The following is a 115,343-nucleotide window of genomic DNA, read 5'->3' on the forward strand; positions in this document are numbered from 1 at the left end:
GAAGTTAAAATGGCAGATTCAAAACAGTCAATATTTTCAGACAGTTACAGTAAGTATGGTGGAGTGAAACAGAAACGTAAAGATGCAAGAGTCAAGTTAGATGTGCCTTGCACTGTAGAACTAGTTAAATCAAAAAATACACCTGTCAGTGGACATCTTTCTGATTTAGGAACTGGTGGTTTGGCCTTCCAAACAACAGCAATCTTTTATGAAGGCGATCAAGTAAAAATTCAATTCTCTCTTCACCAAAATCCGTTAGAGATTGTGGGAACTGTTCATAGAACGGCTGGTAAAACGACTTCGGTTATCTTCCAACCATTAGCAGCAGCGGAACACAAAATCGTTCAAGAATTCATCCACAAACATTACTTCGACCCTAAAACAAAAAAGTAAATTGTTCTGAAGGCAAAAAAAAGCCTCCCAAGGAGGAGGCTTTTTTGAAACGTTAAGTTAAGACAGTCAGATTACTGAGCTGCAGTTGCTTTTGCTTCAAGAGCTTTTTGTCCACCTGCATAACGCAAGTATCCAACACACTGACATTCTTCCCAAGTTTCAGGTTCGCCAACATTTGCGCAAATTCCTGTTTCATTGTTAAGTGAGCAGCAGTCATAAACCCCAACACCTTTGATGATTCCCTTAGATTCAGAAACGATCACGGAACCTGTGGATTGACCATCAGATACACCGGATGCTTGTTCTAAGTATTCACCCAAGATTTTTTTCAAACCATCACCAGCAACTTGGAGACGAGCTGCTTCACGGCAAGTGGATTGTTTCATTGCAACTGAGTTAGCTTTGATTGCTTTGTCAGAAGCACGTGCAGAAAATTTCATGTAAAGATAATCGTATTCTTTCTCTTTTCCTTTGCAATACTCAGCAGGGCTTTCACCACGTTTTGCAGCAGCGGCATCAGGTGCACAAGCCCAACCTTCAAAAATCCAACCATTTTTACCTACGGTCGTAGCGTCTCTTCTGCCTCCATCATTGGATCCGCAAGATACAACAAATGCGATTATAGAGGCACATACGATAAGCGATTTCTTCATAAAGAATCTACTCCTTTTCCGAAGAATTTGATCCTATAAAAAGACCTTGTCAATCTTTTCTCAAAGAAAACGAATGATGGTCGTAGGATAAAGATTTACATTTTCCCTCAATAGACCGATTCTAATTTTATGTCTCGCCGACCCCTCCGAATTCCCTATGCATTGCTTCTGCTATTTATTGCGTTCTTTCCCGAATTTATTATAGGGAAAGAAATTTCTATCTTACCTGCTTACATTTCCGGTGAGGTTCCCCCAGTTCTTGGAACCAGACGTGAGGCAGGATTCGAATTGTCACGGCTTTCACGACATTATTTAAAACGAAATTTTTTTACAGAAATTACAGACCCAAAATTGGTGGAAAATTATTTAACTGAGACGGAATGGAATGAGGACGCTGAACTAAAGGACCAAGACCTTTATTCTTATTGTAATGAATGGGACTCTCATTTTGTAGTTCAGGACCAAATTGACTTTGGAAATCCTATTCTTGTTAAAACTGTGATTTATAATTGTAGAAATCAAACCAGACAAACCATTCAATCCAAACTTGTCTCCAATTTTGTTTTAGCTTATGAAAAACATAACGATAAAAGTTTTCGCTTTTTACCGCCTCGATTCTACGAGAAGAAAAATAAAATTGCCCCTAATTATGAAATCTCACTTTTTATCGACATTCACTCTTCCTATGCTTATTACAAAAAAGATGTTCTGAAGAGTTTATCTTCGCTTTATGATCAGGATGGATTGTACTTAGGTGTTACTCTTGTAAAAAAAGATAAAACGGTAAACATTCCGCCAACAAAAGAACATACTGAGATTAAAAAACTTATGGAAGAAACCGGATGGCAAGGGAATAATCAAACCGAATCGGTTGTTTCCGCATTACAAGCATTAAAATCAAAAGTAGCTTCCGGCAAAAAAGAATCGAGAAAACTATTTTTACTACTTTCCTCAAGTGTTAAAGACAAATCTGGATCCATCATTATGGCGCTGAATGATTTGCGCCATATGGAAATTGAACCCGTAATACTGATTCCTAATCATTCTGATCTTAGTAGCATTAGAGAGTTGCAAAGGATAGGTAAGGCAAGTAATAGTCGCATCGTAGGAATCACGGAATACCAAAAAATTGGCACTTCCGAAGGATATGAATATTTGTATTTAAACCAGTTTAATGTATATTCTTCTGTGGAAGAATTACAAATGCCCTTTAATTGGAACCAAAACCAAATTAAAAAATACGATGCCTCATTGGTTCGTGCAGCAGTGGATGTAATTACTCCTTACAATTTATATCTGGCGTATGAAAAAATTGCCGACAAACGAATTTTAGAAAAAGAAGAAATCAAAACAGATTTGGAATACATAATTCGCACAGAATCTAATACGGACCAATCAGAAAAGGATAGATTTCAAACGGTTCTCTTAGAATCAAAAGGTGAGGCCATCTGGATTCAATTGCCTTATGATGTGACTGTTGGCAAAGGAAAAGAATATTTAGTGCAGACTACCTTTGTTCTTGATCCTTTATCAACTTGGGGTGTGAAAAATGCTCCTGCAGAAACAAATCTACTAAAAGTAAATTCAACTTATCCTAAAACATTGATGGTGAAACCTTCTCAGGCTAAAAAGTTTTTAGATACAAATAAAATCAGAGAATTTAATGGCTACCTACAAGGGATAGTGAGTGTCATCAAAAAAAAGTAAATCTAATACAGAATGGATTTGTAGCGGATCAGACATACAAAAGATTCGCAACCAATGGATCGAAACGTCCAACTCTAATTTGCCAATGTTAATCATTGGAGAAAAGGGAGTGGGTAAAAGTTTTTGGATTCGTAGGAGTTTAGAACAAAGGAACATTCCGGAAAATGCGATCATCAACTTGGATTTTGAATATCCGTTTTCTTTTTCAGACAAGTTAGAGAAAATTAAATCTTCTAAACAAATAATCACAATTTACATTGATCAAATCACAAAGGCAAAACCAGAAGAAGTTCTTCAATTACAACAGTGGTGGAAATCAGAAAAATATGAAGAGAAGTCGAAGGTATATTTGTATTGGGAAATCCATTCTGATGAACTCGAAATTTTAAATCAAAAGAATGTTTATGCTGAATTTTATGACCAATTAAAATCCTTTCGTTTTGAACTTCCCAATTTAAAAAAAAGAATCTCCGAACTGCCACAGTTTGTTTCACAATTTTTAGCGGAAGCTAATGAATCTTTAAATAAAAAAATCACAGGTGTTGAAGAAGAGTTTTTTGTATTTTTCAAAAACAAAGCCTTCACTTCAAATATCTCTGAACTCAAGGATATGATATTTGCACTAGTGGGATTTTCCTCTGGGAAACAATTACACTGGAAACAAATTCCTTCTCATTTTTTTGAAAACCAATTATCCGAATTGGAAGTAAAACCGGGAATTAGTTTGGAAGTTTACGAAAAAGAAATTATCAAAGCCAATTTAATTTATACAAAAGGAAATAGAGAAAAAGCAGCTAAGTTACTTGGAATTTCAGAAAGAAATCTATATCGCAAACTTCATGAATATCAATTAGAAGATCTTTCCTGAAGTAAAGAAAACAAGTGCATTATTTTTTGTAAAAAATAGTTTTTGCCTTCTTCGTCCCGAAGACCTGATTTAAATTTAATATTCATCTCAATCACTTGGTCATAGAACTGATCTAAAATTTTATCTGTAAATAGAGCAGAATCAGAAACCAATTGTCTTCTGACAAAGTTTTTTCTAGCATCTGAATAACTTCCTGTTTTTAAAAGTTCATCCATAAGTGGAATGGGAACTTCACCGTTATGCCTTGAGCGAATGACTTTGATTTTACGAATTTCATCCAATTTGTAAGTGAGCCTTGTTAAAAAACTAAGTATCTCTGAGTTTTGATCACTAAATTTCGTGAACTCTTTGAAAAAATCCACCTTTCGTTTTTGAATTAAAGATTCAACAAGGGTGTTGGTATTGAGTTCATTTTGGCTAAATAGAACTGCATTTACATCTTCGATTGTAAATTTAGAACGGTGCAGGTACTGTTTTAATTTTTTAACACTCTTTAGATAAGCTCCCACGTTTGCAGGAATTCTATGTATAAATTCATCGGAAGCATTGGGTTCAAAATGCACTTGCTCTTGGTCACAAACTTCTTTGAATACTTTTGGATAGTCACTTGGATATAAAAATTTTGTTTTATAAAAGTTTAGAGTGCTTTGAAAGAGTTGGATCAAACTCTGCGGAATGTCTTTACTATCATAATGGACCAATAGAAAAATCTCATCGGATACAGAAGTAATATTCTTACGAAATCCAGAAGCAAAGTCTTTCCATTCCTGGGCAGACTTTGTATCAAGAATCGGTTTAAAAAGTGCCGTTGCTTGTTTGACTATGATCAGTTTGCGTGGATAAAACATATCCGGTGTGAATAGTTCAGCGAAAAGTTTTGCCTGTTCTCCCGATTCAGAAACAATCAGAATGATTTCGTAAGTTCCAGCGGTTTTGGAAAGGGTTTCTTTGTAATGGTCAATGATGAGCTCAAATTCATAGGAGTCCTCTCCCGAGTAGGCAAAAAACTGAGGTAAATTCGAGGTTTGGGTTTTGAAGAGTTGGAAAAGAGAGGTAAATTCCCTTGCTTGCGATTTTTTTGTTTCCATTTTCTGTAAACCGGTCTAATCTTTCGTTAGGATCAGGGCGATATTCATACTATGGAAATCTCAAGTAATGTGGCAAGAGTTTCAGGACTAGGCGAACCGTATATGTATGTGTCCCCCACATACGATACCCAAGCTGTCGAACAAGTAGAAGCGATTCAATCTCGTTCCTACCAACCAAAATATGCTTCCGGTGAAACAGAAAAAAAAGCAGCAGAGATTCAAACGAGTCCCGATGCGAAAGCTTCTTACAAACCAGGAAATTTAGTCAACCTCTACGCCTAAGACTTTTCCCAGATAGGCAACCACACCGAGGAACGTGAAAAAAAACTTCGGAGTGGGAATCCCATAACATTTGTATAAGACCCTTCTCTTGAATATACCGGCCCTTTCTCATCCTGAATTCCGTAAGAACCTGCTTTATCAAAAGGTTTGCATCGCAAAATATACTCTCTAATTTCCTTTTCCTTCCAATTTTTGAATTCGATGATGGTTTCTTCATAAAAGAAATCCGTAGTTATGTTTGTTCTAATACCAGCTCCCGAAAAGACAGAATGTTTGTTCCCAGAAAGTTTTTTTAAAATGCGAATGGAATCCTCCAAATCAATTGGCTTGTGTAAAATTTCATTTTGAAAGACCACGATGGTGTCAGCAGCTAAATATAGATTATTTTCATTCCCTTGATTACCCAATTTAGAGTGAACCATTCGTTCTAAATAAACTAAAGGGAGCTCTCCTAGGTTTTGGGTCTCATCTACGTTTGCTGGTTCTACCCGAAATTGGAATCCAAGGTCCGTTAGGATTTGGATTCGCCTGGGTGAAGTCGATTTGAGTATAAACAAATTCTTGCTATTCCTTAAGGGATATTGTTTCATTTCATAATGATGAGTCCTCGACTTTTGGCTATTTTTTTATGGGTATTCGTTTTGATTTTTGGATGTAAACGAGGTTACTCGGAAGACATCCAAGATTGTAATCCTGTAGCGGATTATTATGATAAAGGAACGCACTACATAAGAAGAGATTTAGTTCGGGACGATAATACTTTAGATTATAAAAAACTTATGGAAGACACAAAACCTCAAGCTAGCGATTGTTATCCTTCCAATCACGAGGTAAAATGAGTTTGTTTGATGTAAAAGGAAAAACAATTTTAATCACCGGTGCGAGCCGCGGTATAGGAAAAACTTTGGCTTTAGGATTTCGAGATGCCGGTGCTATTGTTTATGGGGCAGGATCTAGGCCTGAATCCATTGAATGGATGGCCAAAGAAGGGATCAATGGGGTAGTCCTCGATGTTCGTAATGAAGGAGCTGCCTTCGAAGTCATCGGTCAAATCAAAACGAAACACGGAAGGCTCGATACGCTCATAAACAATGCGGGGATCGCCACCAACACCCCTGCTTCAGGATTCAAAGAAGACGAATTACAAAATATTGTTCAAACAAACTACGTAGGTGTTTTTCGCAATTGCCAAGCATACTATAAACATCATAAAAAAGAAGGTGGAAACATCATTAATGTGGCTTCTGTTTTGGGTATGGTAGGAAGTAAACTTGCATCTGTATATTCAGGAACTAAAGGAGCTGTGATTACACTTTCCAAAGCATTGGCTATTGAATGGTGCAATAATGGTTACCGAGTGAATGTAATTTGTCCGGGTCTTATCGATACAGAGATGACAGATATGATTAAAGACAAAGAATTTATCATGAAACAAGTGCTTGCTGGAATTCCGATGGGACGACTCGGAAAACCTGAAGAAATTCTCGGGGCAGCGATTTATTTGGCATCCGATTCATCTTCTTATATGACAGGCCAATGCATTGTTCTAGACGGGGGATTGACTGCACAGTAGCAGCAATTCAAATTATGATTTTATACCTTCATCCTGAAAATCCAGAGGTTAGAAAACTAAAACAGATTTCTGAACGATTGAAGGATGGAGCAGTTTACATTTTTCCAACAGACACAGTGTATGCAATTATAGCCGATGCACATTCGAAATTAGGAGTAGAGAAAATATACGCTATTCGTAAATTACCCAAAGACAAACCACTTTCGCTAATGTGTAAAGATATCTCGATGGCTTCTAATTTTATAGAATACCTACCCAATTCAGCTTATAGGCTAATGAAGAGAGTCACTCCTGGACCTTTTACATTTGTCTTAAAGGCAAATAAAAACCTACCCAAACCATCAGTCGCTCATCATAGAGATCGACAAATTGGAATTCGAATTCCAGACCATATCTATCTTTCTGAACTCTTAAAGATTCACGATTCTCCATTAACATCTACATCCGCATTTTGCGATGATGAATTTATTATAGATATAGACGACCTTGAAGCTATATACGGAAACCAAGTAGAGGGAATTATCGATGGCGGCATTGTGAAAACAGAACTATCGACAATTTTACAAATCAATGATGATTCTATCAATTTAATCCGTGAAGGGAAAGGTTATGATTTGATTTCTTCCGAAATTTCTAATACTAAATAAATTAGAATTAATTAAGATATTATCCTCAAAACAAAAATGATCTTATCTAAAAAACTAATCCTGGAATTTTTTTAAGATAAGATTCATATACATACATTCGTTTTTCTGAATGTTTGGGGACTTTCATGGAAATTTCATTTTGTTTGTATTTTTGAATCGGGATAATTTTATAACCATGTGGAAAAATCCAAACCGGTTCTATTGTTACATCTTTGATTCGTTTCCTTTGTTGGGAATCTATCTCTAATTGGAATGTAAGGATGATTCCGCCGTCGGTTGCTTCGCTATTTTGTGCGGATAAAAAGTTTCCGAGAGAATAGGCAACGAGTCTATCTTCAAAATTTTTCTCTTCTTGGAATAGATCCACTCTCTGGACCACATGGGGATGGCCTCCGATAATGATATCGGCACCTGCCGCAAGGCCAATGTTTACCCATTTTGTTTGAGAGTTATCTGGTTTTTCTTCGTATTCTTTTCCATAATGATACCAAAGAATTACGAAATGAACTCCATTTTCTTTGGCAAAACTTACGTCTTCCTGAATCTTGGCTTCATTTAACAATCGGACGATCCTATTGCCTTTTACCGGAATTCCATTGGTTGAATAAGTATAGTTATAAATAGCAATTTTGATTCCATTAATTTCCTGAAAAAAATCTTTTCGTTCCAAGTAATCAGCGTTACCTTTAAAAGTTCCAATAGGAATCATTCCTTTGCTGAAAACGGAATCGATTGTAAAATCAATTCCAAAAGGACCCTTGTCAGCAGAATGGTTGTTTGCTGTAGACAGAATATCAAATCCAGCATTTTGAATTCCTGTCAAAAATCCGATTGGCGAACCAAACCTTGGATAACCAGTGAATTCATTCGGGTCAGTTGCTATTGTTGTTTCTAAATTTCCTAAAGTTAAATCTGCATCTTGTAATAAATTTGAAACGAATTCGAAACTACCAGTGGAATCATAATCTTTTGTTTTTGGTTTATAATAAGTAGAGATTTGTGAGTTGTGACACATAAGATCACCCACCACTTTAATTCGCACTTGCCTCGAAAAGTAAACATCAGGTAAGGTGTAGCAAGATAGGAAGGAAAGAGTGAAAAACCAAAATAGTATAAAACAAAAGTATGGATTGATCATTGGTTTTCTGTTCATTCTTATCAATTGTGGTTGGGAAGAGGATTATAAACGCGCCGCCTTTTTATCGATGCAACCTGATACAGATTTAATCCTAGCTCCCTATCCATTCAATATATTTGATAGAGAGGCAAGAGATGCAATCACTCTTTCTCATTATTCTAAAGAAGAAATTAAAAATATTTTAGAAGATCACGATTTGTCTTGGGAAGAGTTAAAAACACAATGGCAATTAGATGCAGAGGAAGAAAATTTTTCTAAAGAAGTAAATTACACCTCTCATTACACACAATATTTTTATGATACAGAAATTCCCATTTGGATCTATGGCCCCAAATGGATTCGAAATGGTCAATATTCCGATCCCATTAACCAACAACATATCCCTTCTGTTTATGGAAGACTCCTCGATTTCAAATTTTCCAATACACTCAATACTTCCTATTTAGATAAAATATTTCAGAACCAAAAAGAAAAACCAGAAATCATTGTCACAGTTGTCGTGGATCAAGGTGGTAAGCAACTTTATAAAGCTCACAAAGGTTCTTATCCATTTTTAGAAGGTTTGAAAAATAATTCTGCCTATTTTAAAAAAGCAAAAGTAGGCCATTTAGAATCACATACAGCCGTTGGCCATATGGCGATTGGAACAGGAGCTTTTCCTAAAGATTCAAAAATATTCTCAAACGAAATCTATTCTTATGCTGATGGAAAAGTCCTTCATAGACCAGTATACCAAGGAGCAAATAAAGATTGGGATCTTAGTGAATTAGCAGTACCAAGTTTTGCAGACGAATGGGATCTTTCTCACAATAACATACCTGTAATCATTAGCCAATGTTATGCGGCAAGAGCGGCAGTTGGTATGGCCGGACATGGAAAACTTTTTAATCCTCCCTCAAAACAAAAAGACTCGCTTCCTTCCGACTTTGACCATGTCTATTGGCAGGATATTAAAAGCCTTTCTTGGTCCACTTACACGAATGCATTTCTTACACCAAACTCTGCGCAGAAATATAATTTATATAAGTTTTACTTAGAAAATAAAAAACAAATTGCAACACATTTTGAGGCAAAGGATCCAATTGAGCTAATTGCAAAAATCCACTATTTTCAAGGCTCAGAATTTCAAGTCAAAATGGACGGGGCACTTTTTCGAGATACTGTTTCAGAAACCATTCTCAATACTAAAAAAGATAAAGATGGAATCACAGATCTTGCTTATGTGACTCTAAAAGCAACCGACGCGGTGGGTCATTTGTATGGTTGGGAATCAAAAGAAGCTGAACAGGTTTTGAAAGCAACTGACAAAGAAATAGAAACAATCTTTCAATTTCTAAAAAATAATTATGGAGATAACTTTGTTATGGTGGTAACTGCTGATCATGGTGCCGCTCCCATGCCTGAAATCTCCAATGGTCTTTTTTTAAGCCATGAACAATTTTTTGCGACAGTGAATGAATTATTACCTGAATCGGAAAGAAACAAACGTTCTCTGATTAAATGGGTCGCACATTCTCAACTATCATTCGATAGGGAGCTTATGAAAATGTATCATGTAAGTGAAGAAGCGATTATCAATAAAATTCTTTCTATCCAAATGAATGAAAAAAAGTTCTTTCGAAAAGTTTGGAAAAGAGAAGAGATTCCGAATCTATCTTTCTAAAATAGATTCGGAGATTTATTTTACTTCTTTTTGGGAGTAGTGTCGTCTTTTTTGAAGTCTTTTAATTTCAAATAGACTTTGATGTCTTCGAAATCAATTCGATCAAGGCTCACCGAAACCGGATCACCAATAAAGAATATCTTCGAATATTTTTTAGAATAGAAGGAGAAGTCATTTTTAATCACAACTTCAAACTCATCGGTAAATTCCGCTTTATCCAAAACTCCTTCCAAATTAGAAATATCCAACTCGACAAAAATTTGAGAAGGGCGGATTCCCACAATAAAACCTTTGAATTCTTTAATCCCCGTGGATTCCAAATACCGAAAGGATTTGATTTTAACTATATCACGCTCCGCATCGGCAGCTCTTCGTTCTTCTTCAGAACAATGTAATCCCATGACAGCAATTTCATTTTCAGAATAGGTCCTTTCTGTTTCTAGAAGTGTGGCTTGTAAAACCCTATGAACAATTAAATCGGGATAACGTCTGATCGGGGATGTGAAATGACAATAGTCTTTAAAACCAAGTCCCCAGTGGCCCAGTGGATCTGCTCCGTAGTAGGCTTGCATAAAACTTCTCAAAAGTAGATAATTGAAAATTTTTCCAACAGAGTTGTCTTCAATTTCTTTCACAGCTTTCATAATTTCTGCATAACTTGTATCTTTGATTTGGATGTTGTAACCGTTCAGTTGCAGAAAATGATTTAATGTTTCTAATTTCTCTTCATCCATTGGTTCATGAATTCGATGGAGTGAAGGTGCTTTCCTTTTTCGCAAAAATTCATCCACTTTCAAGTTGGCAGATAACATAAGTTCTTCGATCAGAATATGACTTGTCAAACGTTCACGATTTTCAATCCCAATTGGTTCTTTTCTTTCGTTCCAAGTGATGGTTGTTTCTTTTAAATTTAAATCGATTCTACCTGCGGCCATCCTACGTTTACGTAAGGCTTCGGTAAACTGGGATAATTGAAACATCCAATTGTTCGGATCTTTTGCTTGGATCTCTTCCTCGGCCATTTCGTAGGTATAACGTGTTTTGACTTTGATTACCGATTTATAAAATTTTGCATTGTAAATGTCACCAGTTTTACTTGCTTCCATTTCTACTGTAAAGGCAAGCCGATTGGTATTGGCTACCAAACTACATAGGTCTTCGGAAAGGATTGGTGGTAACATCGGAACTACACGATTTGCTAAATAAACGGATGTAGCTCTTTCGTAAGCTTCTTTATCTAGTGGTGAATCTTTTTCTACATAGTAGGAAACATCCGCGATATGAATCCAAATTCTAAGCCTATTCCCTTCATCGACAAAACTGATCGCATCATCGAAATCTTTAGCAGTAATTCCATCGATGGTTACAGCATATAACTCACGTAAGTCAGTTCGTTGATTCCAATCGGAAACAGTTTTTTCAGAAACTTCTTCCGGAAAATCCAAAGGTATAAAATCTGGATGAACCGGATCATAGTTGTATTTCATTAAAATCCGTTGTAAGTCACTATCCTCTTTCGTGTCCGATTCAAAACGGATAAAACTTACATCATACATGTTCTCTTGAGGAGGAGACCCTTCTTTGAATTTTACGATGAGAATGTCGTTAACATTAATTGAATCAAAAGTATCTTTTAATATGGATTTAACGTGAAGAACACCTTCTTTGTTATCTCCCAACATATCCAAAAAGTTTCCAAAAACAAATTTGTTTGTTTTTTCTCTGACTCGCATTCTATAGAGAACTCGACCACGTTTGACAATATTGGTTACTTCTGCTTCGAGTTTGTTTTTCTTCCCCACTCCTAGCGGAATGACTTCAACTTTGTCACCTGTGATGGCAGAATTGGTCATTGGCCCTGGAACAAAGATATCATTTTTAGAAGGTAGAGCTATAAAACCATCACCTCTTCTGGAGATGGAGATTCTTCCTGTTAGGCGGAAAGGGTTGGCAACTGTTAAATACTTTTTATTAGGTATTAATAATCCCTCTGCTTCGAGCAGGTCGATGAGTTGGTCGATAAGGGATTCGATTTCTTTTCTAGGAACTTTTTCTTTTCTTTTGAAGGATTTTACCTTCTTTGTTTTTGGGTCGGGTCGTTTGAATTCACTTGATTCGGTAAATTTTTTTTTGATCTCTTGTCTTGTGATGTCCTTCCCAGACCGTTGGTCCAGAAATTCTATTATTTTTCTTTGTATTTTATAGGTATCCATAAATTCATTTGTGATCTACATAGGTCCCGCGAATGTAATTGGGCAGGAGAGATAAATAGTCGTTTTTATTTAGTTCAGATTTGTTGTATTGTTTCAAACTATACTCTAGTATAGACGAAAGATTCAACTTTGTCGCTTCAATTTTTGTCGCTGATTCTGGGTAAAACTTAGGCAAATTTCCAGTATAGTACCAATTGTTAGGTGTCCATTCGGTATTTTTAATCTTTAGTTCGATCAATTCTGGAGTAAGGTCAAGAGAATCAGAAAGCTCTATTCCGGTTGAATACTTAGTGTAATATTTTCCCTGTTTACCATCTAAACAAAGCAGGGCTGTTTTCTCCTCAGACCCTTGTCTTTGTAAACCTACCAAATAAGCTTCCAAACTATCAATTCCAAATACCGGGATCTTCCATAACTGTGATAGGTCTCTTGCTGTAGTTACTGTTATGCGAATCCCAGTAAATGATCCAGGCCCAGTAGTGACAATTATGAGCTCGGGTTTGTTTACTTTTGCCTCTTCGAGAGAAATCCGAATCATCTCTACTAATTTGTAAGAGGATTCTTTTGGAGTAGTTTCAGTTAGTTTTGATATAATTTGGAGGGAGGACTCAGGCTGATACGATCCAACAAGAACCTGGATCCAATCCTGTGTGGTGTCGAAATACAGAATATTCATAGAATCTCAATCTCTGACCATTCTAAAGTATAAGAGCGAAACTCAATGGAATCCGACTCGATAGAAAGTAAAATTCGATTTGTTTTTGGTAAGTATGGTTCTGCAATTTGCCACCATTCAATTGCGGATACTCCCTCCTTTCCCCAAATTTCTTCAAACCCCAATGCATCTAGTTCTTCTGGAAATTTGATTCGGTACAAATCAAAGTGATACAAACGAAAATTAGGCGAATCGTAAATGTTGTACAAAGAAAAGGTAGGGGAGTTAATTGAACTTTCCGTTTCAAATCGACTAAACCATTCCCGAATGAAGGTAGTTTTCCCCGCTCCCATCTCTCCAGTAAGGAGTAGAATTGGAAATTGTTCTTTCTTTAGAAACTGAGTCACTAATTGATCTAAACTTACGAATAGGGGACTCAGTTCCGATTCTCTCAGCGAGAGAAAAGTTGATTTCATTGGTTAAAGAACTTCTCCACATCGAAAGAATCAAATTGATAAGCGGTTCTACAAAACTCACACGTGATTTCGATCTTTCCCATTTCATCAATAATGGAGTCGGCTTCTTGTTTGCCAAGGGAAGCAATGATATCAGCAACCTTATGTCTAGAACAATCGCATAAAAATTCAGGAGATTCGTTACTTAAAATTTCTAAATCGGATCCTATTTCGCTTTGTAAGGATTGAAACATTTCATCCAAACCCATAGCCCAAAAGGATTCTTTCTTAACCAAAGGTTGGATTTTTGAAATTAAAAATAAAAAACTTTCTTCAGGTGCATCGGGGAGGGCTTCAAAAAACAAACCCTTAGCAGAAAAATCATTTCCAGGAAAATCAAAAGGGGAAACTTCCATACCGACAATACCTTTGATTTGTTCAGATTCAGTTAGGTATTTTATGAAATTAACTTCGAAAGTATCTTCTACGAGGTTGGTATAAGACTGATATGTATCAGAATCAAAGTCCCAACGAATCACTTTCATGATTCCTTGTCCTAATATAAATTCGTTTCGGATATCACCCTCTTCCAGGTTTGCCGAATAGGCCACAGATTTCATTTTTCCATAGCGATCACTATAGGCTAATGCTTGTTTATTGGAATCATCCTTCCATTGAATACTAACCTTTTGTTGGTTTTTTGTCATCTCTGCTAGAAACAACGCACCCATCATGGTTTTGGAAAGGAATACGGACATTTCTTTGTTAAGAGAATGTAGAAACATCGCTTCTTTAGCGGTTTCCGTGAGATTCACTAAAGTAAATCGATAGTGGTGGGTGTTGGATATACCTAAAATAACTTTGTCAGACATTATTTGATTGAAAGGGGTGTTTTCTGATTCAGTCTGTGTCACAAGATAGATTCTGCAATCGCAAAAAGGAAAAATATGATCTTTGGAGCCTGTTATTATCCCGAACAATGGAACCCTAAGGACTGGGATGAAGACCTAAAAATAATGAAAGAAATGGGTCTTTCTTCGGTAAGGCTCGCTGAATTCGCATGGGGAATCATGGAACCGAAGGAAGGTAAGTTCGACTTTTCTTTGTTTGATGCAGTTTTAAAAAAAATCCAAGAACACGGAATGACGGCAATCTTAGGAACTCCCACAGCTACCTTTCCGCCCTGGTTGTACAAAAAATTTCCCGAAATTGTTCAGGTTTCTAAAGAGGGAATTGTTCGAGGAATTGGCACAAGACGCCAAGCTTGTTTTTCTTCTCCTGCCTATAAAAAAGCAACAGAACGTATGGTAACAGCGATGGCCAAACATTTTGGAAATCATCCTGCTGTTGTTGGTTGGCAGATTGATAACGAACCTGGACACGAAGGTTCAGATGTAGATTATTCTCCTTTGGCTTTAAAAAATTTTAGAATTTGGCTAAAGAATAAATACAAAACTTTAGATTCGCTTAACAAACGTTGGGGGAATGTATTTTGGGGAGTCATTTATTCTGATTGGAGTGAAATTCCATTACCCGCAGCCCACGTAGCTAGTAATTTCAATCCGGCCATGATTCAAGACTATTACCGGTTTCAGTCGGATGAACTTGTATCCTATATTCACTTCCAAGCGGACATATTGCGAAAGTATAGTAAAAACAAACCTCTCACTACCAATCTTTATCCCTCACCTTTTTTACCAGTAACAGATATGTCGGAATTATTCTCGAAGTTAGATTATGTGTCTTGGGACAATTATCCTGTTTGGGGGAACCAACAAGAACCATACCCACATCCACTCGTCACTGCAACCCAACAGTATTCAAGAGGATTAAAAAACAAACCATACACTGTGATGGAACAGTTCTCTGGCGTACAAGGCCATGATACCTTAGGTTATCTTCCTCCCCCTGGACAAATTGGACTCTGGTTGACACAAGCTATTGTGAATGGGGCCAACCAAATTTATTTCTTTCGTTACCGCACAGCCCGTTTTGGGCAAGAACAGCTTTGTTACGGAATTTTAGATCACGGAAAAAGAAAAACAGCCAAATACTTTGAACTAAAAGAAACCATTGAGGATATCAAAACATTTGCAATGGATGTGGCAGATTCGCCTTACAAGGCAGAGGTGGCAATCCTCCATGATATTGAAAATTCTCGTAATTACAAACACCAACCTTTGAGTGATGGTTTAAAATTTGCTCCTGTTCCTTTCGCACAAGTAGGTTATGATATTGAACTTGCTACCTGGTTTGCGGGAACCAATGTTTTAAATGTAAATTCCCATTCCTTATCCGTTCATGCTGAGAATGATTGGTCTCAGTACAAAGTTCTCACACTTCCCCTTTATACAATGTTTGACCCAATCGTTGTGGATAAACTAAAAGCCTATGTGGCGAATGGCGGTAATTTGGTTCTCGGTTACCGAGCGGGAATTAAGGACAAAGACCATTGGATGGTGGAAGAGCCAGTCCCTGGTGTTTTTTCCGAGATGGCAGGTGTGGAAGTGTTTCAATTTGAGGCACCTGCCACAGACAAGGTGGGAATTCGGATGGGAATCTTACCACTCAAAGGCTCTAAGTTTTGTGAAATCTTAGAGCCTACCACCGCTAAGGTGGTCGCAAAATATAACGATTCCCAAAAGTTTTATTCGGGAAAACCGGCCATCACTGTTAATACTTACGGTAAAGGGAAAGTCTATTATGTAGGAACTTCTTTAACTCCTGAAAGTTTTATCCTTTTGTACCGAAAGATATTAAAAGAAGCCGGTGTTCGATTTGGTTTTCTGGGTGCGAGTATTGAGCGCCACCACCGTGAAGGAAAACAATATAACTATGAAATTACGATGAACCATTCAAACCGTTACAAGTTGGCTGGACTTTCTATTTTGAAACCCTTTGGTTATAAAATCAAAAGAATTCCAAAATAGAAATCTGTTATTTGAAAATAGAAAATGAGAATACAAGATTATAAATCAATCAATCGGATTCTAAATGAAACATCCGCAAAGAATAAACCTGGTGAAATTTTTGTAGATAATCTACATTCACCTTATATTCAGTTTTCAGAAAAATTCGTAATTTCGGGAACTTCAGTCACACAACCGGAGTTTGGTGATATTAAAAATTTTGTCCAAACAGTGCTCAGATATATCCCCGAGGCAATCGAGGGAACCTACTTATTACCAGAACCTAGGCCCAAAAGAGAAACGGGGAAATTGTTTTTTGTAAGACCTATGTTATTTGGTTCGTCTAGGTTTTTGTATGTATTTTCAGTAGATATGTTGTATTTGGGTGGAGCGAAGTCGGAAGAAATTAAAAAACCTGGTTCACAAAATATGACTCCCGCAATTATCACTGACAGGTTGTACTTTCAAACAAAAATTATTCACCTCCATTCTACGAAAGAAGAGGGAGAGGATATTGTTGATTTTGAAGCAAAAAGATTTCAAGGTGGAGTCTTTCGCGTAGAATCAGAAAATGATGATCACAAACCCATTCGTAAATTTTCAGAAATTTTTGATGAAATTGATTTTTCAGAAACTGAATCTAAGATTCGTGAGGAGTTAGGAATCAATTCTGAGGTTTGGAAATTAGGAAGGATTTATAGTCCCATTGGAATTGATTATCTTTCACTTTCTCTAAGATTTTTAATCCCTAGTTTGCCAAAAACTATCCAACAATTCAAAACCTTTTATCCGATTCTAACAGAAACAGAGGAAGGAATTCCTGAAGGTACTCTAAAGAAGTATCATGAATATCTTTCGTTGTTTGAAGTGGAAAGAACTCAGTCGAAGTCTGGTAATATTTTATGGAAAGTCATTCCAAAATCATCCGATAATTAAGTAGCAGGTCATATGGGCATATCTTCACCAACCATCAATTTCCCCGTAGATGAAACCATCAAACGGATCGAATACGTCAAAGCAAATGCTATGGGAATCATCCATGAAGCAAAGAAGATCCAACGTGAAGTTTCGGCTATCCGATCAGAGACTGATGCGGATGAAAAGGAACGAATTGATGCCGCCGATGGTAAGTTAGGCGATATACTCATTCGATTTTTGCAAAAATCATTTCCAAAAGATGGAATCATTTGCGAAGATAAACCAACCATTGACGGTGGCGATTTTAAGTGGATCCTAGATCCCGTGGATGGTTCTATGAATTTTGTTCGTGGACTTCCTTTGTATGCTATTTCCTTTGGTTTAGAACATAGAGAAACACCTGTTGGTGGAGTTGTGATTGTTCCTCCTCAGGAATCTGTTTATTCTGCGGTTATGGGAGAAGGGGCCTATAAAAATGGGGATCCGATTGTAACCTCCCGAATTTCAGAATTGAATCGCGCTATTTTTTCTCCCAACCTTCCGACAAAACGAGCCCATATGATCCAAGAGATTATGGCAGACCTATCAGGTTTTTTAACTTATGCACGTTCCTTTCGCAGGACAGGCTCCTTTGTTTTGGATGCATGTTTTATCGCGGAAGGTGTGATGGATGCCATTTGGGAAAAGACAGTCAAACATTGGGACGTATCCGCCATTTCGGTGATTTTAACGGAAGCTGGTGGGAAATTGACTGATTTAAATGGAGTTCATTATTATACCGGACTTCCTGAATTAGTGGCTTCTAATGGAGTTTTACACTCAGAAATTTTAAATTTATTAAAGACAGTTCGTTCTACAGTCAGTCGAAATTGATAGAGGGAACGGTTAGAACCATTCTACTTTTTTAGTTTACGATTTGCTTTTGCGATCCATACTAGATACAAAATACAAATACACTTGAATCCATCAGGAGACACCCACCATGGAACATAAACTCCCAGAACTTCCTTATGCAAAGGATGCCCTTGCGCCCCATATTTCTGCAGAAACTCTCGAGTTTCACTACGGAAAACACCACCAAACTTACGTTACCAATCTCAATAACCTAATCAAAGGTACTGAGTTTGAAAATGCTAGTCTTGAGGAAATCGTACAAAAATCTTCCGGCGGAATTTTTAATAACGCAGCTCAGATTTGGAACCATACTTTTTACTGGCATTCCCTTTCCCCAAAAGGTGGCGGAGCTCCAACAGGTGCTGTGGCAGATCTTATCACAAAGTCTTTTGGTTCTTTTGATGTTTTCAAAGAAAAGTTTTCGCAATCGGCAATTACTAACTTTGGATCTGGATGGACCTGGCTTGTGAAAAAAGGTGACGGTGTAGAAATCGTCAATACAAGCAATGCAGGAAGCCCTTTGAAAGATGGACTGCAATCTTTGCTTACGATAGACGTTTGGGAACATGCATACTATATCGATTTCCGTAATGCCAGACCAAAATATGTGGAAGCGTTCTGGAATCTAGTAAACTGGGACTTTGCGAACCAAAACTTAAAATAAGAACGGATTCAAAATCACACGTCAAAAGGCAGGTTCCGGTATCCGGCTCCTGCCTTTTTTATTTCATAAAAAGATTCAAAATGAATCTTGGTACCTAATACAGAGTTTTTATGAGCCAAACACTTCCGAAAATCAAGATCCCCAAAAAACCCAATTATACTTCATTACTCTTGCCGGAAGGAATCGAGTTTTGGGAACTCTTTCGGGTAGTTGAAGCAAAATACGAGAATTGTTTTTTATTAGAATCGGCAGGAGACAACCAGTACGACTCTCGTTATTCCGTCATGGGTTTCCAACCTTCTCACCTGCTAGTGGGAGAGATTGGTGTTTTAGAAATTGATGGAAAAAAATACTCTGTCGAAAACCCATATTATGCTCTCAGGGACCTGACTGATTATAATTCACTAAGCATTAGTTATGCGGGTGGATTTGTTGGTTATTTGGGTTATCAAAGTATGCAATTCTTTGAACCTAAATTAAAACTAGAACCACACCCAGATTTTCCTGCGATGATTTTTGGTTTGTATTTGGATGGACTCATTTACGATAAATTTACAGGTGAGTTGATCTATTTTGATAATGGAACCAAGCGTATCGAAGAAGTGAACCAAATCCTGAAACTCGCTGTAAATCAAAAATCTGAGAAACCAGAAGCCAAAGTTTCTCTCTTACAATCAGGTTTATCCAAAGAAGTCCATAAACAAATGGTGGAAGAAGCTTTAGAAGAAGTGAAAGCAGGAAACACCTTCCAATGCCAAATTGGATTCGAAGAAATTTACCAAGTGGATGGAAATCCATTGGCAATTTATGAAACACTGCGAGAAATCAATCCCTCTCCCCATATGTATTATGTAAAATTTGGATCTCGGGCCATTTTGGGTGCGAGTCCAGAATTACTCTTTCGATTGCGGCAAGGGGAAATGGAATCCTTTCCCTTAGCTGGCACCACCAAACGTGGAGTTGATGCTAAAGAGGATACTCTTCTTGCGAGAAAACTTCTCACAGATCCTAAGGAAATTGCAGAACACAATATGCTTATCGATCTTCATCGTAACGATGTGGGACGCGTAGCAAAATTTGGAACGGTTAAGGTTCGTAGGCGTTTTGATGTAAAAAGATTTTCTCACGTGCAACATATCTCGAGCGAAGTGGTAGGAATTCTTTCTTCTAAAGAAGATATGTTCTCAGGACTTGCTTCTTCATTCCCAGCGGGAACACTTTCTGGTGCCCCAAAAATTGAATCAATGAAAATCATTGAACGCATTGAAAAGTCACCACGAGGTCCTTATGGTGGCGCTGTGGGAAGTTTTGGTTTGAATGGAGATTGTACTTTTGCGATTCCGATTCGTAGTTTTTTTGTGAATGGGAACAAAGGATTTGTTCGGGCATCCGGTGGAATTGTTTTTGATTCCAAACCGGAAGATGAATACCAAGAGATCATTAATAAAATGGCCTCTGTTCGCAAAGCTCTCGATTTACATAAAAAATCTTAAACAAAAGCGCCCAAACTAATTGAGAAAAAATAAAAACCGAAGGAAAAACTACAACAATATGAAAGTACTCATCCTTGATAATTACGATTCTTTTACATTCAATCTCTATCAAATTGTTGGCGAAATTTTAGAAGAAAGGGAAGAGCCCTTTCAATTAGATGTGATTCGAAATGACGAAAAATCTTTTGATACAATTAAATCAGCTAACTATGATAAGATTATTATTTCTCCAGGTCCGGGCCATCCCGCAGATCCGGCTTACTTTGGAGTGAGTGCTGACATTCTAAGAGAGTTGGGTAAAACCACTCCGATACTTGGGATTTGCCTCGGAATGCAAGGTATGGCAACAGTTTTTGGAGGCGAAGTGGTTCGTGCCAATGTGGCAATGCATGGAAAACTTTCTCCCATTGAACATGATGGAAAGGGTGTTTTCCAAGGCCTCACACAAGGAATAGAAATTATGCGTTATCATTCATTAGTTGCAAAAGAAACTTCCCTGCCAAAGGATTTGGAAATTACGGCACGAGTTTCCGCAGGTGAGGGGAAGGGGGAAATTATGGGACTAAGGCATAAAACTTTAAAAATCGAAGGTGTACAGTTCCATCCAGAATCGTTTGGATCGGAAGAAGGAAAAGACCTACTAAGAAATTTTATCAATTCCTGACCTATATTTTAAAGATTATTTTAAATCTTGTAACATAGCTTCTTCCCATGCGGCAAAAAAATCAAAATCATTACTGGCTTTTTGAGAATCATCACCACCAAACAAAGAAAATCGTTTTCGTTTGGTTTCATTGTATGTGGTAATGGTATTGATTTGTCCGCGTGGTGTTTTTTTAAATATTGCATGGATTTGAGAGCCTCCTCTTCCTTGGGTTCCTTGAATGAGTAGGGTAAAAAACTCATTAAAGTATTCATCCATGTTGCCTGGGATAAAAAAGTTTACAAAGCCTTGTGGAATGATATAGAAAAAACTTCCGTTAATTTCCTTTTTCCCAATTCGTACAAAGTGTCCGATAAGCGTATCAGTTTGATTTTCAAAACTTGTTTTTAATTTATACTCAAGGTTGTTGATTTTCACTGTGATTCCAAAAGATCTGATTTCAATATCTCCTAAAAAACGAATCTCCTTTGGAGAAAGAAAATAATCTGCAGGTGGATTTATTGGAAAATGAAACTGAATGGTTTTTCCCTGATTTGTAATTTTAAATTTATGAGTTGGATTGAATTTATCCCAAACCTCAATGTTTAGCTTTGTCTTCTCTAAGCGAGATCCTGTGCGTTGGTAGAAGCCTGGAAATCTACTTTTGGTTTCCTCATTGATTGTAAATTCTAAAGTATGCCACTCCGCATTTTCCGTTACATGGCATAACATAGCACTACAAAGAAACTGTAAGTTTTGCGATGTTGATTTTAAGGATTGATAAGCGTTGTGGTCATTGATCGCCAATGCGAAATCATGGAACCATCTGAAAAAATCGCGTGGTTTGTATCCATTTAGTTTGTGAATGGTCTTTTTTTCCACGGCATAAATTTCTCGCTCTTCCCAAAGTTTTGGAACGAATGTAACTTTTGCCAAATAATCATATTTAGGTGGGTCTGGTTCGTTCCAATGTAAATTCCAATTCTGTTGGTTGTCCACGTTACCAGAGAGGGAAAGGAAAGGATATCCTTCCGGAGTTTTTTGTAATTGGGATTCGTTTTCCTCGCTGAGACTACCAGCAAGGGCTGCAAAATAAACTTCGTTTTTAGAAGTGGATTTGATAGAACGTTGTAAATGATCATATCCTTTCCAAAACTGATAGTAGTTTTCATTTTTTTGAAAACAATTAGAAACACTAACGAAGATTAGTGTACATAATAAATAATTTTGTAAGTTATATTTCTTTTTTAAGAATGCCATATATTTCTTGGATGAGATCTTCATCCATTTGTTCCTGATAGGATGAAGAAATCAATTTACCTGATTTATTAAATATTCGTAAGTAGGATTCGCCTTTGGTTAGACCTACGGAAAGGTGGCCTTTTCGATCCAAAAGAATACTTTCATATTGTTTTGTTTTGGATTCTTCTAGGTAATCCTCTACAAGTTTGTTGGTTTCTTGGAAATCTAAATAAAGAAGAAAGTGGACTTTAGAACTATCTTTCCATAATAGATTTTGCATTTTCCAATAAAGTTTTCGGCCTTGTTTGCGGCAAATTTCCAGATCGCGGAGAAAACATCCCATAAGTACAACCGGTTTTCCTTTTACTGAACTATCAGAATACGATTGCCCATATTGGTCCTTCATCTGAAATTGTGGCATGGACTGCGCATTCCATTTTTCACCAGAGATAAAAACAAAGGCTAAAAAAAGTATTACAAACCGAACCACGGTCTTCAGTGTATTCATAAACTTATTAACGGCAAGTTCAAAAAAATCCTTCGTTTTGATTCTTGTTTTTTTTATTTTTGGTTGCTCCAGTTTTGCCAGCAAAATCAAACTCATAGATTCATCCGCATCTTTGGCATTTTTTGAAGTGGGGGAAGAGGAGTGGCGAAAAATTTTTCCAACAGAAATTTCTAAACTTAGTATAGATAAAAAAAACTTTGTCGAGTTACCTCGAGTATTAAAATCAATCCAATACAAACGTGGTGTCCTGGCCTATGAAGACTGGGATATTTTGGTTCCAGAAAGTTATCTTCCTGAAATACAAAAGTTTGCTGAGAAGGTAGCTACAAACAAAGAACCTAAAGTTTATCTGTGTATATTTAAGTTGGATGATATCCTCTCACCAAATGTCAAAATTTTAAAAACAAGTTTTTATATCTTAGGTACAGAAGATGGTTTGGTTTTATTATTTCATGAAATCAATACCAATATAAGTTTTCAAACACAGTATTCGTTTGAAGATTGGGTGATTTTTAATCCATCATTAATCAAACCAATTTACAGACCAGAGCTTTGGTTGCGGGATAAAGAAAAGACCAGTCTATATAAAGATAAGTTTGCAGTCAAAAATGCAATTTATGGAAATGTTGTTGTTTATCAGATTCCAGAACTGATCCCTAATCCCCCTCTCTATCGGTATCCCAAAGAGGAAGAAATCATCGCACCGGTAGAACTATGGAAATCAGTTCCTGAAAAACTAAAAGCATTAGAGGAAATGAGAAAGAACAAACTCATTACTGATGAAGAATACAACAGTAAGAAAACAGAGTTGTTAAAAGAATTTTAAATTCCATCTCCATGAATGAATTCTTGAATGAATCGATCATCTTCTGGAGCATCAATAGAAGATTTTTCTAACAGTTGCTGTTTTTCGTATAGTTTGTTAATGAGTTGCTGCTGGGTTTCAACTTTTTCCAATAGAACAGAAAAAACTTTAGCTATTGGATCTGGCATTTGATTGTGCTCTAACATTTGTTCTACGCTATCAGATGCAGTGTCACCGGCTTTTACAACCTTACCTGGAATTCCTACGACGGTACAACCTGCCGGAACGTTTCGCATAACAACAGATCCAGCACCCACTCGGACATGATCTTCGACAGTTATGTTTCCAAGAACCTTGGCTCCAGCGCCGATCACAACATTTTTGCCAATCGTAGGGTGACGTTTTCCCGATTCTTTTCCTGTTCCCCCAAGGGTCACACCTTGGAAAATCAGGGAGCCGCTGCCTACAATTGCAGTCTCCCCAATCACAACTCCTGAGCCGTGATCGATAAAGACACCAGGAGCAATTTTCGCTCCAGGATGAATGTCAATACCTGTCAAAAAGCGACTAATGTAATTGATTAGTCTCGGAATGATGGGCAGTCGAAGTTTATAGAGTAAATGCGCGAGTTTATGGAGCCATAAGGCATGTAATCCCGGGTAACAAAGAACAATTTCCAAATAGGATTTTGCTGCCGGGTCAAATTTTTTGATAATTTTTATATTTTCAAACATTGATTAATTGGTTTTAAAATTACTGATTAGACTAGTCAACTTTTCCAAGAGTTGGGAAAGATTTAAAAGGGTAAAGACTTAAGGTTCTGTACAAAAAATTCACTTGTTCAATGGAATATAAAGTCCCCATTTGAGGAAGAAAATTTTCACGATCTGGATTTGCAAAAAGGAATCAACTTTGCCAATTTCTAAGGAATTGACACAGATTTACCAAATGATACCGGGCTAAACTTGCATCTGAATTAAGTTCAGATCGGATCGCGCCTTCTAAATTTCTTATAATAAATGGGTTTCTAATTGATTCTATAGTTAGCTTCTATATCCTTTCGAGTAGAAATAAATTTCTAGGTTGTTCCGACTTTGGAATCAAAAAAAACAATACACATTCTTCTATTCATTCTTACGTTCTTTACTCTAACCTATTCTGATATCTTTCTCAATCCTCAAGTGCCTCAAACATTAGAGAATTATAAACTTATGTTTTTTGAGAATTGGCCTTATTCGGTTTCTTTGTTATTCATTTTACTTGCACATGAAATGGGTCACTATCTTCCGGCTAGGTATTATGGGGTGAAAGCAACATTGCCCTATTTCATTCCTTTACCAGTGGGGCCGATTGGGACCATGGGTGCTGTGATTCAAATTAAACAACAAATTCCTGATAAAAAAGTTTTATTCGACATTGGTATTGGTGGACCTACTGCCAGTTTAGTTCTCTCCGTAATTGCTTGGTTAGTGGGTATCAGTTTATCAAAGGTTATCGAAATTCCGCCTGATTTTGATCGTTCTGGATTTCTCTTTTTTGGTGATAGCCTTTTTACCTATTTTACTACTCAGTGGATTCTCGGTCCCATTGATCTTTCTACGATGGATATACAAGCTCACCCGCTCGCTAAAGCTGGATGGGTAGGTCTTTTGATTACAGCTGTGAATTTACTTCCGTTTGGCCAATTGGATGGTGGGCATGTCATTTATTCTATGTTTGGTGAAAGTTATCGGAATTGGATTCACCGTTTGTTTGTTTTTTTTATAATTTTCGCCCTGATCCACTTTACCTGGTTACTTTGGGGTTTTATCATTTATTATGTGGTGAAGGTAGAACATCCGTTTATCCGCGATTCGCTATCCGGCATTGGAAAATTTCGTTTTTATTTTGGAGCGGCAATGTTAGTAACTTTCCTAATCATTTTTGTGCCGAAACCGATAATCTTGGGTTCAGAATTCGAAGATTCCTCTTTACTCATGGATATTTTTCGTCTGATAACACATAACATTGGGCTGGATTCATGATACGCATTTTATTATTATTAACATTTTTTTCCTTTGGATTATTCGCTCAGGAGAGTAAGGAATACAAACTTACAGAAAAGGCTTATGGTATCGCCTGGGATGGAATTAATTTTTGGTACATCGATACCAATCGGCGTGCAATTATTAAAATCAACGAGATCGGCGAGCAAGAAATCTTTAACTTAGGTTTAGCGAACCTTCGCGGAATTAGTTTTGATGCTCGCGAAGGGAAACTACTTGTAGTTGCCCCAAAACAGATTCTAAAACTAGATCCCAATTCCGGTGGGATTACAGATAAAATCCAAATCCCACTTTCTAATGTTGCCGGGATTGCCAGTGTCGGAAATTATTATTACATTTTAGATTTGGATTCTGGAAAAGTACAAATTTATGATCAATCTTCTTCTCTATTGATCGGTGGTTTTTTTACAGACAGAACTAGACCACGTGATATCTGTTATGGGAGAGATTCTTTATGGATTTCAGACTCAGCAGATAATAGTATCTATCGTTATGATACGAAAACAGGAAAAATTACAGGATCTATTAAGACAAACCTTCGTTCTATTCGTGGTGTTTTACTCAGTGGATCCAAACTTTGGGTTGTGGATCGTGAAAATAAAGAAATCAAAAATATTCCTTTCGTAGAAACAGAACGTTTTATTGCATCAGGAGAAGAAGAATATAATTTAGAAGTTACATTAAAATTCAAACTTGATTCTGTTTCTTTATCAAAAGCACAAATTGCTATCCTTCATCCTCCATCGAATGAACAACAAAGAATCCGATCTGTTAAATTTTCAGATCCATCCTACCAACCAAGTTTCATTCAAAGGAATCGGGTCCAACTTAAGAAATTATCTATTGAAGATTTGCCTGGAGAACAAACAGTAAAATATAAGTTTTCTTCAAAAAACCAATTCATTAAATACTATGTTACTGATGAGTATTTGGATAAAGAAACAACATATCCAGGGGATGTGAATGCGTTTTATGAAAAACCAAATGAGGAATTAAAACTTTTACCTAGAGATTATTTAGATGCGATTTATCAAGCGCGCCAAACGAGCATTAGCACCAATGATTTCAAGGAAAAACTGAAAGCCATCGGAGTTCCGATGCAACCGTTTCGAATGATTCGTTTTGAGAAAGGAAAACCTAAATCGATTCAAGATTCCTTATCCATATTTCTTTTGAGTTATGGTTGGATTCCTATTGCGGATTTAGGACTCGGTAGTAACACGGACAAACGATATTTTGAAAAAAAAGAGTCTGATTTGATTTTATTTCAAAGTTTGAATTTCAAATCTTCGAGTTCTCCTGTATACTTCCGTAAAGATGCCAATTCAGAATGGGAAAATTTACCTGCTGAAATTACTTACAAAATTAAGTAACGTATCCCTTCTCTTATTTTTTGCCTGCTCTGGACTAGATCAAAGATTTGCTTCTTTGTTTATGGACAGAGCCATGGAACGAGAGAATAAATTTAAGGAACTTGTAGAAACCACTTGGGTTCAATTTCCGAAATTGGGATTGTATTGTGAAAAAGAAATTTCCTATCACAAAATTTATTGCAAAGTCCAAACAGTTCTTAGCTTTAAAAAACTTTCCGAGTATTTAGGAATTCAGATTTTTGAATCTGGCCCTCACACAAAATTTTATTTAGAATTGAATTCCCCCTCTGAATTTGGGCATTACAATCCAGAATTTCCGGCCAAACTTCGAGAATTTCTTATTCCTGCAAAAACAAATCCATCATTATATAAGATAACTTTACCTATTTATGAAAGTTTGGTTCGGAACACAGCTCGTGAATTTTTTATCGTTTACCAAAAATTGGATTCTAACCCGAAGTTTTATCAAAAAGAAGCAAAACGTTATTTATTGTTAGTGGAAGAAAATAGACTAGATCCCTATTATCTAGATCGATTTATTTTATTTCTTTATCCAGCTTTTACAGACAACGAAGATCCTGAAGAATCTTCTCGTTTTGTCTTTCGGAATGGAGATGAAACTATGGATGCCCAAGTGGTAAAGGAACTCGTTGGATTTTGGATTCGTAGAAAGGCGGATGGGACGGATACTGAATTTGTTTTGGGTTTGGTGGATTTACTGAAGTTGTACGATCCTGAGTTCTACAAAATCCGGACCGCACAACATTCCAACTAATACATATTAAGTTAAAATATCTTTTACGGCATCAATCACATCTTTTTCATCTGATAGTGTCATCCCGGCAAATAGGGGAAGTGAAACCGAGCGATCATACATTTGGCATGCATTTGGGTATTCCTTTCTGTTGTATTGGAATGTCTTTTTATAATAAGGGTGTTCAAAGATAGGAATGAAGTGAAGGCTTGTACCTATATTTCTTTCTTTTAGTTCTTCCACCAAACTGTCGCGACCTGATTTTGCAATTTTAGGATCCACTTCAATACGATAGAGATGCCAACTGTGAATTCCATTCGAATCTTCTTTAGGAAGTTTGATTCCTTTTAGGGATCGAAATTCCTCATTATAATGTTTTGCAATCTCTGTTCTGCGTTCCCAAAAACTATGTGATTCTTTTAATTGTACAACACCTAACGCGGCCGCAATGTCTGTCATATTGTATTTATAACCTGCATCGACTACTTCGTAGTACCAACCAGGTCTGTTAAACGCATCACGGTTAATCCCATGAAGTCGCATTTTGCGAATTCGTTCTGCAGCTTCCTTGTGAGAAGTAGTGACCATTCCCCCTTCTCCTGTGGTAATGCCTTTGGTGGCGTAAAAACTAAATACAGTAAAGTCACCCCAGGTTCCGATCATTTTGTTTTTATGAACTGCGGGGAAAGCATGAGCTGCATCTTCGATTACATATAAATTATATTCTTTTGCAATCGCCATGAGTTCTTCCATATCGCAAGTATAACCGGCCAAATGGACAGGTAGGATGGCTTTGATATGTTTCCCTGTTTTTTTACTTTTGAGTTCTTTGCCGTTCCAAACACATTTGGTTTTGATGGTCTCTCGCAAAGTATCAGGGGTCATCAAATTGTGGATTGGATCTACATCCGTAAGAATGGGTTCGGCTCCAAAATAACAAACCACTTCTGTTGTCGCAGTAAAGGTAACGGCACTGGTTATGGCAGCATCATTTGTCGTGAGCCCGATGGCTTCCAAAGCTAAGTGGAGACCGGCAGTCGCAGAATTCACAGCGATGGTTTCTTTGCTGCCGACAAAGTCTCCAAACTCCATCTCGAACTGTTTGACTTTGGGGCCAGACGTGACCCAGCCAGACCGTAACACTTGGGCTACTTCTTCAATCGCATCCTCAGAAATCGATGGAAGTGCAAACGGTAGGAAGGTTTTGCGAGATGTGAGCATATTCATTTATACGACATAATCGGAAAAAATTTCCAGTCTTTTCCGCTCCCAAACTTCCTATCGACGGGATTTTTAATACCTAAATAGGGATTTTCACCTGGCCTTTAAAAATCTACTTGTAGAGACCCACGAAGATCCCCATTCTTTCCTGGAACATGGAAGTTCCTTTTTCTGAGATTTTAAATCGTATTTCTGTCATTGACCGCGACATTGCAGAGCTCAATCGCTTAAAGAGCCGCCTGCCAGCTGACAGACCGTACTCACCTACCATTCAACTTACATTTGATAAACAAATCAATACTCTGTTAAACGAGAGAGTTTCGTTAATGGAACTCCCGATCCTCCATCCCCCGCTTTGGTTACTTTCCAAAGAAGGATTGGAGCCATCCGCTGAACCATCGGTTCTCAAAGAAAGGAAATCATTACTTGCTGGGGATTTGTCGGTTCCTCATCCCAATGAACAAGATGTCATCAATTTCATACGAGAAATTCCAAAGACAGAAGTGCATCTGCATTTAGAAGCTTGTGTGAACAAAGAAACTTTGAAGTTCCTGTACAAAAAGAACGGAATCGAAGTCACCGACAAAGAGTTTGAAGATAAATACAATTTTAAGGATCTAAATGGTTTCATTCAGGTATTTTTCTTTGTGCAAGGATCTGTGAAAGAAGCATCTGACCTTGGGTATTTTATCGATAGTTTAGCCGATTATTTACGTTCAAATAACATTATCTATTGCGAAGCGTTTTTTGCTCCCTCTAAGTTCATTCAAAATGGTTTGGATTTTGATGAAATGGTAGATGTGATGGTGAATCGGATTCGTCAAATCGAAACCAAGGATGGAATCACCATTCGATTGTTAGTGGATGTTTCTCGATCCTTTGGCCCTGAAAATGCAATGAACAATCTCAAACGAGTTTTGGGATTAAAACAGAAAGAAGTCATTGGAATTGGACTTGGTGGTGCGGAACTTATGGGCCCTGCCAAAGATTATTCCGAAGTGTTTAAAGTCGCACGTGAATCTGGTTTGCGCTGTGTGGCTCACTCTGGCGAAGATGACGGACCATGGGCGATTTGGGATGCGGTAAACCTATGTAAGGCGGAAAGGATTGGGCACGGCACTTCTGCCATCCAAGATCCGGAACTAGTCCGTTATATGAAAGAAAACAAAATCCCTATTGAGATTTGTGTGACTTCGAATGTTTTTACTGGAAAATATGTTCGTAAGGAACAAAACCACCCGGTTCGTTATTATTATGACCAGGGACTGATGTTGTGTATCAATACAGATGATCCAGATATCTTTAATGTAAATTTAACTTACGAATTCTTTAAACTCTATCGCTTTTTGGATTTTTCTATCGATGAAATCATTGATTTGGTGAGACAAGGTGTGCTTTGTACCTTCCATCCAGAAAAAGATTCTTTATGGAAATCTATGGAAGAAAAAATCGATTTAATCAAATTGAAATACAATTTGGTTTCCGAGAAACAAATTGCAGCTGTTTAGGTTTTGTTCGTATTTTTTTAATTATATATAGTTCCTACGATTCATTAGGTACTTTCTTGGCTTAAAACAAAACCTGCATCTCGAGCAGGTGTAATTCCAAAAAAACGTTTGTACTCTCGGCTAAATTGCGAGGGGCTTTCGTATCCAACTCGAAGTGCTGCTGATACCGCATTCATGCCATCATGTGTCATCAGAGCTTTGGCTTTGTGTAATCTCACATTTTTTATGTACTGCAAAGGTGAGGAATTCGTTACGGCCTTAAAACAAGCATGAAAGGTAGAAACACTCATACCGGCATAAATTGCTAAGGTATTTACATTCAGATCCTCTGAAAATGCTTCGTGAATTTTATCCAGTGCCCTAGCGATCATGAAGAAACGCCGATTCTGGTAGGCCATGGCACGTAATGCTTCCCCGTTTTCCCCATAGGTGACCCGATACAGTAATTCTTTTAAGATGATTGGGCCTAGAATGGGAGCATCCTGTGTTGAGGCCATCGCTTGCATCAGCCGCAAGTAAGTATCAGCAATCGGTTCGGTCATTTTTGCGGTATGGATTCCTGAGGGTACATTTTCTGATGCCGTGTTGTCTTCGTCGGGAGACTGGAGAATCTGCGCGATTGTTTCCGGTGTAATGCGTATGGATAGACCCAATGTGGGGGAGGTAGGAGTTGCCAACATCTCACATTCTACAGGTAAGGGCACCGAGATTATCAGATAATGGGAAGGATCCAATACGAAAGACTTGTCTCCGAGAAAAATCCTTTTCTGGCCTTCTGCCAGGAATACCAACATGGCTCCATAAGCTTTGGGTTCTCTTGGTGTTGATAAGGTGGCTCGGTAGATTGAGACAGATTCGCCTAACGGTGATATCAGTGCAGGTTTAGGAACCAATTGATCGTAAAGTTTCCGTATTTCTTGGTTTTTCGCCAGAATCAATTTTGAGTCCATATTTCCTCCGAAAATCAATCTCTCATCACAAATAGAAAAAGCCGCTATTTTTTAGACGCTGCGAGAAACAGGCAATAGTTCCCCAGGAATGTGTATTGTCCAGTTTTTTGAAATGGATTAAGATAATGATCATTAAATCAGAAAAAACGAAAGGGAGATTTACAATGAAAAATATGATTCTAAATACAGGTGCTCCAATACCAATACTAGGTTTCGGAGTCTTTCAGATACCAGAGGCGGCTGAGTGTGAACGTTGCGTTTTGGATGCTTTGGATGTTGGCTACCGGCTGATTGATACAGCATCCGCATATATGAATGAAGAAGCAGTTGGTAAAGCGATCCAAAAAAGTAATATTCCAAGAAAAGATCTGTTTATCACGACGAAACTCTGGATTCAAAGCGATGGTTATGAAGGTACCAAAAAAGCCTTCGAACGATCTTTAAATCGTTTGCAGTTGGACTACTTAGATCTTTACCTTATGCACCAGCCTTATGGGGATGTTTTTGGTGCCTGGCGTGCCATGGAGGAGTTATATAAACAAAGAAAAATTCGATCGATTGGCGTCGCTAACTTTCAAGCAGACCGCTTAATGGATTTAAAAATTCATAATGAAGTGGTCCCTGCCATCAATCAAATTGAAACACATCCTTTTCATCAGCAAATAGAAACACAAAAGTTCCTAATTGAAAACAATGTACAGATCCAATCCTGGGGACCTTTTGCTGAAGGGAAAAATAATATCTTTACGAATGAAAGTTTGGTCGGTATTGGAAAAAACCAAGGGAAATCCGTAGCACAAGTAATTTTACGTTGGTTGGTTCAAAGAGAAATCATAGCCATTCCGAAAACAGTGAACAAAGAACGGATGAAAGAAAACTTTCAGATATTTGATTTTGAACTGAGTCCTTTGGAAATGAATTCAATTTTAGAATTGGATCAAAAGGTAAGTAGCTTTTTTGATCACCGCGATCCAGCCATGGTGAAGTGGTTAGGCGAACGAAAACTCGAAGTTTAAGATAGGGAGAATTCGGATGAAAATGAATCCATTCAAATCCACACTTATGGTAATCATGGCTTTCCTTATGACCGGGAAAGCTGTAGCAGCAGATTTTAAATTAAATCCGTTCACTTTGGCCTACGAAGGGGCAATCACAAAAAACGAACCGGGAAAGGTCAACATCCATCCAGTCACTTACATATTAAATGGATTAGAAATATCGGCAAACGTATACACTCCCGCAAACTTTGATTCCAACCAAAAATATCCTGAAATTGTTGTGGCCCACCCCAATGGTGGGGTCAAGGAACAGGTTGCAGGCCTATTTGCACAAAGATTGGCAGAAGAAGGATATATCACAATCGCAGCCGATGCCGCTTACCAAGGAGCAAGCGGAGGAATTCCGCGCAATGTAGACAAACCTGCAAACCGCGTGGAAGACATTCATGGTATGGCAGACTTTATCACAGGTTATTCGGGAGTTGATAAGTCCCGTTTGGGTTTATTTGGAATCTGTGGTGGAGGTGGTTACTCCTTAAAAGCGGCCCAAACCGATAAACGTTTCCAAAGGATTGCTACATTAAGTATGTTTAACTCCGGTCGAGTTCGTCGGAATGGTTTTGCAGATTCTCAACTGAAAACCATTCAAGTCCGACTGAAACAGGCTTCCGAAGCTCGGGCAAAGGAATTCATTGGCGGAGAAGTGCTATATTCGGGAGATGCGAATCTTACGGATGAGCAAATCGCCAATTTCCCATTTGAAATGTACAGGCAAGGTTATGAATACTATTGGAAAACACATGCACATCCGAACTCGACCTTTAGATACACAACAAGTAGTTTGTTAGACCTTATGAGGTTTGATGTGACAGATCAGATGGACCTTATCGACAAACCTCTGTTAATGCTTGCTGGTAGCAATGCTGACAGCCTATACATGACTGAGGATGCTTTCAAAAAAGCTATTGGAACAAAAGACAAAGAACTATATAAGATCGCGGGTGCCACACATATTGAAACCTATTGGGTTCCCGAATACGTAAACGCCGCTATGGGCAAACTAAAAGTTTTTTTTGTTCGCATGTAATAGGGAGATTTAAATGAAGAAAAGAAAACTCGGAAAAAGTGGACTAACCGTTTCAGAACTTGGCTTAGGTTGTATGGGAATGAGTTTTGGTTATGGTCCCGCTCATAATAAAACTGATATGATTCGATTGATCCAAGTAGCCGTGGAAAGTGGTGTTACATTATTTGATACGGCAGAGGCATACGGGCCCTATACCAATGAAGAACTAATTGGAGAGGCATTGGCACCTTACCGCAAGGACGTAATCATTGCGACAAAGTTTGGATTTAAATTTGGATCTGATGGCGGACAAATTGGACTTGATAGTCGCCCAGAAAATATCAGAGCGGTTGTGGAAGGTGCATTAAAAAGACTTAGGACAGATGTTATCGACATCCTTTACCAACATCGAGTGGATCCAGATGTGCCCATTGAGGATGTGGCTGGAATAGTGAAAACTTTGATTCAGGAAGGGAAAATAAAACATTTTGGTCTTTCGGAAGCTGGTGTCCAAACCATCCGTCGTGCGCATGCTGTCCAACCTGTGACTGCACTTCAAAGTGAATATTCCCTTTGGTGGCGCGAGCCGGAACAAGAAGTTTTGGAAACCTTAGAAGAATTGGGAATTGGTTTTGTAACTTTTAGTCCTCTAGGCAAAGGTTTTTTGACAGGGACAATTGATGGATCAACCAAGTTTGCTGCTAACGATTTTCGTAATATTGTTCCACGCTTTTCGGTGGAAGCAAGAACTGCCAATCAATCACTCATTGAAGTGCTTCAGAAAATTTCCAATACGCATAGAGTAAGCCCAGCACAGATCGCACTCGCTTGGCTTCTCGCACAAAAACCTTGGATTGTTCCTATTCCAGGAACAACAAAACTTGATAGGTTAAAAGAAAATCTGGGATCAACAGAGGTTCAGCTGACTGCTTTAGATTTATCAGAGATTCACGATGTGATCTCAAAGGTAAAAATCCAAGGCACTCGTTATCCAGAACATTTACAAAATCAAGTCGGAAGATAAAAATGAAACAAAGATTAGTCTTGTATCCTTATCTATTAATAGCATTCTTAGTTGCTTTTACTGCAGTTAACGGCAAAAGTGATGCCACAAAAATCACCCTTACGGACCAAGGGAGTTTTGCAGTTGGTGGAACGATTTTAACAAGTCCAGGTATTTTTGATCCATACAACCCAACCGTTGCTGGCCAAACATTCCACGGGGATCATGCTTATGTATTTTATCAAATGCCAGAGAACAGGCGTAAGTTGCCAATTGTATTCTGGCACGGAGCAGGCCAATTCTCAAAAACTTGGGAAACCACTCCTGACGGCAGGGAAGGATTCCAAACTATCTTTCTCAAACGGGGCTTTGGAGTTTATGTAATTGACCAACCTAGGCGTGGCAATGCAGGACGAAGCATTGTAGAGAGTAGCATAAAACCGACTCCAGACGAACAATTTTGGTTTGCTATGTTTCGCATTGGAGTTTGGCCGAACTACTTTCCTGGAGTTCAATTCTCTCGTGATCCGGAGGCGTTAAATCAGTACTTCCGATCTATGACTCCCAACACTGGTCCGTTTGATAACAAAGTTGTTTCCGATGCAGCGACCGCACTTTTTACAAAAATTGGGCCAGCTATATTGGTCACTCATTCTCAAGCAGGTGGGCCGGGATGGATGACTGCCATCAATAGCGAAAATGTTCGAGCCATAGTTTCCTTTGAACCGGGCAGTGGTTTTGTTTTTCCCGAAGGCGAAGTTCCACAAGGCTTACCAAGTGCCGCAGGCATTTTAGAAGGAGTTCCCATTCCGCTCGCTGACTTTAAGAATCTCACTAAAATTCCAATTCTCCTCTACTATGGAGACAACATACCGGATAAACCAACAAAGAGCCCTGGTGAAGACAATTGGCGTGTAAGACTTGTTATGGCTAAAATTTGGCGGGATACTGTAAATCTGCATGGTGGGAAAGTCACATTGATTCATCTCCCTACGATAGGCATTCATGGTAATACACACTTTCCTTTCTCGGATCTGAATAATGTACAAATCGCAGATCATATGTCAGAATATTTGCATAAGGAAGGATTGGATTGAAAAAGTTTGTAGAATGTATAGTTATCGTCTTGTTAGGTGCAATGATTCAGGAAATCAAAGCCGATAACACCGAAAATTCAAATCAGTCATTAACCTTACGCCAGCAGCATATTGTAACTATTGCTGCGTTTACTGCTAAAGGAAAAACTATAGAATTAAATCCAATCCTTCATGAAGGATTGGATTTTGGATTAACCATCAGTGAGGTAAAAGAAATTTTAGTTCATACTTACGCCTATGCAGGTTTTCCTCGCAGTTTGAATGGTCTAAACGTTCTAATGCAAGTGTTGAAGGAACGCGAAAAAAATGGAATTAAAGACAAATTAGGAACGGATGCGCGGCCACTTACAACTAACAAAAGTAAGTTAGAAATAGGCACAGAAATTCAGACCCAATTAATAGGTGCACCGATTCGTGGGGAAGTGTATACCTTCGCGCCCGTGATTGATCAGTTCTTAAAGGAACATCTATTTGCAGATATATTCAGTCGGGATTCTTTAGACTTTCAAAGTCGAGAAATCGCAACTATTTCCATTCTTGCAAGCATTGGAGACGCAGAAGCTCAGCTAAGGTCGCATATGAAAGTTGCTCTTAATGTTGGTCTTACTGAAAGTCAACTCCGGCATTTAGTCTCTATCCTGGAATTAAAAGTTAGCTGGCAGGATGGTCAAGAGGCAAAAAATATTTTGGATCATATCTTGGTTGGGGATTCTAAAATAAGGATAACTTCTCCAGAGGAAGTCTCCGTTAAAAATCAGAACTTTACTGGTAAGGTTTGGGTAGAGATTCTAGTCGGTGACGATCGAACCTGGAACACTCAGATTGGGAATGTTACTTTTTCTCCAAGTTCTCGAACCAATTGGCATTTTCATCCAGGCGGTCAGATATTATTAATAACAAAAGGTAAAGGATACTATCAGGAAAAAGGAAAGTCGGTTCGTATTGTGAAAGCAGGTGATATCATTCAATGTCCACCTAATACACAACATTGGCATGGGGCCACACCCTCGGAAGAATTCAGTCATATAGCCATCGGAACGAACATGCAAGTCGGCCCCGTTACTTGGTTAGAACCTGTGAGTGAAGCGGAATATTCGAGCCAATGAATTTTAATATTTATATAGAAAGTTTATAGTAGATTCAAATGAGATCTGAAATGATTACATATGGCAAAGCTATCGTTTCTCTGAAAATTGAATATAAATCACGGATTTCCACATACCTTGCATAAGTTGTTTTTACATTGTGAAACCCAGCTTTTTTTACAAGAAACTTCGCTCTTGGTAGATGGTAGTATTGGGAAACGATGATTATCGATTCATCAAAATTGGAACCTAAGATGTCCCTTAAGTTATTTGCTGATTTTTCTGTAGTGTATCCTTGGTTGTCAGAAGTGATATGATTAGGATCAATTCCTTGCATGATTAAATAGTCTTTCATCACTTTAGCTTCATCAAAACCTTCTATTGCTATTCCTCCAGAGACAATCATTTTCTGAATCAAATTGGATTGATACAAAGAAACAGTTCTATCCAATCTAGCTTGCAGCCGGTCCGATGGTTTTCCATCTAACTCTACTTTGTTTCCGAGGACTAAGGCTGTATGCGATTTCATTTCTTTTTCTTCGACAAGTCCAGTAGAGATAATATAAGTGAAAGAAATTAGGAAATATGAAAAGGATAATTTGACTAACAAATAAAGTATCTTTTTCATTTGGGTTTGGAAATGAGAGCTCCAAGAAATTCTGAGTTATTCCACTCTTCAATGATTAAACCGTTTTTGAATTTAGAAACTATCATTTCATCCCATTTGATTAATTTACTCGTCTTTAGATTTTTGTTTTTTGAAGGTTTGATTTTTCCTCGTAGAGTTCTTTTCCAAACTATAAACTCTTCTGTTTGAAGTAGGAATTGAATTTTCAAGACTTTTAAATCAGAAAAGAAATTATGTAAATCTTTACTCCATTTTCCGATAATTTTATGTTCACTGTAATCTTTTTTAGATGTATGTACAACATAGTCTTTCGAGAAATACTTTGGAATTTCGGATATGTTATGATTCACTATGAGTTCGTTAAGTATGAATTCAATTTTTTTTTGGTTTTCCATATTTCGTTTCAACCCCAATAGGTCTCTCTCCTCGGTTTGTTTTAATCTATGACTGTTATTTTCATACAAACTGCGGAACTTGGGCAAAGATCCCTAAATTCGGAAGTCATCCTAATTGGTTCTGGAACTATACAGCGGTCCACAGTCACAAATCCTAATCGATGAAAAAAAGCTTCTGCAGTGGTAGTGAGTAAATATAATTCTCTGATTCCCTTAGAATGAGCATAAATTGATAAATCTTTATAAAGTAAAAATCCGATTCCTTTTTTACGAAATGTTTCTTCAACGCATAATGAGCGTAAAAGGCCTATTTCTTCAAATATTTCTAAGCCGATTATTCCAATAATTTTTTCTTTAGTTTTTGCTATAAAGAAATCTTTTAAAATGTTAGGTAGGATATCTTCCGATGGAAGGTTATTCCTTTTGAGTAAAGATTTTATTGTGCCTTCGTGAGTTACGGAAGCTTGGGATAAATAGATTTGATTCATTTGCATTTTAAAAACGCCAAAGAATAATTTATACCAACAGAGTTTAAAACAAATTTATAATTCTCTTATTTCGGTATTTCTTTTACTTCAACTTCCGTTCTAAAATGGCTCCCATAGTGATAGCAAAAAACAGCAAAGATAGATATCGAAATCCAATTTGGATAAAGTATACGTGAATAGGCATTTTGGACATAGGAATTAAAACTAGAATGTCTAAAAGCCAATTGATAGAAATCCAAGAAATGCCAATAATTAATCCTTCTTTTAGGAATCTCGAATCAACTAACAAAAAGTAACGATATAATAAAAAACAAGCACTTAAGGAACCAACCACAATCATAATCGTTTTGAAAAGAAAGAGATCAATTTGAAGTCCGCCATCCTTTGAAAAAAAGAAGATCGAGATAAAAAAAGGAACAAACCAACTTAAAAAACCGTAACCTAAATTCCATTTAATTGCTTTCATATGGACAAACCTCCGTTGTAATTACTAGAGCATTTTCCCTTTTGAGAACAGACGAGGAAAAGAATTTTTTTTTAGTTTTCTAAATTAGGAATAGATTGACAATAAATAGTTTGATATTAAACTATCGTATTAGAGGGATTGGAGCTATTTCAAAACTCCAATAAACCATATGAACCAGCCAGAAACCACCGGGAATTTGAGTGCTTTTGCAACTTCGAACACTATGCCTTCCTATTTTTTGGGACATGGCAGTCCGATGAATGCGATCGAAGAAAATGAATTTGTGGAAGGTCTGCGAGCTCTGGCAAAAACCATTCCGAAACCAAAGGCCATTCTTTGTATTTCAGCTCACTGGGTCACAGAAGGAACCTTTGTGACTGCTATGGAAAACCCTCCCACAATACATGATTTTGGTGGTTTTCCAAAGGCTTTGTTTGATGTAGAATACCCTGCTCCGGGTAGTCCAGAATTAGCAAAACTTGTCCAGTCAGTGATAAAATCGCAAAATGTAAAATTAGATTACGAATGGGGTTTGGATCACGGAGCTTGGAGTGTGATTAAACATATTTACCCTAAGGCAGACATTCCGATCGTTCAGTTGAGTATGGATTACAAAAGCTCTCTAGAACAACATTTTCAATTAGCAAAAGAATTAGCACCGCTACGAAATAAGGGAATCCTTATTATTGCTAGTGGGAATATTGTACATAATTTGCGTATGGTGGCTTGGGATCGACTGAACGAAGTGTACGGTTTCGATTGGGCTTTGGATGTGAATCAAAAGGTAAAAGATTGGATCAAAATAGAGGATTACCAATCGCTAATCCAAATTCGGGATCAGGGTAAAGAATTTGAATGGGCAATACCCACAGCTGAACACTATTTACCATTATTATACACATTAGGAACTAAATTGAATTCGGATGAAATCTCATTTTTTAATGATAAACCTGTTGCCGGCGCATTGACGATGACTTCCGTTAAACTGGATGCGAAGTCATAACAAGGAAAAAGGATACATATGGAAAACCCTTTAGAATATTTAGTTAGAGAGCCCAAGGTTCCAACTGAAAATCCGCCATTGTTACTTTTGTTACATGGAGTTGGTAGTAATGAAGAAGATCTATTCTCCTTAACCAATTATCTTCCTGAATCCTTGTTGGTTGTATCCATCAGAGGTCCGTTGACTTTAGGAAGGGATAGTTATGGATGGTACGAAGTACTATTCACAACAGGACATCCGAAAATTAATTTGGAACAAGAAGGAGAAAGTCGAAAGCTTCTCTTAAATTTTTTAGAGTACCTTAAGTTAAATTACAAATTTGATGAATCCAATGTTTGGATTGGCGGCTTTAGTCAAGGTGCCATCATGTCTTATTCCATCGGCTTGTTGCATCCGGAGAAAGTGAAAGGGATCATTGCTCTCAGTGGGCGATTGCTAGAAGAAAACAAAGCGCAAGTGATTGTTTCAGAGAAAATACTTGATAAAAAAATATTTATCTCTCATGGAATCAATGACCGGGTATTATCAGTGGAATATGCAAGATCTGTAAAAGGATATTTAGAATCGATTGGAGTCCATCCCCATTATCAAGAATACGAAGAAGGTCATAGCATTAATCGAGAGATGTTGAAAGATTTGATTCAATGGTTGGAAGTGGAGTTGGACAATCATAACTAAAAATTAAAATAGAATTTTAATCTAAGTTTCTTTTAGCCGGTGAATTAGGTATCCATTGACATACTAGTTTTGATTTAACATTGTAGTCCCTGATTTATTTATTGGATTATTATAGTGATTCGTTATTTCATCGCATCTTCTTTACTCCATTTGCCAATATATACTAATTCTATTATTTTAAATCTTTGAATTAGATTGGAAATCTGAAAACTATTAAGTAAATCAATTAACTGGCAGCCAAAGGAGGAATAAGCGCAACTCCCCGCGTCTCTAAACCCTATTTTGGCGTTTAATTGCACTACGTTTATTCCCCGAAATGGATGTGATTAACGTGGCCTCTAACGTTTACGCGCTTATGTATAGGGACTATACGCAATGCGTCTATTTCGCAGCAACATCTACTCCAGATAGAATCAATAAAGTTTGAACCCTGAAATCTTAAGGTATGTTTTGCATTGATCCTAATACAAAAAAACCTATGAACCATAGTTGTATGGTCCATAGGTTTTAAGTTAAATTGATTTATGATTTGCTTAACATAAGTTATAGAACTTGTGAATTTAGAAAATCCTAATCAATAATTCCCAATCGTTTGAAGATCAGCGGAATTCGTTCCAGGTAAGGTTTGATTTGAAAAATTTCTTCCAAATCACTATCTTTTAAGATGGAGGAACACCTTGGATCTTGTTTCAAAAGATCACGCAGATTTTTGGATTGGTCTCCCCAGACTGCCATCGCATTTTCTTGTACAATTAGATAAGCATCTTCTCTAGAAATCCCACCTTTTTCAATCAGCCATAACAAAACTTTTTGAGAAAAAATAAGGCCACGAGTTACGTTTAATGTGCGTTCTGTGGCATCTGGATACACATGAAGTCCTTTAAGTACAAAATTCATTTTTTCCAAAATGTAATCTAGGGCAATGGTGGAATCGGGAAGTACAATTCGTTCGGCAGAGGAATGAGAAATATCTCTTTCATGCCAAAGTCCCACGTTCTGTAATCCAACGTTTACGTTAGAACGAATGACTCTGGAGATTCCAGAAATACGCTCACATACAACGGGGTTACGTTTGTGAGGCATAGCCGAAGAACCTTTTTGGCCTTTGGCAAATGGTTCTTCTACTTCGCGTCCTTCTGTTTTTTGTAAGAGGCGAATTTCTGTAGCCATACGATCTAAACTCGCAGCCACTACACCTAGAACCGACATATAGAATGCATGGCGATCCCGCGAGATCACTTGTGTTGCAATGGGGTCTACCTTCAGACCAAGTTTATTTAGAACGTATTCTTCAATTTCTAGGTCAATATTGGAATAGGTTCCCACGGCCCCGGACAATTTACCTACGGCAATTTGTTCTCGTGCATCTTTCATCCGTTCTAAGTTACGTGTCATCTCAGCAAAGAAGAGGGCAAACTTTAATCCTAAGGTCATCGGCTCTGCATGGATTCCATGAGAACGTCCGATACAAGGGAGGTCTTTGTACTCTTTTGCTTTTTCTTTTGTTGTTTGTAAAAGTGTTTCGGTCCTTTGGATGAGAAGATCCATTGCTTGGACCATTTGTACACAAAGTGCTGTGTCCCCTACATCACTGGAAGTCAGTCCGAAGTGAACATGGCGGCCAGCAGGCCCAATATAAGAATTCAGGTTTGTTAAATAGGCAATCACATCATGGTGAACTTTGGATTCGATTTCTAAAATCTCTTCAACGTTGAATTTTGCCTTTTGTTTGATGGTTTCGAGGTCTTCTTTCGGGACTTCTCCGCGGTTGGCACGAGCTTCGCAGGCATAAATTTCAATATCTGTCCAAATCTTAAATTTGTTCTCTAATTCCCAGATGGCGGAAATCTCTGGATGGCTATAACGATCGATCATAAGGGCAGTCTTTCAGTAGAAAGTTCTCTTTCAACTGGGAATTTTACGATTGCCGAACGATGTTCGAGAATCAAGTTTAGAATCTAGTAATAAATCCTAGGGGGGCATATGTCCAAAGAATTCGAAGGAAAAGTAGCACTGGTAACAGGAGCTGCCTCTCCCATTGGTTTGGGAAGAGCTATCGCAAACCGTATCGCATCGCATGGTGCAAGTTTGGTGCTTGTTGACTTGAATCAGGAAAAAATTGAAGAAGCTGCAAGAGAAGTTGAAGCAAAATTTGGTGTGAAGGCAATCGGTGTTGCTTGTAACGTAACAAAACCAGAAGATTGTGACGCTGCTATTAGCAAAACAAAGGAAGCTTTTGGAAAATTAGACTTTCTTGTGAACAACGCGGGAGTTTTGAAAGATAACCTTCTCATTCGTATGTCTGAACAAGAATACGATTTCGTAATGGACGTGAATTGTAAGGGAGTTTTCCTTATGACTAAATCCGCAAGTAAATTGATTCTTAAATCTGACTCTGGTCGGATCGTAAATATCTCCTCGGTTTCTGGACTCACAGGGCAACCGGGACAAGCAAACTATTCTACTTCCAAAGCCGGAGTGATTGCTTTAACTAAAGTTTCTGCTCGTGAATTTTCTGGAAGAAACGTGTTAGTAAATGCAGTTTGCCCTGGATACGTTCAAACAGAAATGACAGGAACTCTTTCAAAAGAAGTCCAAGACAAGTTGACGGATCCTTCTGTGATTCCACTCAAACGTCCAGGAAAACAAGAAGAGATCGCATCTGCTGTTAAGTTTTTCTTAAGCAACGATGCATCTTACATTACTGGAACTTACCTCCGTGTTGACGGTGGCGCAGCTATCGGGATGTAGATTTTTTATCCTTTGCCTTAGGTGCGGATGTGATTGGTTTAATCGCCTTTTGCACCTTAGGCGAAGATGGCTTTGTTTTAGTTTCATTTGTGTTCTTTTTATCTTTAGCAGTTTCTATCTTTAGGTTGTCTAAAGTCGGTTTCTTTTTTTCTTCGATGACTGGTGGTGATTGGATTTCGTATTCATAGCGAACCGTTGAACTCCAGTTTCCTGCAAAATCTCTTACACTCGCAAGCACTGTATGTTTCCCAGGTTCGTATAAAATTTCTGGTTCAAAGATTTCTAAACGTCCGTCTTTGGGAAAAAACTCTGCCTTTCCTGGGATACCGTCTACAGTGATATCAAAACCATCTGGCATAATTCCTGATCCAACATCCACTGCCTTTAGATACAAAGCAAAGTCTTCCCTAGGATAAACCGTTTTATTCATAAATTCATGTAGATAAATATTTGGTGGAGTTTGGTCTGAAAGAACAACAAAGAGGCCTGTTTTACGCAGTCTAACTTTGAAAAACTGACCCCAGGAACTAAAAGAAGATCCATTTATCTTTTTTACATTTCCATTGGCTAAAACTTCATATAAATCGGCCGAATTGATATCTTTGGTTTTGGGAACTTTTACATAGAGATCATAACCTAAATTGAAGTCTTTAAAATCAGGACCAATTTTGTATACACTGGAGAGTTGGTTGAGTCCCTGTGTGTTGATTTGGATTTGTTCTTGGGCTTCAATTTCAAAAAATGCTTTTGAATATACTGCGTTGACAGGAAAAAATAATTCTACCTTTGTATCTTTCGATTTAAAAGTAGTATAACGATCGTAATACACATTGTATTTCCATTCTTTAGTAACTATGTGGCTATAATCACCTTGGTCTTTCAGGATAAAAAAGGAAGCAAAAGACATTTGTCCACCCATTCCCGTAGCCCTTATCGTGATTTCTTTTGGCTCTCCCATTCGCATCTGTTCGCTATCAAGAAGTCCTTGTTCTCTACCATTACTTCTCATTCCCAAGAGATCATTTCCATCACGAGTATGTAGATAATAAGAAAATGGATTTCCGTTTGGTTTACTTACAGAACTATCATACAACAAAACGTTTTTTCTTGTATGTTCTTTTAGAATTTTTGAGAGCTGAAAGCCTTGTAAAACGTTTTCACCAATTAACATATCCAAAGTGAAAATGCCTAAACGATTGCTATTGGATTTTTGATGGATGGCAATTTGGATTCCCACCTTCCCTTGGATAAAAAGAGTGGGAGACTCTGATAATTCAAATCGATTTCCTGCAGCTTCATAAAATGGAATTTCGACAGCTTCATTTCGACCATTGATAAAGGTTCTTGGTGTTTGAGGTGTGATGCGTAGTGCATTGAATACAATGGGTTCTGCCACATTATAACCCAAACCATAATGCATGGGGTTGTAATATACATTATCTTTAAAAAGTTCAAAATGAAGGTGCGGTGGCCCAACGCCCGTATCACCCGAAAAAGCAATGGTTTCGCCCACTTCCACATCCACGGCTTCAGGAAGTGCAATATCGAAATCAGTTCGATCTTTGTATCGTTTTGCTTGTTTCGATTTTAAAATCTGTTTGATGATTTTTTGAGAGAATTTATGCAGATGACCATAACGAGATGTCATTCCATCATCATGCTGCAGAAAAAGCGCATAACCAATGCTAGTCCATCGTCTTTGAACTCTTGTTACTTTTCCTTTGGCGACAGCAAGAATAGGTATTCCAATTTTTCCACCTGTCGAAAAATCCTGACCCATATGGAAGTGACCGGTTCTAAATTCTCCAAAAGCACCGGTAATCGTATCATAACCTTTTACTGGCCAAACATATGGATTTTTTAAAACAAAACCTGGCGGGAAATCAGAGACAGATATTGCAGAGAGAGGATAAAGAGAGAGGATAAGTACTAATACGAAGGAACGCAACATCAGATTTCATTATTATTTTCGGCGCTTATGGTGAAAAGACTTATAAGAATCGAGGGGCGTTTGTATTTTTCCCCTCGATCGCGGAGTTTTTTATTTAAAAACGGGTCTACGTTTTTCCTTTAGTGCTGTCATTGCTTCGAGTAAGTTATCAACAACACCAGGTTGTTCAAAAGATTTAATCGTATCTTTTTTATATTGTTCTAGGTTTGCGAGTAAAGCTCCATTTAATGTATTCTTAGTCGAGCGGTAAGCAGCAGATGGAACTTTAGAAAGTGTTTCTAATTTTTTTAAAGCGATCTTTCTTACTTCATCTGGGGTTGGGGCAATTTCATCAATGAGGCCAATTTTTTTGGCTTCAGCACCTTTGTAAGTAGTTCCTTCCAAACATACTTCTGCCCAATACCTTGGATCCACACACATTTTGATACGATCAATAAAACTTCCAGGCAATGGCAAACCGACATTGACTTCTGTAAATCCGATCCTTCCCTTTCCATCCAACATATATTTAAAATCAGAGGCAACTGTGATTACAGCACCACCACCCATCGCATGGCCCGTAACTTCGGTAATGAGTGGTTTGTCAAATTTAACCAGTTCCCCAAAAAGAATTACAATTCCACCCACTTCATCGATAAGTTTGTCTCTACTCGTTGAAAGTAGGTTTTCCGCATCCAGACCATTACAAAAAAACTTTGGGTTATCTGTGGTTAGGATGACACCTCGTTTGGAATTGTCGGCTTTGATTTCATTTAAGATCTCGCCCAGGTCTTTCATATTTTGACCTGTTAATGAGTTTTGATCATTCATTTGAAAGCGAATGATTTCGCCTTTACCGTTGGGAACATCGATGACTTCGCGTTTGTAGTTCATTGTTTACTTCTTTTCTTTAATAAATTATGGTTGAGGAGGAGATTCCGCTGAATCAGAATTAGGTGGTAGATCTGTAGATTCCGGAGAAGGGTTTGTATTTTCTGGAATGATAGGAGGAGTGATTGGAATTTCTATTTTGACTTGGCTGAGAAGTGTAGGAGTCGGTGGCGGTTCTTTGCCTGTTTCCTTTATGAACTTTTCCTTTTTCTCTTTTTTACGTTGTTCTTCGACTTTCTGCTCTTCCATTTTTACGTATTCATCGAATTCGTTTGGAGCCATAAAGACTAACATTTTTTCATCATCTGCTGCGTGTTCAATAAAAGCACCCATATGACGACCTGCAATAAAAACAACTTTTTCATGATTGGAAAAGAGTTTCATCACTCGTTCGAATACTTCGACTTCTTCTTTTCCAAGTTCAGGAACTACTCTAACATCAAAACAGATACGTTCTGTTTGTATGGATTTTAAAAAATTGGGAGTGAATATTTTTTTGAATTCTGGAAATACATAACGTTTGAGATTGGCACGGCATTGAAATAAAACACGTCCATGGCCTCGATCCACCACAACAAAGGACATATTGTCTCTCGTTTTGGAAGACTCGCTGAATTTATATTCTTCAATATGAGAATGGATTCTATCTAGCAGCGGTTGTTTGATCAGAGGTTTCACCATATAATCGGTAAAACCTAGTGCTTTTAGATTTGCTACAAAATTGGCGTCCTCTTTCGGAATCATTGCCATGATGGGAATGTTATGGGTAATTACGTCTCGACGAAGTTCCAAAACAAATTCCAATTCTTTTTTATCTTTAAAAGTTAAACCCATCAGAATGATATCTGGGTTAGAGGATTTAACATACTCTTGCACAGTTTGCGAAAATTTTGTAATGACTACTCGTTGGCGTAAACCAAGGAAGATGTTTTCCAAATCTTGTGCGGAATTTGGATCGTTTTCAATCGCCATAATGAAATGCATATTTTTTTTAAATCAAACCCTCTTCCGAAGCCACTCGAAACAAATTCCCGACTTTCTTTTGTTTTTCTGACAAAATTTTATCTGTCAATACTTCTTTGACCACATCTTCGTGAATCGAATGAAGAAGTTCAAAATCCCTTTTGTAATCAGAAATTGTCATTTTACCAAAAAGTATGTTTGCTTGGAATTGATAAATTTGATGTTCCATAAGGAAACGTAAGGTATCATAATCCTCAACTGCTTCTGCTGTGATTACCGCCTCTCTGTTATCAGCAAGACGTTTGCAATAATCAATAAAAGCTAAGTTATCTAAAAATTTAATCTGGTCTTCTTCAATTTTGAATTTAAAACTGATCGGATCTAATTTGAATTCTTTGATCATAATCCCAAGATCCAAAACAATTTGGTGAGACTGACTTTTGACGCCAAAGTCATCCGCCGCAAAACTCATTCCATGCGAATAAAAAGCATGACATACATCCTTTAATGGATAATGGGAATCATCATACGGTTTTTCGACTAATTCAAAACGAATATTTTCTGGAAGTAGGTCTTTGTTTTGAATTAGTTTTTTCAATCGATCCACACGGTTTGCATGGGAAAAAGTATCAATCAACGATTGAGGGGAAATATTGAATTTTAAAAGTCCTGGTGCCCCTTCACAAGCAATGATGAGTTTTTCTAAAATTAAAAGTTCAATCCTGTTTAGGTCTTGGTCAGAAGGAATGTCATTGATTAAATCTTTATAGCCAATATAGGCCCCGCCACCCAAAAACACTTCTCCACCTTTGACAGAATATGTTTTGTCTTTTGGATTGAAGATCACAGTGGGTTGGATCATGGCCTCATGAACTGATCCAGAAATATAGGTATTGGCTTTATTGTAGTAAGTCCAACTCCAACGAACTAAGTTATCGTTTAGATTTTTTTCCGAAGATTTATAGAGTTCATTATAGATTTCATCACTGTCAGAAATAAAATTGGATTGGGTTCTTGAAACTCCAAAGTGAAAAGAAGCCGTTTTATTTTGCATACATTGCTGTTGGAATTTACCGACAGCATTTTCGATATTAGGGAATCTTTCAATGTCCCACTCAAAGAGCGGTGAAATTCCCATAATTAAAATGTTTTGTTTTTCTATATAATGAAATCCGAAACAGATATCTTCCAAATCTAAACAGGTATAAAACTCCGTTCGAAGTAGGTCCAAAAAATCAGTTAGATCAATACCGCTGACGTTTTCAAAACGAATGAGAAAGAGAGGTTTCCCTTGGTTCTCTTGAATAAAATGTTTTTTGAACACATCTAAGTCCTTCATACCAAAATAATAAGGACCTGTTAAAAGTTGATTTTTCAAATGTAGCCTTCGTATATGAATTGATTCTCTAACGACTTCTTGTAAATTTATGAGAATTCAAAAGAAAAGGCAACAAGGATAGTAACTTATGTTTAGTTTTATTTGGTTTTTACTCATTGGTCTTGCGGCAGGTTGGCTTGCAGGTCGTATTTTACGTGGAAGAGGATTTGGACTGATTGCCAATTTGGTAATTGGTGTCGTGGGTTCCTTTTTAGGTGGAATTCTATTTGGACTCTTAGGTTTTCGCTCTTATGGACTCATTGCCGAGCTTATTGTGGCGGTGATTGGGGCCATTTTACTGATCTTCATCGCAGGATTGATCAAAAAAAGATAAACCGACGAATTTGGATTTTTCTGCGCTAACATCAGTAGTGAGCAAAGGAGATACAAATCAGATGCAGACAGGGCGACATAACTCGTCCCTGTCTTTGGGAGAAAAATTTTAATCTAACTCTACCCCGTCACCTAACTCAAAGTTGGAGCTCACACCTTGCACGTCGTCGTTGGCTTCCAAGTTTTCAATCAGCTTCATTACTTTCTCAGCGGTTTCTTTATCGTTCACTTCGACAGTTGTCATCGGAATGTATTTAATTTCCGATTCTTCCATATTCAATCCCTTGGTAGAAAGAGCGGATTGGACTGCCTCATATTCTGCAGGAGTTGTGAGTACCACATACATCCCATCATTGACTTGGATGTCTTCAGCGCCAGCACTCAGTGCTAAATCAAAGAGAGATTCTTCGGAAATTTGATCTGCCTTTAGGGTGAGTTGGCCCTTTCGTTCGAATAGACGAGAAACGGCACCTGCGTTGGCAAGCGACCCACCTAATTTCGTTAGAATACTTTTAATCTCAGGAGTCGTTCGCGATTTTTTATCGGTTAGTACATCCACCATAATCGCAACACCACCAGGTGCGTAACATTCGTACAGGCACTCTTCATAGACCATGCCCTCCAAACCACCGGTACCTTTTTTGATGGCACGTTCGATGTTGTCCTTTGGCATATTGGCAGCTTTTGCTTTTGTAACAGCAAGGCGAAGTCTTGGATTTCCTTCTTGGTCTCCACCACCATCTTTGGCTGCTACGGAAATTTCTTTGGCAATCCTTGTAAAGATGGCGCCTCTTTTGGCGTCAATGGCTCCCTTTTTTCTTCGAATCGTCGCCCATTTCGAGTGTCCTGACATTGTTTTCTCCCATGGCTAGGATTTTGGATTCAAAAGATTTTTCAACAGATTTAAGTCGCCCTAGTTTCTTGACTCAGAGAGAAAATTCCAAAGTACTGTAAAAAAACATCAATAAGGCTACCCATGATCGACTTTTCCATCACCGATGAACAAAAAGCCCTCCGCGATTTAGCGAGAGATTTCGCCAAAAATGAAATGATTCCAAAGGCGGAACACCATGACCACACAGGTGAATATCCGAAAGAAGTATTAAAAAAAGCTTTTGACGTAGGCCTTATGAATATGCACATCCCAGCGGAATACGGTGGTGCAGGCCTCGGTGTTTTGGACGAACTCATCGCTTCAGAAGAGTTGTTTTATGGTTGTTCCGGAATGGCAACTGCCATCCTTGCAAACAATCTTGCATTAGCGCCTGTTCTACTCGGGGCTGATGACTATGTAATGAAAAAATTCATCCAACCAATGTCGGAAACCTTCACTCTTGCTGCTTATGCAGTAACAGAGCCTGGGGCAGGATCTGACGTAGCCGGAATTCGCACGGTTGCAAAACGTGTGGGCGACGAATACATCATCAATGGATCCAAAATGTGGATCACAAATGCAGGTCATGCAGACTGGTTTTTTGTTTTAGCAAAAACAGATCCAAATGCCGGCCACAAAGGTATGACTGGATTCATCGTAGATGCCAAAACTCCTGGAATCATTATCGGTAAAAAAGAAAAAAATATGGGACAACGTTGTTCCGACACTCGCGGTGTTACCTTCGAAGATGTAAAAGTTCCCAAAGAAAACATGATCGGGAAAGAAGGGGACGGATTCAAAATTGCTATGGGTGCTTTTGATAAAACTCGTCCAGCCGTTGCGATTGGAGCTGTTGGTGTGGCTCGTGCGGCCCTTGATCATTCCATTCGTTATGCAAACACTCGTAATGCGTTCGGAAAACCGATTTCTGTCAACCAAGGTGTTAGTTTTATGATCGCCGAAATGGCTCGTGACATTGAAGCGGGAAGACTACTCTGTTGGCAATCTGCTTGGCTTATTGATAGCGGATACAGGAACACATACCAAGCATCCATCGCAAAAGTATTTTGTGCCGATATGGCTATGCGTGTCACTACAGATGCAGTTCAGATCTTTGGTGGTTACGGATTTAACGAAGAATACCCTGTAGAAAAATTAATGCGCGATGCTAAAATTTTCCAAATCTACGAAGGTACTTCACAAATCCAACGTGTGATCATATCCAAATTTCTCAATGACGGGGTTGGGATCGAAACTCCTAACGCGTAAAGATTGGATTTAGGACAGGTGGAATCAAAAGTTTACTCCACTTGTCCTCTCCTAGTATGTTCCTTCTCATCGACAACTACGATTCATTCACCTATATTCTGTACCAATACCTGAACCAAATCATACCAACTACTGTCATGCGGCATGATGAAGACTTACCTCTGGATTTACAAAAAAAATACAAGGCAGTTGTTTTGTCACCTGGACCCGGCCTTCCTAAAACTTCAGGAAAACTCATGTCACATTTAGATTCAATGTATGAGACAATGCCGATACTTGGGATTTGCCTTGGCCACCAAGCCATCGGAGAAATGTTTGGAGCCAATTTGGTACAAACAGCCGATGTGTTTCATGGAAGGCCTTCTGAAATCTTTCACAATGGCGAAGGTATCTTTAAAAACATTCCCAATGGCTTTTTAGCAAACCGTTACCATTCTTGGTCGGTTTCGAAAGTTGCTTTTCCGAGCGAATTGGAAGTGACAGCCGAAACAAAAGATGGAGTCATAATGGGAATTCGTCACAGAAAATGGAATCAGGTCTTTGGGGTTCAGTTCCATCCAGAATCTATCCTCACCGAACATGGGGAAACCTTACTCCGTAACTTCTATGAGGAAGTAATCCAATGAAATATTTTTTACGACTACTGTCCTATTCTGTGCATTACCGAGAACGTTTTGTTCTGGGTTTGGTATTTGCACTTTTAACAGCGGTTCTAAATGGTATATCTCTTACAGCCCTTATCCCTCTCTTTGATTCGTTAGGTGGGGATAAAAACAATCGTTTTCATTTGGATTTGACCCTACCAGAAAAAACAATCTTAGTGCAGGAAGTATTACTCGGTGCGGATAGTTTGGATGGGCTCGAACGTATCAAACGTGTGATCATCTCAGCAAAACTCCAAATCAACGAGTTCACAGCCGACATGGAACCTAAGGAAGTGGTCTGGGCCGTTTGTATTGCTGTTTTTCCGCTTTATCTACTAAAACTCGGAACTTATCTTTTATCTGTCTATTGTATTGCCACCGCCGGTTATAAAGCGGTGAGAGACATTCGCCAAGAGTTATTCCAAAAAGTCCAAAGGTTACCTCTCACTTATTTTTATAAAGAAAAAACCGGTCTTATCATGAGTCGTGTCATTAACGATGCAGAAATTGTAGCTGCGGTCATTTCGAGTAACTTACGTGATGCGGTGATTAACTTTTTTTATGTTTTAACGCACCTAATGATTCTTATTTATCTAAATTCAGAATTATTAGTCTTAGCTTGTCTTACGATTCCGGTAGTGATATTGCCGGTAACACTTTTCACTAGAAAAATTTCTTCCTCGACTGCTCGGTTCCAAGAAAAAATCGCCGACTTAAATAGCCATATCCAAGAATTCATATCCGGGATTAAGGTCATCCGCACCTTTCGCCAAGAGAATCAAGATCTTAAAAAATTCGATCATATCAACTATAGAGTATACCGCCGGACTTTCAAAGGACAGTTTTACTTACAAATGGCACCGAGTCTTGTGGAGTTGACATCTTCCATTGTAGTTCTCGGGTATTTTGCTATGGGTGCTAAATTCATTTACTCGGGTAAGTTCACACAAGGGGAGTTTATGGCCTTTCTCCTTACCTTGTTATTTTTACTTCGTCCTCTCACTCAACTTTCGCAGATGGTCGGTAAAATTACCCAAGCAAATTCAGCAGGGAAACGTATTTTTGAAATCATCGATCGGGATTCCGAAGTGGTAGAACATGGAGACGAAACGGTTCTCGAAAAAATAGAGAAAGGAATCCAGTTCGATGACATTCATTTTTCTTATCCCGGAACCAATCAAGAAGTCCTCAAAGGAATTAACCTAGATATCAAACTAGGCGAAACTTATGCCTTTGTGGGAACCAGTGGTTCAGGTAAATCAACACTGATGGATTTGATTCCCCGGTTTTTCGATCCTACAGCCGGTAAAATTAGAATCGATGGAATCGATATTCGTAACTATTCCCTAATCTCACTTCGTAAAAAAATCGGAATTGTAACTCAGGAAATCTTTCTCTTCCATGGGACCATTGCAGATAACATCGCTTATGGGACTGGGGCTGCTTCTCGTAAGGAAGTAGTTCGTGCTGCTCGTCTCGCCAACGCCCACGACTTCATTACCAAAATGGAAAATGGCTACGACACCGTCATCGGGGTTCGAGGACTCGATCTCAGTGGGGGTCAAAGACAACGTTTAGTGATTGCTCGTGCTTTGTTACGAAATGCGGAGATTATGATTCTAGATGAAGCCACAAGTGCCCTGGATGCCGAATCGGAACGTTTGGTCAGTCGTGCGCTAGAGCGCCTCTTCAAAAATAGAACTACTTTTATCATTGCCCACCGCCTCTCTACAGTGCGCCGTGTGAAAAATATTGTTGTGGTTGAAGAGGGGGAGATCAAAGAACAAGGGGATCATGATTCCCTTTTGGCAGAAAATGGAATTTATAAAAAATTATACGATAGTCAATTTGCCGATGCGGAGATCTAAATATGAAAAGAGTTCTAATAGTTGATGATAATGATCGTTATGCGAATAATCTGAAATCCTTTTTTGATTCAAAAAATATTCCATCTGACAGGGCAGTGGATGCCAAAGAAGGCCTTGTCCTTTTTTCTAAAAATCCAAATTACGATATGATTGTTTCTGATGTAACAATGGAAACCCAAACCTCTGGGCTTTGGATGATGCGTAAAATTTACAAATCCGATTACAAGGGTGTTCTCGTCATCGCCTCTACTGGATTTGATGTATTCGGTGTGATGCCTTTTTCTTCTTTGTTTTTACCTTGGTTTTGTGGCCTCCATTGGATGATTCCCAAAGTGCCACTCAAACAAGGAACGGTGGAATGGGTTCCCACCGTTCTCTCCAAAGGAAAAACTAGTCCTTTCTAGGAACTTTAATCTCTTCGATTGGGTTGAAGAGATTGTTGTGTTTTCCTTTTTTTAGATTGGAATACTTTCCCGAATTTCCATCGCTTCCCAATTGTTTTACTTCAATGATATCCAATTTTGGATAGAACACCCAACCAGTCACGAATGCACCCCTTGCTCCAGGAAGGGTGGATTCCATTTTCACTTGGATGTATTTGTCAGTGAGGATATCTTCCCCAATCCGAACGGCAAATTCCTTTTTTGTTTCGGAAAGGATGAGTCCAATCTCTTTACTTTTGATATAAGATACTGGTCTCGAACGTTCGTTAGGTTCTGATCTGAGATAGTCGTCTTCAATGAGGATGATGGCATATTTACCGAAGGCTTTTCGTCTCAGTAAAGATTCCCCGATTCGTTTGTTTATTTTTTCGTCTGTTTGGGATTCGTTCAATCGAATGAGAGCAAAAGTAGCAGAGAGAGATGGGTTTTTGCTGATTTCGTCTACGGCCATAAGAGCCAGATTTGGTTCCTCTGCCACAACTCGTTCTAAAATTCTAAGACTTTCCCGACTTCCGTGAATAGCAAGAGCTTCGAGGGCTGCTTCTTTGATTTCTTGTTCGTTGGATTTTAAAAACTTATCAAACACTTCCACATCAGCATCTAATTTGTGATAAGCGAGCCCTCGGAGTGCTCCAGAAACAATCACCACATACTCAGAAGCAAGACCAGTTGTCAGGATCATTTCTCGACCGGCTGGATCTTTTGTTTTCCCGAGTCCTTCGTAACTGACAGCAATTACTTCGGGATCTTCCGCCTTGGTACCTGCGATAAAATAGGAAAGGGATCGTTTGTCCCCAAGATCTGAAAGTGCTTTGTAAGCAGCAGGTCTTACTTGGTATCCATCTTTATCAATAGCATTCTGTAAACTCACACGACCTGCTTTGAGGCGACCCAGAGCAAGGGCTGCTGCAGAACGAACCCGGGGAATAGGATGTGTTGCTAGAATTTTCTCTAGATTTTTGGGTTTACGGTAATATTCCCACTGGAATACCTGAACGAGTCCATTACGAATTTGTTCTGTATATTCTTTGTCTTTTTTCTCTTCATCAGAGAGAACTCCTTCCTCTTCCTTTTTGACCAATTCATTAATTTGATCATCCACTTTTGCTTTACCTGTAACTTTCGTTTTGCGATTCAGGCGTTTGATGGAAATTTTGGGAGTAGTATCTATTTTTTTTGGAATCACCTTCGCCACTTTTTTTGCCGTATCAATTTCATTTGTTATGATAACGGGATCTATTGCAGGTTTTATTTCCTTCTCTGCTGTATCTTTGCCTTGGTTGTAGTTTCCTGAATCTGATCGTAAATGACGGATTGCATTGTGAATTCCAATTGCTTTGGGACTATTTTGTTTTAGCGAATCTAAAATATTACCTAATTCATAACTCACTCGACCAATGGCCGGTCCATCAAAATCATTCGGCGTACTATCGATCAAATCCTGGTTGGTTTGAATCAGCCCAGGAAGTTTGGCTATGATCGGAGGGAGGTCTTCTTCCAAATAGGCGGCAGCTTGCATCTCTTTATCGACTGGTTCGCCGACCGTTTTTTTGCTATCAGCACGAAGAGCTACGTTCTCAGCAAATTCTAATAGTGCAATGGCTTTGTGTGCCTCTTGGATAAATTCATCATACTTGCGGTTGTTGGTTACCGGGATGATGACACCTTTTGATTTATGAGGATCTAAATCACTTCCTTGGTATTCTTTATACTTTGGTGAAATATCTGTTAGTTGGTAAGGTTTTGATGTGGAACAACTTATCAATAAAACAAGGACCACCCATAAACTGCTCTTCCAAATTATGTCTTGACCCTTTTGAAACATCTGATAGCCTACTTCCATACTTTGAATATCGGATACGTACTATAAGTAAAATTAGCGGCAATCTAGCTGGTCTCAAGCCAAACCAGCTAAAAAAGTTAAAATCTCTCTCCGAAAGGCGACTTCGAGAGGATTCTATCATATCTATGGACCTAGCTAGGCTCGTAGGTGAGATTTCAGTAGAAATTGGTAGGCAGGTAGGCCTGCTCATTGAGAGAAGTGGTTATGTCACACATCTCATTGTGGGAAATGACCACTCCATCGAAATTCCGCATTTGGATCGGTACCGTGTTGCTCATTCAAGACTCCGCGGGCTTCGCCTCTTTCATACACATCTCAAAGAACACCCGTTAAACCAAGAAGACCTGATGGACCTTGTCCTCAACCGTTTTGATTCCATTACAGCCGCTTGTGTTGGAACTGACGGGATTCCTAAATTCTTTTTTTCGGCCTTTATTAACCCAGATCCTGAAGCCAAAGAACCGTGGATACTTTCTCCCAAACAATATCCAGGCCAATTGAAGTATGGGTACTTAGAGCAAGTAGAAGCATTAGAATCCGAATTCACAAAAAAAACCTCTACTCTCAAAACCTCTCAAAAAGAAAACAGAGCGTTTCTTGTGGGCGTGTATGATGTACGCAAAATGAAACGTTCGCCTGACCATTCCATGGCAGAACTGAAAGAGCTCTGTCGCACGGCGGGAATCCATGTGGTGGATACCTATGTCCAAAAAAGAGATCCCGATCCCAAAACCGTAGTAGGTAAAGGAAAATTACAAGAGATCATTCTAACTTCGGTTCATAAAGATATCGAACATTTAATCTTTGATTTAGAACTCACACCTTCACAGGCAAAAAAAATATCCGATGCCAGTGATTTAAAAATCATCGATCGCACCCAACTCATCTTAGATATTTTTTCCAAAAATGCAAAATCGAGAGATGGAAAACTCCAAGTAGAACTAGCCCAACTCAAATACCTAAAGAATAGACTTTCTGAATTGGATGACAATATGAGTCGCCTAACAGGGGGAATTGGTGGGAGAGGGCCTGGGGAAACTAAGTTGGAAATTGGAAACAGGCGAGTGGAAGAAAAAATCACTCGTTTGGAAAATGAACTCAAAGATCTAAAACGTAGACGGGAGCTGAATCGCAAAGCCCGTACGAGAAATGAAATTCCTATTGTGGGGATCGTTGGTTATACCAACGCCGGTAAGTCCACACTCCTCAATGCTTTAACCAATTCTACAGTGATTGCAGAAGACAAATTATTTGCAACACTGGATCCCACAACCAGGCGGATCCGTTTTCCTGAAGAAAGAGAAATCATCATTTCCGACACCGTGGGGTTTATCCATGACCTTCCGCCAGACCTCTCCCAAGCCTTCAAAGCCACTCTTGAGGAATTAGGGGATGCAGACCTCCTCCTCCATGTGGTGGACTCTACAAATCCAAACTATGCGGAACAAATGGAAGCTGTAGACACGATTCTCAATTCTTTACAGTTGAATGAAATTCCAAGGATGGTGGTTTTTAACAAAGCTGATGGACTCGATGAAGAGACCCATGCCTCTTTTGAAAAAAATGGAAGCCTACTTGTTTCTGCAGTCACTCGTGAGGGACTCGCTCAACTTCTAGAACTAATCGAAGACGAAATTTGGAAGAAAAAAGAACAAAAACCCTTAGTTACTACTCCCAGTTAGAGATTGCTTCTTTTTTCGTAGGGAAGATTTTGACTTTGCCTGGCAAATCCATAAGTCGAATCACGTTTTCCAAAAAATGATTTAAACCCCCAATCAGAATTTTGCCGTGATTGCTCTCTACAGTTTTGATGATACCAATGAGTGTCGCTACCCCAATGCTATTGATGTATTCCAGTTTGGTCAGTTCCAAAATGATATTATAAACCGCATCCCGAAAGATCACCGAAATATTCCGATTGATTTCATACGCATTGGTATTGGTGATTTGACCGACAAAGGAAACCACGAGAACCCGTTCACCTTTGATCTCGACGAATTCTGTTTTTAGGTCGAGAGATGGAAATTGTAAATTCGCCATGGCGAGTTACAGTTTTTCCAGAAGCCGAATGGCCACAGTTTTTTGTTTGATGATGGCAGACATAGTATCAATTTCCTGCAGAGATTTTTGAAATTCTCCTTCAGTAGCTGCATGAGTGACAACAATCACTGACACAGGTTCTGAAGTGGACTCCTTCTGTTGGACGGATGCAATGGAAATATTATGACGGCCGAGGATCTGAGAAATTTCCGCAAGGACCCCTGGTTTGTCCACTGTGGAAAATCGAAGGTAATAACGGACCAAATTGTTTGGTTCCGGGAATGCTTTCGCTTCTGGAAAAAGATTATTTTCTTTGGCAATGTCACGGCTTCCGAGCCTCGAAGCATAGTAGATGATGTCGGAAAGAACCGCACTTGCTGTAGGCATTCCCCCAGCACCCTTTCCTGTGATCATTCCTGAATCGGCTTCTTTGGTTTTATAAAACACTGCATTGGATTCATTCATCACATTCGCGAGTGGATGGTCGAGAGGAACAAGGGTGGGATGCACTTTCGTCAGAACACCCGCCGAACTTCGTTTAGAGATTCCCAAAAGTTTGATTCGGTATCCAAGAGACAATGCGGATTGGATATCTAAAGATTGTAAGTCAGAAATTCCTTTTACCGAAAGGGATGCGAACGAAACGTACTCTCGAAAAGCAAGACTTGCAAGCAAACTGATTTTATGGCCGGCATCAATTCCTTCCACATCAAAGGTGGGATCTGCTTCCGCAAATCCTAACTCTTGGGCTTTTTTTAAAGCAGTGGAATAATCCCAAGATTCTTGCTCCATTTTTGTTAAAATGAAATTGGTAGTGCCGTTCAGGATTCCGCAGATGACTTCAAATTCACAAGAGGCGAGGCCGTCCCTTAAAGTGCGGATGATGGGAATGGAACCGGCGACAGCTGCTTCATATCCTAATTCAACGCCGGTTTTTTCAGCGATCGGATACAGTTCTCTGCCTTTTTCGGATAACAACGCCTTATTGGCCGTAATGACAGTTTTGCCATTTTCCAAGGCAGAACGAACGGCTTTGTAGGCCATGTCAGTCCCGCCTATCAATTCAACAATCATATCGATATCCGAACGATTTGTAACCGATAGTACATCCTCTGTTACTGGAACGTTCGTTTTACCTTGGAGTTTTCCCGGACTACGAGTGGCTATGGCCGTTAGTTGTAAGTTGATTCCATAATGATTTTGGATTTTTTCTCGGTTTTTATCCAAGAGTTGGAGTAAGCTAGTGCCGACGACTCCGGCACCCAATAGACCAATACGAACTTCTTTCATCTAGGATCACGATTTCGTAGGAGAAAAGGAAACACACTTAAAAAAATTTTAAAAAAAAACAAATTTGAGAAGAAGTTCTTCAGCTTTTTCTGATTTCATGTGATAACTATAATTAGAATTGTCTCGGCAATAAGGATTATCATTATGGCAACGAAAAAATCATCATCTGCCGCTAAGAAGAAGGCTGTCAAAAAAGCGGCTAAGAAAACAAATACGGTTAAGAAACAATCTACAAGAAACGAGAGCGCATCTCTCTTCAGAAACGATGAGTCAGCACAAGTTTCTCTTCAATCCCCGGTATCTCACTCCGACGGATCTTCCCACGGTACAAAAGAATCTGGAAATGGAGTTTATCTATTTTTAGTTTTGGCAGGAGTTCTTGCCATCGGGTACTTAGGATACGTGAAATACTTCAAAACAAAAGCTCCAGTAGCAGTAGCAACAGTTCCTGCTGATGCTCAAACTAAACCAGTAGCTGCAGAGCCGGAGAAAAAAGTAGAGGAAGCACAAACAGAAGCGCCTGCTGCTGGATTTTTAGTGGATAAAGTTGCCTCTAAGAAATGGTCTGAAGCTGCAGCATATTGTAAATCTGTTGGTGGCGTTGTTCCTTCTAAAGAGGATCTAGTAAAATTCGCTGCGACTGCTCCCAAAGAGATCAAATCTAGCGAAGAGAAATATTGGACTAAAACTGAAGTGGATAAGAAGTCAGGTTTGGCTTACCGTTTTTCCAACGGAAAAGCTCCAAAAGTGGATAAAGCTACTTCCTTAAAGGTTCTTTGTAAAAACTAATCTCTAACGAGAGTTTGATTGGATCGGGGCTAGAATTTCTCTTCTGATTTTGTCCGCAAGATCAGAAGAAGCAAACATCTTCCCCGAAACATCGGTCAAATAAAAACTGTCTTTGGCACGTCCTGTTTCGAAGTCTGTTTCGATGGTGGCACTGCGAATGTTGATTTGGTTTTGCATCAGAATTCGTGAAACATAATACAACAAACCCCTTCCTGCACTACTTTCCAAATACAAACAAGTTTCATTCCGTTCGGGTAAATCGCTAAATATAAATTCCGGAGTTTCACGAAAGAAAGTGGCAACGGCCGGCTCTTGGATTTGTAACTTCTCTAAAATTTCTTCAAACTTGGTATTCTTGGAAAATAAGGAATCCATCATCATTCCCAGTTTGAATGCGGCTTGGGTAGTATCACCACCATCTGCTTGTAAAATGAACGAATCGATTGTAAATTCCCTTCCTTTCTCAATCACCGTACTGAGTTCTCCAGAAAGGATGTCCATTTTCAGAGCATAAATGATCGTAGCAATTCGGTGGAAGGTACCAATTTGCGTAGAATCCGTTTTAAGGGAAATGAGGATGTTTTCCTTTTCTCGTTTGTATTGAAACTCGATCAATGTGGCATTTCCCTTTCCCACAGATTGTATACATGCACAGGAAATTTCAATCAAAAGGTTTCTGCAAAATACGCCGATGATGATAAAAGACAGTATGAAAAAACTACTATTGATTCTATTCGTTTTGGGGATCACGATGGCACCCCTTGTTTCGCAAGAGGAAACTTCGGAAGAATCACCCTTTGCAACAACCAAAAAGAAAGTCCAACTCTGGAAAGGGGAAGTGGTTGGTGTTTATAAAAACAGATTGTGGATCAAAGTTCGAATTTACCGCAACCAACGAATCTCCAAACTCTCTTTGAAGGAAATCAAATCTTTATTTGCCGATACTAAGGAATTTCCGGTGTATCAAAAGGTCACTGATCTCAAACAAGGTGTCCTTGTTGTTCGTGACACGGTTTGGGAAGAAAAACACATCAATAAAAAAAATCAGTTCATTGAAGTAGTGTTAGTAGGTGATTATAAACCAGATCTCAGTTCAAAAATGAAAGAGATTACAACAGATGCATATATTTCTAGTTATATCGAAGAAGATTTTTTTACAGAACCTGATGCCTTTTTTAAAGGAAGATTTACCCCGCCGAGAAAAACGGTATTTCATCCCAAAGATAGAAAAGAGATGGTCCTTGTTTCGCGCGGTCTTTTTCTTTACGGCCAAGGAACTGATCCTTCTTCCGATAGTTTCAATCCCTACTTTTTAGAACCAAAACCTTCCAACTTAAAGGAGATTCCCTCCTTTTATATTGATAAATTTGAAGTCACAAACGCTGAGTATGCATACTTTTTAAAACAAACCAATACACAAAGCCCTCCCCATTGGATAGGTGGAAAGTATCCCGAAGGAGAAGGGGATTTTCCAGTGGTTCATCTTACATATCGTGAAGTGGAGCGTTATGCAAGTTGGGTAGGAAAACGAATCCCTACCGAATGGGAATGGGAAAAGGCGGCAAGGGGCCCGGGTGTGATCGAGTTTACCAATCGAGACGAAACCTTGGGCTACCAAATCATTGCTACGAAATATCCCTTTGGGGATGAATATGATTCTTTATATTGTAATACTAGAGAATCTAAGATTGGAAAGGCTCAGTCTGTCTACGAACTATCCACGGAAGGAGAAAGTCCTTACGGTGCCATAGGAATGTGTGGGAATGCACCTGAATGGACTTCCAGTGATTACCAATTGTATCCTGGGCATCATATCAAAAACTTTTCTTTTGGAAAAATTTATAAAGTGGTTCGTGGTGGTTCTTATTCTGATTCGGCAAAGAACTCTACGGCAAGTGCAAGGTCTTATGGAGGAATTCCCAACCTATCAGAAGATAGGCGAGCAGGATTTCGTTTGGTTATGGACTATCGAGACTAAATTACTTAGTTAGGACCTCGTTTCTTTTTCCCAGTTTTTTACAAATCTTTCCAAGGACTTCCTGTTCGTCTGGAGAGAGTACTGCAAATTCGGAGGTGATCCGTTTTACGTGGTCAGGAAAAATTTGTTCGATGAGTTTTTTTCCTTCTGCAGTTAGGTGGACAGAAATAAACCTTCTGTCTTCCACACCGCGCACACGTTCTACAAGACTTCTTTTTTCCAAGTTGTCGATCACGAGTGTGATGTTACCTGTACTTTTTAGAATTTTGTCCCCAAGATCTTTTTGGCAAAGGGGACCCAAATGGTACAATGTCTCTAAAACACCGAACTGGCTTTCTGAGATATTCCACTTAGTAAACTCAGAAATAAGTCGGGAAGATAGAGATTCTGCAGCGCGTTTCAGTTTGATGAACGCATCCAGAGCCTGTACTTCTTTTTTGGATCCTTTGAATTTTGTTCCCATTAGTTTAATATCAAACTATCAAATCTTAAAGTATATGTCAACCGGTTTCTTGGCTCTTTTGGAAAAGATCTTTCATGAGCCGAAGTGTTCCCGTAAGTCCTAAAACCACGGAAGAAGCAGCAACGCCACCCATAAGAGCACCGGCAACACCTGGAGAGCAGGCATCCGCTCCTGTTAGGTAAAGATTTTTGATAGTTGTCCTCACACCTAACCATTCTTGTTTAAAGCGTTCCGGTGTACAGGAAAGTCCATAAATGGAGCCTTCTTTATGTCCGGTAAAAAACTCCGTTGTGATGGGAGTGGAGAGCTCTGTGAACTCAATGAGATCCCGAAATCCAGGAAATCGTTCCTCCAAAAAAGCTAACATCCCTTCTGTGATCGTTTCCTTGAGTTTGGTATAGTCCTCACCCCGCTTTTTCCAGGGTTCGTCTTTCCATTTGGCAAATAGAGAATAGTCGGCAAAGCTGATCGCTTCTGCTGTAAACCCTTCCGCCTCTGGATTCTTTAAGGAAGGAAAAGACAAATACATCATCGGCGGATTTCCGTTCACCAAATCATTTCTTTTCGCATAACAAGAGTCATGATCCGTGACTGGAAAGATCCAATGGTTTTCGCCGTGGAATCCAAGTTTAGTCGGAGATTCCTTAAATCCAATATAAAGGGTAATGGATGTTGTTCCTTGTGTACTCAAAGATTCTAATGGTTTTTGAAAAGAGACGGAATGTTCTTTGGGTAACAATTTATTGTAGGTAGTGTGGGCTCCGGCATCGGATACGATCACATCGGCAAAGAATTCCTGTTCGGAAAAAGTTTTTCCTTTTTGGACTTCTACCTTCACACCAATCGCTTTGCCCCCATCCAAAAGGATTTCTTTGACTGTATGGAGGATTTTTAAACTTCCCCCGTTTTCTTCAACTATGGGTTCAATCGAATCTACAATTTTAGAAGATCCCCCAATCGGAAAATAACCCCCGTTAAAGTAATGAGCGACGATCATCGAATGGATGGCAAAAGACGAAGTGGAAGGAGGAAGCCCATAATCCCCCCACTGGGAACAAAGTAAGGCTCTTAAGTTTTCATCTTTAATATGCGTGTCCATATACTCTTTGGTTGTAATATAGGGAGTGGAGATATGGTTTAGATTTAAAAACTTGGCGGCCTTTTCAAAAACGGAAGGCAAAGCTTTGAGTGTAAAATGCCTTCCAAACCATTGGGTAAAGGTTTCCACATCCCGGAAGTATTGGTCAATGGCCTGGGCTTCTAAAGGAAACTTTTCTTTTAAGTCTGACTTAAACCTTTCCTTTTCTCCATAAACTGGAAAACTAAAGTCCGGGTAATCAAAGACCTCAAATGGTTCTTCCATTTTGTTCCACTTCACACCTTTTCTGGTGATGGAATCAAATAGAGTTCGTAACATCGACCCTTCCGCCAAGTCGCCAATGTAATGGATTCCGACATCCCATTCAAATTTTCCTAGCCTTTTGAATGTATGGGTGAATCCACCTAACTTAAAATGACGTTCCAGTACCAATACTTTCTTTTTAGCAACTTGCGAAAGGATAGAGGCGGCCGTTAGGCCACCAATACCAGAACCGATAATGATTACGTCATATTTGTTTTCCATTAGTTGTATTTAGTCTCTACAGTATATTCCACTGTGACTGTTTCATTGGCTTTCACGGGAACGTCGGAGTAAGCTTTGGTTGCTGATTCTTTTGTAAATTTATGAGAGGATTTTGTGATATTCCAATCTCCCCAAAGGCCTGCATAGAACCTGACTTCGATTTCTTCTTTTTTTCTGTTTCGAATTTCGACTGAGTAAGTGGATTTATCTCCGCGAGATAGTTTGAACACTTCGTTTGAGAGTCGTTTTCCATTAGCAACCACATCAAAAGCTTGGCCTGTCCGAATTTTTACTTCTTCATTTTCGGGAGTGTGATCAATTGTATCCTCTCCAAGAAGTTGCTGGCGGCCTTTGGAATCGGCTTTAAAAACACGAATAGTTCCTTGTGGGAGTGGTCTTCCTAAATTGTTTTTCTTTGCATTTTTGAAGATGTATTTGATGTTTGCGTTGTTGAAATTTTTTTCATTTCCTTCATGCATGGGGAGATTTTCAAAAACGAAATACTTTTTGATTTCAATTCCTTCGGATTGGAAGAGTTGGACTTGTTTAGTTTGATTGTATCCAATGTTCGTTGGTTGGTCCAATGTATATAAATAGTATTCAGATAAATTTTCCTGATTGAACTCAGGTGCTTCTGCAGACTCATCATACTCCTTCATCGTTGTTTTTTTCACAGTGCGTGATTGTACTGCATAGGATGGAACTTGATTGGATATTAGGTTTACTTTGCCTGCAACAAGTTGTAAAACTGCGTTTTTAAACTCCGCACCTGAATTATTATTTAACGTAACCCAAGAATTGAGGCCACAAAGATTTTCATCTTTATCCAGAACAAGAATGTAATCAGCAGACCAACCAAGGCCATTGGTTTGGTAAGAAACTTCTAAAGTTTGTTCTTTTTCTGTATCGTTCTTTAATTTCCAAACAAGAGTAGGTTTCGCAAATAGGTTTTCGGGAATGGTAGGAACCGTAATCCTTCCATTATATCCTAGGGAAATTTCATCTCCAATTTTATACACAGGGCTTCCGTTGTTTGCGATTAATGTAGCCTTAACAGAAGTTGTTTTTTCTTTCCCTTCTTTATGAAGAGTCACTTCTTTCCCAATATATTTATCCATAAGACGTTCTTGAGAAATTAAATCATATTCATAGTTTTGTTCGAAGACTGTGAGTTTTTTAGGATCCTCTCCTTTGACTCTAACAGTTTGTGGAATGATTTGTGAGGGAACATCTTCGAACCGTAAGGTGCGAATTCCCTTCGAGAGATTCAAAGTTCGAGTTTCACGAACAAGACCAATCCCTCCGTTATAAATGGTTACACTCACTGATTTACGATCTGACTGAGTCGACATGTCAAAAGCGGAATCGGATGTGATGTTACCTGCGGTAAAAAACAAAAGTGATAGAGTGGCGATCGATAATATTTTGGATTTCATGTATTCTCCCATGAGCATTCTATACTCTGCGAAGGTAAAAAACGAATGCAACCAAAATCGTTAGGGGAAAACTGCACTTTAAGAGGATTCATATGGCAAATGTAGTAAAAATCGGGGTCATTGGTGGGACAGGCCTTTATTCAATCGATGGAATGGAGATCATACAAGAAATCCACCCGGAAACTCCTTGGGGCAAACCTTCAGATACAATCACCATTGGTCGGTTTAAAGGAAAGGAAATAGCCTTTTTGCCAAGACATGGAAAAGGACATTTTCTAAATCCTAGCGAAGTTCCGGCTCGTGCAAATATTGCCGCATTAAAACAGTTAGGCGTTGAAGAAATCATTGCTTTTAGTTCTGTGGGAAGTTTACGCCAAGAAATCGCACCTAGAGATTTTGTAATTCCCTCCCAAATCATTGACCGCACGAAAGCACGGCCTTCCACTTTTTTTGAAAATGGTATGGTAGCTCATGCTCCATTTGCCGATCCATTTTCTCCAGGTCTTGGCAAAAAAGTAGAGGAAGCTGCCAAACAAATCAATCTTCCCATCCATTCCAACAAAACTTTGATTTGTATGGAAGGTCCACTTTTCTCAACAAGAGCAGAATCTCATATGTATAGATCTTGGGGTGCTGATATCATCAATATGACAGTTCTTCCAGAAGCAAAACTAGCTCGTGAAGCAGAGATCCTTTACCAAATGGTATGTATGTCTACAGACTATGATTGTTGGAAAGAAGATGAAGCTCATGTAACATTGGAAATGGTTTTAGGCAACTTAAGTAAAAATGCAGAAACTGCTAAGAAGTTACTATCGGCTCTCATTGACCTTTTAGGAAAGTCGGATGACACAAGTCTTGTAGGAAGTACAAAGTTTTCTTTGGTGACGGCTCCTGAAAAAAGGAACCCAGAACAAATACAAAAATTGAAATTTCTTTTCCCTACCTACTTCTAATCTGAACTTACAGCTTGTTCCAAAGTGGGAAAAACTTGGAGCAGGCTGCGAAGTTTTGTTAGTTCTAAAACGTATCTAACTTTTTCAGAAGGGGAGATGATACGAATGTATCCTTTTTGTTTCATCAACCTAGAATGAATCCCCAAACAAACACCGAGGCCAGAACTGTCGATATAACTGACTTGTTCAAAGTTTAGAAAAACGTTGTTGATCCCTTTGGATATGAGAATTTCCAAATTCTCTTTCATGACTTGTGAATTGTAGAGGTTGATTTCTCCTGACAATTCAAAATACACAGCGGTTTCTGGAAGGGGGACAAATCTCTGTTGGAGAACTTCCATTTTGAAGTCTCCACTTTCAACTGTGTAATCACTCCAGTTTTCGATCATATTGAAATTTCCTTTACCCCGTCCGAAATTTGAAACTTGTAGAAGTCTATCTCAACGTTAAATTTTTGTTGATAACTTTTTTTTAAAACTGCATCGATTTTGGAAAAATGGTCTTTCATATCTAGTACGAGTACGCATCCTCCAAACCCACCACCGATCATTCTGGCACCAGTGACGCCTAAACTCTGCAAAGAATCAACTATGAAATCTGTTTCGGGACAAGACACTTCGAATTCTTTGGATAAGGACCAATGTGTTTGGAAAAGTGCCGAGCCAACATCTTTGAAATTTCCCGATTCTAAACCCTCGATTACGATTTTGGTTCTCTCACGTTCAGATGTTACATGTTTGGTTCGTTTCATTTCGTCATTTGTTAGGTGGCAGTCATTTATTTCTCTATCTGTAAGATTTACTTCATACAAATGCATAAATTTTGGATACTTTGCCTTGATTTTTACCAAAGCTGATTCGCATTCTTCTCTACGTTTGTTATAAGCACTGTCTTTTAAACTATGTTTCACCTTGGAATTAATAAGGTAAAACTCATGGTTTCCCAAATTAAAGTGGTGGTATGAATATTTTAGAGTATTTGTATTTAAGGAAATACAATCATCCTTTTTGCCAACAGCAATAATGAATTGGTCCATGATTCCGCATTTGGTTCCAACAAAATGGTTTTCCGCATTCTGGCTAATCACGGCGATCTCTTCGCGAGAAATAGGAAGTCCAAAAGTTTCCGTAATCGCATAGCCAGTGACTACTTCAAATGCCGCTGATGAGGAGAGGCCAGAACCTTGCGGGATATTTCCATCTACTAATAAATCAAATCCTGGGACTGAATGACCTCTCTTTTCAATCTCAGAGATGACTCCTGCAATATAATCTGTCCAAGGTGATTTTGGATTTTGTTGGAGTGGTTTTTTTATCTCCACTGTTTCGTTATACGTGACTGAATGCAAATGGAAGGAGGAAGTTTCATTTGGACGAAGGTACACTTGTACAAAAAAGTCAATGGCGGCCGGAAGTACAATTCCCCCTAAATAATCTACATGTTCTCCAATGATATTGATTCTAGCAGGTGCCTGGAACAAACGTGGGAGCTGTTTTGTTTTTCCAAATATTGATTCAAATCGATTCAAATTTTCTTTACTTCTTAAAGAATCCACTTCATCTTCCTTTCGATGCTATACTTTATTCAAGGATCGGTGTTATGTCGAACTTAAAAATTTCGGATAGATTTGCGAAATCTTTTCTGACTGAAACTTTGATTCAGAAAGAATTGGAAAATGCCGAAAAAGCCCGACAAACTTTGCTTCAAAAAACAGGGCCCGGAAATGAGTTTTTAGGTTGGGTAGATCTTCCAAACAAAATTAGCTCCGAGGAACTGCAAAAGGTTCGGGTCGCTGCAGAAACAATCCAATCTCATTCACAGTATTTGGTGGTAGTGGGAATTGGAGGAAGTTATTTGGGAGCAAGAGCTGTCATTGAGGCCTTAACTCCTGAATTCAGTGCTCCGGAAACACAAAAGAAATCTGTAAAAATCATTTATGCAGGCCATCATTTGGATGCGGATTATCATTCGCGATTGTTGGCATTTTTGGAGAACAAAGAGTTTTCTGTGAATGTGATTTCTAAATCAGGAACGACTACGGAACCTGCCATCGCCTTTCGTTTGTTACTTTCTCTTTTAGAACGCAAATATGGAAAAGAGAATGTGAAAAATCGTGTCTTTGCTACGACTGATAAACAAAAAGGTGCGCTCAAACAATTAGCAGATGAATATGGATTTCCCACTTTTGTGATCCCTGATGATGTCGGTGGCCGTTATTCTGTCTTTACACCTGTTGGATTGTTGCCGATTGCTGCTGCGGGTTTCAGTATCAACAAACTCATCGATGGGGCAAAACTAATGGAGGCAGAATTGAAAACAAAATCTGCTGCCGACGGAAATATAGCCACACTCTATGCAATGATTCGAAATAGTCTTTATGCAAAAGGCAAAAAAACAGAAATTTTAGTCAGTTATACTCCTGCTCTCGCTTTTTTATCTGAGTGGTGGAAACAACTTTTTGGTGAAAGTGAAGGAAAAACCGGCAAAGGAATTTTCCCAGCTTCTGTTCAATTCACTACCGACCTGCATTCTATGGGACAATACATCCAAGATGGGGAAAGACATCTTATGGAAACAGTCATCAAAATTGAAGCCCCCAAACAGGATGTTTATTTAACTGAAAAACCAGACGATCGTGATGGTTTGAATTATTTAGCGGGTAAAAAACTTTCTGAAGTAAACGAGAGCGCTATGCTTGGAACTCTCATCGCTCATAAAGATGGCGGTGTACCTTGTTTAGAAATCGTATTACCCGGATTAAATGAAGAAACCGTTGGAGAACTTTTGTATTTCTTTGAATTCGCATGTGGAGTTTCTGGTTATATGTTAGGTGTCAATCCCTTTGATCAACCAGGTGTCGAAGATTATAAAAACAATATGTTTGCATTGCTTGGAAAAAAAGGATATGAAAAACGAAAACAAGAAATCCTAAGCCATATATGATGATTTAAGGAAGGATTGGATTTTGGAAAGATTCGTTCCAAAAATATCTTTTGTTGCGTAAGAATCCCAGAGTTCTTTCGTTCCTAAATCTAGAACAGTGCCAGGGAATACTTCTCCGGTAATTTCTTTTCGTTCTGCACATTCTTTAAAGATATCGGAAAGATCAAAATATTTGTTTTTTTCTAAATGTTGGAGGCAGCTTGGACTTAGGATTGCAAGTCCAATATAATAATAAGACCCGTTTCCAAACTTTAAGAATCCACTTTCATCAATGTCAATTTTTGTATAGGACTGGTCGGTCGGTATTGGAAGTAAATACAAATGAATTTTGATATTTTTTGCTAAACTCACATTAGGTGAAAAGTTTGGATCTGGAAAAAATAAAGTATCAGGATTAACGAGTAAAATAGGTTCATCTAAATCATCTTCCGATAGCCCTGTTCGAATTCCCCCGGCGGTTCCCAGAATTTTTTCTTTTTCTTCTAATATTTCCACAGGATACTGTTTGAATTTCTGAATATGATCTTTGATTTTTTCGCCTAAATAATGTATGTTGATCCAAACTTTAGATGTTTTCCATTCATTTAGAAGGTACAAACTATAATCAAGAAGTGATATTCCTTGGATTTTTAACAATGGTTTTGGGCAATTTTCCGTAAGCGTTTCCATTCGTTTTCCAAATCCAGCAGCTAAAACAAAAGCTTTCATAGATTTTTAAAATCCTTATGTCGGCTGAGTTCCTCTCGTAGACTTCGAACAAAAATATATAGTGAGTCAGCAAACATACCCAATTGGATGATTTCTTCCAATTGATTGAGACAAGAAATAATAGATATTTTGAACTTATCTTTCTTATGGTCTGTCACCATTCGAAAGTAGGTCCCGAGTGCTTTAAAAGATCTCTGTAAGGCTTGTAGATAGAATGTATCATTGAATTTTTTTGATTGGTCTACATTCCTTTCTCGAAAGGATTTGAGCATTAAGGAGCGAAAATCCCTAGGTAAGGGATAGTAGGCATCATATAAAATCGAAGCCAAATCATATTGGGGAACTCCCATTCGAGCATCTTGAAAATCTATTAAAGCATAATCTGTATTTGGTGTGATTAAGATATTGCGACAATGGAAATCTCTGTGAGTAAAAACGTTAATAGGATATTTGTTTAAGTAACCTACAGTTTCTTCAATAAAGGCTTTGGCTTCATTAGATATTTCTGTTTTAATTTGAAATTGTTTTCGAAACCCTTCGAATTTTTCCAAAGTTAAGTTAGTTTCGAAACTAAGTTTTTCGGTATCAAATTTTCTGATTTTGACTAAAGAAGGTGGATCAAGTAATTGGAGTTTTAAAATTAAATCGATAAGTATTGGAAATTTATTTTTATAATCATTTAAATTGTAAGTGCTAAAATCATTTAATCCTTCAAAACTCATAAATGTAAGCCCAAGATTTCGATTGATATCAAGAACTTTTGGAACATGAATTCCATTGGAATTTAAAAATTCAGAGATAATGATAAAATCTTCATTTACATCTTCATCTACACAAGTTACTTCTTCTTTCCTGTTAGAAGTTGTAATGCGAAAGTATCTTCGCGTGGAAGCTTCTTCTTGTAATGGCTCAATTTTACAATCTTTACCATAACGAGAAAAAATGAATTCTAATTGTGAGTCATTAATTCCAGGGTACACTTAATAACTATGATTCCATCCTTTTGGGAAAAATAAAATGAAATTTAGATCCTTTTCCTGGTGAAGATTCAATTTCTAATCGAATCTCGAAATTATCTACGATTTGTTTGACCACAAACATCCCTAGGCCTGTTCCCTTCCCAAGTTCTTTTGTTGTAAAATAAGGTTCATAAATTTTGTCTAAAGTTTCTGGTGACATACCATCGCCGTCATCGCTTATAACAAGATGAGAAAACTTTTGATCTTGGTAGGATAAAATTTCAATAGTTCCAATGTTATTAGTGGCATCAGCAGCATTAAGAAGAATGTTTGATAGTAATAATGCAAATTGATCCGAATTCATTCGAATCGGAATGTCTTCTGAAGATTCCTCTCTCTTGATTTGACAATACTTTAATTTTGCTGTTTCTTTGAATACTTGAAGTACTGAAGAAATTTCGTTGTTTAGATTGAGTATTTTGGATTTTTCATTATTTGATTTTAATGATTTTCCCAGTTGTAACAAATTGGATGTGAGTGCTCTTAATTTTTCTGTTTGGTTCAGGGTTACTTTTAATGCTCGGTCTTTAAGCATTGTATCAGCATTTTCTCTAGAAGCCATTTCTACGAATCCTTGGATCGCAGTTAGGGAGTTGTTGATCTCATGACCAATGCTTGCTGCCACTACGGATAAAAAAGCTCGGCGTTCCGAATGAATCAGCTGTTCTACCATTGCTTTCTTTTGAGTCACATCTCTAATGACACCAGTGTAATACATGTCTCCATCTAAACTATAAGAACAAATTGCGATGTCGGCTAAAAAAGTGGATAAATCGGAACGTAATAATGTTACATCAGATAGTTGCAGGGTGGATTTATTTTTTTCTTCACTGAGGACCTTAGATACCTGCGCCATATACTTTTGCATTTTATTTTCGGTAAATAAAATTCTCACTGATTGACCAATTAGGTCTATTGGAGCCCGAAACAGAAGCATATCGAAACTTGCTTTATTTGCTGATACTATTGTCAGTTTCGAATCAATAGTGATTACAGCATCCGAAGTTGCATTCAATATGGCTGCGTTTTGTCGGTTTAAATCTAAATTTTGAGTACGGAGAGCTTTTTCCAATTTCTCAGATAACATTAGTTTTTCTAAATCAGAATCTTTTTGATTTTTTACTTCTAATGCTCGCTTAACAACGGATAAAATCTGAGTTCTATCCACTGGTTTGGATATATATTCAAAAGCATGGTAACGAATGGCAGATTCGGCAGAGGAAAGGTTTGGATTTCCAGTAATCAAAATCACCGGTAAATTAATATTTTTTTCCGCAATAAACTTTGTGAAATCAATGCCTGACATTCCAGACATTAGAATATCAGAAATTACTACGGAAAAAGTTTCACCAGCGGATATTCTTTGGATGGCTTCCGAAGCAGACTCAGCGAGTTCGATTTGATAACCTTCGCGCGACAGAACTCTTTTTAAGGCAATTCGAATGTCTTCTTCATCATCTACTATTAAAATCTTATCCATTGTCCTCTGTATGAGCAGGCAGGTAAATCTCTACCTTTGTTCCTGTTCCTTCCTTTGTCTTAATATAGATTTCTCCACCATGTTCAGCGATGATCTTTTTTGAGATAGAAAGTCCCAAACCAGTTCCTTGTTTATTTCTTCTCGTTGTAAATAAAGGTAAAAAAACTTTTTCCAAAGTTTCATCATCGATCCCAGGCCCATTGTCTTCTACTGAAAAAACAACCCATTCTTTTTTCTGATTTTTAACTAAATCAATTCCCAATTCAATTTTTGGAAATTGTCTCGCGGTCTCCATTTCAGAAAGTGCGTTGATGGAGTTTACCACACAATTAATTAATACCTGCTCAATTTCTTGCCACCGAACAAAAATTCCTGGTAAATTTGGACCAGCATGGCGTGTAAAATTGATATTTTTCTTTCGGCAACTGACTTCAACAAGTTCGCTGGTGCGAACCAAAATATAATAAGGAGAAACAAAATCCCGATTGGGACTTTCCATCCTGCCTAAATCAAGTAATGATTTTACTAAATCACGAATTCGTAAATTTGCTGATTCGATTTTTTTCAGAATGTTTCTGCGTTCATTTGGATCCGATTCTTCGACCGTAATCAAATCGTCCAAATATAAAAGGGCACTTTGTAGTGGATTGTTGATTTCGTGGGCAAGCCCAGCTGCAATTTCACCAATGCTTGCAAATTTCATAGATTCGATGAGTTGCCTATCCATTCGTTTTGCTTCGGTAATATCAGAAAAAACCAACATAATTTTTTTATCATTTGGATTGTCTCGCCTAACTGGTATGAAGCGAATCTCGAATGTTCGTTCGTCTCCGAGTAGAACATATTCAAATTCGGTTGTTTGTATAGTTTGATTTTCAACAACTGAATGTAAAACATTCATCAATTTGAATTTCATTTTTTCATCAAAAAAATGGAAAATACCTTCACCAACTTCAAATGCAAAAACTTGAAATAATAAAAATTTAAAAATAGGAGCAATTTCTAATATGATGGCATCTTGATTGATAATCACAAAACCATTATTCATGGTAGCAAAAAAAGTTCTTAATTTGTCTTCACCATATTTTAGAATCCGTTCTGCATTTTGTAACTCAGAAAGATCTAAGAAGAGTATGGTAATTCCATTTGGTTTTCCTTTGTCTGTGGTAATAAAACTTTGTAATTGGAAAGTGGTCTTTTCCCCTGCCTGAGATTCTAATTCTAAAATACGTTTTGTATCCCGAACCGAAATTTCATTTTTGAATTCTTCTGGCAGAAAAAGAATATCTGACAGTTGGTAAGATTGAATTTGTTCGGAGGATAACCGAAAAAAATGGATCAACGGAAGATTTGCATAAAGCAATTTTCCATTGAGATCGGCCTGAAGAAAAGGAATCTCCAAATCATCATTAATCTCTGATTGTTTGTTTGCGAATTCATGATTCCAATGGATGGTAATGGAATAAATTTCAGTAGTAGAATCAAAGAATTCTCTTAGAGAGGAAAACTGAACGGAAACAGGAATCTTTTCTAGTTTTTGATTTTTGAGGAACCATTTGTATTCACTGTTGGATTGTGGGTGGGCATTGATTTCCGAAATTAAAAGTTCGTGATCACAAAAGATATTTTGGATTTCTAAAGAATTGGAGTTTTTAAGTTCCAATCTTTCAACAGAGCTTTCATCGATATAAAGAATTTGTTTGGATTTAAGATCGACGAAAACCAATCCATTCTGGGAATGGGAGAGAAGCTGCGATAGTCTTTCAATTTTTGAATTCAACATTATGATTAAATACGTTTACCGAAGCCTTTTTCGAAACTATCAATCCCAGAGACGTAAATCAATGAAAAATATGGGTGGAATTCCCTGTTTCGTTGATATGGGCGGACATAAAATCTTTTATTGGAAATTTGGAAATGGCAACCAAAAACCAATCGTTTTTTTGCATGGATTACTCGATGAAAGTTTCGGTTTTCGCAGGGTCATAAAAGAACTGTTAAATGATGGTTTTCCGCTTTATGTATTTGATTTACCGGGATATGGAAGAAGTAAATTACCTTTAGTAAAATATTTATACCAAATTGATGTTTGGGCAGACTTACTTCTTGAGTGTTTTCAAAAATTAGAACTAAAAGACATTTATTTAGTCGGACACTCGATGGGAGGTCTTACTTCTCAACATTTAGTTTTGCAAGATATTCAGAAAAGAGTTAAGAAATTAATTCTTTTAGCTCCTGGTGGGATTCCTCATCCAGAACGTGAAAGGATGCGTAAAATCCTTTTTCCTAAAACAGAAAAGCAGGTAATTTTACTTCTACGTTATCTTTATGGAGAGGAATTTCCCGAACCGGGATTTTTATTTCGCAATACACTCGTTACCATCTGGAATGAAAGACCAAACGAGTATTTACAGGAAAATACCCTGCGCCGAGAAGATGAGATTTTTTTTGATTCAAAAATGAAAGGAATTCAAATTCCAACTTTGATTTTGGCCGGTGCGGAAGATGAAATCACACCGCCCTTTATGATGAAAAAAATGAAATCTTATATTAAAAAAAGTAAACTTATTTGGATACCGAAAGTAAGGCATGCAATCCATTTGGAAAAACCAGAGATTGTCGCAAATAATATCAGAATATTCTATAATTCTTAATTATTCTCCATCGTCGCCAATTGCGTCTACGGGACACATTGCCATGGCTGCTTTTGCCTGTTTTTCTTCATTCGGGTTAGTTGGTTGTTTTTTGAAAAAAATATGACTTTCGTCAGAACTATACTCCAAAAGGTTGGGGGCTTCCTTAATACAGTCGTTACAAGGCACACAGGTCTGGTCGACATAGTATTTTCCTGGGACATTTTCGGGTTGTTTGATACTTTTATCAGCCATAGAGTATTTTTACTTTTTAACAGACCCCCCCTTATAAAATAAAGCATATATGACGAAAAAGAACATCCTCATCGTCGAGGATGAACCCTTCCTCGGACTCAATATCAAACAGAAAATCGAATCCTTTGGTTTTCATGTGATTGCAGTTGTACCTTCTGGGGATGAGGCCTTCCAAATAGTTTCGGAAAAAGTTCCGGATCTTATCCTAATGGATATCAATCTAGAAGGGTCATTGGATGGAATTGACACAGCCGAATCATTGAGAGAACAATTCTCTGTTCCAGTTTTATTTTTGACGGGATTTTTAGATGAAGCTGCCAAACAGAGAATCAATCAAAACCCATCGTATGCATACTTGATGAAACCATTTACCACTGACCAATTAAAGGAAGCTGTGTCCGGTTTTACCGTTTAAGTTTTTTCGGCTTACCCTTTCCATTCCCATCGAATCAAAAATTCTCGATTCCCATCAGCACCTTGGATGGGAGATTCCGCTAGTCCTAGAAATTTAAGGTTAGAATCTAATCTTTTAATCTTACGCCATATGTTACGTATCGTATAGCCAATCTTATGCGAATCTTTGAGCACTCCCCGATCCAATTGTGATGGATGGACTTCAAATTGTGGTTTGAATAAAGATATCCCTTGCCAAACAATCTTGGGACTGGATTGAAATAAAGTGACGAGTGATCCAAAAACGGGCACAAGCGATATAAAACTTAAATCCATTGTGATCCAAGTTTCTGGTGTCAGAGGTTCCAACTGGGTTATAGTGAGGTCTTTTAAATGGGTACGGTCAAAAACTGTGACTTTGGGATCATTGGCAATTTTTTGTGCTAATTGCCCATACCCAACATCCACTGCGATGACACGAGAGGCCCCTTTTTCTAATAGCACCTGACAAAATCCGCCTGTGGAAGAACCTAAATCAATACAGGTTTTGTTTTGAACATTGGCATCTGAAAAGGATTCGAAAGCACCAAGAAGTTTGTAAGCTCCTCGAGATACATAGGTTTTGATTTTTTCTTTGATACGAACAAGATCTTTAGGTGCTATGTTGGTTCCCACTTTGGAAATCACCACATCGTTTACAAGGACGGAGCCAGATAGAACCAACGATTGGGCAAATTTTAAGTCAATCGCATAACCTTCGCGAACGAGGTATTCATCCAGTCTAATTTTTTCTTTCGGCAATGTATTTGGGCAATCCTAAAAAGAATTCATTATTTAGGGAAGGAAAGTCGGAAACAAGAGAAATTGCCCGAGTGACAGATTCATTCCTTAATCTTTTGGCTGTTTCCATACCGTAAAGGCCTGGATAAGTAAGTTTGCCGGCTTTGGCATCTTTGCCAGGAGTTTTTCCAAGTTCCTCTAGATTGCCTTCCACATCCAGAATGTCATCTGTGATTTGAAATAATAAACCAATTTCTTTCGCATAACGAGAAATAACTGCCTCTCGTTCTTTCCAATCGGGTCGGAGTCGGTTTCCCAAAAGAAAGGATGCTTCAATCAAAGCACCGGTTTTTTTTTCATGGATGGATGTGAGTCTGGATTCTTTGTCTTTCGTGCTCGGATTTTTTTCTTCTTCTATATCTTCCATTTGCCCAAGGATCATCCCCTGAATGCCCGCACCTTGGTGTAGGATTTGAATGGTATCACGAATTGCATTGGGGTCTGCGGTCTTAATTAAAGACAACAAATAGAAACTAAGGGAATTGAGTGTATCACCAGCAAGGATAGCCGTAGCCTCATCAAATTGGATGTGGCAAGTAGGCAAACCACGCCGGGTATCATCATTGTCCATGGCAGGCAAGTCATCATGGATCAAAGAATAAGTATGAATGCATTCCACAGCAAGAGAAGCCAAATAAATAGACTTATGATCCTGAAGATTGACTTCTAACGGGAGTTCATCCGGATTAAAAAAAGAATTGATTACAAAAATTGGTCGGATTCGTTTTCCACCTGCCTGAAGACTATACAAACATGCGTCTGTTATGCGAGTGTTGGGAGAAAATAATTCCTTTGTATAGGATTCAAAAAAAGAATCGAAGAGTTGTTTGGAGTTTTTTAGAATATTGGAAAGGTGAGTTGGCACTTGGAAAAGGACCGGTTCTACCTAAAGAACCGATCTTTGTTTTGTTCGAACTTAGTTAAGTTCATAACCTTTGAAGAAAAACGCAATTTCTTGGAGTGCGTTTGCAACAGAGTCAGAACCGTGAACCGCATTCGCTTCTTTGCTTTCTGCAAAGAGTGCACGGATGGTTCCTGCTTTCGCTTCTTTCGGGTCAGTGGCACCGATGACGTCTCTCCAATGAGCCACTGCATTGTCTCTTTCTAGAGCGCAAGCAACGATAGGGCCAGAAGCCATGTATGTGCAAAGGTCATTGTAGAAGGGACGAGCTGCGTGAACCGCGTAAAATTGTTTTGCGTCTTCGAGGCTGAGTTTTAGGAATTTCATTCCTAGGATTTTAAATCCTTCTTTTTCAATTCTTTGAAGGATGTCACCGATGTGTTTGTTTTTCACAGCATCGGGTTTAAGCATAATAAAAGTTCTTTCCATATCTCCAAAAGCTTGGAGAAACCGAAAAAAGCAATCGAATCTTTAGGTGGTTAAAAAACGAACCAAAAGAAAAGAAGTTGGTAGAAGATCCATTTTTTCAAATCCCATTTCTTCCCAAACATTTAGATCAATGAGGATCAGTGAAAATCCTGTGATTTTATTTAAGGAAATCGGGTAAGGATTCAAATCAGTTTCTGGTTGGACCAGGTCTTCCACCTTGATTTTGTTCGACTTCATTCCTTTCAGTGAGGTGAGTTTTTGGGCAAAACCTAGGATTGGGTCTTTTTCCCCTTTATAAAGAATGGCCAGTTTTTCCACAGACTCGAGACCATTGTCGATAAGAACCCCAACCGTTGCGGGGCAATAGTTTAGGATTCCTTTGATTTTCCCTCCCGTATAACTCCGGGAAAATAGGGGTTTGGCGGCACCGATGAGGAGGATGTCTGTATGTTTGATTTTTGCAAAATTAACAATTTCATAAGTGACATTGTCTGTAATGCGGTATTCGGTTTGGACCTGGATTCCCATACTTGAGCCTGTTTGGCGAATGGCTTCGAAACTAGCATCTCTGTAACGACGAATTTCTTCATTAGAAAGGGAATCGTTTGGTGAAATGTGCAGGGCAGTGATTTCTAAATTTTTCTTTTGGTTTCCTGAGAGAGAATATGCAAAACGAACTAAACTTTTTCCCATTTTCTCTTGGGCGAAGGCCACTAACACCCGTAACTTGCGATCTGCTGGTTTTTCTGTCTGAATGGATTTTTCAGATTTGGAGAAGAATTTTTGAATTCCATCCAGGAGGGGACCTGTGGAGAGAGTAGTCACAAGTGCCATAAGGACAAAGACTGCAAAGATTTCGGGACTTAAGATTCCTAGATCATATCCAATGTTGAGTACGACAAGTTCCATAAGGCCTCGCGTATTCATTAAGGCACCGATGGAAAGAGAGTCTTCCCAGTTAGAACCTGCAATTTTTGCAGCAAAGGCACTTCCTACAAATTTTCCGACAACGGCAACGAGGATTACCAATCCAAAAACAAACCAGAGATGAGAATCGTTGAGAAGGCCAATTTCAGTCCGGAGTCCAGTGATGACAAAAAATATCGGTAGAAATAAAATAACGGCTATGTCTTCGATTTTTTCTGCGATGAGTTTCTTTAAATTTCCTTCGGCCGGCATAATCACACCAGCAAGGAAGGCTCCGAATAAAGCATGAATTCCTATTACCTCTGTTGTGAGTGAGGATAGAAATAGAATCATCATGATGAGAGCCACAGCCGTTCGTGTTAGGTTTTCACGAGAAATATAAATTGAACCCAATCGTTTAAGAAAGGGTGCTACCAAATAAATCATGGTTAGGATATAGGCAAAAGATAATCCAATGGTAAATAGGGCAGTGTTTAGATTTCCGGCTTTGGAGATGGTAACAATGATCGCAAGTAAGATCCAAGCGGTAATATCATCGGCAGCAGCACAAGTGAGAACCATAGCACCGAGTGGTGTCCTTGTGAGATTTCTTTCCTGAAGGATTCTTGCAAGGACGGGAAAGGCAGTGATACTCATTGCAATTCCCATAAAGAGGGAAAAAGATAAAAATCCTACATTTTCAGGAGCATAGTCTGTATAAAAAAAATAGGCCAGAATCATTCCTAAAAAGAAAGGGAATATGATACTCGCATGACTAATGATGATGGCAGAGTGGGCCTTGTTTTTGAGAACGGATAGATCTAACTCCATTCCGATGATAAACATAAAAAGAACCAAACCAATTTGGCTCAGTGTTCCGAGAGTAGGAAGACTTGCCGGTGGAAACAAAAATCCCATGGTCTCAGGGAAGTAGTAACCGAGAAGGGAGGGTCCAAGCAAAATCCCTGCGACAATTTCTCCCATGACGGAGGGTTGTTTGAGTTTGCGTGAAAATACATAACCTACAAATCTTGCTGATCCACATACAATGATGATTTGAAGAAAAAGAAGAGCCAGTGGGTGGTGGAACCGGTTAAAAAAATTCTCCGTATCCAAATGTTCATTAGAAACTAAAACTATATTTTTAGCTGTTTCAAGTAGGCTTCCAGCTTGTAATAGGAAATACCCAAGAGAACCAAATAGAAGTAAGGTGAAGCCGTAAAAGACAGAAGAACGTGTTTTCATAGTATCCTCATTTTCGCCTTATACGGAGAATTTTTTTGTAAGGGCTTCGCCCACAATGTCTGGAACTTGGTTAGATACAGCTCTTCCATGTCTTGCTACTTCTTTGACGATGGTTGAGGATACAAAGGAGTACTCATTGTCTGCCATTAAGAAATAAGTTTCGATTTCTGGGGCTAATTTTTTATTCATAAGCGAAATTGCATATTCATAGTCGAAATCTGTGACAGCCCGAAGTCCCCGTAAAATGACACGCGAGTTTTTTTCTTTGCAATAATCGACAGTGAGGCCTTCAAAAGTATCGATTTTGATTTTTTCCCAACCCTTAAAGACCTTTCCAATCATTTCCACCCGTTCTTCTGGTGAAAAAAGAGAGCTTTTTTTGGAGTTAATAGCGACTGCTATGATGATCTCTTCAAATAACGGATGAGCTCGCCGTATAATGTCGAGATGACCGTTGGTGAACGGGTCAAAAGAACCTGGATATACGGCGATATTTTTCATCTTATTTATTTACCCGAGCCCACTCTTTCATAGGAAGTCCGTAAAGGTTGATAAACCCTTCGGCATCGTACTGGTTGTACAACTCTTCTTTTTCAAAAGTGGAAAGTCCTGCGTTGTAAAGGGACTTGTTTGATTTTCTGCCAACGACCGTACAATTTCCTTTATACAATTTGATTCGTACAGTTCCGTTTACATATTTTTGTGTGTAATCCATATAAGCTCGCAGAGCATTCATTTGGTTGGAATACCATTGGCCATTGTAGATATAACGAGCAAACTCTTGAGAGAGTTCGTCTTTTTTGTGTTGGGTGTCACGGTCGAGTGTGATGGATTCTAAATCGCGGTGGGCAATGTGTAAAATGGTTCCACCGGGAGTTTCATACACTCCACGAGATTTGATTCCTACAAGTCTGTTTTCTACAATGTCGACTCTTCCGACTCCGTTTTTTCCACCTAAATCGTTTAAGGTCTCCATCACTTCGAGTGGATTCATTTTTTTTCCATCGATAGCAACACAGTCTCCATTTTCAAAATCCAATTCCAAGTAAGTTGGTTTGTCTGGAGCTTTTTCTGGAGAGACCGTTAAGATAAACATATCTTCTTTAGGTTCATTGAATGGATCTTCTAAAATTCCACCTTCAAAAGAAAGGTGCATTAAGTTACGATCCATACTATAAGGTTTAGCGGCTGTTACGGGAACAGGGATTCCTTTTTTCTTAGCATATTCAATGAGGTCGGCTCGGCCACCAAAATCCCAAGTTCTCCAAGGGGCTATGATTTGTAAATTTGGGGAAAGAGCTTTGAAAGTAAGTTCGAAACGAACTTGGTCGTTTCCTTTTCCTGTGGCGCCGTGAGAGAAAGCATCAGCACCTTCCTTGGTAGCAACTTCTGCCATAGCTTTGGCAATGAGTGGCCTTGCGAGAGAAGTACCTAATAGATAACGCATTTCATAAATAGCATTTCCGCGAATGGCGGGAAAAATAAAATCACGTGCAAATTCCAAACGAAGGTCTTGGATGTAGACTTTGGAAGCTCCGGTATTTTTACCTTTTTCTTCGAGACCGGTTAGCTCTTCTTTTTGACCAACATCGGCACAAAAAGCAATGACTTCACAACCATAAGTATCTTTCAACCAAGCAAGGATGACGGAAGTATCTAGTCCACCGGAGTAAGCGAGAACGATTTTTTTGGGAGCAGGTTTCTCTTTCATAGAATAAGGTCAAAATAAAAGAAAAAACTAAGAACACAATTAAATATTGTCTGAAACGAAATTGTGTAGTAGATTTGGTGGATGCGTTTTTTCCTTTCCTTCTCAGTTTTTGTAAGCCTCAGCGTTTTTACGATCCAGTGTCAAAAGCAAGTTGTACCTCAGGAGGAAATTACAAAGTTCCTTCCCAAACCAAAGATATACATCCAACGAGAAGGAACAGGCAAACGTGGAAGTTTTGTAGGGATAGAACCCTATCTCAACAAGTACAGCTACGCAACAGAAGATAGTTTTTATCTCGCCCTACGTGATTACTTTCAAATGGCAAAGGAGAAGGAACTCCTCTTTGTCGATCGCAGTATCGTTGTCCTACCGGAATATTTGGGAACTTGGCTTGTGGTGACTGCCGATGACAAATCGATTTTTGCCTCCACTACAATCCAAGAGGCGATGGAAGTTCTGGTAAAACAAAACTTAGGATCCTTTCTTTGGCATTATCTATTTAGTAATTCTTACTCGGCTGATACTTTAAAAGAAACACTCTTTCGAATGAAGGCATGGCAGATGTCTGATAGATACCAATCGGTGTTTGCACGGCTTGCCCTTGAGTATCGGGTAGCGATTGTGGCGGGTTCCATTGTGCTTCCTCATCCCAAAGTGATCGAAGGAAAAATCACTCCGACTGATGGCCCCTTGGAAAATGTAAGTTTTTATTTTCATCCCGATGGTCGAGTGGATGACCAAATCGTTCGTAAACTTTTTCCCATCATTGAGGAGAAAGAATTTTTAACTGAGGGGAAGTTAGAAGAAAATCCCACTTACCAAACTTCTCTAGGGAAATTGTATACTATGGTCTGTGCCGATTCTTGGTTTCCGGAAGTATATCAGGAATTAAAAAATTCAGAAGCAGAACTTTTAGCTGTTCCCTCTTTTGTTTCACCCGCTGATGCGTGGACCACCAAATGGAATGGTTACAACGGTTATGCGAATCCTAAAGATATCGATCCCAAAGACATTGGTTCTATTTCAGAACGGACTGCTTGGAAAAAATACGCCATGTTGGGGCGCCTGAAAGATCCTAAAGTAAAGGCGGGAATCAATGTGTTTTTTCGGGGAGAGATTTGGGATATGAAAGCAGGTGGGGATGCCTTTTTATCTCTTGGGGGAAAACCAGTTTTGAACGTTGTAAAAGAAGAAAAAAACCAAGGAAGATTGTATGTACTCTTTCTCTAGAAAATCCTTTCTCGCACTTCTGCTATTCTGTGCGGGGATTAAATCCAAAATCCGATATTTCTATTTTAGTGATTCGGAGACTAAAACTGTCACTGCTTTTGCCGAAGTGGTCCTACCGATTACAGAACCAGGAATGCCGAACCTAGAAGAAGCAAATGTTATGCGAAGATTGGATGAGGAATTGTACTTTGTCTCAGATGAAATTCAGGAAGATTTCCATTCAGCGGTGATGGTTATGGAATACCTTCCAGTTCTTTATGGACAGTTTGCTTTTTTTTCAAATCTTAGTTTTGAAAAACGCGAAGAGCTAATCTTGAAATTAGCTGAGACAGACTCCGATATTCTACGAGCTGTGGTCGGTAATTTAAAACTGTTGGTTTGTCTTGTTTATTACGGACACAAATCCACATGGAATTCCATTTCCTATCCAGGTCCCTTTGCCAATCCACCCGAAAAGTGGAGTGAAGCAAGAATCCATTACCAAAATTTGGTGAAAGGAAAAGGGGTATAATATGAAGTCAGGAGTTTATCGTGATTATAAAAGTTATACACCTAACGAAGCCATAACGGTAGATGTTGTGGTGATTGGTTCTGGATGTGGTGGTTCTACCATGGCTTACGAACTTTCCAAAAAAGGACTGAAAGTGGCCCTCATCGAACAAGGGGGAAATTATCATACAGGAACTTTTGATAACAATGAGCTAAATATGGGAGGAAAAATTTCTGCAGAGAGAAACTTCCATACAACCGCTGATGGTGGAATCAATCTTACTTATGGAAACAATCTAGGGGGAGCGTCAGTCCACTATTGGGCGGATAGTTACCGCACACCAGAAGATCGATTATTGTTATGGAACCGAAAATACGGGATCGAACACCACTTACCTGAGGATTTAGAATCCTATTGGCCAGAGTTGGAAGCGGACCTTCATGTAACACCGGCGGGGGAAGAATATTTTAACCCAATGAATCGTTTGTTTAGAGGAGCCTCAAAACGATTAGGTTGGGAAGGCCATGCGGTTCCGCAAGCACGAAAGAACTGCCAAAAGTCCGGTCATTGTATGCAAGGTTGTCTATTCGGCGCCAAACAGTCGCAACTTGTGACTCATATCCCAAGAGCCGTAGAATTAGGAACGGATGTTTATACAGACCTTCGGGCAGAAAAATTACTTTTTGTGGGTCAAAAAGTAACGGGTCTGGAAGCCGTTGTGATCGACAGGCGCACCCTCCGTCCTACAAAAACCAAAGTTCGTTTTCAAGCCAAAGCTGTCTGTGTATCTGCCGGAGGGTTTGGGAGTTCTACTTTTTTACTTCGGAATGGTCTCAAAAAAAGATTACCTGCTCTCGGACAATTCCTTGCGATCAATCCTTCTCCCATGGTACATGCGTTATATGAAGAGCCAATCGTCCAGTGGCGTAATATCCCGGCTGCCTATGGAGTCGAGGGATTTCGTTTGGCACGTTACCAAAATGGGAACTATAGGGAAGGTGGGTATATGCTCATGCCAAACCAATTGCAACCGGCGACACTTGCGGCTCTCATCCCCAGTTTTGGAAAAGAACATTTTTTTTATATGAAACAAATGGAACACTTAGGCGGAACCATTGGTTGGATTGATGATGTGGATGGGGAACTTGGATCGATCGAAGTGGATTTATTCGGCAAAAGAAAAATTCATTATCCCTTTGGAAAAATCACCAAACAGATCTTTAGTGATCTTACCTATAAACAAATGAAACTCAATTTTGAAGCCGGTGCCAAAGAAGTGTTCCTTGCTGGGATGAAACTTCGGAAATATTCTAAAATGCCGAAAAAAGAAGAAATTGATTCTCTTGCGTGGAGACCTGCCGAATTTCCGATGGCAGCTCCCCATCCTGCAGGTGGTTGTCGGATGGGAAAATCACCGGAAAACTCGGTGGTGAATTCTCGCCACCAAGTTCACGGGTTTCAAAATTTGTTTGTCGCAGACTCTTCTGTATTTCCTACAGGGGTCAGTGTGGATCCCAGTTTTACCATTATGGCTTTTAGTAAAAAAGCCTCTGAATTTGTAATGGATGTTATGTGAGATTTTTATTTCTAAATACAGCGACAGTTTCGACATGATCGGTTCTTGGGAACATGTCGACTGGTTGGACTGAATTTAAAAAGTATTGTCTGGCGAGTAGGTTTGTGTCTTCTCGAAGGCTCATAGGATCGCAAGATACATAGACAATTTTTTTAAATCCCATTCCTAAAATGGTTTCTGCCACTTCGGCACCAAGGCCAACCCTTGGAGGGTCGAGAACTAAGGTGTCGTAGTTTTTTCCATAAAGAGAGGGTAAAACTTCGGACACTCTTCCTTTGCGAAACCGTACATTGTGTACATGATTGTATTTGATCGATTCGAGGGCAGTTCTATGAGAAGCAGGATTTTCTTCGATTCCCATCACTTCTTTGCAGTTTCCAGAAATCCAAAAGGAAATGGTTCCAATTCCCGAATAGGCATCGATCACCCGACTTTCTGGTTCGATTTCATCTAATACTAAGTTGTACAAACTCGGAGTTTGGATGGGGTTTACTTGCAAAAAAGTAGAAAGACCTACGCGAAATTTATGTTTTCCAAAATGTTCGTGGATATACGGTCTACCCCATAACAGATGTTCTTCGCGACCTAGAGCCATGGTGGTGTGCTTTGTATTGATATTATGAATGATACCAACGATTTTACCGAGTTTGCCTGTTTTTCCAATTCGGTTTTGGATAGCTGTGTGAAGCCTTTTGGATGCGTCTTTGGGATGTGGTAGATCTTCTTTGGCAGTGACAATCCCCAGAATGATTTCTCCTGTAGAAAAAGATTTTCTAGCCACAAGGTATTTCATCATTCCCCGTTTGGATTTTTCGTTATAGGGAAGGAGTCCTTCTCGTCTGGCCCATTGTTTGACGGCGAGAGCGATTTCTGTCAGACCTTGGTCTTGGATATCACATTCGGTTTGGTCTAGGACAAATGTGGATTCTTTATTGAAGAGACCTAAAGTAAGAAGTGTTTTGTTTCCAATGATTCTTCTTCCAAAAGGAAGTTGGATTTTGTGGCGATAAAATTCTGGGGAAGGACTCGGAACTATGGTACGAAATTCTAAGTGCCGATAGGTTTTAAACAGTTCTTTAATGTTTTGTTCTTTTTTTCGAAGTTCTTTGGTGTAATCAATATCTAAGTAATTACATCCACCGCAAGTTCCGAAGTGCGTACAGATTTTTCCACCGGATTTGGTTGTTGTCATAATTTGTTTCCGGTTCCTACAAGTTCGGAGATGTTGGATAGTTTCTTTTGTTTCAGCGTTTTGTCGAGGTAACTGCAAATTTGGTATGGAAGGAAAGGTCCTTCATAAATATAAGCTGTGTAAATTTGAACGAGGTTAGCACCGGCTTCAATCATACGAACTGCTTTTTCTCCTGAGTCAATTCCACCCACACCGATGATCGGAATTTTTCCTTTGAGTGTTCTGTAAGCAAGGGAAACAAAGTGGAGAGATCTTTCGAAGAGGGGGCCACCTGAGAGTCCTCCCTCCGGTGGATTTTTTTCACCGAGTACATCTTTATTCAACGTAGTGTTTGTGAGAATGACGCCACTAATTTTGTAATCCAAACAAACATTTAGGTTTTCAATTAGTTCCTCTTCTGACAAATCAGGTGCAAATTTTAAATACAAAGGTATAGGAAACTTTCCATCAAAAGCAGATTGGATCCCTTCGATCAGTTCCATCAGACTTTTTTTGGTTTGAAGAGAACGAAGACCTGGCGTGTTCGGAGAGCTGATATTGATGACAGCATAGTCTCCATAAGGAACTAATTTTTTTAACGTATATACATAATCACTTACTGCATTTTCTAATTCAGTGACTTTGGATTTACCTGCGTTGATCCCACGAACTCCAGACTTTTGTTGGTTCTTTAAATTGGATTCAGCAATATCTGCACCAGGGTTGTTAAATCCCATGCGGTTGATGAGTGCCTTATGTGTTGGATAACGAAAGAGACGAGGTTTGTCATTACCTGGTTGTTCTTTCGCTGTGATGGTTCCTACTTCGATAAATCCAAATCCCATATGGATCATTGTGGGAAAGAGTTCCGTTGTTTTATCAAAACCTGCGGCAAGTCCTAAAGGATTGGGAAACTGGATTCCTTGGATTGTTTGTTTTAATCTTTCCGATTTGTATTCAAAAAGAGAGGAAAGAGTTTTATGGAAAAAAGGAATCTTTTGGGAAAGCGAAAGGAAACCTGACACAAGATGGTGTGCCGATTCTGGATCTAAGTGAAACAGGATTGGTTTGATGAGGTGGTTGTAGAACAAGAGGAGAATCCTTACGTTGATTCTTTTTTCACCGTCATTTCTTACAATTTCTTTCCGAAAATAGCGATCTTTCAGAGATTCATATCAGGACTCGACTCAATGGCACCTAATACTTCATTTTCCCGGATTTGGCAGAATCCTTCCGACTTTCCAGCGGAAGCAGTATTGCGGGAATTGGAAAACCTACTCAGGTCAAATCCCGATTTTTGGCTCAAAATCAATCGAGATGGAATCATTGTAGATTATAAAACTTCAAGGTTTGTGAACATTGGAGACAAACCAGAAACCCTTTTAGGTAAACATATTGATGTAGGCCTACCCTCATACCTTCGTGAAATCACTGCAGAAGCTCTGGCTTATTTATCTGAGAAAAAAAGTCAGGTGTTTTGGAAAGAGTATTCTTATGGAATCGAACCAAACATCCGTCATGTGGAAGTGCGTTTTGTAGTTCTTTATGAAGGATATATTATGTCCAATCACCGGGACATTACAGAAAGGAAACGATTAGAGAATGCGTTTTTAGAAAGTGAATCTAGATTTCTTTCCATGGCACAGAATGCGGCCGACTCCATTGTTATTATTAATGATGAAGGTATTATTCAATTTTTTAACAAAACGGCTGAAAAAACTTTTGGTTATGACCAAGAAGAAGTCATCGGAAAAAATATTACTATAATCATTCCAGACGGTTATAGAGGTAAACATAACACTTTCTTAAAAAAGTATAAAGAAACAGGTTCTCAAACAATCCTAGGTGTCGGTAGGGAACTTGTCGCACAACGAAAATCAGGTGAAACATTTCCTTGTGAATTATCTGTGGGTGAATTCAAAACCAAAACAGGGAAAATGTTTACGGGAATTTTGCGAGACATTAGTCTTAGGAAACAACAAGAAGAAGAACTATACCAATATAGAAATCATTTAGAAGATTTGGTAGAAAGCCAAACCATGGACTTAAAGATGTCCAAAAATATTGCAGAAGAGGCTTCTTATATGAAGTCTCTTTTTCTTGCAAACATCTCTCACGAACTAAAAACACCAATCCATGCGATTTTGAGTTACGCTGAACTAGGGGAAGAGAAATCAGCATCTGTCCCCCCCGAAAAAATCAAAGAATACTTTCAAATCATTGATTCATCAGGCAAACGTTTGTTAGGTTTGCTCGAAAATTTGTTAGATATAGCTAAACTAGAGTCCGGTAAGATGCGATATCTATTTGAGAAAAATTGTCTGAAAGAGACCACAAAATTTGTAATCAACGAAATGCGTGTAATTCTGGAAAAAAGAGGGATCACAGTTGTTCTACTAGATAAGGAAGAACGTTGGGAAGCGGAGTTTGATTATGAGAGAATTCAGCAGGTAATACGAAATATTTTATCAAATGCATTAAAATTCATTCCAAATGACACTAATATTGAAATTAGTATGGTTCGAAGAGAATTTATTCCGAGAAAAACTCAGTCATATGTTAGCGGTATCGGAATACAGATTCGTGACTTTGGGCCAGGAATACCTACGGAAGATTTGGATAAAATTTTCGAAAAGTTCATACAGTCCAAACAAGTGAAAGCAGGAACGAAGGGAACGGGTCTCGGTTTATCTATTTCTAGAGAAATTGTAAATGACCACCACGGATTGTTATATGCCGAGAACCATGAAGAAAAGGGAGCAATTTTTACTATGTTAATTCCTTGTTCTCGTGAAGGACTCCGATGATTAACTTACTAGCAGTAGACGACGAAATGATCAATTTGATGATCATTGATGAGTCGCTTTCTGATAAAGGCTTTAATGTTGTCAAAGCAAAAGATGGGGAAGAAGCATTCCAAATCCTAAGTTCTGATTCTACATTGTTTCACGCTATCATCTTGGATCGACTCATGCCAAAGATGGATGGAATTGAACTCTTAAAAAAAATTAAACGTTCAGAAAAGTATAAAGACATTCCTGTCATCTTTCAAACAGCCATGAGTTCTATCACTGATATGACGGAAGGATTGGATGCTGGTGCTTTTTATTACCTTACCAAACCATATTCTAGAACATTGTTAGTTCGTATCGTACAAACAGCCGTAGAACATTTTATTAAACTCCAACGCGCAAAAGAAGACCTTCATAAAGGTATGGGTGCACTCAGGCATATGCTCACTGGGGAATTTCGGATTCGATCCATTCGAGAATCTCATGAATTAGCACCTTTACTCGCCAATGCTTGTCCTGATCCCGAACGTGTGTTAACTGGGATTATGGAAATTTTAAACAATGCCATTGAACATGGGAATTTGGGTATATCCTATCAGGAAAAATCAGAGCTCCATGATAACGACAAACTTATGGAAGAAATCTTTAGAAGGTTAGAAACTCCTGAATTCAAAGATAAATTTGTAAAAGTTACTTTTGAAAAAAATGATCACCATATAGAAATTCGCGTGAGTGACCAGGGGAAAGGATTTGATTGGCAAAGGTATTTGTCTGTAGAAGCTATGACAAAAAATGCCTTTAAAACACATGGTCGTGGAATTTTTATGGCTCGTAAATTGTCTTTCGATGATCTGTCTTACACTGATGAAGGAAGGACGGCAGTCATTCGAATTGATTTATCCAACAAACAGGGAAATTTACTCACCGACTTTCAAGAATAACTATTGTTTATAATTGAAAGACAGTGGGATCAGTAAAGTCATGAATGATTTTTTCTACATGGCTTTTTAGTTCTGATTCTGTATGGGATGTAGCCACTCCAATGATGGAACATCCTGCCGATTTTCCGGATTGTAAACCGGCCAGAGAATCTTCAAATACCACACAATCTTTTGGATCTAGTCCCAATTCCTGGGCGCAAAGTTCATACACTTGCGGATGGGGTTTGCCTTGAGTCACCATCGGCCCATCTACAATCACATCAAAAAAATGTCGTAGTGATAAAGTATCCAGAGTAAAATTAACATTCATTGTGGGAGCGGATGTGCCAAGAGCAATCTTTAGATGGTTGTCTTTAAGAAATTGTAAATAATCCACAAGCCCCGTATGTGGTTTCATATCTTTTTGATATAATGTTTGGTACCAACTTTCTTTTTCATCTCCATAGTCTTTGATTTCTTTCTCGGAGATATTTCCAAAAATCATTCGGAAAAGATCAGCATTCGTTTTGCCATTGAAAGTATCTCTGTAGATTTCTGAATTTAATGGGAAATCATACTTTTTAGAAAATTCCATCCAAGCTTTGAAATGATAAGAGTGATTATCGACAACAACTCCATCCATATCAAAGATAAATCCTTTATGTTTCATTTGTATTCCTTTCATATCCACCCACAAGTCCTGTGATAAAACTTGGGATTTTGGTTTCAAAGGTAAGTAATTCTTTATTAAACGGATGAGTCAACTGGATGGAAAAAGAATGTAATGCCATTCTGGGATAGGTTCTTGTATCGTTTCCGTACTTTGTATCACCAACGATGGGATGTTTTTTGTCAGAGAGATGGACACGGATTTGGTTTTTGCGACCAGTCAGTAGTTCAATTTCCAATAAAGAATATAAGTTAGTTTCTTTTAAAACTTTGAATTTTGTTTTAGAAAGTTTTCCTAACTCGGGTTCGTCTGTGGAATAAACGCGGTGGGCTTTGGATTCTACAAGGAAGGATTGGATGGTGCCGGATTTCTCTTTCCAAACTCCATGACTGACTGCCAGATAGATTTTTTTTGTTTTCTCCCAAGATTCTTGGAGAGTCTGTTTGGCCGTTTCTGTTTTTGCAAAAACCAAAATTCCAGAAGTTTCCCGGTCTAATCTGTGGACGATAAAGATTCTATTTTTGGATCTTTCACTTCCTTTTTTCACATAGTCCATAAGAGCTGCATAAGCAGTTTTTGATTTTTCCGATTCGGTTGCGATCGTGAGTAGCCCCGCTGGTTTGTCTACTACGAGGAGGTCACGATCTTCATGTAAAATCGTGAGGCCTTTAGGTAAAAATCGAGTATTGGTCTTTTGTTTCATTCGCGTTTTAGTAGTCCCAGAACCTTGGGATTGTTTTGTTTTTCTGCAAATTCAATTGCCGATTTTCCCCATTGGTCCTTTGTTTGCGGGTCGGCCCCTGCTTCCAACAAAAGTTTGATGAGTTCCAATTTTTCGTTCAATATCGCACTATGCAACATAGTGGATCCATATTTGTCTAATCCATTGATATTCTTTTCAATCGTGAGAAGGATTTTTGTCGCTTTCCAGTTTTCGTTGATGACGGCTTGACCGAGAGCTGTGACACCTTTTTGATTTCGTAAGCTTGGATCTACATTTTGTTTAGTAAGCAGTTCCAGGATAGCAAAGGAATGACCAATGACACTTAAATGTAGGGCGGTATTTCCTTCTTTGTTTTGGTGGTTTGGATTGGCCCCGGCATACAAAAGAATTTGAAATAGTTTTGGTTTGTCTGTTGTATCGTTTCCCATATTGATCATGGCAAGAAGCACAGTGTTTCCATCGGAGTCTTCTAATTCAATATTGGCCCCACGTTTGATGAATTCTTCCACGAGTGCAAAGTGGCGAACAAAAACCGAGACCATCAGTGGTGTTTTCCCAAATTTGGTTTGTGCATTAATATTGGCCCGAGCATCCATTAGATTTTTTGCATGATGGATGAATTTAAAATCAATTTCAGATGCGGAGATGAGGGGAGTTTCCGTAAAGGAATCTGTGGTTTCTAAATTGGCTCCTTTCGAAATAAATAAACGAAATATTGTGGGATCAAACTTTCTCGTTTTGATCATATAATAATGAAAATGGGAACGGTGATAATCCGATTCACCTAATTGGTAATTTGGATCCACTCCTGCTTCCAAAAGAATTTTTATGATTTCTGTTTTTTCAAATCCAATGGCTGTCGAAAGGGGAGTGTTTCCACGAATCATGGCTTCGTTTGCATTGGCTCCTTTGGATAACAAAAATTTAGTAAGATCAGCATTTCCTAATTCTGCTGCATAATGAAGTAATGTATATCCATCTACAGAACGTTTGGCGTTGGTATCTAACCCTTTGTTTACTTTGTCTTTGATGGTTTTTGGATCTCTCATTTTTGATAGATCTAACTCTGTTGCCATTAAAGGAAACGTTAGCACAACTAAGAGAATCGTATTGGATAAGAACTGAATTACGAATTTATAATTTGTTTTATTTACCATGGTGATACCGCTCCTTGAGGACGTAGGATCTGAAGTTCACGGCCTGAGGAAAGTGCCAAAACTTCTCTTAACTTTGGATGTACAGAAAAAATCTGAGGATGGATGTAATTGTCGTCTTCATTGGATGCAAATACTAAAATTCCTTTTTTGGTATCGACGATATTGAATTTTCCAGATGAAAACAATCCACCAATTATGAGTATGTCGTTTGATGGTGCGAAGAGCTCGCCGGCGTCAAAAAAGGATGATCGAAACAATTCTTTTTTTGTTTCTAAATTGTATCCGTAAACTTGGATATAACCAGCTTCGACTCCTGCCGAACAATATAAAATCTTCCCATCGGGAGTGACAGTTACGGAACGGATGGTTTGCCTATCTTTGGTTTCTAAATCTGGTGAAGAACTGAGTGGAATGTAAACAATGGGACCTGCTGGTTTTTCTTCTACTAGTGGGATATTACTATTTTGAACCAAAATCAATTCATTGATTTCATGAATTCGTCCATGGGCATTGCCGTATATAATTGTATTACGTTTATTAACGTATTGGTAGGGAAATTGATAGTGTGCAATTTCAAATCCTGCTGGTTGGGTCCAATCCGCTGAGTTTGGATCGGATGTTAATTGAAATTCGTTTATTTTTTTTCCAGAGTTTGTTTCATAAATTACAAACCGACGATCATAAAAATGCGGGCCGTCCATATTGTGTTTATAAGAAACAAGGATTTTTCTTCCACTATCAATGTATTTGGCACTATCTATTGTTTGTATCCAGTTAGGAGAAAGTCCTGCGGCTTCTCGATTGATCTTAGTTTCATATCCTGGATAACGATAGTCTATATCAGCAGTGATAGAATAAAACTTTGAAAACTCTGCAGGAAATTTCTTCGTGATACTTCCGTTATTTGAAGATCGCACAACTAAATAACGTTCTGAAGCTTGTCGATCGGGATCGGTTTGACCAAAACTTAGGAACGTTTTTCCATCGGGAGAGACATCAAAAATTTTTGGGCCATCAAATTCTTTTTGGTAGTGCATCTTTGTTTCTACCTTCCAAATCAGACTTCCGTCTAACAAACTGATACGATAAATATAAAAATTTGTGGTACCTATGATGACTGACTTTCCGTCCGTATGGTATTGGATGCTAAAAATGTTTTGTCCATCAATTTCGGGAGTGATGCGAGTTTGGATTTGCCAAGCTGTGTTCGGATCCGTAGTATTTGTCCCTTCGCGGCTGATCGTAGGGAATCCGAATCCTGGAGTGGGGTTTGACCAAAGAGAGGTAGATAGAATTCCGATGAGGAGAAGGGACTTGTGCATCGTATGAGTCTAAGTGAGGTGGAAAGAGGGTCAAGACTTGTCCATTTGCTTCCCAAACTGGGAATAAAATGGAGTTCTAGCTAGCATTTGTTTAATTTATTGAATTTATTTCTGTTAAAACAGACGATGGTTTTTGAGGAACCTAACCGATTTTGAAATCTACAATGGAATCTATAAAATTGAATCATTATGTCCCTTTATTTCAGCCTATCTTTTCCGTGGAGGAGCAGACGGTGGTTGCTTATGAATCACTGGGCCGGATTCGCGAAGAAAGTGGAAAGTTAATTTCGATTCCAGAGTTTAGTGATCCACATGTTTCAGCCCATCGAATGAGTGTCATAGATAGGCAATTACTTAGCATTGCACTGACCAAAATTCAACCAACAAATGATTTATTGTTTGTGAACATGTCTCCAGACCAAGTCATCTTGGAATATGAAGAAAGCCGTTCTAATTCATTGCCAATTTCTGATTTAGTAAATAGTTATGGGATTCCATTAAATCGAATTGTGATTGAGATCACTGAAAAATCAGGAAGTTATGGGACTGATGTTTTGGCTGCTGGTGTGGAACTGCTCCGAGAACAAGGGTTTGGAATTGCATTGGACGACGTTGGATCTGAGTCTTCCAACTTAGAACGATTAGGTGCCATTAAACCTGATATCATTAAAATTGATTTGAATTTATTAAAAAAATCCATCGAAAAGAGGGAATACCAATCTATCTTAGAATATTTAAAACAAATTTCACTAAGTATTGGATCTCAGTTATTATTTGAAGGAATTGAAACAGAAGAAGAGCTGTATCGTGCCATCAGTTCTGGAGCAAGTCTTTTACAGGGATATTTTTTAGGCAGACCTTCCGAACTAAATCAAGAAAAACAAAGTATTTGTGATACAGTGGTACCGCATTTACAATTATATCATGAAAGGAAACGTAAAGAAGTCGCAACAGAGATTGAATTTGAAAAACAAATCAAATTAAAACTCAATACAATAAATTTAAAAACAATCAAATTGGATAATCGAGTGATCATTGATCCAAATTCTTTCTTTAAAATCGATTCCCAAGTTAAAAGAGTTTATGTGACTGATTGGTTGGGCACACAAGTTTCACCATATTATGAAAGGACTAGTGAGATGGGTTTTACTGAAAACCTACAGTTGATTCAGAAAAATTGGTCTTATATGCCATTTTTTTATAAACATGTAAAACAAGTTTTTAGAGATTCTGAAAATTGGCAGGTCAGTGATCCATATTGGGATAAAGCGTTAAAAAAGAATGTAATAGTTTTCTCGCGGGTGAATGAACTAGGTTATTCTTTTTTTGTAGATATAACTTTAGATTAAAAGCAAAGTCAGCATGTAAATCAGTAAAATTTCGGATGTTTCCAGAAATTTAGAGCAGGATGTGGAACAAATTAGATTCCTATCTTAAGAGTTATTGACTTTGAGTGACTCTTAAAATAGGATTTGTTTTTTTGGAGAACATTTATGTTTCAAATCAAATCGCAGCTGCTAAACGTTTTAGGGATAATCTTCCTTAGTTTTTGCATATTCAATTGTTCTAATGCAAAATTAGAACCTGGTCAAATTGTAGACCAACACGGAAAAACTATCGTCCAAATTCCCGAACCTGGCTCAAATCCTACCAGTCAAAAGGAAATCAAAAGTCCGATTCCACTTTTATTGGCTGATGGAAAGTTGAATATTTCTGGTTGGTCGAGATTCCCTCATTTTCAAATCAACGAATCTTTTATTAAAGCCGATCCGAAACGATACAAACGTTGGGAACATTACACCTTTTATAATGAAAAGTTTGGTGGAGCTGTGACCATCACTGACATTGGAAACTTAGCAATGGGTAGCATTGAACTTTTAGAATTCGCTACGGGCAAAATTCTTTTTTCAAAAACAGAACTAGTGAGACCAGGAGAAATATTTTTTCCAACCAATACTACCGATCCGATCGAATTCAAAAAAGGAGATCAGTTCATTCGAATCACTAAATTAAAAGAAAAAAGAATCATAGAATACTCCATCGTTGGTGATTCTAGTTCTGAATTTATTAAGGGAAATTTTGAGTTAGAAGAAAAAGCACCAGAAGCTCTGGCGGTCATCACTCCTTTTTCTGAATCTACATTTTTTTATGAATATAAAATGCCTAGTTTACTTTGTAAAGGATCCATCCAATACAACAACATAACTTACAAATTTGATGACAAAAGTTATGCGGTGCTTGATTGGGGTAGAGGTACATGGCCAGAAAAAAACAAATGGCTTTGGGCGGCGGGTGCTGGTTTTGTGCAAGGGGAATTACTCAGTTTGAATTTGGGATATGGTTTTGGAATTCCAAACAATGCGACAGAGAATGGAATTGTTTATAAAGGAAAAGTTCATAAACTTGATAAAGTCACTTGGAAGTATGATGTTACCGATTACAAAAAACCTTGGAAGTTTATTAGCAACGAAGGTCGTTTGGAATTGGAGTTTACCCCCGTTTATCTTTTGCATTCAGACATTGATTTAATGGGAATGATTGGATTTTTAAAACAATTGTATCAAAACTTCACTTTCTCAGAAATTTTAGACCTATTGAAAACCGAAGCCTATTTGAACAAAGCTTTTGGTCATTACAACGGTTATGTAGTATTGGACAATGGGACTAAATTAGAAGTAAAAAACCTTGCTGGTTTTGCAGAACAAATGTACCAGCAGTGGTAAATTAACGTTCATAATTCCTAAGAGTATCTAATCTGATTGTGCTTAAAATCACAATCAGAGTGATTGTGGCTCCCGCAGTGATGACTGCCGTTGCAATAGGAACTTTTACAAGCAACAGTCCAGATAATAATCCAGATACTGCAGGTACCACTTGGCTTGTGATTGTATACAAACTCACAAGCCTTCCTCTATATTCTGTGGTCACTTCTGATTGGAGAATGGCAACGATGAGACTAATGCTTGCCCCGGCACCAAACCCACTAAAAAGTAAAAATAAAACGGATACCCATACGATCGTACTAAATCCAATTCCAAAAAATCCCAAACCACAAAATAAACCAGCAAGGAGTATCATTTTCCCATAACCAATTATTTTTGCCAGTTTTAACGACACTCCACCTCCGACTAACAGAGCTAAGGCAAGTGCTCCTAAAAAGAAGCCACGTTCCAATTCTCCTAATTCCAAAACTCCTTTTGCAAACCGTGGCATCATAACTTGGACTGGCCCCATAGAACAATAGATCACAATGGAAAAAAGTAAGGTTTGTTTGAGGAGTGGATGGTTTTTTGCATAAGATACCCCTCTCAAAATTCGATCCCATGCCGATGAGGATTTTCCAAGACCTTCTGTTTGGATTCCGATAAGTAGGATCATCGCAATCAGAAAGAGTGTAGCTCCCGTTTGGTGAACCATTTCCCAAGAATTAATCTTTCGACAAAAGGCAAGGATAGGTGGTGCGGCACCAAATCCAAGCATCACAAGGATATTGAAGACAACGGCCAACTTAACTTGTCGTTCTCCCGCAAGTCTTCCGAGTAGGGACATACGAGCTGGTGCAAGGACCGACCAGCCGACTCCGGCAAAGGCAGCACCTAATAGATAGATGATAACAGAAAGTTCACCTTCCATCCGTGAGGATAAATGTAACAAACCTAAAGAACCTAAAAAGGATAAATGGGCAGCTTGTGCCAATTTTTGGGGAGAATGAGAATCACACCAAGCACCTGCAAACCAACCAAGGATAAGCGGAACTCCAAAACACAAACCAAATCCTAAACCTGCAAGTGCATCCGCATTCCAGACGTCTTGTGCATATAAAATAACACTATAGTTGGTTAGGTGACCTGCCAAAAACCCGAAAAAAGATGCGGCTAAAAATCTAATGATTTGGCCTTGGTTATAGTTTTCTTTTGCATTCATTTTGATTGTTTGATTTCCATAAGTGTCGGTTGCCCATCTTCAATATGCCAACTGGGAAAAGCCCCATTGCAGGAATAAGCCTTTCCATCTGGTCCAAATTCTACATCTCGAGTAAAGGTAACTTTTCGGCTCATGGGATACACTTTCCATTCTTCGGTTTTGATATCCATTGCCATGAGATTGTCTGAGGAAGTACCATTCACCCAAACAAGATGCCTTTGCCGGTCTACGTTGAGAGAGTAGGGTGTTTCGACACCATCCACTGCTGTGGGTAGTGGATACATTTTGAATTTTCCATCTTCCGGTGTGTATTTTGCAATAGAACCTTCAGGAAAAGCAGAGATCCAAATATGATTCTCTTTATCAATTCGCAGTCGTCTTGGTCCTTGGAAAGGAGTTTCTATCAATTGAAAACTATCATCTTTGGGATTGATCACCCCAATCGTATCCGCATGTAAACGAGTAAACCATACATTTCCGTTAGGTGCGATATCAATGCCATAAGGAAGTGGCATTCCACTTACCCTTTCATCCACAGGTAACAGATGCATGGGGAATCCCCAGTTCATCAATTTCACAATGAACCCACTGATCCACAAACTAAAACTTTCTTTCGTGGTTCTTGCGGGAAGAGTATAATTTTTGAATGTATTTTTTTTACGATCAAACATCCCTACTTGATTAGAAAGTGCCAACGTAAACCAAACTCGATCCTCTTCGTCAATACGAACAGTATGAGGATACAATCCATCGGCAAACATATGGTCAGTAAATTTTTTTGTCACTGGATCAAATTCAGTGATTCGTTTTTGTAAAGACGGTGTGATGAATATATGTCCATCCACCGGTGACTCTGCTAGGGAATGTAGACCGACATAGGTTTCATGTTTTTGGAAGGAACGTAACCTTCCCGGTAATAGGCCTCCGAGTTCGTCGTCTGGTTGTTTCGGAACTTTATATACTACCGTTTTACCTGTGTTAGTATCTATTTCCCAAAGTCTGTCTTGGATATTGTCACCCACATAGACTAGGCCAGTTTTTTTATGATACAAAAGGTCATGCATCTGAGAAAAACTATCCCCCATCGGCCATTCCCGAATCACTGCTCCATGTAATTCTTTTCCCCAGATACGCCCTGGTTTCACACGTTCTGGATGTTTGAGTAAATCTACATAAGCATGCGAAAGAAGGCCTGGGAGCTTTTTTTTGGCTTTGCCATGAGGTCTTGCTCCATACCCCATCATACGATTGATGATCTCTTCCCAATCTCCTTCTGTAAAAGCCCGACGCATAAAAAAACTTCCCTGTTGGTGACAAAACCCGCATTGTTCGAGATAGGTTTTTCTTAAATCCTTATCTTCCCCAAAATCTAAAGCAGCTACCCAACTATTGGAAGGGTATTGGCTAACAAGTGCATTCATATCCACTACCTTCTCCATCCGAAAGGACTGACTCGATCCAGAAGGAAAGGTTCGAAGGTTTTGGTCTTTGAATCCAATTTTACGCAAACGAACAATCACAGAGGGCGCATAGGAAAAGGGAACTTGCACACGTCCATTGGGATTAGTAAACATAGTCACTTCTGGTGTGATGGTAAAAACTAAACCTTCGGGTGGATACCCATGATCATCTCTGGGAGCCACTTGTGGTTTTTCGGCTTTGACCGTGACCATAACCAAATCCAAAGGTTTTCCTGATGCATCTTTCACTTCAATCTCAATGGCAATTAACGGTAAATAGGTGAAGAGTATTAAAAAGAGAAATAGTTTAGTTTTCATAGTAGCGAACTCCTTTGGCTTTTAAGTATAAAATGAATGTTTCTTTGGATGTGAATTTTGGTGTGTGTCCAAATTCACCTTTCAGTTGTTTGTTGGATAAAACAGGCCGATAACGTAAAAAATCGATTTGGTCGGGACCATATTGTGTCAGTCGGAACATCCGCAAAAGGAAAAGTGTCGATTGTAAAATCAATGCGGGAATGGCAATGTAAGGTTTACCAATCATAGAACTAATTTCTTTCAAAGTGAGTGCTCCATCCCCTGCCAGATTGAATTGTCCTTCTTTTATTTCTGAAATTCCTTTTGCGATGATTTGAATTACATCTTCATCCCAAATGAATACAAAGGGGCTTTTGTGTCCCAATATCCCCAGAACAAATGGCTTTCGGAACATATCAGTAATTAGGTTGTTCACTGTAGCCCCTAAGATGGTTCCTGGTCTTAGAATTAATTGTTTTAAACCAGGGTGGTGAGTGCGGTATTCCGAAAGAATTTCTTCTACTTCTTTTTTGTGCCTAGAGTAAACAAAAGCAGAGTGCCCACGGATGGGATCTGTTTCTTCAATCCAATCTCGATTGTCTTTATGATACCCGTAAGCCGCACCAGAACTGGTGATGATGATTTGTTCTGTATTGGCTAAAATCGCACCGTCTAACACATTCCTTGTGCCCTCTACATCAATTTTATGTTGGATTTCCTCGCTCATCCCAGGTGGTGGGTTTAAGATGGAAGCTAAGTGAACAATGGAATTTGGTTTCCAATTTTGAATTACCTTTACTACCTCATCACGATTACTAATGTCTAAAATTTGAAATTCTAGATTGGATACATGGTCCAATCCGTTTAGAGGTTTGATATCGGTTGTCAAAATTTTCCAATGGGGATAGGTTTTTGTTATATGTTGGATTAGCGAGGTGCCAATGTATCCGGCACCACCAGTGATTAAAACTCTCAACTTAATTTCCTTCGATCGGTGAGAACTTTCGCCAATACAGAACCAGCAACAATCCCGAAACAATATGCCAAATTCCCCAAAATGCCGCCACCAAAGCCATGTTTGGTTCCGCTTGGAACTGTGTCAGAATTAGGCCAAGGGCAAGGCCGGAGTTTTGCATTCCGACTTCAATGGTGATGGCACGACGATTGTAAGGGTCTTGTCGAAAAACTCTAGCGATCAAATTTCCAATCGTAAGAGCAACCAAATTATGAAAGACAACGATAAGGAAAATAAATCCTATATTGTCTAAAAAGACTTTCCAGTTTCCACCAACAGCCACAACTACAAACACAAGAAAGGCAATCGAAGAAATTCGTTTGAAAAATGGAGTGATTTTATGGGCCACTTTTGTTGCAAAATTACCAATCGCCATTCCAAGGGCCAAAGGAAATAAAAGTAGGATCACAAGTCCTTTAATGATGGCAAGATTATCGATATGAAGTTCTCCTGTTCCAGAAATTAAGGCTTGGGTAACAGGATTCAAATTTGCCGTAATGGTAAAGTTAAGTGGTAAAGTGATGATGGCAAAAGCACTGGAGACAGCGGTCATACTCACAGAAAGAGCAGTATTTCCATGTGCCAAATGAGTAATGATATTGGATAAGTTACCTCCGGGGCTTGCAGCAACTAACAACATCCCCAGTTCAATTCCTGCAGGTAAGTCGAGAACCAAAGTAAGGAGAAGTGTGATCCAAGGTAAAAAAATAGTCTGACCAATGAGACCAGCTAGTACAGAAATAGGACGTTGTAGTACCGCTTTAAAAGCAATGAATCGAAGTTCCAATGCAACACCGAAAATCATCAGTGCCAATACAAGACCTAAAACGATTTGATAGTCGTTATTATAATTCATCCTCATTGATTCCTTTAGAACAAAACGTATTTAATAAAGAACACACCTTAGATAAAAAGATGGTTCGCAGGACGTTATCTTCTTCTAATGAAAATTGGGTTCTATCTTTTTTTGAGGGAAACGAATGAGGAAGGGAAGTTATTTCTGAACACTAACTTCTTTTCCAAGGGGATCATCATCCTAAACTAAGTTGAGATCCTTACAAAATTCACAAAAGGATAGCGAATTTATCCTTTTGTGAAAGGAATTTTAATTCAAATCAAAATCAGGAGTAATTAAAACCCAGAAGCTGTGATTGCAGATTTCGCACAAGGGTTGTTATTCGGATCACAAGTAAACATCTTAAAAGTAAACAAGTCCCTTCCGCAAGGGTCCTACAATTGGAACTGGTCGCAAATCCCCTTCAATTTGTCTGCTGTATTGGAAAGATTTTTTGCCGAGGAAGACATCTCTTCAGCACCGGCAGCTGTATTGATGGTATGTTCATTGATTTGGGTGATCACATCAGTAATCTCCCTTACAGCACCCCTTTGTTCGTCGGCCGCAACTTTGATTTGGTCTGATTCGCCTTTGACAATCCCAGAGTTTTCCAAAACTGATTGGTTAATCTCTGCTTGAGAACCCATGATGTTATAGAGGGAATCCATGGCTCGGGAAACGTCATTGATACTTTTAATGATTTCTTGGATCAGCGAAGTCGAGGACTGGATACTCTTGGCACCGCCATCTAATTCTTTTGAGTTTTTGCCTATCATTTCTGAAATCGATTTGATAGAAGAGGCAGTTCGGATAGAAAGTTTGGATATCTCTTCGGCTACCACAGCAAATCCTCTCCCCGCATCCCCAGCACGAGCGGCTTCAATCGCTGCATTTAGTGCCAAAAGTTGTGTTTGATCGGAAATTTCATTGATGATCGCTATGATTGCCTTCATCTCATCCGATGATTTTAAGATATTGTTAATCATATCATTCATACCAGTAAGAGATTGTTCGCCTTCTTTTGCTTGGCTTGAGATCGATTTCATTCGATTGAGGGTTTGATTGATTTCGTCTGCAACTTGTTTTACACTATTCGCTAACTCTTGAATTTTAATTTGAAATTGGGAGATGTTATTGTGTTGGATATCTATGGAACCAGTGATGTTTTCCATACTTGCAGACATTTCTTCTACAGTTGCTGACATCTGTTCGGTGGAAGCTGCTGTTGCCTGAGCACCTCCAGAAAAACTATCAGAACTTGAGGAGAGTTCTCCCGCACTGGAGGCAAGTTCTTGCGATATAAACTGAATCTCCGATACAATTTTTCTAAGACTTTGTAAAAAGAAATTTGTATCTCCACTGAGCTCGCCAATTTCATCATCGTGTGTAATATTTAAAGTTTGGCTCAGGTCCCCTGCAGACATTTTTTTGAAAAGATCACGAAGGCCAGCAATGGGTTTTAGTCTTTGTGTGATGAGTCGAGAAAGTGCATAAATGGAAATACTCAAAATGACAACAGCAAAGATTCCAATTTTTAACAACATATCGTGAACAACTGTTAGAATTTCTCCTTTGGATGCAATGGTCGCCAACCGAATATTGTATTGGTTTAGATCAAACACAGTTGCAATCTTTTCTTTGCCGAAAAAATATTCCATGTGTTCATCTGATTTTAATTGGAGTAACTTTTTTCCCCAGTCTAGTTTTTGGAGATCCAGTTTTAAGATTAAAGATTTATCAGGATGTCCAATGACTTGTCCTTCTCTGTCTGTGATGGCAACAAAACCTTCTTTTCCAATTCGAACATCTTTTACAAATTCATCTGTTAGGTGGTTTAAAGAAATCGCAAAAGCAAAGATAGCAACCACTTTTTTGCCTTGGAATACAGGCATGGTTAAGACCGCAACGGGTTCCTGAGTGACAGGGGAACGATTCACCTTACTTAGGAGAGGTTTTCCCTGGAGAACGGCTTTGATGTTTTCGTTGAAGCCTGTGTTTCCCCAACGAAAACCAATGGCTTTCCCCGTTGCATCGGAAAAAACAATTGGGTTTTCTTCTGCAGTGGATAAAAAAACATTTTCATAGATTCCAAATTTTTGACTTAAATTGGCAAGGAGTGGGTCTAGGTACTTACGATCTTTTTTGATGCAACGTTCTGCAAATTCTGGATTAGTGGCATTCAATTCGGCCAAGAGAAATTGTTGGTCAAAAAAATTCTGAATCTGTTTTCCTGATAACCTTGCGACGTTTTTCATCTCTCCAATATAGGCATCAACAATGTAGGTTTTGCCAATGATGTATGCAAATGAGGAGATCCCTAAAGTGAGTATCATAATTACGACAACACTCAGGGTCACGATCACAGTCTTAAGGCTATTTAATTTCATTTCATCCTGTCCTAGCAAAAACAAATAGAATCATATGTGATGATTCGTGGATAGGATTTGTCAAACCACATATTTGGAGGATTCGAATGAAATCTTTGTTTATACCATTTTTATTGGTTAGGTCTTATTATCAAATCAAGGGCGGTTTTTTTTCCGTACGAACCCTAATGAAAACGTTTGGGAATGGCTACCGAATCAGATCCAACAAGAGTCATCCTGATTCTTTTTCTCTTACCTATTTTCCTTACGGATGACCAACTTCAGCCCGGACCAAACTTCGTCGACAGCACAAACTTTAATATCAACAAGTCCTAAACTTAAGGCAAAGTCCCTGATCAGATTTTCATTCATATCGGAAGGAATTTTTGAGGTTTTCTTTGGCCAAGAGATCCAGATCATACCTGTCGGTTTGATCTGTCCGATGAGTTTTGGTAATTTTTGTTGAAACTCTTTTGAGGATATCGTAAAGAAATGAATCATATCCAATCCAGGTTTTGGTTTGTCTAGGATTTGAATATTCTTTGGAAAAGTTCCCCAATCCTTAATAAAGTTTTTGGAGGGAAGATTGATCAAGTGAAGGATCATATTTTCTTTGATTCCCAGTTTTTCCACAAGTGATTTTCCTGAATACCCGGCTGCCATCAATCTCTCCTATGATTCTAAAGTCTTTTATAGAATCGGCAAAATACTGTTAGTTTATAAATTTAAAACCACAACAACTTTTAAGTTTTACTAAGAACGGAATGTCCACCAAACAGAAAAAAATTATATTGACTATGTTATCGGAATATTCAGAATTCTGTCATGAAATTTTCTCAAATTCTATCTAGTATTCTTTCCTTTGTAGTTTTAATCTTCACGATTCATTGCTCCAAAAAAACAGAATATATCCCTTTAACGGAACCTCATTCTTTGATTGTGTATACCAATGCCGATTTTGAAATTATTAACTTAGAAGACAAAAAAACTGCGATCAAAAAATTCACAAACTATCGTGGAGTCATTGAAGTGGAGGGTTTACACAGGTTCATTCCCCAAAAAGACAACGATAAGGAATTGTATTACTTTCAAATTAAATGTTTGAGTGAATGGAAATGCCCCGAAGGAAAAGCAATTCTTTCCAGGGGATCTTTTCTGATGAATCCGAAATTCTCTTACGGTGAAAATCCTTCGTATGGTTCGAATGGATATTTCATCCTCCAATCCAGTGTTAAATCTGCTGCGGAAACTTTAAATTTTTTAACACAAAATGATGCAGAGGTTCCGATTTCTGGATTTAATAAAGATGTATTCAAGGATTGGATCAAGGTAAATGAAACCACTGGCGAAGATTCCTTTGTTAGTTTGTATTATTTATTTGAAACTTGGAAAAATAAAACTTTTGATCCTGAATTTCAAAAGGTATTAAAGAAAACACATAAAAGTTTAAAGTTTTTAAGTGAACAAACTGACCCCTCTGAAATTGAATCCTTTATCGCAAGTCATCCTATAGACCCAGAAATTTTAAATGAACCAAAAATTCAATCGGCCTACTTAAATTTTACAAACCGACATTTGGATACTTTCTTTCATATCGAAAGAAGTAATAAGGAAATATCCAATCAATTCGAAACATTTGCCGAAGTTCCCTACTTACAAGAGTTAGCCTTTCAAAAAATAATGGAATCGGGAGAATTTGTATTTGAACCCCTGCCTCCAGAAGAAGTGGTAGCGAATGCAGAAACAATTACCTTAACCAAAAAGAATTGGACGCTCACCTTTAAAAAACCACGACAAGTCCAATTGAAATTTGGATTTGTTCCCAATGTAGAATGGATTATTAAAAAAATTCAATCAGTGCCTAGTGAGGAATTTCTTTCGTTTAAATTGATAGCTGAGAATGGAAACGAGTTTCATATAAAATCAAAACAACTTCCAAAAGTTTTTGATGGTGCAGAAAAAATGAAAGAGTTTTCGGCGACACTTCCCAAAAAAGCCATAGAGATCATCGATAAATTTGCTTCTAGTTCAGCAAAAGAAGCTGGTGTTTATTTGGCATTGAAGTTTGGTAAAGGTGGTTATGATCCTATCAAAAACCTATATGAATATACAATCGATGATCCGGCAATTATTCATTATTATTTCAAAAATAATAAAATCATCAAAGCAGATAAATCGGAAATTTCAGGAGACTTGAGCTACCGATTAGGCGATGAATATTCAACATACATCTTTGATACTTGGTACCAAAAGTATAACAAAGAGAAAAAGGAATATACTGTCTTTTTAAATTATACCTATTCTTCTTGCGGTTGTGATTGTTTCGAGGAAAAATCTGTAGACAACCAGTGTTGGACTGCAGGTGAGATGATCAAAATTCGTTTTCCCGGACATACGATCTTAAACAATGATTTTTCAGAAGCTAGAGTCGAATTTGAAAAACCTAAATCCTCTCTTTGCAATGAACCTTTGAATGAATAAAGGACAGTCAATTTATAGACATAATTAATCTTTCTCTAGACCTGTTCTAAATCCTTCTTCCCACGGAGGATTTAGAATCCAAATAGCTAACACCTTTTCTAAAAATTCAAATTTCCTTTAAAAAATCAAAAAAATACAGATCGTTTCTTAAAGTTTTGATCGTAGATGAATGGAGACCAATAAAATATTGCACCTAATCGCTATTCTGGTGATTTCAATGAATTGAGGGTATTTAGTGTTAACAATTGCAGATCTTTGGAAACAAGGGAAAATCATAATCAACAGAATCAGATTTGGATTGGTTCTTTTATTCCTTCTGGCTATGATCGGGGCAAAAGACGAATTCCAACCAAAGATGTTTGTGATCCATATGGTGGGAACTTGCACCATGGGTTTCTATTGTGCGGTGGCTTATTTCTTAGAAAGAAAAACAAATCCTCCTACTTGGTTTCACAAACTTTTAATTTTATTAGATACTTTGGTTCTTGGTGGAACCATCATAATGGATTGTACTCTCAGTTTAAAAGAGGCTCAGGCCGCTTTGGCAAACGCAGTAGTCTATTTTATCTTTTTCTTCAATGCTATTTATTCCGGATTTTTAGGCGATCGTAAGTTTGTATTGTTGAATTCCTTTATAGGGGCAATAACTTCTGCAATCGCTCTGTATTGTGCAGTTACTATTGGTGGAATCAAACTTTCTGTAGATCCTGAGTTGTCTCGTCAATTGGGTTACGTTGGTTTGGCTGGTGAAGTGATGAAACCAATTTTTATTATGATCGCTGGTTACATTGTGAGTTTGTTAGTTCAGCTACTAACAAAAATTAGTACGCTTGCGCAAATCAAGGCTGACGAAGCAGAACTTCTATTGGATCAAACTAAAGAACGAAATAAGATTTCTGCCAACGCTGCAGTAAAACTAGAAAGTTCTATTACTAATTTTAGTAACTTTGTCTCACAAACATCTCTGAAACTAGAATCGCAAGCGGCTTCCTTAGAAGAAATCACAGCTGTCATTTCCGAATTTTCCAGTTCTTTTGAATCCAATGGATCTTCCATTGAGGAACAAAACAACAAAGTGCAAGGAATGGTATCAGATACAGAGATACTAAAAGAAACTGTAGACCAAATCCTTGTTCAAAGTGAACGTTTGGTAGAAATAGCTGAGATCAATAAAAAGGAAAGTATGTCCGTTACCGAAGTTGCTGATCAAACAGCGGCCCATTTAGAAGCCATCCAATCTTCCTTTGACCAAGTTAATGAGATCAATAACATCGTTGCAGAAATTGGTGAAAAGACAAACTTACTTGCGTTAAATGCATCCATTGAGGCTGCAAGAGCCGGTGATGTAGGAAAAGGATTTGCCGTTGTCGCAAACGAGGTGAGTAAACTTGCCGAGTTTACAAAAAACAACGTGAAACGAATTTCCATAGTTGTCAAAAGTTCCAAAGAAATCATAGCCAATGCTAGAAATGCATCCAAGAGCACCGGTGAATTGGCAAAATCTCAAATTGATCGATTGAACCAGACATTGTTTGAAATCCAAGATATGAATCGTTTGTATATAGAACAAAGAAACACGTTATCTGCTATTTTACTAGAACTAGGACAAATTCGAGAACTCTCCAAACAAATTTCTGAATCCACCAAAGAACAGTTACTTGGTCAAAAAGAAGCATCCAAAGGAATTGTCCAACTAGAAATGGAGGTCAACGAAATCAGCCGTGCCTCCAAAGATCTAGAAGAACATATTGAAATGATCAAAGGTGAAGCCAATAAATTGGCATCCATGAGCCAGAGTTAGTTCTTTGCTCTGGCCTTTTCTGCCTTAACCCTCTTTTAAAAAGTTTAGGATTTCTTCTTTAACACTCTCGGTTCGCAAAATCATTTTGTGACCGAGTCCTTTGGTTTTTACTAATTTAGATATTTTCCACGCCTTCGAAACAGCAAAACCCATCGAAAACGGAATCTCCAAGTCGTCTTCATCGTGAATGACAAGTAGCGAGTTATTAAACTTGGGACCCGCCGCTTCTAAATCCAAACTGCTTAATGGTTGTTTGACTTTTCGTTCTAAAACCCCACGCATGGATTCTTGTTCTTCTATAGTCAATTGATAGTATTCGCTGAAAGTTTTTCTTAAGATTTCCAATCGTAAGGGTGGTGCAATATAAACTAACTTGTCGGCACTGACACCTAATTCTTGTGCTACGGTTGCAACTGCCCCACCAAAAGAATGTGTGATGATAAAATTCGGATTACCAATTTCTCCAACAAGCCTACGCACCATCTTCGCCGAAAGAACAATGTTGGAATACCGGCCAGAGGAAAATCCATGCCCCGGTAAATCGATTCCGAAAACATTGTAACCTTCTTCCAATAGTGCAGGTACAATCCTTGAAAAATTTCCAGTATTTCCATTCCAACCATGAATAAGGAGAACGGTTTCTCCCTCCCCCTTCCAGTGAAAGTATTGGATGCGATGTTCTTTCTCTTGAAATTCTTTTTGTTCTGCCAGTCCCAATACATCCATTTCTTTACGCGATGGTTTTTGTTTCTGTGTAGATAGAAAATACTGAGCGGCTACATAACCAAAAAACATTGGTTTTTTTCTGGCAAAGGCCCATTTTTCTTCCATGGGAATGGGGTAGGCTCTATTTAAAGTACGAACGATCGTGCTACTTGTTTTCATCACTATATCCTTTTTATTAGGTTTGTCTCAACTATTTTCATATTGGTTTCGTTTGATTAATTCGTTAAAACTTTGTTTGGTTCTTTTTTCGCAATTTTTGTCTTCTAAAAGTCTGTTGTAAAAATGAAAAGATAAGATTAGACCCCAAATTTCTTGTACCATCTTATCGACATTTGTATTTGCATCTAATTCTAAAGTGTCTTTTGCATCTTGAACAAATTGTTTTAGAGTTTTTTGCCAACTGAGTTGGGTTTTTTTTAAATGGTCTCTGACAACTCCTGGCCTATCATCAAATTCCGAACTAGAAGATAAAAACAAACAGCCACCAGGCAAACTATCTGTATCTGCCCATGACAACCACATATGAAAGGCAGTTTTCAGTCTCTGTAATCCTGGTTTGGTTTTGAGAGATGGATAGACAACATTTCTTCGAAAGAGTTCACTTCCCACTCTTAGCACTTCGATTTGAAGATTTTCTTTAGAGGCAAATTTGGCAAAGAGTCCACTTTTGGACATCCCCAATTCGTCGGCCAAGGCTCCAATGGTGAGTCCTTGCAATCCATGGACACTCGCCACCTGGACTGCCTTTTCCAAAATCATTGATTTTGTATCCTCACCCTTACTCATAAATAAAAGTACGACCGTTCGTTTAATTCTGTAAAGTACTTTTTAACGTATGGATCTCGAATTTTGAATTATTTTTTGACTTGAGTTTGCTAAGGTTTTGTTAGAATCGTGGCCTATGCAGCAGTACACATTTAACAAATATTTTGCTAAAAAGAGTTTTTTGAAAATCTTTGGTGGTGAAATTCGTATCTTTGATGAATCTAAAAGTAACCTTTTATTTTTTGTAAAACAGAAAGCCTTCAAATTAAAAGAAGATATTTCCGTTTATGCCGATGAAACAAAAACTAAAGAACTATTAAAGATAAAAGCTCGTAGCATGATTGATTTTTCTGCTATTTATGATGTTATCGATGTTTCGACAAACCAAACGATGGGAGCTCTCCGCAGAAAAGGTTTTAAATCTATATTAAAAGACTCTTGGGAAATATTGGACACAAAAGACCAAGTGATTGGTTCTATTGATGAAGACAGTGTATTTAAGGCAATTCTCCGAAGGTTTTTAACGAATTTAATTCCCCAAACTTTTTTTATTTCACTAGGTAACAAACAAGTGGGATTACTGAAACAAACCTTTAATCCATTTGTCCCACAATTCAATATTGATTTTTCCTTAGATGCAACAAATGCATTGGATAGGAAACTAGGAATAGCCATTGTGATTCTATTACAAATCATTGAAGGAAGACAAAGTTAGTATCTGGAAAGGTATTTAATTTACTCCCTTATGCTAAGCGTTAAGGATCCAGAGGGCTTGGTCACCTGCCATCGTTAGATGGTGGGTGACGGGAGCGTAAGCGCACCCCGGAGGAGCCTGGCCCTGATTTCGAAGAATGCCTACTGTTAGTAGAGATTGGGAACGCACTAAAGAAGAATCACTATTTGCTTGAGTTTTTTAATTTTTCATTTCCATAATTGCATCTCACCAAATTCAATGAAAAACGAAAAGGAAACATCTTTTTGGAGATACAATGGCACCAAAAAAAGAAAGTGAGTTTACTTCCATTATACGTTCTTTAAGGCAAGGTGGACGTGAATCTGAGGTTGAAACTCGCCTTGTAGTACCCTTGATCCATCACCTTGGTTATTCAGGTGAGAATTTTAAAGACAAAGTGACTTTGAAAGGAGTTGGCGAAGCAGACTTTGTTTGTTATGTGGATCAGATACCTTACCTAACGATAGAGGCAAAATCAAATACAGTCAATTTATCTGATCCCAGCGCAAAGTCCTATTTAGATGCAAAGTTTCAACTCTTCGCCTATATGAAGTCAGATGGTTTGTCTAATGTTCCGTACGGACTTCTTATCAATGGAAAAAATGTTCAGGTGTTCCAAAGGAAAAACAAAGTTATTTTTCCCCTCACTGAAATTCTTAATTTAGAAAATGGAACTGATAAAACAATATCACTTCTTAAAAAAATTTTAAAAAAACCATCGAGTTATCAGAATCAAAAAAAACCCCTCATTGTATCAATTTATAATAATAAAGGCGGAGTGGGTAAAACGGTAACAACCGGGAATTTTGCAGGTGTACTTTCTGAAAAAGGAAAAAATGTTCTCCTCATCGATTTAGACCCTCAACAAAGGGACCTTACAGATTCATTTAAATTAGAAGTTAAAAAAAATGATACACCAACCAGTATTTTTGATATTTTGCTTGGGAAAGAAATTAAGGGCGGAATCAATACGATTCGTATTAGAAAAAATCTTCATATCATTAAAGGGGATGAACGTTTTGATAGTTCCGCCCATGCGACAAAAGCAATAACACAAACAATGATTAAAAAATTTCGAAAACTTTTAGATATGTTTGGCACAAAAGGAAATTTTGATTATATACTTATCGATTGCCCAACTAACTGGAGTTTCTTTAGCAAAATTGGAGTCTCTGTTTCGGATGCTGTTTTAATACCGGTGAATTATCAGGCAGCCCAGGCCATTCATAATGCTGTGCAAGTTTTAGATAAGTTTATTCCGGAAGTTTGGTTAGAGAGAAAGGGTAGTGGGCCTGAAGTTTTACCAATTTTATTTAACAATGCATACACGGACCCTACAAGTAAAAAACATTTTGACAATGTTCGAAAGGATGAAATTCGCAAGTTAACCAAAGACAAATGGTATGCGCATCTTTTTGATGAAGTTATAGAAATTAGACACCATCATGAAATCGCAACGTCTTTGTTTTTACATATGGATCAAAATGGACCTTCGCCCTATACATTAAAGAACAAACAAACAAAGATTTTCAAAGAGTATGAAGAGATTTTGGAAACAATTTTTGGGAGTTGAAAAATTTCGAATGGGTCGAATTTAATTTGAGATTATACCATTTACATACTCTTCAAGCCTTGAAGTCCAGTAGTGGGCTAGATTTTTCGCAAATCCTTCAATTATATTCGTAGATACTTGATTGTCATACAAAAAGGTTAGCTCAGAAATTTCTGGATGGTTTGTGCTAATCGTAAAATTGTATTCTTGAAAATTAAATTGAACATTACTTTGTAGAGTTAAATTGACTCCCTTTGCATCGTGTTTATATCCAGTTAATTTTATATTAATTGTAATGTTAGTTGGATATTTATCTTTATTTTCTTTATAAAATTCTTCAATTTCCTTTTTAAAGAGACCAATACTTTTAAAAGTATAGGTTTGAGAATTGTTTACTTTAGAGATAATTTCATATGAAATGTCTAAAAAGAACTCTTTCATTTTAAATAAATATTTATTTATCAAAGAGTCAATGAATGGAATGAATGTTTCTTTCATGGCCAAATAAACGTTATCAGAATTTCTTTTTACTTTTACAGAATTTCTTTTTTCTTCACTAATTTGTCCGAGTAGTAATTTCAATCGTTTGTCGAGATCATCCTCATCTTCAATTGATTCTCCCTTGGCACCTCGTATCATTAATTCTAAAGAGTGTATTAATTGTTTACCGATGTATTCGATAAATGAATTCAAATCACCACCATCGGCTTGTCTAAGTGCTCGGTAGTAATTTTCCTTATCTTCTGTTTTGATAATTACAGGAGGGTAACCTTTCATCATCAAAATTAAATTCATAAGGATACGCGCCATTCTGCCATTTCCATCATCAAATGGATGGATACGTATGAAGGTATCATGAAAAGTTGCAGATAATATTAATGGATGGATTTCATCGTTGTTTTGATTTTTCTCAAACCAATGGAGCAAATTTTCCATCTCTATTGGGACAAGGTGAGGTTCTGTAAAGTAAAACCTTTCCCCAGTTGCAGTCAAAACATGATTGGGTTGAGTTTTGTATTTACCTGGAAAGATTTGTTTCGTTGTTTCCAGTCCATCTAAAGTCATTGCTTTTATGGTGTATGGTTCTCTTAAGATCAATTGATGGAAAGTACGGATTCTATGTTCTGTGAGTTGAACATTGCCTTTTACAATTTCTTCCAACTCTAAGATGGCTTCATTGTGTCCTTGGATTTCAAGGTGGTCTTTTAATGGTTTTCCGGAGGCTGTATTTCCATGTAATAAAAATGTTTTGGTTTCTCCGAAAGTGAGTGAATTACCTTCGATGGCATTGGAATGATAGTTCCAATCCAACCGAAATTTTTGTTTGATTTTTGCCATTGTCTCGTTAGGGATAGGACGGAGTGCATCGACTTGCGATTTTAATTCCGAGATTTTGGTTAAATCTTCACTTAACATTTACAGATTATTTTAAGAAATGAATGTAAGTTTGTAAATGAATTAAATAGGAACCTTTTCTTCGTGTTTTGATTTCATTAAAAAAAAATTTGTAAAATCAACGGATGTATGGCAAACAAAGACGAAATGATACAAAAGAAATAATTATCCAAGAATCGGCTGAATCTGACCAATCCAATCCCACTACATCCTCCCCTCCTACCCAATTCTTTTATAAAATGTTTCCGTTGCCTTAGCCTCTTCCCCTTCTGGTGAAACATTAAATGCCGTCAAAGAAAATTCTTTATCGCTAATGAATTGAATCTCGGTCCTCCAACCCCAAAGTTTGTCACCATACTCTGGGTTTCCGTAAGAACCTGTTACAGAAAAACCGTTCTCAGTGGCAACACCACTGGACAACATGATTTGTGTTCCCATATGAAAGCTATCAATCCAAGAACTTGTAAATTTTTGGTAGGGGATGTCATAACCAGCAATCATCTTTCCCACGAATGGTTTTCCATCCAAACTACTCTGATAATCGATAGAAATAAACCTACCTTCTAATAAACTAGTAATCGATGTTTGTGTATCAGATTCATCCGCCAGAACATCCTTTTCAAACCAGGTTTTGGTTTTTCCGCTCCAATTGCCGATTAAACTTTGTAATTGGTTGTGAGATCCGTTCTCTAATGATTCTTCGAATTTGCTTTTTGACATCTAGTAAACCTGCTAACGTAAGATATTAAATTACTCTTTTCCTATGGGAACATAACGAAGGATGATTCCACCAGTAGTAAGGGGGTTTGTTTCCAGTAATTTGAGTTTTTGATAAGGAAGTCCCTCGTGGAATAGGAGTCTACCATTTCCTAAAAATACCGGAGCAAGGCATAGACGATATTCATCAAATAGATCTGCCTTCATCAAAGATTCAGAAAGGTTGCCGCTACCAAAAACAAACATATTTCCATTGCCTTCCTGTTTTATTTTAGAAATTTCCGATACAGCATCTTTTACAATGCTCGTATGATTCCAGTCGGCTCTAATCAGGGTTGAGGAACATACAACTTTGGGGATGGCATTCATGAATTTAGCGACTTCGCCTTCTTCTTCTTTTGCGTTAGTCCAGTAATCAGCCATACCTTTGTAAGTTGTTGCACCAAATACTAACATATCGGCGGATCTCAACTGGACGAGGCTGAATTCTTCAAGTTCTTTGCCCCATACAAGTTCATGAAAACTCAAGTCCCAGTTTTTTGTACCCTCAAAATAACCTTCTTGGGTGATCACATTCCACATGATCAATTTTCTCATATTTCTTCCCTCTACATGACATTAGAAAAAACCAAATCTATCCTATTTAGAAAACAGATTCTCAAGTTGCATCAAGAGAATTATTTTTAATTGAATATAACTTCTGAGAAAATTAAAGGAAAATATAAAAATCAACGGAAGATTGAATCATGGTTTTGTAATAAACTTTTTTTGCGTTAAGGATCCAGAGGGCTTGGTCACCTGCCATCGTTAGATGGTAGGGGACGGGAGCGTTTAGCGGACCCCGTAGGAGCCTGCCCCGTTACGTAAAAAAGTAATTATGTAAAGAGATGGGGAACGCCAAATAAAAAAATTCAAGAAGAGTGAGGAAGGTTTTCTTTTTAAATATAAGCCTGAAATAATAAATTTAAATTTTATACTATATTAATGAATCAAAAATAGTTGAGATAAAAAATGATGATTCAAGAACCCGGCATGGGAATCCGGGCGAAACTGAATTCTGTAACTACATTTTCACTGGTGAAATGCATCTTGATTTTTTTGTTCGAAGCTTTTGATGAGTTTTAAAGCAAATGTCCTCCCGATACTTCGATGTCTTGTGCTGTTACCCATCCAAAATCATCTGAAAGTAAATTCACAATTACTTTGCCGATGTCTTCGGGTAAACCAATTCTTCCAAGAGCCGTTTGCTCAGCCAAAGGTTTTATAAATTCTGGATACTTATCAAAAACTCCATCTCCAAAATTACTGTGAGTGGGGCCAGGGGATACAGCATTCACTCTGATTTTGCGAGGCGCTAGTTCGTTGGCTAAGTAACGGGTCCAAGAAGATAGAGCTGCTTTGAGTGATCCGTAAATGGAATATCCCACAAAAGACTTGTTACTTGATGAGCTTGAAGTGTTGATGATGGCGCCGTTATCTTCCATAAATCTAAGAAGTTTTTGTGTTAGGAATAGAGGGCCTTTGTAGTTTGTATTTAAAATTTGTTCAAAGTATTCTTCGGTCAAATCTGCGAATGTCATCGGCCCACCAACTCCACCGTTATTGACTAAATAATCGAAAGTGGTGCGATTCCAAATTTTAGATAATTGGGTTTTTACTTCTTCGGTAAACTTATCAAAAGTTTCCTTCTTTGTAAGATCTAATTTTAAAGCTATGGCTTTTCCTTCTGAAATTTTTTCAATCTCATGAACGACCTCTTCTGCTCTGTCTTTATAAGAATTGTAAGTGAGGATCACACCAACTCCTCGTTTGGCGAGAGTTAGAGCTGT

At 38.2% G+C, this 115,343-nt stretch carries 111 protein-coding genes (1 of these 111 running past the window's edge); 50 read left to right on the plus strand and 61 right to left on the minus strand.

Features of this window, described 5'->3' with window-relative positions:
- The first annotated feature begins 9 nt into the window (after positions 1-9).
- Entirely contained in the window at positions 10-393 is a 384-nt protein-coding gene (locus JWG40_RS14410) for a PilZ domain-containing protein (RefSeq protein WP_205286479.1), read from the plus strand.
- Positions 394-464: 71 nt separating this feature from the next.
- On the opposite strand, the gene JWG40_RS14415 is transcribed toward JWG40_RS14410, so the two are convergent.
- Positions 465-1,046, minus strand: a complete 582-nt coding sequence (locus JWG40_RS14415) for a lipoprotein LipL21 (RefSeq protein ID WP_205286480.1) — start codon at positions 1,044-1,046, stop codon at positions 465-467.
- Positions 1,047-1,175: 129 nt separating this feature from the next.
- Here JWG40_RS14415 and JWG40_RS14420 point away from each other — a divergent pair, with 129 nt between their 5' ends.
- Both JWG40_RS14420 and JWG40_RS20090 read left to right on the plus strand, forming a co-directional pair.
- Positions 1,176-2,753 (plus strand): LIC10012 family protein, encoded by a 1,578-nt coding sequence (locus tag JWG40_RS14420; RefSeq protein ID WP_205286481.1) that lies wholly within the window; start codon positions 1,176-1,178, stop codon positions 2,751-2,753.
- Complete coding sequence (locus JWG40_RS20090; RefSeq protein WP_205286482.1) at positions 2,734-3,621, plus strand: helix-turn-helix domain-containing protein; 888 nt, start codon at positions 2,734-2,736, stop codon at positions 3,619-3,621. Before JWG40_RS14420 ends, JWG40_RS20090 begins: the two co-directional genes overlap by 20 nt.
- On the opposite strand, the gene holA is transcribed toward JWG40_RS20090, so the two are convergent.
- Positions 3,600-4,709 carry a DNA polymerase III subunit delta gene (gene holA / locus JWG40_RS14430; RefSeq protein WP_205286483.1) on the minus strand — a complete coding sequence of 370 codons (1,110 nt, stop codon included), beginning with the start codon at positions 4,707-4,709 and terminating at the stop codon, positions 3,600-3,602. The genes JWG40_RS20090 and holA overlap by 22 nt on opposite strands.
- A 51-nt stretch (positions 4,710-4,760) precedes the next feature.
- On the opposite strand from holA, the gene JWG40_RS14435 reads away from it, so the two are divergent.
- The gene (locus JWG40_RS14435) at positions 4,761-4,991 is read left to right on the plus strand and encodes a hypothetical protein (RefSeq protein ID WP_205286484.1); all 231 of its coding nucleotides are present in this window, start codon (positions 4,761-4,763) and stop codon (positions 4,989-4,991) included.
- On the opposite strand, the gene JWG40_RS14440 is transcribed toward JWG40_RS14435, so the two are convergent.
- The gene (locus JWG40_RS14440; RefSeq protein ID WP_205286485.1) at positions 4,988-5,548 is read right to left on the minus strand and encodes a Maf family protein; all 561 of its coding nucleotides are present in this window, start codon (positions 5,546-5,548) and stop codon (positions 4,988-4,990) included. The genes JWG40_RS14435 and JWG40_RS14440 overlap by 4 nt on opposite strands.
- A gap of 24 nt (positions 5,549-5,572) precedes the next feature.
- Between JWG40_RS14440 and JWG40_RS14445 the strand changes: the two genes are divergently transcribed.
- The 3 genes from JWG40_RS14445 to JWG40_RS14455 are packed head-to-tail and all read left to right on the plus strand — an operon-like array spanning position 5,573 to position 7,211.
- Positions 5,573-5,830 (plus strand): hypothetical protein, encoded by a 258-nt coding sequence (locus JWG40_RS14445; protein WP_232369389.1) that lies wholly within the window; start codon positions 5,573-5,575, stop codon positions 5,828-5,830.
- The gene (locus tag JWG40_RS14450) at positions 5,827-6,564 is read left to right on the plus strand and encodes an SDR family NAD(P)-dependent oxidoreductase (RefSeq protein ID WP_039926390.1); all 738 of its coding nucleotides are present in this window, start codon (positions 5,827-5,829) and stop codon (positions 6,562-6,564) included. The genes JWG40_RS14445 and JWG40_RS14450 overlap by 4 nt, the downstream gene beginning before the upstream one ends.
- A 14-nt stretch (positions 6,565-6,578) precedes the next feature.
- Positions 6,579-7,211, plus strand: coding sequence for an L-threonylcarbamoyladenylate synthase (locus tag JWG40_RS14455; RefSeq protein ID WP_205286486.1), 633 nt, complete (start codon positions 6,579-6,581; stop codon positions 7,209-7,211).
- Positions 7,212-7,257: 46 nt separating this feature from the next.
- On the opposite strand, the gene JWG40_RS14460 is transcribed toward JWG40_RS14455, so the two are convergent.
- Positions 7,258-8,253, minus strand: coding sequence for a CapA family protein (locus tag JWG40_RS14460; protein WP_205286487.1), 996 nt, complete (start codon positions 8,251-8,253; stop codon positions 7,258-7,260).
- 52 nt (positions 8,254-8,305) lie between these two features.
- Here JWG40_RS14460 and JWG40_RS14465 point away from each other — a divergent pair, with 52 nt between their 5' ends.
- A complete protein-coding gene (locus tag JWG40_RS14465; protein WP_408611529.1) occupies positions 8,306-10,012 on the plus strand; it encodes an alkaline phosphatase family protein in 1,707 nt (568 codons plus the stop codon).
- 20 nt (positions 10,013-10,032) lie between these two features.
- Here JWG40_RS14465 and JWG40_RS14470 read toward each other — a convergent pair whose 3' ends face one another.
- The 4 genes from JWG40_RS14470 to JWG40_RS14485 are packed head-to-tail and all read right to left on the minus strand — an operon-like array spanning position 10,033 to position 14,207.
- On the minus strand, positions 10,033-12,225 hold the full coding sequence (locus JWG40_RS14470; protein ID WP_205286488.1) for a ribonuclease R family protein: 2,193 nt from the start codon (positions 12,223-12,225) through the stop codon (positions 10,033-10,035).
- Positions 12,226-12,229: 4 nt separating this feature from the next.
- Positions 12,230-12,901: a tRNA (adenosine(37)-N6)-threonylcarbamoyltransferase complex dimerization subunit type 1 TsaB gene (tsaB, locus tag JWG40_RS14475; RefSeq protein WP_205286489.1), complete on the minus strand. Its 672-nt coding sequence runs from the start codon at positions 12,899-12,901 to the stop codon at positions 12,230-12,232.
- Positions 12,898-13,356 (minus strand): tRNA (adenosine(37)-N6)-threonylcarbamoyltransferase complex ATPase subunit type 1 TsaE, encoded by a 459-nt coding sequence (tsaE, locus tag JWG40_RS14480; RefSeq protein ID WP_205286490.1) that lies wholly within the window; start codon positions 13,354-13,356, stop codon positions 12,898-12,900. Before tsaE ends, tsaB begins: the two co-directional genes overlap by 4 nt.
- On the minus strand, positions 13,353-14,207 hold the full coding sequence (locus JWG40_RS14485; RefSeq protein ID WP_205286491.1) for an Hsp33 family molecular chaperone HslO: 855 nt from the start codon (positions 14,205-14,207) through the stop codon (positions 13,353-13,355). The genes tsaE and JWG40_RS14485 overlap by 4 nt, the downstream gene beginning before the upstream one ends.
- Before the next feature lie 75 nt (positions 14,208-14,282).
- Here JWG40_RS14485 and JWG40_RS14490 point away from each other — a divergent pair, with 75 nt between their 5' ends.
- The 6 genes from JWG40_RS14490 (at position 14,283) to JWG40_RS14515 (ending at position 20,877) form a co-directional block, all read left to right on the plus strand.
- Positions 14,283-16,265, plus strand: a complete 1,983-nt coding sequence (locus JWG40_RS14490) for a beta-galactosidase (protein WP_205286492.1) — start codon at positions 14,283-14,285, stop codon at positions 16,263-16,265.
- A gap of 24 nt (positions 16,266-16,289) precedes the next feature.
- The gene (locus tag JWG40_RS14495) at positions 16,290-17,180 is read left to right on the plus strand and encodes an LIC_10030 family protein (RefSeq protein ID WP_205286493.1); all 891 of its coding nucleotides are present in this window, start codon (positions 16,290-16,292) and stop codon (positions 17,178-17,180) included.
- 12 nt (positions 17,181-17,192) lie between these two features.
- Positions 17,193-18,035 carry an inositol monophosphatase family protein gene (locus JWG40_RS14500; protein WP_205286494.1) on the plus strand — a complete coding sequence of 281 codons (843 nt, stop codon included), beginning with the start codon at positions 17,193-17,195 and terminating at the stop codon, positions 18,033-18,035.
- Positions 18,036-18,144: 109 nt separating this feature from the next.
- The gene (locus JWG40_RS14505; RefSeq protein ID WP_205286495.1) at positions 18,145-18,720 is read left to right on the plus strand and encodes a superoxide dismutase; all 576 of its coding nucleotides are present in this window, start codon (positions 18,145-18,147) and stop codon (positions 18,718-18,720) included.
- A gap of 110 nt (positions 18,721-18,830) precedes the next feature.
- On the plus strand, positions 18,831-20,213 hold the full coding sequence (locus JWG40_RS14510; protein WP_205286496.1) for an anthranilate synthase component I family protein: 1,383 nt from the start codon (positions 18,831-18,833) through the stop codon (positions 20,211-20,213).
- 58 nt (positions 20,214-20,271) lie between these two features.
- Complete coding sequence (locus JWG40_RS14515) at positions 20,272-20,877, plus strand: anthranilate synthase component II (protein ID WP_205286497.1); 606 nt, start codon at positions 20,272-20,274, stop codon at positions 20,875-20,877.
- A gap of 15 nt (positions 20,878-20,892) precedes the next feature.
- Here the strand turns inward: JWG40_RS14515 and JWG40_RS14520 are convergent, their stop codons facing one another.
- Positions 20,893-22,116, minus strand: coding sequence for an LIC10025 family lipoprotein (locus JWG40_RS14520; protein WP_205286663.1), 1,224 nt, complete (start codon positions 22,114-22,116; stop codon positions 20,893-20,895).
- On the minus strand, positions 22,091-22,702 hold the full coding sequence (locus JWG40_RS14525) for a TlpA family protein disulfide reductase (RefSeq protein ID WP_232369390.1): 612 nt from the start codon (positions 22,700-22,702) through the stop codon (positions 22,091-22,093). Before JWG40_RS14525 ends, JWG40_RS14520 begins: the two co-directional genes overlap by 26 nt.
- Here JWG40_RS14525 and JWG40_RS14530 point away from each other — a divergent pair.
- Entirely contained in the window at positions 22,644-23,432 is a 789-nt protein-coding gene (locus JWG40_RS14530; protein WP_408611530.1) for an LA_1326/LA_4305 family lipoprotein, read from the plus strand. The genes JWG40_RS14525 and JWG40_RS14530 overlap by 59 nt on opposite strands.
- On the opposite strand, the gene cysE is transcribed toward JWG40_RS14530, so the two are convergent.
- Positions 23,429-24,145, minus strand: a complete 717-nt coding sequence (gene cysE, locus JWG40_RS14535) for a serine O-acetyltransferase (protein ID WP_205286499.1) — start codon at positions 24,143-24,145, stop codon at positions 23,429-23,431. The two genes, JWG40_RS14530 and cysE, sit on opposite strands and share 4 nt — an antisense overlap.
- Positions 24,146-24,505: 360 nt before the next feature.
- On the opposite strand from cysE, the gene JWG40_RS14540 reads away from it, so the two are divergent.
- The 3 genes from JWG40_RS14540 (at position 24,506) to JWG40_RS14550 (ending at position 27,604) form a co-directional block, all read left to right on the plus strand.
- Positions 24,506-25,435, plus strand: a complete 930-nt coding sequence (locus JWG40_RS14540; protein ID WP_205286500.1) for a site-2 protease family protein — start codon at positions 24,506-24,508, stop codon at positions 25,433-25,435.
- The gene (locus JWG40_RS14545; RefSeq protein WP_205286501.1) at positions 25,432-26,829 is read left to right on the plus strand and encodes an NHL repeat-containing protein; all 1,398 of its coding nucleotides are present in this window, start codon (positions 25,432-25,434) and stop codon (positions 26,827-26,829) included. Before JWG40_RS14540 ends, JWG40_RS14545 begins: the two co-directional genes overlap by 4 nt.
- A 73-nt stretch (positions 26,830-26,902) precedes the next feature.
- Complete coding sequence (locus tag JWG40_RS14550) at positions 26,903-27,604, plus strand: hypothetical protein (RefSeq protein ID WP_232369392.1); 702 nt, start codon at positions 26,903-26,905, stop codon at positions 27,602-27,604.
- A 6-nt stretch (positions 27,605-27,610) separates the two neighbouring features.
- Here JWG40_RS14550 and JWG40_RS14555 read toward each other — a convergent pair whose 3' ends face one another.
- Positions 27,611-28,804 (minus strand): DegT/DnrJ/EryC1/StrS family aminotransferase, encoded by a 1,194-nt coding sequence (locus JWG40_RS14555; RefSeq protein WP_205286502.1) that lies wholly within the window; start codon positions 28,802-28,804, stop codon positions 27,611-27,613.
- Between the two features lie 155 nt (positions 28,805-28,959).
- Here JWG40_RS14555 and add point away from each other — a divergent pair, with 155 nt between their 5' ends.
- Positions 28,960-30,312 (plus strand): adenosine deaminase, encoded by a 1,353-nt coding sequence (add, locus tag JWG40_RS14560; protein WP_205286503.1) that lies wholly within the window; start codon positions 28,960-28,962, stop codon positions 30,310-30,312.
- Between the two features lie 44 nt (positions 30,313-30,356).
- Here the strand turns inward: add and JWG40_RS14565 are convergent, their stop codons facing one another.
- The gene (locus tag JWG40_RS14565; RefSeq protein WP_205286504.1) at positions 30,357-31,262 is read right to left on the minus strand and encodes an AraC family transcriptional regulator; all 906 of its coding nucleotides are present in this window, start codon (positions 31,260-31,262) and stop codon (positions 30,357-30,359) included.
- Between the two features lie 164 nt (positions 31,263-31,426).
- Here JWG40_RS14565 and JWG40_RS14570 point away from each other — a divergent pair, with 164 nt between their 5' ends.
- From JWG40_RS14570 to JWG40_RS14590, 5 genes are read left to right on the plus strand one after another with little or no spacing between them, the layout of a single operon-like run.
- A complete protein-coding gene (locus JWG40_RS14570; RefSeq protein WP_205286505.1) occupies positions 31,427-32,278 on the plus strand; it encodes an aldo/keto reductase in 852 nt (283 codons plus the stop codon).
- A 22-nt stretch (positions 32,279-32,300) separates the two neighbouring features.
- Positions 32,301-33,347, plus strand: a complete 1,047-nt coding sequence (locus tag JWG40_RS14575) for an alpha/beta hydrolase (RefSeq protein ID WP_205286506.1) — start codon at positions 32,301-32,303, stop codon at positions 33,345-33,347.
- Positions 33,348-33,360: 13 nt separating this feature from the next.
- Positions 33,361-34,350 (plus strand): aldo/keto reductase, encoded by a 990-nt coding sequence (locus JWG40_RS14580; protein ID WP_205286507.1) that lies wholly within the window; start codon positions 33,361-33,363, stop codon positions 34,348-34,350.
- A 2-nt stretch (positions 34,351-34,352) separates the two neighbouring features.
- Positions 34,353-35,426, plus strand: a complete 1,074-nt coding sequence (locus tag JWG40_RS14585; protein WP_205286508.1) for an alpha/beta hydrolase — start codon at positions 34,353-34,355, stop codon at positions 35,424-35,426.
- Complete coding sequence (locus JWG40_RS14590) at positions 35,423-36,532, plus strand: carboxymuconolactone decarboxylase family protein (protein ID WP_205286509.1); 1,110 nt, start codon at positions 35,423-35,425, stop codon at positions 36,530-36,532. Before JWG40_RS14585 ends, JWG40_RS14590 begins: the two co-directional genes overlap by 4 nt.
- Before the next feature lie 34 nt (positions 36,533-36,566).
- Here the strand turns inward: JWG40_RS14590 and JWG40_RS14595 are convergent, their stop codons facing one another.
- The 4 genes from JWG40_RS14595 to JWG40_RS14610 form a co-directional block, all read right to left on the minus strand.
- The gene (locus JWG40_RS14595; protein WP_205286510.1) at positions 36,567-37,139 is read right to left on the minus strand and encodes a YdcF family protein; all 573 of its coding nucleotides are present in this window, start codon (positions 37,137-37,139) and stop codon (positions 36,567-36,569) included.
- Entirely contained in the window at positions 37,136-37,534 is a 399-nt protein-coding gene (locus JWG40_RS14600; RefSeq protein ID WP_205286511.1) for an ester cyclase, read from the minus strand. Before JWG40_RS14600 ends, JWG40_RS14595 begins: the two co-directional genes overlap by 4 nt.
- A gap of 41 nt (positions 37,535-37,575) precedes the next feature.
- A complete protein-coding gene (arsN2, locus tag JWG40_RS14605) occupies positions 37,576-38,022 on the minus strand; it encodes an arsenic resistance N-acetyltransferase ArsN2 (RefSeq protein ID WP_205286512.1) in 447 nt (148 codons plus the stop codon).
- Positions 38,023-38,104: 82 nt separating this feature from the next.
- Positions 38,105-38,488 (minus strand): hypothetical protein, encoded by a 384-nt coding sequence (locus tag JWG40_RS14610; protein ID WP_205286513.1) that lies wholly within the window; start codon positions 38,486-38,488, stop codon positions 38,105-38,107.
- A 169-nt stretch (positions 38,489-38,657) separates the two neighbouring features.
- Here JWG40_RS14610 and ygiD point away from each other — a divergent pair, with 169 nt between their 5' ends.
- Positions 38,658-39,491, plus strand: a complete 834-nt coding sequence (gene ygiD, locus JWG40_RS14615) for a 4,5-DOPA-extradiol-dioxygenase (protein WP_205286514.1) — start codon at positions 38,658-38,660, stop codon at positions 39,489-39,491.
- Positions 39,492-39,509: 18 nt separating this feature from the next.
- The gene (locus JWG40_RS14620; protein WP_205286515.1) at positions 39,510-40,169 is read left to right on the plus strand and encodes an alpha/beta hydrolase; all 660 of its coding nucleotides are present in this window, start codon (positions 39,510-39,512) and stop codon (positions 40,167-40,169) included.
- A 570-nt stretch (positions 40,170-40,739) separates the two neighbouring features.
- On the opposite strand, the gene purB is transcribed toward JWG40_RS14620, so the two are convergent.
- Positions 40,740-42,044, minus strand: coding sequence for an adenylosuccinate lyase (gene purB, locus JWG40_RS14625; protein WP_205286516.1), 1,305 nt, complete (start codon positions 42,042-42,044; stop codon positions 40,740-40,742).
- Positions 42,045-42,152: 108 nt separating this feature from the next.
- Between purB and JWG40_RS14630 the strand changes: the two genes are divergently transcribed.
- The gene (locus tag JWG40_RS14630; RefSeq protein ID WP_002972927.1) at positions 42,153-42,920 is read left to right on the plus strand and encodes a glucose 1-dehydrogenase; all 768 of its coding nucleotides are present in this window, start codon (positions 42,153-42,155) and stop codon (positions 42,918-42,920) included.
- Here JWG40_RS14630 and JWG40_RS14635 read toward each other — a convergent pair.
- The 4 genes from JWG40_RS14635 to JWG40_RS14650 form a co-directional block, all read right to left on the minus strand.
- A complete protein-coding gene (locus JWG40_RS14635; protein ID WP_205286517.1) occupies positions 42,907-44,871 on the minus strand; it encodes a M23 family metallopeptidase in 1,965 nt (654 codons plus the stop codon). The genes JWG40_RS14630 and JWG40_RS14635 overlap by 14 nt on opposite strands.
- 90 nt (positions 44,872-44,961) lie before the next feature.
- The gene (locus JWG40_RS14640; RefSeq protein WP_205286518.1) at positions 44,962-45,744 is read right to left on the minus strand and encodes an enoyl-CoA hydratase/isomerase family protein; all 783 of its coding nucleotides are present in this window, start codon (positions 45,742-45,744) and stop codon (positions 44,962-44,964) included.
- A 24-nt stretch (positions 45,745-45,768) separates the two neighbouring features.
- Complete coding sequence (locus tag JWG40_RS14645) at positions 45,769-46,725, minus strand: response regulator (protein WP_205286519.1); 957 nt, start codon at positions 46,723-46,725, stop codon at positions 45,769-45,771.
- 7 nt (positions 46,726-46,732) lie between these two features.
- On the minus strand, positions 46,733-48,043 hold the full coding sequence (locus tag JWG40_RS14650) for an EAL domain-containing protein (protein ID WP_205286666.1): 1,311 nt from the start codon (positions 48,041-48,043) through the stop codon (positions 46,733-46,735).
- Between the two features lie 127 nt (positions 48,044-48,170).
- Here JWG40_RS14650 and JWG40_RS14655 point away from each other — a divergent pair, with 127 nt between their 5' ends.
- On the plus strand, positions 48,171-48,416 hold the full coding sequence (locus JWG40_RS14655) for a GlsB/YeaQ/YmgE family stress response membrane protein (protein WP_205286520.1): 246 nt from the start codon (positions 48,171-48,173) through the stop codon (positions 48,414-48,416).
- Positions 48,417-48,524: 108 nt separating this feature from the next.
- Here the strand turns inward: JWG40_RS14655 and JWG40_RS14660 are convergent, their stop codons facing one another.
- Positions 48,525-49,268 (minus strand): YebC/PmpR family DNA-binding transcriptional regulator, encoded by a 744-nt coding sequence (locus JWG40_RS14660; protein ID WP_205286521.1) that lies wholly within the window; start codon positions 49,266-49,268, stop codon positions 48,525-48,527.
- 123 nt (positions 49,269-49,391) lie between these two features.
- Between JWG40_RS14660 and JWG40_RS14665 the strand changes: the two genes are divergently transcribed.
- Genes JWG40_RS14665 through JWG40_RS14680 form a run of 4 tightly spaced genes read left to right on the plus strand, consistent with a single transcriptional unit; the run spans position 49,392 to position 53,474 of the window.
- A complete protein-coding gene (locus JWG40_RS14665) occupies positions 49,392-50,558 on the plus strand; it encodes an acyl-CoA dehydrogenase family protein (protein WP_232369393.1) in 1,167 nt (388 codons plus the stop codon).
- A 56-nt stretch (positions 50,559-50,614) separates the two neighbouring features.
- Positions 50,615-51,184: an anthranilate synthase component II gene (locus JWG40_RS14670; protein WP_205286668.1), complete on the plus strand. Its 570-nt coding sequence runs from the start codon at positions 50,615-50,617 to the stop codon at positions 51,182-51,184.
- The gene (locus JWG40_RS14675; RefSeq protein ID WP_205286522.1) at positions 51,181-53,070 is read left to right on the plus strand and encodes an ABC transporter ATP-binding protein; all 1,890 of its coding nucleotides are present in this window, start codon (positions 51,181-51,183) and stop codon (positions 53,068-53,070) included. Before JWG40_RS14670 ends, JWG40_RS14675 begins: the two co-directional genes overlap by 4 nt.
- Before the next feature lie 2 nt (positions 53,071-53,072).
- Positions 53,073-53,474 carry a response regulator gene (locus JWG40_RS14680; protein WP_205286523.1) on the plus strand — a complete coding sequence of 134 codons (402 nt, stop codon included), beginning with the start codon at positions 53,073-53,075 and terminating at the stop codon, positions 53,472-53,474.
- Here JWG40_RS14680 and JWG40_RS14685 read toward each other — a convergent pair.
- Positions 53,461-55,338: a HEAT repeat domain-containing protein gene (locus JWG40_RS14685; protein ID WP_205286524.1), complete on the minus strand. Its 1,878-nt coding sequence runs from the start codon at positions 55,336-55,338 to the stop codon at positions 53,461-53,463. The two genes, JWG40_RS14680 and JWG40_RS14685, sit on opposite strands and share 14 nt — an antisense overlap.
- A 143-nt stretch (positions 55,339-55,481) precedes the next feature.
- Here JWG40_RS14685 and hflX point away from each other — a divergent pair, with 143 nt between their 5' ends.
- The gene (gene hflX / locus JWG40_RS14690; protein WP_232369394.1) at positions 55,482-57,038 is read left to right on the plus strand and encodes a GTPase HflX; all 1,557 of its coding nucleotides are present in this window, start codon (positions 55,482-55,484) and stop codon (positions 57,036-57,038) included.
- Here hflX and JWG40_RS14695 read toward each other — a convergent pair.
- On the minus strand, positions 57,025-57,396 hold the full coding sequence (locus tag JWG40_RS14695) for an STAS domain-containing protein (RefSeq protein WP_205286525.1): 372 nt from the start codon (positions 57,394-57,396) through the stop codon (positions 57,025-57,027). The genes hflX and JWG40_RS14695 overlap by 14 nt on opposite strands.
- 6 nt (positions 57,397-57,402) lie before the next feature.
- Positions 57,403-58,686, minus strand: coding sequence for a homoserine dehydrogenase (locus tag JWG40_RS14700; RefSeq protein ID WP_205286526.1), 1,284 nt, complete (start codon positions 58,684-58,686; stop codon positions 57,403-57,405).
- Positions 58,687-58,830: 144 nt separating this feature from the next.
- Here JWG40_RS14700 and JWG40_RS14705 point away from each other — a divergent pair, with 144 nt between their 5' ends.
- Positions 58,831-59,475, plus strand: coding sequence for a hypothetical protein (locus JWG40_RS14705; RefSeq protein ID WP_205286527.1), 645 nt, complete (start codon positions 58,831-58,833; stop codon positions 59,473-59,475).
- Positions 59,476-59,478: 3 nt separating this feature from the next.
- Here the strand turns inward: JWG40_RS14705 and JWG40_RS14710 are convergent, their stop codons facing one another.
- The gene (locus tag JWG40_RS14710) at positions 59,479-60,090 is read right to left on the minus strand and encodes a hypothetical protein (protein ID WP_015682589.1); all 612 of its coding nucleotides are present in this window, start codon (positions 60,088-60,090) and stop codon (positions 59,479-59,481) included.
- Between the two features lie 94 nt (positions 60,091-60,184).
- Here JWG40_RS14710 and JWG40_RS14715 point away from each other — a divergent pair, with 94 nt between their 5' ends.
- Positions 60,185-61,453: a formylglycine-generating enzyme family protein gene (locus tag JWG40_RS14715; protein ID WP_205286528.1), complete on the plus strand. Its 1,269-nt coding sequence runs from the start codon at positions 60,185-60,187 to the stop codon at positions 61,451-61,453.
- A gap of 1 nt (position 61,454) precedes the next feature.
- Here JWG40_RS14715 and JWG40_RS14720 read toward each other — a convergent pair whose 3' ends face one another.
- The 3 genes from JWG40_RS14720 to JWG40_RS14730 are packed head-to-tail and all read right to left on the minus strand — an operon-like array spanning position 61,455 to position 64,976.
- The gene (locus JWG40_RS14720) at positions 61,455-61,916 is read right to left on the minus strand and encodes a MarR family winged helix-turn-helix transcriptional regulator (protein ID WP_205286529.1); all 462 of its coding nucleotides are present in this window, start codon (positions 61,914-61,916) and stop codon (positions 61,455-61,457) included.
- Between the two features lie 37 nt (positions 61,917-61,953).
- The gene (locus JWG40_RS14725; RefSeq protein WP_205286530.1) at positions 61,954-63,540 is read right to left on the minus strand and encodes a phytoene desaturase family protein; all 1,587 of its coding nucleotides are present in this window, start codon (positions 63,538-63,540) and stop codon (positions 61,954-61,956) included.
- Positions 63,540-64,976: a DUF4139 domain-containing protein gene (locus JWG40_RS14730; RefSeq protein WP_205286531.1), complete on the minus strand. Its 1,437-nt coding sequence runs from the start codon at positions 64,974-64,976 to the stop codon at positions 63,540-63,542. Before JWG40_RS14730 ends, JWG40_RS14725 begins: the two co-directional genes overlap by 1 nt.
- 92 nt (positions 64,977-65,068) lie before the next feature.
- Between JWG40_RS14730 and mtnP the strand changes: the two genes are divergently transcribed.
- A complete protein-coding gene (mtnP, locus tag JWG40_RS14735; protein WP_205286532.1) occupies positions 65,069-65,932 on the plus strand; it encodes an S-methyl-5'-thioadenosine phosphorylase in 864 nt (287 codons plus the stop codon).
- On the opposite strand, the gene JWG40_RS14740 is transcribed toward mtnP, so the two are convergent.
- Together JWG40_RS14740 and galK are read right to left on the minus strand one after the other, a co-directional pair.
- Entirely contained in the window at positions 65,929-66,321 is a 393-nt protein-coding gene (locus tag JWG40_RS14740; protein ID WP_205286533.1) for an STAS domain-containing protein, read from the minus strand. The genes mtnP and JWG40_RS14740 overlap by 4 nt on opposite strands.
- The gene (gene galK / locus JWG40_RS14745; RefSeq protein WP_205286534.1) at positions 66,318-67,487 is read right to left on the minus strand and encodes a galactokinase; all 1,170 of its coding nucleotides are present in this window, start codon (positions 67,485-67,487) and stop codon (positions 66,318-66,320) included. Before galK ends, JWG40_RS14740 begins: the two co-directional genes overlap by 4 nt.
- Positions 67,488-67,531: 44 nt before the next feature.
- On the opposite strand from galK, the gene JWG40_RS14750 reads away from it, so the two are divergent.
- On the plus strand, positions 67,532-68,875 hold the full coding sequence (locus JWG40_RS14750) for a glucose-6-phosphate isomerase (RefSeq protein WP_205286535.1): 1,344 nt from the start codon (positions 67,532-67,534) through the stop codon (positions 68,873-68,875).
- Here the strand turns inward: JWG40_RS14750 and JWG40_RS14755 are convergent.
- The 4 genes from JWG40_RS14755 to JWG40_RS14770 are packed head-to-tail and all read right to left on the minus strand — an operon-like array spanning position 68,861 to position 73,865.
- On the minus strand, positions 68,861-69,583 hold the full coding sequence (locus tag JWG40_RS14755; protein WP_205286536.1) for an NTP transferase domain-containing protein: 723 nt from the start codon (positions 69,581-69,583) through the stop codon (positions 68,861-68,863). The genes JWG40_RS14750 and JWG40_RS14755 overlap by 15 nt on opposite strands.
- Complete coding sequence (locus JWG40_RS14760; RefSeq protein WP_205286537.1) at positions 69,580-70,563, minus strand: phosphotransferase; 984 nt, start codon at positions 70,561-70,563, stop codon at positions 69,580-69,582. The genes JWG40_RS14755 and JWG40_RS14760 overlap by 4 nt, the downstream gene beginning before the upstream one ends.
- A 7-nt stretch (positions 70,564-70,570) precedes the next feature.
- On the minus strand, positions 70,571-72,082 hold the full coding sequence (locus tag JWG40_RS14765; RefSeq protein ID WP_205286538.1) for a hybrid sensor histidine kinase/response regulator: 1,512 nt from the start codon (positions 72,080-72,082) through the stop codon (positions 70,571-70,573).
- Positions 72,075-73,865, minus strand: a complete 1,791-nt coding sequence (locus tag JWG40_RS14770) for a two-component system sensor histidine kinase NtrB (RefSeq protein ID WP_205286539.1) — start codon at positions 73,863-73,865, stop codon at positions 72,075-72,077. Before JWG40_RS14770 ends, JWG40_RS14765 begins: the two co-directional genes overlap by 8 nt.
- Positions 73,866-73,935: 70 nt before the next feature.
- On the opposite strand from JWG40_RS14770, the gene JWG40_RS14775 reads away from it, so the two are divergent.
- Positions 73,936-74,736 (plus strand): alpha/beta fold hydrolase, encoded by an 801-nt coding sequence (locus tag JWG40_RS14775; protein ID WP_232369395.1) that lies wholly within the window; start codon positions 73,936-73,938, stop codon positions 74,734-74,736.
- On the opposite strand, the gene JWG40_RS14780 is transcribed toward JWG40_RS14775, so the two are convergent.
- Entirely contained in the window at positions 74,737-74,970 is a 234-nt protein-coding gene (locus JWG40_RS14780) for a ferredoxin (protein WP_205286540.1), read from the minus strand.
- A 49-nt stretch (positions 74,971-75,019) separates the two neighbouring features.
- Here JWG40_RS14780 and JWG40_RS14785 point away from each other — a divergent pair, with 49 nt between their 5' ends.
- Positions 75,020-75,385 carry a response regulator gene (locus JWG40_RS14785; protein ID WP_205286541.1) on the plus strand — a complete coding sequence of 122 codons (366 nt, stop codon included), beginning with the start codon at positions 75,020-75,022 and terminating at the stop codon, positions 75,383-75,385.
- A gap of 11 nt (positions 75,386-75,396) precedes the next feature.
- On the opposite strand, the gene JWG40_RS14790 is transcribed toward JWG40_RS14785, so the two are convergent.
- From JWG40_RS14790 to JWG40_RS14815, 6 genes are read right to left on the minus strand one after another with little or no spacing between them, the layout of a single operon-like run.
- A complete protein-coding gene (locus JWG40_RS14790) occupies positions 75,397-76,164 on the minus strand; it encodes a TlyA family RNA methyltransferase (protein ID WP_205286542.1) in 768 nt (255 codons plus the stop codon).
- A complete protein-coding gene (locus JWG40_RS14795; protein WP_205286543.1) occupies positions 76,145-77,068 on the minus strand; it encodes a polyprenyl synthetase family protein in 924 nt (307 codons plus the stop codon). Before JWG40_RS14795 ends, JWG40_RS14790 begins: the two co-directional genes overlap by 20 nt.
- Before the next feature lie 51 nt (positions 77,069-77,119).
- The gene (locus JWG40_RS14800; RefSeq protein ID WP_012387121.1) at positions 77,120-77,533 is read right to left on the minus strand and encodes a nucleoside-diphosphate kinase; all 414 of its coding nucleotides are present in this window, start codon (positions 77,531-77,533) and stop codon (positions 77,120-77,122) included.
- A gap of 42 nt (positions 77,534-77,575) precedes the next feature.
- Entirely contained in the window at positions 77,576-79,684 is a 2,109-nt protein-coding gene (locus tag JWG40_RS14805; protein WP_002985021.1) for a cation:proton antiporter domain-containing protein, read from the minus strand.
- A gap of 18 nt (positions 79,685-79,702) precedes the next feature.
- Positions 79,703-80,185, minus strand: coding sequence for a pantetheine-phosphate adenylyltransferase (gene coaD / locus JWG40_RS14810; RefSeq protein WP_135659508.1), 483 nt, complete (start codon positions 80,183-80,185; stop codon positions 79,703-79,705).
- A gap of 1 nt (position 80,186) precedes the next feature.
- The gene (locus JWG40_RS14815; RefSeq protein ID WP_002984983.1) at positions 80,187-81,395 is read right to left on the minus strand and encodes an argininosuccinate synthase; all 1,209 of its coding nucleotides are present in this window, start codon (positions 81,393-81,395) and stop codon (positions 80,187-80,189) included.
- Positions 81,396-81,476: 81 nt separating this feature from the next.
- Between JWG40_RS14815 and JWG40_RS14820 the strand changes: the two genes are divergently transcribed.
- The 3 genes from JWG40_RS14820 to JWG40_RS14830 are packed head-to-tail and all read left to right on the plus strand — an operon-like array spanning position 81,477 to position 84,691.
- Positions 81,477-82,625 (plus strand): nitrilase-related carbon-nitrogen hydrolase, encoded by a 1,149-nt coding sequence (locus JWG40_RS14820; RefSeq protein WP_205286544.1) that lies wholly within the window; start codon positions 81,477-81,479, stop codon positions 82,623-82,625.
- Complete coding sequence (locus JWG40_RS14825; RefSeq protein ID WP_205286545.1) at positions 82,609-83,136, plus strand: hypothetical protein; 528 nt, start codon at positions 82,609-82,611, stop codon at positions 83,134-83,136. Before JWG40_RS14820 ends, JWG40_RS14825 begins: the two co-directional genes overlap by 17 nt.
- A 1-nt stretch (position 83,137) precedes the next feature.
- Positions 83,138-84,691, plus strand: a complete 1,554-nt coding sequence (locus JWG40_RS14830) for an FAD-dependent oxidoreductase (protein ID WP_205286546.1) — start codon at positions 83,138-83,140, stop codon at positions 84,689-84,691.
- Here the strand turns inward: JWG40_RS14830 and rlmD are convergent.
- Both rlmD and JWG40_RS14840 read right to left on the minus strand, forming a co-directional pair.
- Positions 84,684-85,883: a 23S rRNA (uracil(1939)-C(5))-methyltransferase RlmD gene (rlmD, locus tag JWG40_RS14835; RefSeq protein ID WP_205286547.1), complete on the minus strand. Its 1,200-nt coding sequence runs from the start codon at positions 85,881-85,883 to the stop codon at positions 84,684-84,686. The two genes, JWG40_RS14830 and rlmD, sit on opposite strands and share 8 nt — an antisense overlap.
- The gene (locus JWG40_RS14840; RefSeq protein WP_205286548.1) at positions 85,880-86,953 is read right to left on the minus strand and encodes a quinone-dependent dihydroorotate dehydrogenase; all 1,074 of its coding nucleotides are present in this window, start codon (positions 86,951-86,953) and stop codon (positions 85,880-85,882) included. Before JWG40_RS14840 ends, rlmD begins: the two co-directional genes overlap by 4 nt.
- Positions 86,954-87,052: 99 nt before the next feature.
- On the opposite strand from JWG40_RS14840, the gene JWG40_RS14845 reads away from it, so the two are divergent.
- Complete coding sequence (locus JWG40_RS14845; protein ID WP_205286671.1) at positions 87,053-88,669, plus strand: sensor histidine kinase; 1,617 nt, start codon at positions 87,053-87,055, stop codon at positions 88,667-88,669.
- The gene (locus JWG40_RS14850; RefSeq protein WP_205286549.1) at positions 88,666-89,595 is read left to right on the plus strand and encodes a response regulator; all 930 of its coding nucleotides are present in this window, start codon (positions 88,666-88,668) and stop codon (positions 89,593-89,595) included. The genes JWG40_RS14845 and JWG40_RS14850 overlap by 4 nt, the downstream gene beginning before the upstream one ends.
- Positions 89,596-89,602: 7 nt before the next feature.
- Here the strand turns inward: JWG40_RS14850 and JWG40_RS14855 are convergent, their stop codons facing one another.
- From JWG40_RS14855 to JWG40_RS14870, 4 genes are read right to left on the minus strand one after another with little or no spacing between them, the layout of a single operon-like run.
- Entirely contained in the window at positions 89,603-90,244 is a 642-nt protein-coding gene (locus tag JWG40_RS14855; protein WP_205286550.1) for an HAD family hydrolase, read from the minus strand.
- Positions 90,234-90,947, minus strand: coding sequence for an RluA family pseudouridine synthase (locus JWG40_RS14860; protein ID WP_205286551.1), 714 nt, complete (start codon positions 90,945-90,947; stop codon positions 90,234-90,236). The genes JWG40_RS14855 and JWG40_RS14860 overlap by 11 nt, the downstream gene beginning before the upstream one ends.
- Positions 90,944-92,125, minus strand: coding sequence for an ankyrin repeat domain-containing protein (locus tag JWG40_RS14865; protein WP_205286552.1), 1,182 nt, complete (start codon positions 92,123-92,125; stop codon positions 90,944-90,946). Before JWG40_RS14865 ends, JWG40_RS14860 begins: the two co-directional genes overlap by 4 nt.
- Positions 92,119-93,447: a hypothetical protein gene (locus JWG40_RS14870; RefSeq protein ID WP_205286553.1), complete on the minus strand. Its 1,329-nt coding sequence runs from the start codon at positions 93,445-93,447 to the stop codon at positions 92,119-92,121. The genes JWG40_RS14865 and JWG40_RS14870 overlap by 7 nt, the downstream gene beginning before the upstream one ends.
- A 164-nt stretch (positions 93,448-93,611) precedes the next feature.
- Here JWG40_RS14870 and JWG40_RS14875 point away from each other — a divergent pair, with 164 nt between their 5' ends.
- Complete coding sequence (locus tag JWG40_RS14875; RefSeq protein ID WP_205286554.1) at positions 93,612-94,796, plus strand: EAL domain-containing protein; 1,185 nt, start codon at positions 93,612-93,614, stop codon at positions 94,794-94,796.
- A gap of 144 nt (positions 94,797-94,940) precedes the next feature.
- Positions 94,941-96,170, plus strand: a complete 1,230-nt coding sequence (locus JWG40_RS14880; protein ID WP_205286555.1) for a DUF2804 domain-containing protein — start codon at positions 94,941-94,943, stop codon at positions 96,168-96,170.
- Between the two features lies 1 nt (position 96,171).
- Here the strand turns inward: JWG40_RS14880 and JWG40_RS14885 are convergent, their stop codons facing one another.
- The 6 genes from JWG40_RS14885 to JWG40_RS14910 all read right to left on the minus strand — a co-directional run bounded on the left by JWG40_RS14885 (position 96,172) and on the right by JWG40_RS14910 (position 104,007).
- Positions 96,172-97,371 carry an MFS transporter gene (locus JWG40_RS14885; RefSeq protein WP_205286556.1) on the minus strand — a complete coding sequence of 400 codons (1,200 nt, stop codon included), beginning with the start codon at positions 97,369-97,371 and terminating at the stop codon, positions 96,172-96,174.
- Positions 97,368-99,149 (minus strand): Vgb family protein, encoded by a 1,782-nt coding sequence (locus tag JWG40_RS14890; RefSeq protein WP_205286557.1) that lies wholly within the window; start codon positions 99,147-99,149, stop codon positions 97,368-97,370. The genes JWG40_RS14885 and JWG40_RS14890 overlap by 4 nt, the downstream gene beginning before the upstream one ends.
- Positions 99,139-100,104: an NAD-dependent epimerase/dehydratase family protein gene (locus JWG40_RS14895; RefSeq protein ID WP_205286558.1), complete on the minus strand. Its 966-nt coding sequence runs from the start codon at positions 100,102-100,104 to the stop codon at positions 99,139-99,141. Before JWG40_RS14895 ends, JWG40_RS14890 begins: the two co-directional genes overlap by 11 nt.
- A 1-nt stretch (position 100,105) precedes the next feature.
- Complete coding sequence (locus tag JWG40_RS14900) at positions 100,106-100,999, minus strand: bile acid:sodium symporter family protein (RefSeq protein ID WP_205286559.1); 894 nt, start codon at positions 100,997-100,999, stop codon at positions 100,106-100,108.
- A 374-nt stretch (positions 101,000-101,373) separates the two neighbouring features.
- Positions 101,374-103,365 (minus strand): methyl-accepting chemotaxis protein, encoded by a 1,992-nt coding sequence (locus JWG40_RS14905; protein WP_205286560.1) that lies wholly within the window; start codon positions 103,363-103,365, stop codon positions 101,374-101,376.
- Between the two features lie 231 nt (positions 103,366-103,596).
- Positions 103,597-104,007, minus strand: a complete 411-nt coding sequence (locus JWG40_RS14910) for a DUF3052 family protein (protein WP_205286561.1) — start codon at positions 104,005-104,007, stop codon at positions 103,597-103,599.
- 162 nt (positions 104,008-104,169) lie between these two features.
- On the opposite strand from JWG40_RS14910, the gene JWG40_RS14915 reads away from it, so the two are divergent.
- Together JWG40_RS14915 and JWG40_RS20095 are read left to right on the plus strand one after the other, a co-directional pair.
- Positions 104,170-105,825: a hypothetical protein gene (locus JWG40_RS14915; RefSeq protein ID WP_205286562.1), complete on the plus strand. Its 1,656-nt coding sequence runs from the start codon at positions 104,170-104,172 to the stop codon at positions 105,823-105,825.
- 235 nt (positions 105,826-106,060) lie between these two features.
- On the plus strand, positions 106,061-107,626 hold the full coding sequence (locus tag JWG40_RS20095; protein ID WP_205286563.1) for a methyl-accepting chemotaxis protein: 1,566 nt from the start codon (positions 106,061-106,063) through the stop codon (positions 107,624-107,626).
- A 24-nt stretch (positions 107,627-107,650) separates the two neighbouring features.
- Here JWG40_RS20095 and JWG40_RS14925 read toward each other — a convergent pair whose 3' ends face one another.
- Both JWG40_RS14925 and JWG40_RS14930 read right to left on the minus strand, forming a co-directional pair.
- Positions 107,651-108,511 (minus strand): alpha/beta hydrolase, encoded by an 861-nt coding sequence (locus JWG40_RS14925; protein ID WP_205286564.1) that lies wholly within the window; start codon positions 108,509-108,511, stop codon positions 107,651-107,653.
- 27 nt (positions 108,512-108,538) lie between these two features.
- Positions 108,539-109,138: a TetR/AcrR family transcriptional regulator gene (locus tag JWG40_RS14930; RefSeq protein WP_205286565.1), complete on the minus strand. Its 600-nt coding sequence runs from the start codon at positions 109,136-109,138 to the stop codon at positions 108,539-108,541.
- Positions 109,139-109,253: 115 nt separating this feature from the next.
- On the opposite strand from JWG40_RS14930, the gene JWG40_RS14935 reads away from it, so the two are divergent.
- Together JWG40_RS14935 and JWG40_RS14940 are read left to right on the plus strand one after the other, a co-directional pair.
- The gene (locus tag JWG40_RS14935; protein WP_205286566.1) at positions 109,254-109,832 is read left to right on the plus strand and encodes an LURP-one-related family protein; all 579 of its coding nucleotides are present in this window, start codon (positions 109,254-109,256) and stop codon (positions 109,830-109,832) included.
- Positions 109,833-110,106: 274 nt separating this feature from the next.
- Entirely contained in the window at positions 110,107-111,423 is a 1,317-nt protein-coding gene (locus JWG40_RS14940) for an AAA family ATPase (protein WP_205286567.1), read from the plus strand.
- A gap of 21 nt (positions 111,424-111,444) precedes the next feature.
- Here the strand turns inward: JWG40_RS14940 and JWG40_RS14945 are convergent, their stop codons facing one another.
- The 4 genes from JWG40_RS14945 to JWG40_RS14960 all read right to left on the minus strand — a co-directional run.
- Positions 111,445-112,818 (minus strand): Fic family protein, encoded by a 1,374-nt coding sequence (locus JWG40_RS14945; RefSeq protein WP_205286568.1) that lies wholly within the window; start codon positions 112,816-112,818, stop codon positions 111,445-111,447.
- Between the two features lie 198 nt (positions 112,819-113,016).
- On the minus strand, positions 113,017-113,517 hold the full coding sequence (locus JWG40_RS14950; RefSeq protein WP_205286569.1) for a DUF1579 domain-containing protein: 501 nt from the start codon (positions 113,515-113,517) through the stop codon (positions 113,017-113,019).
- Between the two features lie 30 nt (positions 113,518-113,547).
- Positions 113,548-114,111, minus strand: coding sequence for a dihydrofolate reductase family protein (locus JWG40_RS14955; protein ID WP_205286570.1), 564 nt, complete (start codon positions 114,109-114,111; stop codon positions 113,548-113,550).
- Between the two features lie 524 nt (positions 114,112-114,635).
- Positions 114,636-115,343: the 3' portion of an SDR family NAD(P)-dependent oxidoreductase gene (locus JWG40_RS14960; RefSeq protein ID WP_205286571.1), read on the minus strand. 48 nt of this gene lie beyond the right edge of the window; 708 of the gene's 756 nt are visible here — the last part of the coding sequence; the start codon falls outside the window, past its right edge; its stop codon occupies positions 114,636-114,638.

This window comes from Leptospira abararensis, from assembly GCF_016918735.1.
Taxonomy (GTDB): domain Bacteria; phylum Spirochaetota; class Leptospiria; order Leptospirales; family Leptospiraceae; genus Leptospira_A; species Leptospira_A abararensis.

Bases quoted from the DNA above. Each gene is read 5' to 3' on its own strand.
- JWG40_RS14410 (WP_205286479.1), top strand. From the start codon at position 10: ATGGCAGATTCAAAACAGTCAATATTTTCAGACAGTTACAGTAAGTAT.
- JWG40_RS14415 (WP_205286480.1), bottom strand. From the start codon at position 1,046: ATGAAGAAATCGCTTATCGTATGTGCCTCTATAATCGCATTTGTTGTA.
- JWG40_RS14420 (WP_205286481.1), top strand. From the start codon at position 1,176: ATGTCTCGCCGACCCCTCCGAATTCCCTATGCATTGCTTCTGCTATTT.
- holA (WP_205286483.1), bottom strand. From the start codon at position 4,709: ATGGAAACAAAAAAATCGCAAGCAAGGGAATTTACCTCTCTTTTCCAA.
- JWG40_RS14435 (WP_205286484.1), top strand. From the start codon at position 4,761: ATGGAAATCTCAAGTAATGTGGCAAGAGTTTCAGGACTAGGCGAACCG.
- JWG40_RS14450 (WP_039926390.1), top strand. From the start codon at position 5,827: ATGAGTTTGTTTGATGTAAAAGGAAAAACAATTTTAATCACCGGTGCG.
- JWG40_RS14455 (WP_205286486.1), top strand. From the start codon at position 6,579: ATGATTTTATACCTTCATCCTGAAAATCCAGAGGTTAGAAAACTAAAA.
- JWG40_RS14470 (WP_205286488.1), bottom strand. From the start codon at position 12,225: ATGGATACCTATAAAATACAAAGAAAAATAATAGAATTTCTGGACCAA.
- tsaB (WP_205286489.1), bottom strand. From the start codon at position 12,901: ATGAATATTCTGTATTTCGACACCACACAGGATTGGATCCAGGTTCTT.
- tsaE (WP_205286490.1), bottom strand. From the start codon at position 13,356: ATGAAATCAACTTTTCTCTCGCTGAGAGAATCGGAACTGAGTCCCCTA.
- JWG40_RS14485 (WP_205286491.1), bottom strand. From the start codon at position 14,207: ATGTCTGACAAAGTTATTTTAGGTATATCCAACACCCACCACTATCGA.
- JWG40_RS14490 (WP_205286492.1), top strand. From the start codon at position 14,283: ATGATCTTTGGAGCCTGTTATTATCCCGAACAATGGAACCCTAAGGAC.
- JWG40_RS14495 (WP_205286493.1), top strand. From the start codon at position 16,290: ATGAGAATACAAGATTATAAATCAATCAATCGGATTCTAAATGAAACA.
- JWG40_RS14500 (WP_205286494.1), top strand. From the start codon at position 17,193: ATGGGCATATCTTCACCAACCATCAATTTCCCCGTAGATGAAACCATC.
- JWG40_RS14505 (WP_205286495.1), top strand. From the start codon at position 18,145: ATGGAACATAAACTCCCAGAACTTCCTTATGCAAAGGATGCCCTTGCG.
- JWG40_RS14510 (WP_205286496.1), top strand. From the start codon at position 18,831: ATGAGCCAAACACTTCCGAAAATCAAGATCCCCAAAAAACCCAATTAT.
- JWG40_RS14515 (WP_205286497.1), top strand. From the start codon at position 20,272: ATGAAAGTACTCATCCTTGATAATTACGATTCTTTTACATTCAATCTC.
- JWG40_RS14520 (WP_205286663.1), bottom strand. From the start codon at position 22,116: ATGGCATTCTTAAAAAAGAAATATAACTTACAAAATTATTTATTATGT.
- JWG40_RS14525 (WP_232369390.1), bottom strand. From the start codon at position 22,702: ATGAGTTTGATTTTGCTGGCAAAACTGGAGCAACCAAAAATAAAAAAA.
- cysE (WP_205286499.1), bottom strand. From the start codon at position 24,145: ATGTTTGAAAATATAAAAATTATCAAAAAATTTGACCCGGCAGCAAAA.
- JWG40_RS14545 (WP_205286501.1), top strand. From the start codon at position 25,432: ATGATACGCATTTTATTATTATTAACATTTTTTTCCTTTGGATTATTC.
- JWG40_RS14550 (WP_232369392.1), top strand. From the start codon at position 26,903: ATGGAACGAGAGAATAAATTTAAGGAACTTGTAGAAACCACTTGGGTT.
- JWG40_RS14555 (WP_205286502.1), bottom strand. From the start codon at position 28,804: ATGCTCACATCTCGCAAAACCTTCCTACCGTTTGCACTTCCATCGATT.
- add (WP_205286503.1), top strand. From the start codon at position 28,960: ATGGAAGTTCCTTTTTCTGAGATTTTAAATCGTATTTCTGTCATTGAC.
- JWG40_RS14565 (WP_205286504.1), bottom strand. From the start codon at position 31,262: ATGGACTCAAAATTGATTCTGGCGAAAAACCAAGAAATACGGAAACTT.
- JWG40_RS14570 (WP_205286505.1), top strand. From the start codon at position 31,427: ATGAAAAATATGATTCTAAATACAGGTGCTCCAATACCAATACTAGGT.
- JWG40_RS14575 (WP_205286506.1), top strand. From the start codon at position 32,301: ATGAATCCATTCAAATCCACACTTATGGTAATCATGGCTTTCCTTATG.
- JWG40_RS14580 (WP_205286507.1), top strand. From the start codon at position 33,361: ATGAAGAAAAGAAAACTCGGAAAAAGTGGACTAACCGTTTCAGAACTT.
- JWG40_RS14585 (WP_205286508.1), top strand. From the start codon at position 34,353: ATGAAACAAAGATTAGTCTTGTATCCTTATCTATTAATAGCATTCTTA.
- JWG40_RS14595 (WP_205286510.1), bottom strand. From the start codon at position 37,139: ATGAAAAAGATACTTTATTTGTTAGTCAAATTATCCTTTTCATATTTC.
- JWG40_RS14600 (WP_205286511.1), bottom strand. From the start codon at position 37,534: ATGGAAAACCAAAAAAAAATTGAATTCATACTTAACGAACTCATAGTG.
- arsN2 (WP_205286512.1), bottom strand. From the start codon at position 38,022: ATGAATCAAATCTATTTATCCCAAGCTTCCGTAACTCACGAAGGCACA.
- JWG40_RS14610 (WP_205286513.1), bottom strand. From the start codon at position 38,488: ATGAAAGCAATTAAATGGAATTTAGGTTACGGTTTTTTAAGTTGGTTT.
- ygiD (WP_205286514.1), top strand. From the start codon at position 38,658: ATGAACCAGCCAGAAACCACCGGGAATTTGAGTGCTTTTGCAACTTCG.
- JWG40_RS14620 (WP_205286515.1), top strand. From the start codon at position 39,510: ATGGAAAACCCTTTAGAATATTTAGTTAGAGAGCCCAAGGTTCCAACT.
- purB (WP_205286516.1), bottom strand. From the start codon at position 42,044: ATGATCGATCGTTATAGCCATCCAGAGATTTCCGCCATCTGGGAATTA.
- JWG40_RS14630 (WP_002972927.1), top strand. From the start codon at position 42,153: ATGTCCAAAGAATTCGAAGGAAAAGTAGCACTGGTAACAGGAGCTGCC.
- JWG40_RS14635 (WP_205286517.1), bottom strand. From the start codon at position 44,871: ATGTTGCGTTCCTTCGTATTAGTACTTATCCTCTCTCTTTATCCTCTC.
- JWG40_RS14640 (WP_205286518.1), bottom strand. From the start codon at position 45,744: ATGAACTACAAACGCGAAGTCATCGATGTTCCCAACGGTAAAGGCGAA.
- JWG40_RS14645 (WP_205286519.1), bottom strand. From the start codon at position 46,725: ATGCATTTCATTATGGCGATTGAAAACGATCCAAATTCCGCACAAGAT.
- JWG40_RS14650 (WP_205286666.1), bottom strand. From the start codon at position 48,043: ATGAAGGACTTAGATGTGTTCAAAAAACATTTTATTCAAGAGAACCAA.
- JWG40_RS14655 (WP_205286520.1), top strand. From the start codon at position 48,171: ATGTTTAGTTTTATTTGGTTTTTACTCATTGGTCTTGCGGCAGGTTGG.
- JWG40_RS14660 (WP_205286521.1), bottom strand. From the start codon at position 49,268: ATGTCAGGACACTCGAAATGGGCGACGATTCGAAGAAAAAAGGGAGCC.
- JWG40_RS14665 (WP_232369393.1), top strand. From the start codon at position 49,392: ATGATCGACTTTTCCATCACCGATGAACAAAAAGCCCTCCGCGATTTA.
- JWG40_RS14670 (WP_205286668.1), top strand. From the start codon at position 50,615: ATGTTCCTTCTCATCGACAACTACGATTCATTCACCTATATTCTGTAC.
- JWG40_RS14675 (WP_205286522.1), top strand. From the start codon at position 51,181: ATGAAATATTTTTTACGACTACTGTCCTATTCTGTGCATTACCGAGAA.
- JWG40_RS14680 (WP_205286523.1), top strand. From the start codon at position 53,073: ATGAAAAGAGTTCTAATAGTTGATGATAATGATCGTTATGCGAATAAT.
- JWG40_RS14685 (WP_205286524.1), bottom strand. From the start codon at position 55,338: ATGTTTCAAAAGGGTCAAGACATAATTTGGAAGAGCAGTTTATGGGTG.
- hflX (WP_232369394.1), top strand. From the start codon at position 55,482: ATGGACCTAGCTAGGCTCGTAGGTGAGATTTCAGTAGAAATTGGTAGG.
- JWG40_RS14695 (WP_205286525.1), bottom strand. From the start codon at position 57,396: ATGGCGAATTTACAATTTCCATCTCTCGACCTAAAAACAGAATTCGTC.
- JWG40_RS14700 (WP_205286526.1), bottom strand. From the start codon at position 58,686: ATGAAAGAAGTTCGTATTGGTCTATTGGGTGCCGGAGTCGTCGGCACT.
- JWG40_RS14705 (WP_205286527.1), top strand. From the start codon at position 58,831: ATGGCAACGAAAAAATCATCATCTGCCGCTAAGAAGAAGGCTGTCAAA.
- JWG40_RS14715 (WP_205286528.1), top strand. From the start codon at position 60,185: ATGAAAAAACTACTATTGATTCTATTCGTTTTGGGGATCACGATGGCA.
- JWG40_RS14720 (WP_205286529.1), bottom strand. From the start codon at position 61,916: ATGGGAACAAAATTCAAAGGATCCAAAAAAGAAGTACAGGCTCTGGAT.
- JWG40_RS14725 (WP_205286530.1), bottom strand. From the start codon at position 63,540: ATGGAAAACAAATATGACGTAATCATTATCGGTTCTGGTATTGGTGGC.
- JWG40_RS14730 (WP_205286531.1), bottom strand. From the start codon at position 64,976: ATGAAATCCAAAATATTATCGATCGCCACTCTATCACTTTTGTTTTTT.
- mtnP (WP_205286532.1), top strand. From the start codon at position 65,069: ATGGCAAATGTAGTAAAAATCGGGGTCATTGGTGGGACAGGCCTTTAT.
- JWG40_RS14740 (WP_205286533.1), bottom strand. From the start codon at position 66,321: ATGATCGAAAACTGGAGTGATTACACAGTTGAAAGTGGAGACTTCAAA.
- JWG40_RS14750 (WP_205286535.1), top strand. From the start codon at position 67,532: ATGTCGAACTTAAAAATTTCGGATAGATTTGCGAAATCTTTTCTGACT.
- JWG40_RS14755 (WP_205286536.1), bottom strand. From the start codon at position 69,583: ATGAAAGCTTTTGTTTTAGCTGCTGGATTTGGAAAACGAATGGAAACG.
- JWG40_RS14765 (WP_205286538.1), bottom strand. From the start codon at position 72,082: ATGGATAAGATTTTAATAGTAGATGATGAAGAAGACATTCGAATTGCC.
- JWG40_RS14770 (WP_205286539.1), bottom strand. From the start codon at position 73,865: ATGTTGAATTCAAAAATTGAAAGACTATCGCAGCTTCTCTCCCATTCC.
- JWG40_RS14775 (WP_232369395.1), top strand. From the start codon at position 73,936: ATGGGTGGAATTCCCTGTTTCGTTGATATGGGCGGACATAAAATCTTT.
- JWG40_RS14780 (WP_205286540.1), bottom strand. From the start codon at position 74,970: ATGGCTGATAAAAGTATCAAACAACCCGAAAATGTCCCAGGAAAATAC.
- JWG40_RS14785 (WP_205286541.1), top strand. From the start codon at position 75,020: ATGACGAAAAAGAACATCCTCATCGTCGAGGATGAACCCTTCCTCGGA.
- JWG40_RS14800 (WP_012387121.1), bottom strand. From the start codon at position 77,533: ATGGAAAGAACTTTTATTATGCTTAAACCCGATGCTGTGAAAAACAAA.
- JWG40_RS14805 (WP_002985021.1), bottom strand. From the start codon at position 79,684: ATGAAAACACGTTCTTCTGTCTTTTACGGCTTCACCTTACTTCTATTT.
- coaD (WP_135659508.1), bottom strand. From the start codon at position 80,185: ATGAAAAATATCGCCGTATATCCAGGTTCTTTTGACCCGTTCACCAAC.
- JWG40_RS14815 (WP_002984983.1), bottom strand. From the start codon at position 81,395: ATGAAAGAGAAACCTGCTCCCAAAAAAATCGTTCTCGCTTACTCCGGT.
- JWG40_RS14820 (WP_205286544.1), top strand. From the start codon at position 81,477: ATGCGTTTTTTCCTTTCCTTCTCAGTTTTTGTAAGCCTCAGCGTTTTT.
- JWG40_RS14825 (WP_205286545.1), top strand. From the start codon at position 82,609: ATGTACTCTTTCTCTAGAAAATCCTTTCTCGCACTTCTGCTATTCTGT.
- JWG40_RS14830 (WP_205286546.1), top strand. From the start codon at position 83,138: ATGAAGTCAGGAGTTTATCGTGATTATAAAAGTTATACACCTAACGAA.
- rlmD (WP_205286547.1), bottom strand. From the start codon at position 85,883: ATGACAACAACCAAATCCGGTGGAAAAATCTGTACGCACTTCGGAACT.
- JWG40_RS14845 (WP_205286671.1), top strand. From the start codon at position 87,053: ATGGCACCTAATACTTCATTTTCCCGGATTTGGCAGAATCCTTCCGAC.
- JWG40_RS14850 (WP_205286549.1), top strand. From the start codon at position 88,666: ATGATTAACTTACTAGCAGTAGACGACGAAATGATCAATTTGATGATC.
- JWG40_RS14855 (WP_205286550.1), bottom strand. From the start codon at position 90,244: ATGAAACATAAAGGATTTATCTTTGATATGGATGGAGTTGTTGTCGAT.
- JWG40_RS14860 (WP_205286551.1), bottom strand. From the start codon at position 90,947: ATGAAACAAAAGACCAATACTCGATTTTTACCTAAAGGCCTCACGATT.
- JWG40_RS14865 (WP_205286552.1), bottom strand. From the start codon at position 92,125: ATGGTAAATAAAACAAATTATAAATTCGTAATTCAGTTCTTATCCAAT.
- JWG40_RS14870 (WP_205286553.1), bottom strand. From the start codon at position 93,447: ATGCACAAGTCCCTTCTCCTCATCGGAATTCTATCTACCTCTCTTTGG.
- JWG40_RS14875 (WP_205286554.1), top strand. From the start codon at position 93,612: ATGGAATCTATAAAATTGAATCATTATGTCCCTTTATTTCAGCCTATC.
- JWG40_RS14880 (WP_205286555.1), top strand. From the start codon at position 94,941: ATGTTTCAAATCAAATCGCAGCTGCTAAACGTTTTAGGGATAATCTTC.
- JWG40_RS14885 (WP_205286556.1), bottom strand. From the start codon at position 97,371: ATGAATGCAAAAGAAAACTATAACCAAGGCCAAATCATTAGATTTTTA.
- JWG40_RS14890 (WP_205286557.1), bottom strand. From the start codon at position 99,149: ATGAAAACTAAACTATTTCTCTTTTTAATACTCTTCACCTATTTACCG.
- JWG40_RS14900 (WP_205286559.1), bottom strand. From the start codon at position 100,999: ATGAATTATAATAACGACTATCAAATCGTTTTAGGTCTTGTATTGGCA.
- JWG40_RS14905 (WP_205286560.1), bottom strand. From the start codon at position 103,365: ATGAAATTAAATAGCCTTAAGACTGTGATCGTGACCCTGAGTGTTGTC.
- JWG40_RS14910 (WP_205286561.1), bottom strand. From the start codon at position 104,007: ATGGCAGCCGGGTATTCAGGAAAATCACTTGTGGAAAAACTGGGAATC.
- JWG40_RS14915 (WP_205286562.1), top strand. From the start codon at position 104,170: ATGAAATTTTCTCAAATTCTATCTAGTATTCTTTCCTTTGTAGTTTTA.
- JWG40_RS14925 (WP_205286564.1), bottom strand. From the start codon at position 108,511: ATGAAAACAAGTAGCACGATCGTTCGTACTTTAAATAGAGCCTACCCC.
- JWG40_RS14930 (WP_205286565.1), bottom strand. From the start codon at position 109,138: ATGAGTAAGGGTGAGGATACAAAATCAATGATTTTGGAAAAGGCAGTC.
- JWG40_RS14935 (WP_205286566.1), top strand. From the start codon at position 109,254: ATGCAGCAGTACACATTTAACAAATATTTTGCTAAAAAGAGTTTTTTG.
- JWG40_RS14940 (WP_205286567.1), top strand. From the start codon at position 110,107: ATGGCACCAAAAAAAGAAAGTGAGTTTACTTCCATTATACGTTCTTTA.
- JWG40_RS14945 (WP_205286568.1), bottom strand. From the start codon at position 112,818: ATGTTAAGTGAAGATTTAACCAAAATCTCGGAATTAAAATCGCAAGTC.
- JWG40_RS14950 (WP_205286569.1), bottom strand. From the start codon at position 113,517: ATGTCAAAAAGCAAATTCGAAGAATCATTAGAGAACGGATCTCACAAC.
- JWG40_RS14955 (WP_205286570.1), bottom strand. From the start codon at position 114,111: ATGAGAAAATTGATCATGTGGAATGTGATCACCCAAGAAGGTTATTTT.